Origin of the sequence: Streptomyces typhae, assembly GCF_009755605.1 — a bacterium.
Lineage (GTDB): Bacteria > Actinomycetota > Actinomycetes > Streptomycetales > Streptomycetaceae > Streptomyces > Streptomyces typhae.
In genome coordinates, this window is the sequence record NZ_WPNZ01000003.1 from 286,194 (window position 1) to 397,527 (window position 111,334).

The 111,334-nt window shown below is 71.5% G+C and carries 108 protein-coding genes, 3 tRNA genes and 2 riboswitches (2 of these 113 only partly in view); of the genes, 46 read left to right on the forward strand and 65 right to left on the reverse strand.

Features of this window, described 5'->3' with window-relative positions:
* Positions 1-316 carry the 5' portion of a M6 family metalloprotease domain-containing protein gene (locus GPA10_RS07800; RefSeq protein WP_425505685.1) on the reverse strand. It extends 965 nt beyond the left edge of the window, so the window shows 316 of its 1,281 coding nt (coding positions 1-316); it begins with the start codon at positions 314-316; its stop codon lies beyond the left edge, outside the window.
* Between the two features lie 340 nt (positions 317-656).
* Between GPA10_RS07800 and GPA10_RS07805 the strand changes: the two genes are divergently transcribed.
* Positions 657-2,513 (forward strand): putative bifunctional diguanylate cyclase/phosphodiesterase, encoded by a 1,857-nt coding sequence (locus GPA10_RS07805; protein WP_343040502.1) that lies wholly within the window; start codon positions 657-659, stop codon positions 2,511-2,513.
* A 66-nt stretch (positions 2,514-2,579) separates the two neighbouring features.
* Here the strand turns inward: GPA10_RS07805 and GPA10_RS07810 are convergent, their stop codons facing one another.
* From GPA10_RS07810 to GPA10_RS07825, 4 genes are all read right to left on the reverse strand, one after another.
* Complete coding sequence (locus tag GPA10_RS07810; protein ID WP_157164967.1) at positions 2,580-3,497, reverse strand: LysR family transcriptional regulator; 918 nt, start codon at positions 3,495-3,497, stop codon at positions 2,580-2,582.
* Positions 3,498-3,870: 373 nt separating this feature from the next.
* Positions 3,871-4,947: an LLM class flavin-dependent oxidoreductase gene (locus tag GPA10_RS07815; RefSeq protein ID WP_343040541.1), complete on the reverse strand. Its 1,077-nt coding sequence runs from the start codon at positions 4,945-4,947 to the stop codon at positions 3,871-3,873.
* Between the two features lie 334 nt (positions 4,948-5,281).
* Complete coding sequence (locus tag GPA10_RS07820; protein WP_157164814.1) at positions 5,282-6,022, reverse strand: maleate cis-trans isomerase family protein; 741 nt, start codon at positions 6,020-6,022, stop codon at positions 5,282-5,284.
* On the reverse strand, positions 6,019-7,023 hold the full coding sequence (locus GPA10_RS07825) for a maleate cis-trans isomerase family protein (protein WP_157164815.1): 1,005 nt from the start codon (positions 7,021-7,023) through the stop codon (positions 6,019-6,021). The genes GPA10_RS07820 and GPA10_RS07825 overlap by 4 nt, the downstream gene beginning before the upstream one ends.
* Before the next feature lie 545 nt (positions 7,024-7,568).
* Here GPA10_RS07825 and GPA10_RS07830 point away from each other — a divergent pair.
* On the forward strand, positions 7,569-8,519 hold the full coding sequence (locus GPA10_RS07830) for a D-2-hydroxyacid dehydrogenase (RefSeq protein ID WP_343040504.1): 951 nt from the start codon (positions 7,569-7,571) through the stop codon (positions 8,517-8,519).
* A gap of 50 nt (positions 8,520-8,569) precedes the next feature.
* Positions 8,570-10,027, forward strand: a complete 1,458-nt coding sequence (locus tag GPA10_RS07835) for an amidase (protein ID WP_157164816.1) — start codon at positions 8,570-8,572, stop codon at positions 10,025-10,027.
* A 15-nt stretch (positions 10,028-10,042) separates the two neighbouring features.
* On the opposite strand, the gene GPA10_RS07840 is transcribed toward GPA10_RS07835, so the two are convergent.
* On the reverse strand, positions 10,043-10,531 hold the full coding sequence (locus GPA10_RS07840; protein ID WP_058848487.1) for a DUF3830 family protein: 489 nt from the start codon (positions 10,529-10,531) through the stop codon (positions 10,043-10,045).
* Positions 10,532-10,754: 223 nt separating this feature from the next.
* Between GPA10_RS07840 and ehuB the strand changes: the two genes are divergently transcribed.
* The 9 genes from ehuB to GPA10_RS07885 all read left to right on the forward strand — a co-directional run bounded on the left by ehuB (position 10,755) and on the right by GPA10_RS07885 (position 17,375).
* Positions 10,755-11,609 carry an ectoine/hydroxyectoine ABC transporter substrate-binding protein EhuB gene (gene ehuB / locus GPA10_RS07845; RefSeq protein WP_343040505.1) on the forward strand — a complete coding sequence of 285 codons (855 nt, stop codon included), beginning with the start codon at positions 10,755-10,757 and terminating at the stop codon, positions 11,607-11,609.
* Positions 11,606-12,349: an ectoine/hydroxyectoine ABC transporter permease subunit EhuC gene (gene ehuC, locus GPA10_RS07850; RefSeq protein WP_058848485.1), complete on the forward strand. Its 744-nt coding sequence runs from the start codon at positions 11,606-11,608 to the stop codon at positions 12,347-12,349. The genes ehuB and ehuC overlap by 4 nt, the downstream gene beginning before the upstream one ends.
* Positions 12,346-13,011, forward strand: a complete 666-nt coding sequence (ehuD, locus tag GPA10_RS07855) for an ectoine/hydroxyectoine ABC transporter permease subunit EhuD (protein WP_058848484.1) — start codon at positions 12,346-12,348, stop codon at positions 13,009-13,011. The genes ehuC and ehuD overlap by 4 nt, the downstream gene beginning before the upstream one ends.
* Positions 13,001-13,816: an ectoine/hydroxyectoine ABC transporter ATP-binding protein EhuA gene (ehuA, locus tag GPA10_RS07860; protein ID WP_157164818.1), complete on the forward strand. Its 816-nt coding sequence runs from the start codon at positions 13,001-13,003 to the stop codon at positions 13,814-13,816. Before ehuD ends, ehuA begins: the two co-directional genes overlap by 11 nt.
* A 193-nt stretch (positions 13,817-14,009) precedes the next feature.
* Positions 14,010-14,768 carry an IclR family transcriptional regulator gene (locus GPA10_RS07865; protein WP_343040506.1) on the forward strand — a complete coding sequence of 253 codons (759 nt, stop codon included), beginning with the start codon at positions 14,010-14,012 and terminating at the stop codon, positions 14,766-14,768.
* A 66-nt stretch (positions 14,769-14,834) separates the two neighbouring features.
* Positions 14,835-14,908: transfer RNA gene (locus GPA10_RS07870), tRNA-Lys, on the forward strand.
* Between the two features lie 185 nt (positions 14,909-15,093).
* A complete protein-coding gene (locus tag GPA10_RS07875) occupies positions 15,094-15,822 on the forward strand; it encodes a thioesterase II family protein (RefSeq protein WP_157164819.1) in 729 nt (242 codons plus the stop codon).
* 82 nt (positions 15,823-15,904) lie between these two features.
* On the forward strand, positions 15,905-16,792 hold the full coding sequence (locus GPA10_RS07880) for an endo alpha-1,4 polygalactosaminidase (RefSeq protein WP_157164820.1): 888 nt from the start codon (positions 15,905-15,907) through the stop codon (positions 16,790-16,792).
* Between the two features lie 211 nt (positions 16,793-17,003).
* Positions 17,004-17,375, forward strand: coding sequence for a hypothetical protein (locus GPA10_RS07885; protein ID WP_058848477.1), 372 nt, complete (start codon positions 17,004-17,006; stop codon positions 17,373-17,375).
* 30 nt (positions 17,376-17,405) lie between these two features.
* On the opposite strand, the gene GPA10_RS07890 is transcribed toward GPA10_RS07885, so the two are convergent.
* From GPA10_RS07890 to GPA10_RS07910, 5 genes are all read right to left on the reverse strand, one after another.
* The gene (locus GPA10_RS07890; RefSeq protein WP_157164821.1) at positions 17,406-17,711 is read right to left on the reverse strand and encodes a hypothetical protein; all 306 of its coding nucleotides are present in this window, start codon (positions 17,709-17,711) and stop codon (positions 17,406-17,408) included.
* Positions 17,712-17,778: 67 nt separating this feature from the next.
* Positions 17,779-18,453, reverse strand: a complete 675-nt coding sequence (locus GPA10_RS07895; protein ID WP_343040507.1) for a response regulator — start codon at positions 18,451-18,453, stop codon at positions 17,779-17,781.
* A complete protein-coding gene (locus GPA10_RS07900; RefSeq protein ID WP_157164972.1) occupies positions 18,411-19,676 on the reverse strand; it encodes a sensor histidine kinase in 1,266 nt (421 codons plus the stop codon). Before GPA10_RS07900 ends, GPA10_RS07895 begins: the two co-directional genes overlap by 43 nt.
* 322 nt (positions 19,677-19,998) lie before the next feature.
* Entirely contained in the window at positions 19,999-20,598 is a 600-nt protein-coding gene (locus GPA10_RS07905) for a lytic polysaccharide monooxygenase auxiliary activity family 9 protein (RefSeq protein WP_058848475.1), read from the reverse strand.
* Between the two features lie 212 nt (positions 20,599-20,810).
* Positions 20,811-21,452, reverse strand: a complete 642-nt coding sequence (locus GPA10_RS07910; RefSeq protein WP_058848474.1) for an AAA family ATPase — start codon at positions 21,450-21,452, stop codon at positions 20,811-20,813.
* 207 nt (positions 21,453-21,659) lie between these two features.
* Between GPA10_RS07910 and GPA10_RS07915 the strand changes: the two genes are divergently transcribed.
* The 4 genes from GPA10_RS07915 to glxA all read left to right on the forward strand — a co-directional run bounded on the left by GPA10_RS07915 (position 21,660) and on the right by glxA (position 26,817).
* Positions 21,660-21,733: transfer RNA gene (locus tag GPA10_RS07915), tRNA-Lys, on the forward strand.
* A gap of 141 nt (positions 21,734-21,874) precedes the next feature.
* Entirely contained in the window at positions 21,875-22,588 is a 714-nt protein-coding gene (locus GPA10_RS07920; protein WP_157164822.1) for a FadR/GntR family transcriptional regulator, read from the forward strand.
* A 327-nt stretch (positions 22,589-22,915) separates the two neighbouring features.
* Complete coding sequence (locus GPA10_RS07925) at positions 22,916-24,883, forward strand: glycosyltransferase family 2 protein (RefSeq protein ID WP_157164823.1); 1,968 nt, start codon at positions 22,916-22,918, stop codon at positions 24,881-24,883.
* Positions 24,880-26,817, forward strand: coding sequence for a radical copper oxidase GlxA (gene glxA / locus GPA10_RS07930; protein WP_157164824.1), 1,938 nt, complete (start codon positions 24,880-24,882; stop codon positions 26,815-26,817). Before GPA10_RS07925 ends, glxA begins: the two co-directional genes overlap by 4 nt.
* A 130-nt stretch (positions 26,818-26,947) precedes the next feature.
* Here glxA and GPA10_RS07935 read toward each other — a convergent pair whose 3' ends face one another.
* Complete coding sequence (locus GPA10_RS07935) at positions 26,948-28,000, reverse strand: glycoside hydrolase family 6 protein (protein ID WP_157164825.1); 1,053 nt, start codon at positions 27,998-28,000, stop codon at positions 26,948-26,950.
* Positions 28,001-28,214: 214 nt separating this feature from the next.
* Between GPA10_RS07935 and GPA10_RS07940 the strand changes: the two genes are divergently transcribed.
* Complete coding sequence (locus tag GPA10_RS07940) at positions 28,215-28,982, forward strand: ANTAR domain-containing protein (RefSeq protein ID WP_343040509.1); 768 nt, start codon at positions 28,215-28,217, stop codon at positions 28,980-28,982.
* Between the two features lie 242 nt (positions 28,983-29,224).
* Here GPA10_RS07940 and GPA10_RS07945 read toward each other — a convergent pair whose 3' ends face one another.
* From GPA10_RS07945 to GPA10_RS08005, 13 genes are all read right to left on the reverse strand, one after another.
* Positions 29,225-29,851, reverse strand: coding sequence for a class F sortase (locus tag GPA10_RS07945; RefSeq protein ID WP_079086453.1), 627 nt, complete (start codon positions 29,849-29,851; stop codon positions 29,225-29,227).
* A gap of 61 nt (positions 29,852-29,912) precedes the next feature.
* On the reverse strand, positions 29,913-30,455 hold the full coding sequence (locus tag GPA10_RS07950) for a hypothetical protein (protein WP_157164827.1): 543 nt from the start codon (positions 30,453-30,455) through the stop codon (positions 29,913-29,915).
* 195 nt (positions 30,456-30,650) lie between these two features.
* Positions 30,651-31,430: an HAD-IIA family hydrolase gene (locus tag GPA10_RS07955; RefSeq protein ID WP_058848466.1), complete on the reverse strand. Its 780-nt coding sequence runs from the start codon at positions 31,428-31,430 to the stop codon at positions 30,651-30,653.
* 76 nt (positions 31,431-31,506) lie between these two features.
* Positions 31,507-33,018: an alkaline phosphatase family protein gene (locus GPA10_RS07960; protein ID WP_343040511.1), complete on the reverse strand. Its 1,512-nt coding sequence runs from the start codon at positions 33,016-33,018 to the stop codon at positions 31,507-31,509.
* 62 nt (positions 33,019-33,080) lie between these two features.
* On the reverse strand, positions 33,081-34,160 hold the full coding sequence (locus tag GPA10_RS07965; RefSeq protein ID WP_157164828.1) for a 2-aminoethylphosphonate ABC transporter substrate-binding protein: 1,080 nt from the start codon (positions 34,158-34,160) through the stop codon (positions 33,081-33,083).
* Positions 34,161-34,241: 81 nt separating this feature from the next.
* Positions 34,242-35,069 carry an ABC transporter permease gene (locus tag GPA10_RS07970; protein ID WP_343040512.1) on the reverse strand — a complete coding sequence of 276 codons (828 nt, stop codon included), beginning with the start codon at positions 35,067-35,069 and terminating at the stop codon, positions 34,242-34,244.
* Positions 35,056-35,940: a 2-aminoethylphosphonate ABC transporter permease subunit gene (locus GPA10_RS07975; protein ID WP_157164974.1), complete on the reverse strand. Its 885-nt coding sequence runs from the start codon at positions 35,938-35,940 to the stop codon at positions 35,056-35,058. Before GPA10_RS07975 ends, GPA10_RS07970 begins: the two co-directional genes overlap by 14 nt.
* A 145-nt stretch (positions 35,941-36,085) precedes the next feature.
* A complete protein-coding gene (locus GPA10_RS07980) occupies positions 36,086-37,138 on the reverse strand; it encodes an ABC transporter ATP-binding protein (protein ID WP_157164829.1) in 1,053 nt (350 codons plus the stop codon).
* On the reverse strand, positions 37,135-37,848 hold the full coding sequence (locus GPA10_RS07985; protein ID WP_425505686.1) for a phosphonatase-like hydrolase: 714 nt from the start codon (positions 37,846-37,848) through the stop codon (positions 37,135-37,137). The genes GPA10_RS07980 and GPA10_RS07985 overlap by 4 nt, the downstream gene beginning before the upstream one ends.
* An 11-nt stretch (positions 37,849-37,859) precedes the next feature.
* Entirely contained in the window at positions 37,860-38,981 is a 1,122-nt protein-coding gene (locus GPA10_RS07990) for a TIGR03364 family FAD-dependent oxidoreductase (protein ID WP_343040513.1), read from the reverse strand.
* Positions 38,982-39,143: 162 nt separating this feature from the next.
* Positions 39,144-39,941 carry a GntR family transcriptional regulator gene (locus tag GPA10_RS07995; protein ID WP_343040514.1) on the reverse strand — a complete coding sequence of 266 codons (798 nt, stop codon included), beginning with the start codon at positions 39,939-39,941 and terminating at the stop codon, positions 39,144-39,146.
* Positions 39,942-40,050: 109 nt separating this feature from the next.
* Positions 40,051-40,839 carry a hypothetical protein gene (locus GPA10_RS08000; protein ID WP_157164832.1) on the reverse strand — a complete coding sequence of 263 codons (789 nt, stop codon included), beginning with the start codon at positions 40,837-40,839 and terminating at the stop codon, positions 40,051-40,053.
* 242 nt (positions 40,840-41,081) lie between these two features.
* Positions 41,082-42,593 (reverse strand): ROK family transcriptional regulator, encoded by a 1,512-nt coding sequence (locus GPA10_RS08005; protein WP_425505687.1) that lies wholly within the window; start codon positions 42,591-42,593, stop codon positions 41,082-41,084.
* 56 nt (positions 42,594-42,649) lie between these two features.
* Between GPA10_RS08005 and GPA10_RS08010 the strand changes: the two genes are divergently transcribed.
* Together GPA10_RS08010 and GPA10_RS08015 are read left to right on the forward strand one after the other, a co-directional pair.
* Positions 42,650-43,741 (forward strand): Gfo/Idh/MocA family oxidoreductase, encoded by a 1,092-nt coding sequence (locus GPA10_RS08010; RefSeq protein WP_157164833.1) that lies wholly within the window; start codon positions 42,650-42,652, stop codon positions 43,739-43,741.
* A 77-nt stretch (positions 43,742-43,818) separates the two neighbouring features.
* Positions 43,819-44,337 (forward strand): heme-degrading domain-containing protein, encoded by a 519-nt coding sequence (locus tag GPA10_RS08015; RefSeq protein ID WP_343040546.1) that lies wholly within the window; start codon positions 43,819-43,821, stop codon positions 44,335-44,337.
* A 22-nt stretch (positions 44,338-44,359) separates the two neighbouring features.
* Here the strand turns inward: GPA10_RS08015 and GPA10_RS08020 are convergent, their stop codons facing one another.
* The 5 genes from GPA10_RS08020 to GPA10_RS08040 all read right to left on the reverse strand — a co-directional run bounded on the left by GPA10_RS08020 (position 44,360) and on the right by GPA10_RS08040 (position 49,300).
* Entirely contained in the window at positions 44,360-46,231 is a 1,872-nt protein-coding gene (locus tag GPA10_RS08020) for a choice-of-anchor A family protein (RefSeq protein WP_343040515.1), read from the reverse strand.
* A 141-nt stretch (positions 46,232-46,372) separates the two neighbouring features.
* A complete protein-coding gene (locus GPA10_RS08025) occupies positions 46,373-47,230 on the reverse strand; it encodes a fumarylacetoacetate hydrolase family protein (protein ID WP_157164835.1) in 858 nt (285 codons plus the stop codon).
* A gap of 204 nt (positions 47,231-47,434) precedes the next feature.
* The gene (locus GPA10_RS08030; RefSeq protein WP_157164836.1) at positions 47,435-48,199 is read right to left on the reverse strand and encodes a YidC/Oxa1 family membrane protein insertase; all 765 of its coding nucleotides are present in this window, start codon (positions 48,197-48,199) and stop codon (positions 47,435-47,437) included.
* A 160-nt stretch (positions 48,200-48,359) separates the two neighbouring features.
* Entirely contained in the window at positions 48,360-48,629 is a 270-nt protein-coding gene (locus tag GPA10_RS08035; RefSeq protein ID WP_246258947.1) for a DUF6412 domain-containing protein, read from the reverse strand.
* Positions 48,630-48,757: 128 nt separating this feature from the next.
* On the reverse strand, positions 48,758-49,300 hold the full coding sequence (locus GPA10_RS08040; protein ID WP_157164837.1) for a winged helix-turn-helix transcriptional regulator: 543 nt from the start codon (positions 49,298-49,300) through the stop codon (positions 48,758-48,760).
* Between the two features lie 83 nt (positions 49,301-49,383).
* On the opposite strand from GPA10_RS08040, the gene GPA10_RS08045 reads away from it, so the two are divergent.
* Positions 49,384-50,832 carry an MFS transporter gene (locus GPA10_RS08045; protein WP_157164838.1) on the forward strand — a complete coding sequence of 483 codons (1,449 nt, stop codon included), beginning with the start codon at positions 49,384-49,386 and terminating at the stop codon, positions 50,830-50,832.
* Here GPA10_RS08045 and GPA10_RS08050 read toward each other — a convergent pair.
* Both GPA10_RS08050 and GPA10_RS08055 read right to left on the reverse strand, forming a co-directional pair.
* Positions 50,795-52,357, reverse strand: a complete 1,563-nt coding sequence (locus GPA10_RS08050) for a sodium:solute symporter family protein (protein WP_343040518.1) — start codon at positions 52,355-52,357, stop codon at positions 50,795-50,797. The two genes, GPA10_RS08045 and GPA10_RS08050, sit on opposite strands and share 38 nt — an antisense overlap.
* Positions 52,354-52,533 (reverse strand): DUF3311 domain-containing protein, encoded by a 180-nt coding sequence (locus GPA10_RS08055; protein ID WP_058848699.1) that lies wholly within the window; start codon positions 52,531-52,533, stop codon positions 52,354-52,356. Before GPA10_RS08055 ends, GPA10_RS08050 begins: the two co-directional genes overlap by 4 nt.
* Positions 52,534-52,960: 427 nt before the next feature.
* Between GPA10_RS08055 and GPA10_RS08060 the strand changes: the two genes are divergently transcribed.
* The 4 genes from GPA10_RS08060 (at position 52,961) to GPA10_RS08075 (ending at position 56,656) form a co-directional block, all read left to right on the forward strand.
* Complete coding sequence (locus tag GPA10_RS08060) at positions 52,961-54,055, forward strand: SEC-C domain-containing protein (protein ID WP_157164839.1); 1,095 nt, start codon at positions 52,961-52,963, stop codon at positions 54,053-54,055.
* A gap of 72 nt (positions 54,056-54,127) precedes the next feature.
* Positions 54,128-54,508, forward strand: coding sequence for a very short patch repair endonuclease (locus tag GPA10_RS08065; RefSeq protein ID WP_157164840.1), 381 nt, complete (start codon positions 54,128-54,130; stop codon positions 54,506-54,508).
* Positions 54,509-54,536: 28 nt separating this feature from the next.
* Positions 54,537-55,427 carry an NgoMIV family type II restriction endonuclease gene (locus GPA10_RS08070; RefSeq protein ID WP_246258896.1) on the forward strand — a complete coding sequence of 297 codons (891 nt, stop codon included), beginning with the start codon at positions 54,537-54,539 and terminating at the stop codon, positions 55,425-55,427.
* Positions 55,428-55,540: 113 nt separating this feature from the next.
* Positions 55,541-56,656, forward strand: a complete 1,116-nt coding sequence (locus GPA10_RS08075) for a DNA cytosine methyltransferase (protein ID WP_157164841.1) — start codon at positions 55,541-55,543, stop codon at positions 56,654-56,656.
* On the opposite strand, the gene GPA10_RS08080 is transcribed toward GPA10_RS08075, so the two are convergent.
* From GPA10_RS08080 to GPA10_RS08090, 3 genes are all read right to left on the reverse strand, one after another.
* A complete protein-coding gene (locus tag GPA10_RS08080; RefSeq protein WP_157164842.1) occupies positions 56,650-57,612 on the reverse strand; it encodes a NaeI family type II restriction endonuclease in 963 nt (320 codons plus the stop codon). The genes GPA10_RS08075 and GPA10_RS08080 overlap by 7 nt on opposite strands.
* Before the next feature lie 78 nt (positions 57,613-57,690).
* Complete coding sequence (locus GPA10_RS08085; protein ID WP_157164843.1) at positions 57,691-58,080, reverse strand: hypothetical protein; 390 nt, start codon at positions 58,078-58,080, stop codon at positions 57,691-57,693.
* A complete protein-coding gene (locus tag GPA10_RS08090) occupies positions 58,080-58,712 on the reverse strand; it encodes an ATP-binding protein (protein WP_343040519.1) in 633 nt (210 codons plus the stop codon). Before GPA10_RS08090 ends, GPA10_RS08085 begins: the two co-directional genes overlap by 1 nt.
* Positions 58,713-58,936: 224 nt before the next feature.
* On the opposite strand from GPA10_RS08090, the gene GPA10_RS08095 reads away from it, so the two are divergent.
* The 3 genes from GPA10_RS08095 to GPA10_RS08105 all read left to right on the forward strand — a co-directional run bounded on the left by GPA10_RS08095 (position 58,937) and on the right by GPA10_RS08105 (position 60,420).
* Positions 58,937-59,785, forward strand: a complete 849-nt coding sequence (locus GPA10_RS08095; protein WP_157164845.1) for a helix-turn-helix domain-containing protein — start codon at positions 58,937-58,939, stop codon at positions 59,783-59,785.
* Positions 59,782-59,991 carry a DUF397 domain-containing protein gene (locus GPA10_RS08100; protein WP_157164846.1) on the forward strand — a complete coding sequence of 70 codons (210 nt, stop codon included), beginning with the start codon at positions 59,782-59,784 and terminating at the stop codon, positions 59,989-59,991. The genes GPA10_RS08095 and GPA10_RS08100 overlap by 4 nt, the downstream gene beginning before the upstream one ends.
* 123 nt (positions 59,992-60,114) lie before the next feature.
* Positions 60,115-60,420, forward strand: coding sequence for a hypothetical protein (locus tag GPA10_RS08105; RefSeq protein WP_425505688.1), 306 nt, complete (start codon positions 60,115-60,117; stop codon positions 60,418-60,420).
* Positions 60,421-60,477: 57 nt separating this feature from the next.
* Here the strand turns inward: GPA10_RS08105 and GPA10_RS08110 are convergent, their stop codons facing one another.
* Positions 60,478-61,398 (reverse strand): GlxA family transcriptional regulator, encoded by a 921-nt coding sequence (locus tag GPA10_RS08110; RefSeq protein WP_157164982.1) that lies wholly within the window; start codon positions 61,396-61,398, stop codon positions 60,478-60,480.
* Between the two features lie 326 nt (positions 61,399-61,724).
* Here GPA10_RS08110 and GPA10_RS08115 point away from each other — a divergent pair, with 326 nt between their 5' ends.
* Positions 61,725-63,110, forward strand: coding sequence for an MFS transporter (locus GPA10_RS08115; RefSeq protein ID WP_157164847.1), 1,386 nt, complete (start codon positions 61,725-61,727; stop codon positions 63,108-63,110).
* 43 nt (positions 63,111-63,153) lie between these two features.
* On the opposite strand, the gene GPA10_RS08120 is transcribed toward GPA10_RS08115, so the two are convergent.
* Positions 63,154-64,455 (reverse strand): DUF445 domain-containing protein, encoded by a 1,302-nt coding sequence (locus GPA10_RS08120; RefSeq protein ID WP_425505697.1) that lies wholly within the window; start codon positions 64,453-64,455, stop codon positions 63,154-63,156.
* Positions 64,456-64,904: 449 nt separating this feature from the next.
* Here GPA10_RS08120 and GPA10_RS08125 point away from each other — a divergent pair, with 449 nt between their 5' ends.
* On the forward strand, positions 64,905-66,233 hold the full coding sequence (locus GPA10_RS08125) for an SGNH/GDSL hydrolase family protein (RefSeq protein ID WP_058848439.1): 1,329 nt from the start codon (positions 64,905-64,907) through the stop codon (positions 66,231-66,233).
* Between the two features lie 181 nt (positions 66,234-66,414).
* On the opposite strand, the gene GPA10_RS08130 is transcribed toward GPA10_RS08125, so the two are convergent.
* Genes GPA10_RS08130 through GPA10_RS08145 form a run of 4 tightly spaced genes read right to left on the reverse strand, consistent with a single transcriptional unit; the run spans position 66,415 to position 70,010 of the window.
* A complete protein-coding gene (locus GPA10_RS08130; protein ID WP_198351534.1) occupies positions 66,415-67,251 on the reverse strand; it encodes a DUF1707 SHOCT-like domain-containing protein in 837 nt (278 codons plus the stop codon).
* A gap of 9 nt (positions 67,252-67,260) precedes the next feature.
* Positions 67,261-68,265, reverse strand: coding sequence for an ABC transporter ATP-binding protein (locus GPA10_RS08135; protein WP_157164849.1), 1,005 nt, complete (start codon positions 68,263-68,265; stop codon positions 67,261-67,263).
* Between the two features lie 7 nt (positions 68,266-68,272).
* Positions 68,273-69,136, reverse strand: coding sequence for an ABC transporter permease (locus GPA10_RS08140; RefSeq protein WP_425505698.1), 864 nt, complete (start codon positions 69,134-69,136; stop codon positions 68,273-68,275).
* A gap of 52 nt (positions 69,137-69,188) precedes the next feature.
* Positions 69,189-70,010: an ABC transporter permease gene (locus GPA10_RS08145; protein ID WP_058848437.1), complete on the reverse strand. Its 822-nt coding sequence runs from the start codon at positions 70,008-70,010 to the stop codon at positions 69,189-69,191.
* Between the two features lie 947 nt (positions 70,011-70,957).
* Here GPA10_RS08145 and GPA10_RS08150 point away from each other — a divergent pair.
* A complete protein-coding gene (locus GPA10_RS08150; protein WP_157164985.1) occupies positions 70,958-73,285 on the forward strand; it encodes a transglycosylase domain-containing protein in 2,328 nt (775 codons plus the stop codon).
* A gap of 25 nt (positions 73,286-73,310) precedes the next feature.
* On the opposite strand, the gene GPA10_RS08155 is transcribed toward GPA10_RS08150, so the two are convergent.
* The 3 genes from GPA10_RS08155 to GPA10_RS08165 form a co-directional block, all read right to left on the reverse strand.
* Positions 73,311-73,631 carry a DMT family transporter gene (locus GPA10_RS08155; protein ID WP_157164850.1) on the reverse strand — a complete coding sequence of 107 codons (321 nt, stop codon included), beginning with the start codon at positions 73,629-73,631 and terminating at the stop codon, positions 73,311-73,313.
* Between the two features lie 31 nt (positions 73,632-73,662).
* Positions 73,663-73,726, reverse strand: a riboswitch (guanidine-III (ykkC-III) riboswitch).
* 132 nt (positions 73,727-73,858) lie between these two features.
* Positions 73,859-74,161 (reverse strand): GroES family chaperonin, encoded by a 303-nt coding sequence (locus tag GPA10_RS08160; protein ID WP_106967814.1) that lies wholly within the window; start codon positions 74,159-74,161, stop codon positions 73,859-73,861.
* Between the two features lie 97 nt (positions 74,162-74,258).
* Positions 74,259-74,585 carry a DUF3618 domain-containing protein gene (locus tag GPA10_RS08165; protein ID WP_058848435.1) on the reverse strand — a complete coding sequence of 109 codons (327 nt, stop codon included), beginning with the start codon at positions 74,583-74,585 and terminating at the stop codon, positions 74,259-74,261.
* A 155-nt stretch (positions 74,586-74,740) separates the two neighbouring features.
* On the opposite strand from GPA10_RS08165, the gene bcp reads away from it, so the two are divergent.
* The 3 genes from bcp (at position 74,741) to GPA10_RS08180 (ending at position 77,124) form a co-directional block, all read left to right on the forward strand.
* Positions 74,741-75,208, forward strand: coding sequence for a thioredoxin-dependent thiol peroxidase (gene bcp, locus GPA10_RS08170; protein WP_157164851.1), 468 nt, complete (start codon positions 74,741-74,743; stop codon positions 75,206-75,208).
* Positions 75,209-75,469: 261 nt separating this feature from the next.
* Positions 75,470-76,993: a glycine betaine/L-proline transporter ProP gene (proP, locus tag GPA10_RS08175; protein ID WP_157164852.1), complete on the forward strand. Its 1,524-nt coding sequence runs from the start codon at positions 75,470-75,472 to the stop codon at positions 76,991-76,993.
* A 47-nt stretch (positions 76,994-77,040) separates the two neighbouring features.
* Positions 77,041-77,124: transfer RNA gene (locus GPA10_RS08180), tRNA-Leu, on the forward strand.
* Between the two features lie 71 nt (positions 77,125-77,195).
* Here the strand turns inward: GPA10_RS08180 and rdgB are convergent.
* The 4 genes from rdgB to GPA10_RS08200 form a co-directional block, all read right to left on the reverse strand.
* Positions 77,196-77,798, reverse strand: a complete 603-nt coding sequence (gene rdgB / locus GPA10_RS08185; RefSeq protein ID WP_157164853.1) for an RdgB/HAM1 family non-canonical purine NTP pyrophosphatase — start codon at positions 77,796-77,798, stop codon at positions 77,196-77,198.
* A gap of 111 nt (positions 77,799-77,909) precedes the next feature.
* Entirely contained in the window at positions 77,910-78,305 is a 396-nt protein-coding gene (locus GPA10_RS08190) for a frataxin family protein (protein ID WP_058848431.1), read from the reverse strand.
* Between the two features lie 225 nt (positions 78,306-78,530).
* On the reverse strand, positions 78,531-79,262 hold the full coding sequence (rph, locus tag GPA10_RS08195; RefSeq protein WP_058848430.1) for a ribonuclease PH: 732 nt from the start codon (positions 79,260-79,262) through the stop codon (positions 78,531-78,533).
* 165 nt (positions 79,263-79,427) lie between these two features.
* Entirely contained in the window at positions 79,428-79,661 is a 234-nt protein-coding gene (locus tag GPA10_RS08200) for a PTS sugar transporter subunit IIB (RefSeq protein ID WP_030568828.1), read from the reverse strand.
* Positions 79,662-79,884: 223 nt separating this feature from the next.
* Between GPA10_RS08200 and GPA10_RS08205 the strand changes: the two genes are divergently transcribed.
* On the forward strand, positions 79,885-81,198 hold the full coding sequence (locus tag GPA10_RS08205; protein WP_157164854.1) for a PTS transporter subunit EIIC: 1,314 nt from the start codon (positions 79,885-79,887) through the stop codon (positions 81,196-81,198).
* Between the two features lie 241 nt (positions 81,199-81,439).
* On the forward strand, positions 81,440-82,690 hold the full coding sequence (locus tag GPA10_RS08210; RefSeq protein ID WP_058848428.1) for a PTS transporter subunit EIIC: 1,251 nt from the start codon (positions 81,440-81,442) through the stop codon (positions 82,688-82,690).
* Positions 82,691-82,796: 106 nt separating this feature from the next.
* On the opposite strand, the gene GPA10_RS08215 is transcribed toward GPA10_RS08210, so the two are convergent.
* Entirely contained in the window at positions 82,797-83,549 is a 753-nt protein-coding gene (locus GPA10_RS08215) for an MBL fold metallo-hydrolase (protein WP_157164855.1), read from the reverse strand.
* Positions 83,550-83,743: 194 nt separating this feature from the next.
* Here GPA10_RS08215 and GPA10_RS08220 point away from each other — a divergent pair, with 194 nt between their 5' ends.
* Complete coding sequence (locus tag GPA10_RS08220; RefSeq protein WP_157164856.1) at positions 83,744-84,190, forward strand: type II toxin-antitoxin system PemK/MazF family toxin; 447 nt, start codon at positions 83,744-83,746, stop codon at positions 84,188-84,190.
* A 214-nt stretch (positions 84,191-84,404) separates the two neighbouring features.
* On the opposite strand, the gene GPA10_RS08225 is transcribed toward GPA10_RS08220, so the two are convergent.
* The 10 genes from GPA10_RS08225 to clpS form a co-directional block, all read right to left on the reverse strand.
* On the reverse strand, positions 84,405-85,355 hold the full coding sequence (locus GPA10_RS08225; RefSeq protein ID WP_058848425.1) for a PLP-dependent cysteine synthase family protein: 951 nt from the start codon (positions 85,353-85,355) through the stop codon (positions 84,405-84,407).
* A gap of 14 nt (positions 85,356-85,369) precedes the next feature.
* Entirely contained in the window at positions 85,370-85,657 is a 288-nt protein-coding gene (locus GPA10_RS08230) for a MoaD/ThiS family protein (RefSeq protein ID WP_058848424.1), read from the reverse strand.
* Positions 85,658-85,828: 171 nt separating this feature from the next.
* Positions 85,829-85,933, reverse strand: coding sequence for a putative leader peptide (locus tag GPA10_RS43610; RefSeq protein ID WP_016638880.1), 105 nt, complete (start codon positions 85,931-85,933; stop codon positions 85,829-85,831).
* Positions 85,934-86,077: 144 nt separating this feature from the next.
* Positions 86,078-87,040: an ABC transporter ATP-binding protein gene (locus GPA10_RS08240; RefSeq protein WP_246258899.1), complete on the reverse strand. Its 963-nt coding sequence runs from the start codon at positions 87,038-87,040 to the stop codon at positions 86,078-86,080.
* Entirely contained in the window at positions 87,037-88,038 is a 1,002-nt protein-coding gene (locus GPA10_RS08245) for a FecCD family ABC transporter permease (protein ID WP_058848690.1), read from the reverse strand. The genes GPA10_RS08240 and GPA10_RS08245 overlap by 4 nt, the downstream gene beginning before the upstream one ends.
* A gap of 140 nt (positions 88,039-88,178) precedes the next feature.
* A complete protein-coding gene (locus GPA10_RS08250; RefSeq protein WP_157164858.1) occupies positions 88,179-89,225 on the reverse strand; it encodes an ABC transporter substrate-binding protein in 1,047 nt (348 codons plus the stop codon).
* A 44-nt stretch (positions 89,226-89,269) separates the two neighbouring features.
* Positions 89,270-89,390, reverse strand: a riboswitch (cobalamin riboswitch).
* Between the two features lie 13 nt (positions 89,391-89,403).
* Positions 89,404-89,826 (reverse strand): M67 family metallopeptidase, encoded by a 423-nt coding sequence (locus GPA10_RS08255; protein WP_058848422.1) that lies wholly within the window; start codon positions 89,824-89,826, stop codon positions 89,404-89,406.
* Between the two features lie 89 nt (positions 89,827-89,915).
* Complete coding sequence (locus GPA10_RS08260; protein WP_058848689.1) at positions 89,916-91,415, reverse strand: amino acid permease; 1,500 nt, start codon at positions 91,413-91,415, stop codon at positions 89,916-89,918.
* A gap of 377 nt (positions 91,416-91,792) precedes the next feature.
* Positions 91,793-92,392: a DUF2017 domain-containing protein gene (locus GPA10_RS08265; protein WP_058848421.1), complete on the reverse strand. Its 600-nt coding sequence runs from the start codon at positions 92,390-92,392 to the stop codon at positions 91,793-91,795.
* A gap of 11 nt (positions 92,393-92,403) precedes the next feature.
* Positions 92,404-92,721: an ATP-dependent Clp protease adapter ClpS gene (clpS, locus tag GPA10_RS08270; protein ID WP_016638873.1), complete on the reverse strand. Its 318-nt coding sequence runs from the start codon at positions 92,719-92,721 to the stop codon at positions 92,404-92,406.
* 80 nt (positions 92,722-92,801) lie between these two features.
* On the opposite strand from clpS, the gene GPA10_RS08275 reads away from it, so the two are divergent.
* A complete protein-coding gene (locus tag GPA10_RS08275) occupies positions 92,802-94,136 on the forward strand; it encodes a nicotinate phosphoribosyltransferase (RefSeq protein WP_157164859.1) in 1,335 nt (444 codons plus the stop codon).
* 250 nt (positions 94,137-94,386) lie between these two features.
* On the forward strand, positions 94,387-94,971 hold the full coding sequence (locus GPA10_RS08280) for an isochorismatase family protein (protein WP_157164860.1): 585 nt from the start codon (positions 94,387-94,389) through the stop codon (positions 94,969-94,971).
* Positions 94,972-95,582: 611 nt separating this feature from the next.
* Here the strand turns inward: GPA10_RS08280 and GPA10_RS08285 are convergent.
* On the reverse strand, positions 95,583-95,918 hold the full coding sequence (locus tag GPA10_RS08285) for a hypothetical protein (RefSeq protein ID WP_058848418.1): 336 nt from the start codon (positions 95,916-95,918) through the stop codon (positions 95,583-95,585).
* A gap of 134 nt (positions 95,919-96,052) precedes the next feature.
* Complete coding sequence (locus tag GPA10_RS08290) at positions 96,053-98,491, reverse strand: immune inhibitor A domain-containing protein (protein ID WP_058848417.1); 2,439 nt, start codon at positions 98,489-98,491, stop codon at positions 96,053-96,055.
* A 479-nt stretch (positions 98,492-98,970) separates the two neighbouring features.
* On the opposite strand from GPA10_RS08290, the gene GPA10_RS08295 reads away from it, so the two are divergent.
* A complete protein-coding gene (locus tag GPA10_RS08295) occupies positions 98,971-99,336 on the forward strand; it encodes a hypothetical protein (RefSeq protein ID WP_425505689.1) in 366 nt (121 codons plus the stop codon).
* Between the two features lie 104 nt (positions 99,337-99,440).
* Here the strand turns inward: GPA10_RS08295 and GPA10_RS08300 are convergent, their stop codons facing one another.
* Both GPA10_RS08300 and GPA10_RS08305 read right to left on the reverse strand, forming a co-directional pair.
* On the reverse strand, positions 99,441-100,091 hold the full coding sequence (locus GPA10_RS08300; RefSeq protein WP_157164861.1) for an RDD family protein: 651 nt from the start codon (positions 100,089-100,091) through the stop codon (positions 99,441-99,443).
* A gap of 150 nt (positions 100,092-100,241) precedes the next feature.
* The gene (locus GPA10_RS08305) at positions 100,242-101,990 is read right to left on the reverse strand and encodes an RDD family protein (RefSeq protein ID WP_157164862.1); all 1,749 of its coding nucleotides are present in this window, start codon (positions 101,988-101,990) and stop codon (positions 100,242-100,244) included.
* Between the two features lie 267 nt (positions 101,991-102,257).
* On the opposite strand from GPA10_RS08305, the gene GPA10_RS08310 reads away from it, so the two are divergent.
* Complete coding sequence (locus GPA10_RS08310) at positions 102,258-102,740, forward strand: SsgA family sporulation/cell division regulator (protein WP_157164863.1); 483 nt, start codon at positions 102,258-102,260, stop codon at positions 102,738-102,740.
* A gap of 10 nt (positions 102,741-102,750) precedes the next feature.
* Here the strand turns inward: GPA10_RS08310 and GPA10_RS08315 are convergent, their stop codons facing one another.
* Positions 102,751-104,214 carry an FAD-binding oxidoreductase gene (locus GPA10_RS08315; protein WP_246258900.1) on the reverse strand — a complete coding sequence of 488 codons (1,464 nt, stop codon included), beginning with the start codon at positions 104,212-104,214 and terminating at the stop codon, positions 102,751-102,753.
* A gap of 97 nt (positions 104,215-104,311) precedes the next feature.
* Here GPA10_RS08315 and GPA10_RS08320 point away from each other — a divergent pair, with 97 nt between their 5' ends.
* The gene (locus tag GPA10_RS08320; protein WP_157164864.1) at positions 104,312-105,931 is read left to right on the forward strand and encodes a tetratricopeptide repeat protein; all 1,620 of its coding nucleotides are present in this window, start codon (positions 104,312-104,314) and stop codon (positions 105,929-105,931) included.
* Positions 105,932-106,020: 89 nt separating this feature from the next.
* On the opposite strand, the gene hppD is transcribed toward GPA10_RS08320, so the two are convergent.
* Complete coding sequence (hppD, locus tag GPA10_RS08325; protein WP_157164865.1) at positions 106,021-107,166, reverse strand: 4-hydroxyphenylpyruvate dioxygenase; 1,146 nt, start codon at positions 107,164-107,166, stop codon at positions 106,021-106,023.
* A 121-nt stretch (positions 107,167-107,287) separates the two neighbouring features.
* Between hppD and GPA10_RS08330 the strand changes: the two genes are divergently transcribed.
* The 5 genes from GPA10_RS08330 to GPA10_RS08350 form a co-directional block, all read left to right on the forward strand.
* Positions 107,288-107,776 carry an Lrp/AsnC family transcriptional regulator gene (locus GPA10_RS08330; RefSeq protein WP_058848410.1) on the forward strand — a complete coding sequence of 163 codons (489 nt, stop codon included), beginning with the start codon at positions 107,288-107,290 and terminating at the stop codon, positions 107,774-107,776.
* A 55-nt stretch (positions 107,777-107,831) separates the two neighbouring features.
* Complete coding sequence (locus GPA10_RS08335) at positions 107,832-108,479, forward strand: ABC transporter permease (protein ID WP_058848409.1); 648 nt, start codon at positions 107,832-107,834, stop codon at positions 108,477-108,479.
* Positions 108,472-109,734: a betaine/proline/choline family ABC transporter ATP-binding protein gene (locus GPA10_RS08340; protein ID WP_343040522.1), complete on the forward strand. Its 1,263-nt coding sequence runs from the start codon at positions 108,472-108,474 to the stop codon at positions 109,732-109,734. Before GPA10_RS08335 ends, GPA10_RS08340 begins: the two co-directional genes overlap by 8 nt.
* A gap of 173 nt (positions 109,735-109,907) precedes the next feature.
* Positions 109,908-110,663, forward strand: a complete 756-nt coding sequence (locus GPA10_RS08345; RefSeq protein ID WP_063803582.1) for an ABC transporter permease — start codon at positions 109,908-109,910, stop codon at positions 110,661-110,663.
* Positions 110,664-110,746: 83 nt separating this feature from the next.
* Positions 110,747-111,334, forward strand: partial view of a glycine betaine ABC transporter substrate-binding protein gene (locus tag GPA10_RS08350; RefSeq protein ID WP_157164991.1) — the 5' portion only. Its footprint extends 342 nt past the window's final position; 588 of the gene's 930 nt are visible here — the first part of the coding sequence; it begins with the start codon at positions 110,747-110,749; its stop codon lies beyond the right edge, outside the window.

Genomic DNA, 111,334 nt, shown 5'->3' on the forward strand with positions numbered 1-111,334 from the left:
GCGCGGTCAGCGGCGGGGAGTCCGGGAAGGACAGGAAGACCATGACCGCGTCGAGCTCCCGGGAGGGGCGCGGATAGCCGGAGTGCCAGGTGTCCAGGCCCTCGGAGTGGTGCGCGGTCGTGCGCCGCAGCGCGCACGGGCCCGCCTCGCCGTGGGCGACTGCGGGTCCCGCGACCAGCGACGTGGCGGCGAACGCGGTCAGGCAGGTGAAGAGGATCCCCGCGGTGCGCAGGCGCCGCCGCTCCCCTGCACGGGTGAGCATCCACCAGGGGAGCTGACGCTCCACGTCGACCTCCGGGTGCGGAATGCGGGACACCTCACCCACCCTGTGGTGGTTTGTTGACGTTCGCCCACTTTGTCTGACCCGGTCGAGTGAGGATCGGCCAGGATGCGACACTCCGACCGCTCACCGACTGTCACAACCGGTCGTCCCACATAGAAGCCCGCGCAGGGGCGAGCAGAAACGATCTGTCGGGGGCTTCGGCGGGCCACGCCCGGGGAAGGACGGCTGGAACGGCCCGACGGCGTGCCTCTATGATCGGCACACTTTCCCGGCCCCGTCGGCCGCCCGCCAACCGGGCGACCTCCTCTCCAGACCCGCCAGGACGCGGGGCCCGGCGACCTGCTCGACAACGATTGCACTGCGGGAGCAAGCGGTGAACGGAACCCCTCAAGGGCCGACCGCCACAGCGGTCGCAGCACCCGGCCGCGCCTGGCCTGTCGTCACAGAGCGTCATCAGACGGGCCCGACCGGCCCCCTCGCCCAGTACAGCGCCGACTACCGCGCCGCCTTCGCCGCGGCCCCCCTCGCCCTCGCCGTCGTCGACCGCGAGGGCCTGGTCGTCGGCGCCAACGACGCGCTGGCCGAGCTGCTCGGCGCGGACCCCGCCGACCTCACCGGACGCATCGGCGCCGACCTCGTCGACCTGGCGTCCGACGCCCGCACCTGGCACGCGTACCGCGAGGTGCTCCGCGGCAGACAGGCCAAACTCCGCTGCACCCGCCGGATCAAACACCCCGACGGGCACTCGCTGTGGACCCAGATCACCGTCTCGCCGCTGCCCGGCGGCGAGCGGCGCGGCGCGGGCACGGCCCTCATCGCCGCCGCCGACATCAGCGCCCGCCGCGACCTTCAGGCCCGGCTGCGGCATCTGCAGATGCACGACCCGGTGACCCGGCTGCCCAACCGCGCACTGTTCTTCGAGCGCCTCACATCCGCCCTGGAAGCGGGCGCGTACGACGACACGAGCACCGGCCGGATCGGGCTGTGCTATCTGGACCTCGACGGCTTCAAGGCCGTCAACGACACGCTCGGGCACCGCGTCGGCGACCGGCTGCTCGCCGCCGTGGCCGACCGGCTCACCGCCCTCGCCGACGAGGCCGGGTACGGCAGCGCCTCGGTGCCGCTCGTGGCACGGCTCGGCGGGGACGAGTTCGCGCTGCTCGTGGAGGACTCCACCGGCACCGACCAGCTCACCGAACTCGCCGAGACGGCCCTGCGCACGCTCCAGGAGCCGTTCGACCTGTCCGGGCAGCGCCTGTCCGTGTCCGCCTCCATCGGCGTCGTCGAACGGCGCGCCGCCGGCACCACGACGACCGGCCTGATGCAGGCCGCCGACACCACGCTGTACTGGGCGAAGACCGACGGCAAGGCCCGCTGGACGCTGTTCGACCCCGAGCGCAACGCCCACCGCATGACCCGTCAGGCCCTGGCCAGTTCGCTGCGCCCCGCCGTCGAGCGCGACGAGTTCGTCCTGGACTACCAGCCGCTCGTGGGGCTGGAGGGCGGCGGGGTGAGCGGCGTCGAGGCGCTGGTGCGCTGGCAGCACCCGCAGTTCGGGCTGCTCACGCCGAATCGGTTCATCGGACTTGCTGAAGAAGACGGTTCGATCGTGCAGCTGGGCCGCTGGGTGCTGCGCACGGCCTGCCGGCAGGCCCGCCGCTGGCAGCTCGACCACCCCGACCGGGAGCCACTGTTCGTGAGCGTGAACGTCGCCGTGCGCCAGGTCTGGGACTCCGACCTGGTCGCCGACGTCGCCGACATCCTGGCCGAGACGGGCCTCGCCCCCGAACTGCTGCAACTGGAGCTGACCGAATCGGCGGTCATGGGCTCGGCTGGCCGCCCGCTACAGGCGCTCCAGGCCCTCAGCGACATGGGGGTGCGGATCGCCATCGACGACTTCGGCACCGGCTACTCCAACCTGGCCTACCTCAGCCGCCTCCCCGTCTCCGTCCTGAAGCTCGACGGCTCCTTCGTACGGGGCTTCCAGTACGACGAGGGCGCGTACGACGAGGCCGCCGCCCACATCAACCCCGCCGACGAGGTGATCGTCGAGGCCCTCGTCCAGCTCGCCCACCGCCTCGGGCTCACCGTCACCGCCGAGTGCGTGGAGACGTCCGGGCAGGCGGAGCGGCTGCGCAAGATCGGGTGCGACACCGGGCAGGGGTGGCTGTACTCGCGTCCGGTCGCGGCGGATCGTATCTCCGTACTGATCGAATCGTCCGACGGGTAGACCGCTCTTACCGTCCGGCGCGTGGACCGCTCGTACCGTCCGGCGCGTGGACCGCGGGCCGGTCCTTCACGCTCGGGCGTGCGGCTCGTCGCGCGCCGCCACGCACGCCTGTACGAAGTCCCGTACCACCGGGGGGACCTGCGCCCCCCGGGTACAGGCCACGCCGACCACGCTGGGGCTGACGCCGCGTACGGGACGGTGGACCACGTCGGCGCGGGGGCAGGAGCGGGCAGCGGAGGGGAGGGTGAGGCCGACGCCGTGGCCCTCCGCCACGGCGCGCAGCCACGCTCGGGCGTCGTGGGCGACGGCGCCGATCTTCGCGGGGCGGCCGTCGCGTTCGTCGGCCGCCAGCCAGTAGTCCCGCCACAGCGCGGGCTCCGGCGGGCCCGCGACGAACGGCTCGTCGAGGAGATCGGCGAAGTCGACCTCCTCGCGGGCCGCGAGGCGGTGGGCCGCGGGCAGCGCCACCCAGCACTCCTCGGTCACGAGGACCCGCACGTCGAGGCGGTCCTGGCCCGGGAACGGCAGCCGCAGCAGCGCCGCGTCGGCCGTGCCGTCCGCGAGGCCCGCCCTCGGGTCGTCCGCGGCGGCCTGCGCGAGCCGCACCCGCCAGCCCGGCCTGCGCCGGGTGAACTCGGCGACGATCCGCCGCGCGAGTGCGCAGCCGCCGTCGACCGCACCGGCCACGAAGCCGACGCGCAGGACGCGCTCGGCGCGGGCGGCCGCGCCGCGCGTCGCGCTCAGCGCCGCGCCCCACGCGTCGAGGACGGCGGGCGCGGCGGCGGCGAGCGCGGTGCCCGCGTCGGTCAGGGCGAGACCGGCGGGTGTGCGCGTGAACAGCTCCGTGCCGAGGCGGGTCTCCAGCTGCCGGAGCTGCCGGGTCAGCGCGGGCTGCGAAAGACAGAGACGCCGCGCGGCACGGGCGAGGTCGCCTTCCCGGGCGACGGCGGTGAAGTGACGCAGCAGCCGGGTGTCCATGTCCATGGGCGACAGGCTAGGGAAGCGGTGGTGGCGCGAGGGGCGCGGGGTGGTGACGGGGCGGAGCGCCAAGGGGCTTGTGAGCGGGGGGAGTTCGGGGTGGGCTCGGCCTGTTCCGGCCGGCGGAGCCAGGGCCGATGTCGGGGCCGAGGCCAGTGCCGGGGCCGGAGCCGGGGCCGGGGCCGGAGCCGGGGCCGGAGCTGGTGCCGGAGCCGGGGCCGGAGCTGGTGCCGGAGCTGGTGCCGGTATCGGGGCCGAGGCCAGTGCCGGGGCCGGAGCCGGGGCCGGTGTCGGGGCCGGTGGCGGCGCCGGTGCGGGTGCCGGTGCGGGTGCCGCCCCCACCCCCGTCGGGGGCGGCACCCTCGGTGGCCCGGTCGGGTCAGGAGAGGTGCGGCAACCCGTAGGCGTCGGCGACGAGTTCGTAGCTGCGCAGGCGGACCTCGCCGCTGTGGGCGTTGGCGGTGAGCATCAGTTCGTCGGCGCCGGTGCGCTTGGCCAGGTCGTCGAGGCCGGTGCGGACCTCGTCGGGGGTGCCGTGCACGACGTTGGAGTTCCAGCTCGTGATGAAGTCCCGCTCCATCTCGTTGAACTCGTACGCCTCGGCCTCTTCCGGCGTGGGCACGAGGCCGGGCCGGCCGGTGCGCAGCCGGACCATGTTCAGGGCGGCGGCGAGCACCTGGCGGCGGGCCTCCTTCTCGTCGTCCGTGGCGAGCGCCGAGACGCCGATGAGGGCGTACGGGGCGTCGAGGACGGCGGAGGGGCGAAACGACTCCCGGTACAGGTCGAGGGCCGGGATCGTGTTCTGCGCGGAGAAGTGGTGGGCGAAGGCGAAGGGCAGGCCGAGCATCCCGGCGAGCCGGGCGCTGAAGCCGGAGGAGCCGAGCAGCCAGACGGGCGGGCGGTGCGGGGACTGCACGCCGCCCGGCGACGTCGCCTGGACGGGACCGGGTACCGCGTGGATGCGGGCGTAGGGGTGGCCGTCGGGGAAGTCGTCGTCGAGGAAGCGGGTCAGCTCCGCGAGTTCCTTCGGGAAGTCGTCGGCGCCCTCGCGCAGGTTGTCGGTGCGGCGCAGGGCGGCGGCGGTGGCGCCGTCCGTGCCCGGCGCGCGGCCGAGCCCGAGGTCGACGCGGCCCGGGGCGAGCGCCTCCAGGGTGCCGAACTGCTCGGCGACGACCAGCGGGGCGTGGTTGGGCAGCATCACGCCGCCGGAGCCGAGCCGGATGCGGGTCGTGTGGGCGGCGAGGTGGGCGAGGATCACGGCGGGCGAGGAGGAGGCCACGCCCGGCATGGAGTGGTGTTCGGCCACCCAGTGCCGGTGGAATCCGCGCGACTCGGCCAGCTTGGCGAGCTCGACGCTGGTGCGCAGCGCGTCAGTGGCGGTGCGTCCGGCGCCGACGGTCACGAGGTCGAGCACGGACAGCGGCGTGGGCGCGGCGCCGAGGGGCTCGGCGCGGATGCCCTCGCGCTCGGCCGCGGTCCGCGCCGCCGCCCCGTCGGCACGCGCCCCCTCGGTCCGGTCCGCGCCGGTTCCACTCCGGCCGGTCCGGCCGGTCCGGTCCGCGCCGGTCCCGTCCCGGCCAGTCCCGACCTCGCTGGTCCCGTCCTCGTGGGGATGCTCCACTGCCACCGGGGTCCTCCTGCCGTTCCGACTGTTCCGTACGCTGCCGCGCACGCAAGCTGGAACAGGAGGGTGTCTCCGCTTATTCCCGGCAGGTGAGGAGGGGTGCGGGCGGCGCTGTCCGGCGAGGGCCCCGGCGAGGGGCGCGCCCACCCCCGCCGGGCGCGGGCGGCTACTCGGCCGGTGCCTGCACCACCGGCTCCCTGCGGAAGAGGGCGCCGAGCGCGGGGGCGTTCACCCGGCGGGACGCGAGGCGCAGGCCCTCCCAGACGGTGACCTGATTGGCGGTGAGGACCGGCTTGCCGAGGTCGGCCTCCAGGTCGTGGATGTAAGCGGCGGTGTGCAGCGCGGTGTCGGGCAGGAGCACGGCCTGAGCGTCCGGGTGGTCGCCCGCGCGGGCGAGGGCGACCACCTCGTCCCGGCCCCAGGTGCCGACCTCGGCCGCGGTGACGATCCCGCTCCCCCGGGCGGCCACGACCTCGACGCCCGCCGACTTGAGGAAGGACACGAAGTGCCCCGCGACGTCGTCGGGGTAGGTCGCCGCGACGGCGACCCGTGCCACGCCCAGCTCGCGCACCGCGTGGGCGAACGCGAACGACGTCGAGGACGCGGGCAGCCCGGCCGTCCGCGCGAGCTGCCGGACCTGTTCGTTGGCGCCCTCCCAGCCGAACACGAAGCTCCCGCTGGTGCAGGCCCACACCACGGCCTCGGCGCCGGTGAGGCGCAGCTCCTCGACGCCGGCGGCGAGCCGCGCCGCCGAGCCCATCTCCAGGAGCGCGTCCACACGGTGTGCGTCCTCGCCGATGTCGGTGTGCACGACCTGCAACCGGATGTCGGAGCCGAGCAGCTGTTCCATGCGGGGGTAGTCGTCCTCGGCGGAGTGGCCCGGGTAGAGGAATCCCAGTGCGGTCAAGTCCAGCCTCCTTCTGTGGTCGGTCCGGCGGGCCCCGGTGGTTCCGCGGGTCCCACCGGCCCTCCGGGCGGGTCGGCGAGGCCGTCCCCCGCGGGCGCCGACGCGGCGACGGGCGGCACCGTCGGCGTCGCGGGCGCCGACGGCGGCGGCACCGGCGGGCCCTCGTACGCGGGGGCGGGCAGTGCGCCGAGGGTGCCGAACTCCGCCGCGCCCGGCCGGAGGGTGCCGAACTCGTCGGTGCCCGGCCGCGCGCCCGCGTCGATCAGTGCTTGGTAGGGCCCCACCGCACGCGTACCCAGCTTCCGCAGCGCCGACCACATCGTCACCTGGTTCGCGGAGATCACCGGCATCCGCAGCTCCGCCTCCAGCTGCGGGATGACGTCGTACGTGGGCAGGTTCGTGCAGCTGATGAACAGGGCGTCGACGGGGCCGCGCACCGCGCGCCGTGCCATGTCGGCGACGTCCCGGTACGGGACCTTCCAGATGTGCCGGGTCAGGCCCAGATACGCGCGCCCCACGACGGCGACGCCCGCCTCGGCCAGGTACTCCTCCAGGGCCTGGGTCACCGACCAGGTGTAGGGCGTGACGAGGGCGATGCGCCGCGCGTCCAGCTCCTCCAGGGCTTCGAGCAGTGCGCCGGACGTCGTCACCGAGGCGACCGCGCCCTCGCGCGACATGGCCTCGCACATGGCGCGTTCACCGGCACGGCCGCCGACGAAGCTGCCCGACGTGCAGGCGTAGGCGAGGACTTCGGGTTCGGCGGCCGTCAGCGCCCGTACCGCCTCGGCCAGGGTCTCGTGCTCGCTGACCAGGCGCGCCAGGTCGAGGCTGACCTCGACGGGTACGTACGGAGTGCGCGTCAGATGCAGGGAGATCTCGTCGGGGACCCAGCGCCACAACTCGCGGTCCAGGGCGAAGTCGAAGGGTGCGACGACACCGACACCGCGCTGGGGGTGCGGCCCGCCGAGGGTGGGGAGGGAGGAGAAGGAAGTGACGTCCATGACTGGCCCCAAGTTCGTGCGTGCGGTGCGGTGACAGGGCCGGCCGAGGGCCGGAAGTGATGCGGTCGGCGCGACGCGCCGGGACGTCGGGACGGGGGTGCGTGTGCGGCGAGCACACCGTGCGCGCGAGGGGGCAGCACGCCGTGTGCTCGCCCCTGTGGTGCTGGGAGGGACTGCCTCTGTTGACGAAGGTAGGTTGGGGTGCCAGCGTGGTCAATCCGCACATCTCAGACGGCTGAGAACGTCGGCCGCCGGAGGTCGCGGCAGTCGTCCCGACGCTCTCCCAGGGAAGCGGGCTCTCGTTGCGTAACGGTTTCTCTGCCATGTCCGGAGGCACCTCCTCAAGCGCCTCTTCACACGCCTTCTCCGGTGCTGTCCCGAGTGCCGTCCCGGGCCGTGTCCCAGCCGCTGTTTCCGGTGCCGATTCCGGAGCCGGGGCGTCCGGAAGCACGGCACCGGCGGGGGGTGCGCCCCGGAGCGCCGAGACCCCGGGAGCCGCACCCGGCGAGACCCCCGCACGCCCCGGCGCCCCCGCGGCCTCCGCCGTGCCCACGGTCCTCGTCCTCGACGCGCCCGCCCCCGCGCCGCCGCCCCGCCTCGGCTCGCTGACCGGCCGCGCCCGGGTGCTGCACGCCGACGCGGAGACCCTCGCCGACCGGCTGCCCGAGGCGGACGTGCTGCTCGTGTGGGACTTCCTCTCGCACGCGGCCCGCCGCGCGTGGCCCGGCGCGGGGCCGCGCCCGGCGTGGGTGCACACCGCGAGCGCGGGCGTCGACCATCTGATGTGCCCCGAACTCGCCGCGTCCGACGCGGTGGTGACCAACGCCCGCGGCATCTTCGACCAGCCGATCGCCGAGTACGTCGCCGCCCTGGTCCTCGCCCTGGCCAAGGACCTGCCGCGCACCCTGGACCTGCAACGGGAGCGGACCTGGCGGCACCGCGAGAGCCGCCGCGTCGCGGGCACGCGTGCGTGTGTCGTGGGTTCGGGCCCCATCGGCAGGGCCGTCGTGCGCACCCTGAAGGCGCTCGGCGTCGCGGCGGTCCTCGTGGGACGCACCGCGCGGACCGGTGTGTACGGCCCCGACGACCTGGACCGGCTGCTCGCGCGCGCCGACTGGGTGGTGTGCGCGGCGCCGCTGACGGACGACACCCGGGGCATGTTCGACGAGCGCAGGTTCGGCGTCATGCAGCCGTCGGCGTGCTTCATCAACGTCGGCCGCGGTCAGCTCGTCGTCGAGGACGACCTCGCCGCGGCGCTGTCGAAGCGGTGGATCGCGGGCGCCGCGCTCGACGTCTTCGAGCGGGAGCCGCTGCCCGCGGACAGCCCGCTGTGGACGGCGCCGGGCCTGATCGTCTCGCCGCACATGAGCGGTGACACGGTCGGCTGGCGGGACGAACTCGGGGCGCAGTTCGTGTCGTTGTTCGGCCAGTGGGAGGCGGGCAGGCCGCTGACGAACGTGGTCGACAAGGAACGTGGGTATGTCCCAGGGCACTGATCCAGAGCGCTGATCACCGACGCCCCGCACCGCCTCGCTGAGGAGCACGCATGACCGAGCTCACGGACCTCACCGCCGTTCAACTCGTCGACGGCTACCGCAAGGGCGAATTCAGCCCCGTCGACGTCACCCGTGCGGTGCTGCGCAGGGCCGAGGACATCCAGCCGGTCGTGAACGCGTTCGTGCGCCTGGACCACGAGGACGCGCTCGCCCGCGCCGGGGAGAGCGCGGACCGGTGGCGGCGCGGGGAGCCCGCGGGCCTCGTCGACGGGGTGCCGGTCACCGTGAAGGACATCCTGCTCCAGCGCGGCGCGCCCACCCTTCGCGGCTCCCTGTGCGTCGCGGAGCAGGGCGCGTGGGACGAGGACGCGCCGTCGGTGGCGCGGCTGCGCGAGCACGGTGCGGTGTTCGTCGGCAAGACGACGACGCCGGAGTTCGGCTGGAAGGGCGTGACGGACAGCCCCCGGCACGGCATCACCCGCAACCCGTACGACGCCACGCGCACCGCGGGCGGATCGAGCGGCGGCAGCGCGGCGGCGGTCGCGCTCGGCGCGGGACCGCTGTCGCTCGGCACGGACGGCGGCGGCTCGGTGCGCATCCCCGCGGCGTTCTGCGGGATCTTCGGCTTCAAGCCGACGTACGGCAGGGTGCCGCTGTATCCGGCGTCGGCGTTCGGCACCCTCTCCCACGTCGGCCCGATGACGCGGGACGCGGCCGACGCCGCCCTCCTGATGGATGTGATCGGCGGCGCGGACGCCCGGGACTGGTCGCAGCTCGGGCCCGCGGCGGGCAGCTTCCGGGAGGGCGCGGCCGGCGGGGTGCGGGGGCTGCGGATCGCCTACTCGCCCTCGCTCGGCGGGCAGGTCGCGGTGCGGCCCGCGGTCGCCGCCGCGGTGCGCGGCGCGGTGCAGCGGCTCGCCGCGCTCGGGGCGTACGTGGAGGAGACCGACCCCGACTTCACCGACCCGGTGTCGGCCTTCCACACCCTGTGGTTCGCCGGTGCCGCGCGGGTCGCGCAGCAGCTCCCGGCCGACCGCAGGGAACTGCTCGACCCGGGCCTGCGCGAGGTGTGCGGGCAGGGCGCCCGCTACAGCGCGCTCGACTATCTGGCCGCCGTGGACGTGCGCACGGAGCTGGGGCGCCGCATGGGGCGCTTCCACGAGCGGTACGACGTCCTGGTCACGCCGACGCTGCCGATCACCGCGTTCGAGGCGGGCGTGGAGGCGCCCGCGAGGTCGGGCTTCCGGCGGTGGACGGGCTGGACCCCGTTCACGTACCCCTTCAACCTGACGCAGCAGCCCGCGGCCAGCGTGCCCTGCGGGGCGGACGCGGAGGGGCTGCCCGCCGGGGTGCAGATAGTGGCGGCACGGCACGCGGACGCGCTGGTCCTGCGGGTGGCGCAGGCGCTGTACGAGGCGGGCGACGTGCCGGGGGTGCGGCCCGCGCCGCTGCCGCGCGCGGTGGCCCCCGACGGGCCGGGCGGCGTCGAGCCGGGGCCGGGCGTCTGAACGGACCGGGCGGGGCTAGGCGCGGCGGAAGTTCAGGGTCTCTCCGAGGGCGCCGGTGCGCCACAGGTCGTTGCAGGCCTCGGCGAGGCGGTCGAGGCCGTCGACGACCTGCCCCCAGACGATGCCGGGGACCCAGCCCACGTCGCCGTTGATCAGCAGGTTGTTGCGCTCGTAGAACAGCGCGAGGTCGACGATGGTGCCCCGCTGGTCCTGGTCGTAGCCGTAGGACTTGGTGCCCAGTTCGGTCCCGGTGAAGGTGAAATAGCACAGATCGCCGGGGATGGGGGTGATGGTGGGGTTCTCCAGGGGCGGCTCCTCGGCGGCGAAGGCCGGGAACAGGGCGTAGATCTCATTGCGGGCGTACTTCGCGTGGTACACGTCCCCGCCGAGCGGCAGCGCGTCCCAGACGGCCGCGCAGGTGACCGGGGCCCGGTCGTCGAGGAGCTTCGCCGTGGCCTGAACGCCCCGCTCGGCGAGGGAGACTTCGATGTATCGGTCTGCCATGCGCCCCATGGTCCTCCCCCGGTGACGGCACGCGTCAAGTGCGCAACGATCGCATCAGGGGCCGGAATTCACCGGCATATCTCGCTCCGGGTCGGGTAGCCGCGCGCCCATGGCTCCACCATCGAGCACCTCACACAAGGCCGCGAACAAGACACAGAGCGCTGCGACACCCTCCGGCGGCAGCCGGCAGACAGCGGAAGGCGGTGGTCCGCGCGCCCCCGGCGTGCGCCGCAGATCCGTGCTCGCGTCGGCCGCCGTCCTCGGCGCTGCGGGCGCGCTCGGCGCCTCGGCGTGCAGCCGGGTGCCCACGGGCGACACGCTGGCCCGGCTGAAGTCGCAGGGCACGGTGCGGCTCGGCATCGCGGGCGAAGCACCGTACGGGTACATCAACGACCAAGGCGACTTCACGGGCGAGGCGGTGGAACTCGCCCGGATCATCTTCAAGCGCCTCGGTGTCGCCAAGGTGCAGCCCGTCGCCACCGATTTCAGTTCCCTCATACCCGGCCTGAAAACACAGCAGTTCGACGTGGTCTCCGCCGGGATGTACATCAACAAGGAACGCTGCCAGCAGGTGATCTTCTCCGATCCCGAGTACCAGATGCTGGACTCCTTCATCGTCCGCAAGGGCAACCCGAAGGGCCTGCACACCTACGCGGACGTGGTGAGGAAGAAGGCCAGGTTCGGCACCGGCACCGGCTACGCGGAGATCGCGTACGCCGTCGAGGCCGGGTACAAGGAGAGCGACATCGTGATCCTCCAGGATCCGGTCGCCGGTCTCAACGCCGTCGAGGCGGGCCGTATCGACGTCTTCGGCGGCACCGCCCTGACCTCCCGCGGCGTGGTCAAGAAGAGCCGCAGGGCCGAGGCCACCGAGCCCTTCGCGCCCCTGGTCGACGGCAAGAAGCACGTGGACGGCGGCGGCTTCACCTTCCGCCCCACCGACACCGGGCTCCGGGACGCCTTCAACGTGGAGATCCACAAGATGAAGAAGAGCGGCGAGCTCTTCCGCGTCCTTGAGCCGTTCGGCTTCACCAAGGACGAGATGACGGACCTGACCGCAGAGGAGCTGTGCAAATGACAGCGGGACTGTGGGAGCACTGGGTCCTCCCGGGCATCTGGATCACCATCCAGCTCACCCTCTACAGCGCGGCCCTCGCGACCGCGGTGGCGTTCGGCGTCGGCATGGCGCGCACGCACCGGCTGCGCGTGGTGCGCTTCTTCGCCGCGTTCTACACGGAGATCTTCCGCGGCACCTCGGCCCTGGTCCTGATGTTCTGGATCTTCTTCGTCCTGCCGCAGCTCGCGGGCTGGGCACTGGTCCCGATGTGGGCGGCGGTGCTCGCACTCGGTCTCTCGTACGGGGCCTACGGCGCCGAGGTCGTGCGCGGCGCCCTGAACGCGGTGGCACCGGCACAGCGCGAAGCGGGGGTCGCGCTGAGCTTCACGCCCTGGCAGCGGATGCGGCTCATCCTGCTGCCGCAGGCCGTGCCGGAGATGATCCCGCCGTTCTCCAACCTGCTCGTCGAGCTGCTCAAGGGCACCGCCCTGGTGTCGCTGCTCGGCATCGGTGACGTGTCCTTCGCCGCCTATCTGGTGCGGCTCGCGACCACCGAGAGCGCGCAGATCTACTCGATCACGCTCGTCATCTACTTCGTCATCGCCTTCGTGCTCACGCGGGGCATGCGGGCCCTGGAGCGCAAGGCCAAGGCGGGGCTCGGGCAGCAGCCGGAGACCGGTCCCGGGCTGCTGCGCCGGCTCGGCAGGCGGCAGACGGCCGCGGAGTCCGGCACCATCGTCACGGGCGGGGGCGCGTCATGAACAACGGCAGCGACAAGTGGGACTGGCAGGCGGTCTCCGACTTCATGCCGCACTTCTGGGACGGCGTGCTCGTCACCCTCCAGGTGCTCGCGCTCGGCTCGCTGATCTCCTTCACGGTGGGGCTCGTGTGGGCGCTCGCCTTCCGGGCGCCGACGCGGTTCATCCGCTGGCCGGTCGGGCTGATCACCGAGTTCATCCGCAACACACCGCTCCTGGTGCAGCTGTTCTTCCTGTTCTTCGTGCTGCCGGAGTGGGGCGTCCAGTTCTCCGCCGAGACGACCGGCACCATCGCCATCGGCCTGCACTACTCGACGTACACCGCGCAGGTCTACCGCGCGGGCATCGAGGCGGTGCCGGTCGGCCAGTGGGAGGCGGCCAAGGCACTGAGCCTGTCGTATGCACGCACCTGGACCGCGGTGATCCTGCCGCAGGCCATCCGCCGGGTGGTCCCCGCGCTCGGCAACTACGTCATCGCGATGCTCAAGGACACCCCGCTGCTCGCCAGCATCGGCGTACTGGAACTCCTCCAGCGCTCGCGCCTGGAGGCCGCACAGACCTTCCAGTACACGGAGGCACTGACCGTGGTCGGCGTCGCCTTCATCCTCATCGCCTATCCGTCCTCCCTCCTCCTGCGAGCCCTGGAGCGCCGTCTTGTCCGCTGACACGAACCTCACCAAAGAACAGCCCAACCCGGCCGTGGACGGCAGCGAGCTGATCCGCTTCGACAAGGTCGTCAAGCGCTTCGGGTCGAACACGGTCCTCGACGAGCTGGACTTCTCGGTCGCCTCCGGCAAGCACGTGACCCTGATCGGCCCGTCGGGCTCCGGCAAGACGACGATCCTGCGCCTGCTCATGACCCTGCTCAAGCCGGACGAGGGCACCATCAAGGTCGGCGGCGAGTACCTGACGCACGAGGAGAGGAACGGCAAGCTGGTCCCGGCCGGCGAGAAGCACGTCCGCGAGGTCCGCAAGCACATCGGGATGGTCTTCCAGCAGTTCAACCTCTTCCCGAACATGAAGGTCCTGCGCAACATCACGGAGGCGCCGGTCACCGTCCTCGGCCTGCCCAAGGACGAGGCGGAGCAGCGCGCCCGCGACCTGCTCGACCTCGTCGGGCTCGGCGACCGCTGCGACGCCTACCCGACGCAGCTCTCCGGCGGCCAGCAGCAGCGGGTGGCGATCGCGCGTGCCCTCGCGATGCGGCCGCAGGTGCTGCTCCTGGACGAGGTGACGTCCGCGCTCGACCCGGAGCTGGTCGCGGGCGTCCTGGACGTCCTGCGGGACATCGCGCACACCACGGACATCACCATGCTCTGTGTGACCCACGAGATGAACTTCGCGCGGGACATCTCCGACCAGGTGCTGATGTTCGACTCGGGCCGGGTGATCGAGTCCGGGCCGCCGGAGAAGATCTTCACGGAGCCGGAGCACGACCGCACCAGGGAGTTCCTCTCGGCGGTGCTCTGACCCGCGCCGGGGCCCCGTCGCGGCCGCGGCACCGGAGGGAGCGCGTTGGGTGGGACCCGCCCGGAGGAAACACCCAACGCCCCCTACCCACGGTCGATTTGACAGATATCGTGGAAGAGTCCGACCGAAAGAGGCTGGACCAAAGGGCTGGACCAAAGGGCTGGACCAGAAGGCTGGACCAAAGGGGGGAGCCGTGGCGTTGCCGCACCATCCGACCGATGCGCACCAGTCGGTGCAGCACGCCTTGCGGATCCTGGAGATCGTGTCCCGCCGCGGCACGGGCGTCGGCGAGGCCGACCTGGCCCGGCAGAGCGGCCTGCGCCCGGCGGAGCTGACCCCGCTCCTGCGCATGCTCCGCCGCGAGGGGTACGTCGAGCAGGTCACCGACGGCGCGTACGTCACGGGCGCCTCGCTCACCCGTCTGGGCTCCGCCCACGACCGCGCCCAGGCCCTGCGCGAGAAGCTCCGGCACACCCTCGGCGGCCTGCGCGACACCCTGGGCGCCGCGGTCTACGTCAGCCGGTACGTGGACGGGGAGATCCGGGTCACGGACTTCGCGGACGGTCCGGGCACCCCGAAGGTCAACGAATGGGTGGACTTCCGGGTCTCCGCCCACGCCAGCGCCGTCGGCAAGAGCCTGCTCGGCCAGCTCGACCTGGACGCCCGCCGGGACCACCTCTCCCGCCACAAGATGGCCCGCCTCACCTCGCGCACCATCACGAACGAACGCGTCCTCCTGAACAACCTCGACGCCCAGGCCCCCACGGTCCCCGTCCTCGACCTCCAGGAGTACGCGGTGGGCACGGTCTGCGCCGCCGTCCCCATCACCGCGGGCGCCACCGTCGGCTCCCTGGCTCTCTCCCTGCCGGTCGCGGACGCCCACCGGCTGCGCGCCGCCGCGGAGACCCTGAACCGGAGGGCGGCCCCCGTCCTCCTCTCCCTGGCGATCTAGCTCCGCCCCGCGTCCGCTCCGGTTTGGAGCACCCCCTGGGACCAGGTATTATTGTCGAGTCAGCAGGCGCCGCTAGCTCAGTTGGTTAGAGCAGCTGACTCTTAATCAGCGGGTCCGGGGTTCGAGTCCCTGGCGGCGCACGAGCGATCAGGCCAAGGCCTGAGGCTGACTTCGAAGGGCGCTCCCGATCATCGGGGGCGCCCTTCGCGTTGCCCCCACCGCCACCGCCACCGCCCGGTGAAATCGCCCTGTGAAATCATGGCCGCACAGATCAAACACGCGTGCGCGCACCGGCCGCGGTGCCGGTTCCGGGGGGAGTAACAGCATGGTGTGGACGGAGACGGTCGAGCCGCGGCCGTTCGCTTCGGCGCGGCTCGTGTGTTTTCCGCACGCGGGGGGATCGCCGTACTTCTTCCGGTCGTGGGGCAAGGCGCTGCCGGGCGTCGAGGTGCACTCCGTGTGCTATCCGGGGCGTGCGCACCGTATCGGTGAGGAGGTCGCCACGGACCTGACGCGGATGGCTGGGGACATCGCCCGGGAGCTTCGGCCGCTGCCGGACGGCAGGCCGACCCTGTTCTTCGGGCACAGCATGGGCGCCGCCGTCGCCTACGAGGTGGCCCGTGCCTGGCAGGCCGAGGGCGCCCGCGTGAGCCACCTCTTCGCCTCCGCCGCCCGCGCCCCGCACCTCGCGCAGGGCTCCCCGGAGCAGGTCGCCGCGATGGACGACGAGGCCGTCCTCGCCCTGCTGGCGCGCCTCGGCGGCACCGAGGCCGAGCTCCTGGACAACCCGGCGTTCCTGGAGCTGGTGCTGCCCTACGTACGGGCCGACTTCCGCATGGTCGCGGGGTACGCGGGCCAGCGGAACGCGCCGCTCGACTGCCCCGTCACCGCCCTCGTCGGCGTCGAGGACGTCCGCGTCACCACCGAGCAGGCCACCGCCTGGCGCGAGGCGACCCGGGGCGCGTTCACGTTCCTGTCCCGGCCGGGCGGGCACTTCTACCTGGCCGAGGACCCGCCCTTCGCCGCCATCGAGGAGACCCTGCGGGCCGGGTGACACCAGGGGCCGGGCACACTGGGACCAATCGCCGCAGTCGCCGCACCAGGGCACAGAAGGCACGGAACCACAGGACGGCCAGATGTTCACCCGACGCTCCACCACCCGCTCCAGGCACACGGGTCCACGCGGGGCGACCCGCTCCGCCGCCCTCGTGCTCGTCGCCGCCCTAGCGGTGCTCACCGGCTGCTCCTCCGACTCACGGCCCGCCGGGAAGCCCGAAGGCGCCGGGGACGTCCAGGACGGCGGCGCCCCGCGCCTGCCGCAACCCGCCATGGCCTTCGACTACCAGCTGGGCGGCGCCTACGCACCCCCCGGCGGCGTGCGCGCGGTCTCCCGCGACCGTGCCGCGAAGCCCGCGCCCGGCCGCTACAACATCTGTTACGTCAACGCCTTCCAGGCCCAGCCCGGCAAGAAGGCCGCCGCCTGGTGGGACGACAAGCACCCCGATCTGATCCTGCGCGACGACGACGGCGACCCGGTGATCGACGAGGACTGGAACGAGCCGCTGCTCGACATCTCCACCGCCGCCAAGCGCAAGGAGCTGCTCGGCGTCGTCGGCCCCTGGATCGACGGCTGCGCCCGCGCCGGCTTCGACGCCGTCGAGCCCGACAACCTCGACTCCTACGCCCGCTCCGACGACCGGCTCGACACCGAGGACGCGGCGGCCTTCGCCCGCCTCCTCGTCCGCAGGGCGCACGACCAGGGGCTCGCCATCGCCCAGAAGAACACCGCCGAACTCCTCGGCAAGCGTGTCGGGTTCGACTTCGCGGTCGTCGAGGAGTGCGGTCAGTACGACGAGTGCGGGGACTTCGCGTCGGCGTACGACCGGCGGGTCTTCGACATCGAGTACGAGAACAAGGGGTACGACGCGGCGTGCCGCGACTGGGGCGGGAAGCTGTCCGTGGTCCTGCGGGACCGGGACGTGCGGCCCGCCGGGGAGCAGGGGTACGTGTACCGGCGCTGCTGAGGCACGTCGGGGGCGGGCCGGGCGCCCGTCCCGGGGCGGGTGCGCGGTGCGGGCCAAGCGCCCACTCCGGGGCGGGCGCGCGGTGCGGGGCCGCCTCGACGCCCTGTCATGTTCCTGGCGTATCTCGGGGGAAGCGTCCGCCGCCCCTGCGTGGCGGCCGCCAGGATGATGTTCGTCCTGCACGACGCCCCTTCCGCTCAAGGAGTGACCTGTGCACGTACGCACCCTGCGCGCCCTGTCGGCCACCGGCCTCGGCGCCCTCCTGGTGGCGTCCGCCGTGGCCGTGGCGCCCGCGGCCCGGTCGGCCACCGCCACCCACTGCGCGAACGCCAACCGCATCGACTACGCCGCGGTGCCCAACCCGCTCTTCTTCACCCACCGCGACGAGTGCCCGGGATACGCCGACGGCGGCGCGCCCTACGTCTTCGTCGTCGACAAGGTGAGCATCCTGCGCATCGGCTTCCCCACTCCGGGGCAGAACACGTCCCACTTCCAGTACGACATGAAGGCGACCTGCGGCAGCGTCCAGGAGAGCCCCTCCGGGACCCTGCGGGTCGACGCCTGCGTCTGGACCAAGGCCTGACGCAGGCGGACCGGCGCTCCCCCGGGACCTTCAGGACAGCACGACGACGTCCATGAGCAGGGCCGCGGCCAGGCCTGCGCCGAGGAGATAGCTGCCGAGCCTGGTCCGGCCCCGTCTGCTCAGCTCGATGACCAGTCCGCAGAGGATGAGCAGTAGCCCGTACACGCCCACGACCAGGACGGACGACCGGCTCGCGAGTCGGAGGCCGAGCAGGACCGCCGCCACGGTCATCAGGGCCGCGGCGGCGGTGACGCGCAGCCGCCGGGCCTGGCGCGGGGTCGTTCCGCCGCGTTCCGGAACCTGGTGCCCTTCCGGGGCTCGGTCGGGGGCGCTCATGCCGGGATCGTAGTCGAGCGCGTGGGCGCCCACCCGGTCGCAACCGGCTCGCGCACGGGCCGCTCGCTCACGCCCGCAGGAAGGCGAGGACGGCGAGGACCCTGCGGTGGGTGCCGTCGGCGGGCGGCAGGTCGAGTTTGGCGAGGATGTTGCCGACGTGCTTGCCCACCGCCGCCTCCGTGACGGTGAGTTCGGCGGCGACGGCGGCGTTCGAACGGCCCTCGGCGACGAGCGCGAGCACCTCGCGCTCGCGGGGCGTGAGGCGCTCCAGGGGATCGCGCCGGTGCCGCAGGAGTTGGCGTACGACTTCGGGGTCCACGACCGTGCCGCCCTCCGCGACCCGGGTGAACGCGTCGACGAACTGCTCGACCTGCCCGACCCGGTCCTTGAGCAGATAGCCGACGCCGCCGCCGTCGCCGGTGTCCAGCAACTCGGCCGCGTACGACCGCTGGACGTACTGGCTGAGCACGAGCACCGGCAGGCCGGCGCGTTCCCCGCGCAGCGCGATCGCGGCCCGCAGCCCCTCGTCCTGGAAGCCGGGCGGCATCCGTACGTCGGTGACGACGACGTCCGGCGCGTGCGTGGCCACGGCGTCGCGCAGCGCCTGGGCGTCGCCGACCGCCGCGACCACCTCGTGGCCGAAGCGGTGCAGCACGCCGACGAGTCCTTCGCGCAGCAGCACGCTGTCCTCGGCGAGGACTACACGGTGGGCGCGGGACCGCTCGACGGGCGCGGGATGCACGGGATCTCCAAGGTCAGGACGGTGGGGCCACCGGGCGGGCTGGTGACGGTCAGTGTGCCATCGAGCACGGCGAGACGGTCGGCGAGGCCGGTGAGGCCGGTGCCGTTCGCCGGGTCGGCGCCGCCGGTGCCGTCGTCCCGTACGGTGATCCGCAGCCGGCCGCCGGTGTGCCGGGCGTGCACGGCGGCGCGCGTCGCCCCGCTGTGCCGGGCGACGTTGGTGAGGGCCTCGCGGACGGCGAAGTACCCGGCGGACTCCACGGGTTCGGGCAGCCTCGGCAGGTCGGCGTCGGTGTCCACGGGCACCGGGGAGCGGTCCGCCGCGTCCTCGACGGCGGCGGGCAGGCCGTAGTCGGCGAGGACCTGCGGGTGGATACCGCGGATGAGTTCGCGCAGCTCGGCGAGGACGGCGTCCGCCTCGCCGTGCGCGGCGGCGAGGCGACGGGCGAGCGGACTGTCCGGCTCGGCGTCAAGGCGGGCCAGGCCGAGGCTCATGCTCAGGGCGACGAGGCGCTGCTGCGCGCCGTCGTGCAGGTCCCGTTCCACGCGGCGGCGTTCGGCCTCGAAGGCGGTGACGAGGCGGGCCCGGGAGCGGGTCACTTCGGCGAGCAGGGCTCTGGCCTCGGTCTCGCGCGGGGCGAGCAGCAGCCGGGCGAGGGCGGCGCGGGCGGTGGCGTACGCGCCGAGCGGATACAGGAGTACGACGAGCAGGACGACGCCGAGGGCCGCGGTGCCGCAGGCGGCCGGGTAGCCGTCGACCAGCCACAGCTTGGCGGGCCGTACGCCGCCCGCGTCCGGGCCGCCGCTGACCGCGAGGTGCGCGGGGGCGGCGGCCAGGAGGGCGGGCAGGACCAGGGTGCAGGCGGCCACCGCCAGGTCCAGGGGCCACAGGACGAACGCCATCAGGACCGTGTACGCCAGCTCGCGCCACGTCGCCTGTTCGCGCAGCCGCAGCCGCAGCCAGGCGGTGAGGCCCGGGGTGTCGGGGGCGAGGTGGGGGCTCGGGGCGGGCGCCGGATCGACCAGGCGCAGGCGCCGCCGTTCCAGGGCTCCCAGGGGTACGCCGGTCAGGGCACCCAGCAGCAGGATGGGCAGGCCGACGGCCACGACGCCGAGGGTCACGCCCGTGACCAGGCAGATCACCAGGATCAGCAGCAGGGGGGCGCCCAGGGCGGCTCCCCCCGCGACATACCCCGCAGCCCGCCAGGGCAGAACCCCCGCCAGATACCCCCGCCCCCGCAAGGCCGCCCCCACGCTGCTCCGCACGCCTCCACGCTATCCGCACAGCGCCCACTAGGGGCGCGGCCCCCGCAGGTGGAGTACGGCGCCCGCCGCGAGCGCGGGCGCCCGGTCGGCGATCACCGCGTCGCCGTGGAACATGGGCATGTGGTGACCGAACGGGCGGAGTCCGGCACGGCGTCCAGGGCCGACGCCCTGCGCACGCCGTCGCCCTCGGCCGACGGCGTGCGCAGAACCTACCCGTGGGGGGTGGCAGGACTCCCGGTCACCGATTCACGCGGTCACGCGATCACGCGATTCGTGCTGCTCAGTACTGGACGTCCGAGCAGGCGTAGAACGCGTTCGCCGTGTCGTGGACGTTCCACACCGCGACGATCACGTGGTGGCCGCTGCGGCCGCCCGGAATCGTCCCGCTGTGCGACAGGGTCGCGGGCGGCTGCTGACCGCCGTAGGGAACGTTGAAGAACGGCTGCGGTTCGAGCGAGGCCCGCGTGATCGGCTGGCTCTCGTTCCACCCCGGCTTGGTGATGTAGTACGCGAAGTTGGTCGTGCGGTGCCGCGCGGTGAACTGCCAGCGGAAGCTGTAGTTCTGACCGCCCGAGACCTTCGTCGTGGGCCAGTCGCCGCCGTTCGGCGCCTTCGCGCCGTTCAGCGCGTTGAAGCCCGCGACACCGGCGGAACAGATCTTTCCGTCGGCGGGGCCGGCCGCCGGGAAGCCCTTGGGGCCCTCGACGCTCTGCGGCTCGTACTGGATCGAGCCGCAGCCCTTCACCACGCCCTTGGCGCAGTTTATCTGTCGGCTTGCGGGCGAGTCGGTATAGCCATGGCTGGAGGCGCCGCCGGTCGAGAGCACGAACGCTCCCACCGTCGCCATCCCGAGCATGGCCGCGGAGATCTTCTTACGCATGCTGCTGCTCCTGAAGAACGTGGGGGTGTTCCTGGGCCGTGCGCGCGCTCACGGTCGTGCTTCGCCCTTCGAGGCACCGTCGGTTCCCGAGACTGCTGCGTACCTCTGGGGCGATGTATGGGGAAGTGCAGAAAGTGCAGGTGGTGCATGGTGTGCAGGTGGTGCCACAACTGCGTGCCGTACGGGACGTGCGGTCTAGACCAAGTCTCAGATTATTGCGAGCAGTTGAACATGTCCAGACCAATCGTGGAGACGATCCTGTCGCAGCGCCCGCGCGAGGCCGTCACGAGTTCGCCATTCGGCATGTCATTTCCGGCCACCCAGGCCCGCGCCGCGTCCTCCCCGAGCCCGCCCGCCAACTGCCGCTCAAGGAGCCGCTCCCGCCGGACGCCGGCGGGCGCTTCCACGTACCAGCAGGCCGCCATCAGCTCCCGCGCCTCCCGCCATCCCGGCAGGTCGCACGCCAGATAGTTGCCCTCACTGAGCACGATCCGCACCCCGCGGGCGACGCGGTGCCGGGCGGCGACCGGCTCGTGCAGGGCGCGGTCGTAGTCGGGTACGTAGATGTCGTCGCCGGTGTCGTCCAGGACCCGGCGCAGCAGGGCGACGTACCCGCGGACGTCGAAGCTCGGCTCCGAACCCTTGCGGGAGGTCAGGTCGAGGCGCTCCAGCTGGGCGTTGGAGAGGTGGAAGCCGTCCAGGGGCAGATACGCGGCCGCCGCGCCGATCTCGGCGACCAGGGCGCGGGCGAGCGTGGACTTCCCCGCGCCGGGGGGACCCGCGAGGCCGAGGACGACGCGCGGGCCGTGCGCGGTCAGTTTCCAGGCGTCCGCCGCCAGTCTCGTCAGCTTCATGGGCGGGGACTCTACGGCTGTCGCCCGCCCCGTCGGGCCGGGTCCGGAATCCTGCTCCACCCGGCCCACCGGATCGCGCCGGACCGGCCGGACAGAGCCCGAACCGGAGCGCCGCCGGTGCGCACACCCCGGGCACGCGCAGTCGCTCACGGGATGAGGTGGTCACGACCACCCTTCCCGGTCCGGTAGAGTTCTCCAGGTCAGCAGGCGCCGCTAGCTCAGTTGGTTAGAGCAGCTGACTCTTAATCAGCGGGTCCGGGGTTCGAGTCCCTGGCGGCGCACGACAGCGATGGCGAGGCGTGTCCACGGAAAGCGTGGACCGTCTCGCCATCGTCTTTTCCCGCGCGGCTCCACCGCGCGCCGTGGGGGCTCCGCCACCCACACCCCCTGGCCACCGCAGCGCAGCCCGCTACGGTTGCGCCATGCCACGGGACCTCCAGGAGCGGATCAAGAAGCTCATCATCGACCAGCGGCTGCCCTCGGGCGCCGTGCTGCCCACCGAGCCGGAGCTGATGGAGCGGCTCGGCGCGAGCAGGAACTCGGTGCGCGAGGCGCTGAAGGCCCTACAGGCGATGGGCATCGTCGAGATCCGCCACGGCTACGGCACGTACGTCGGGCCGATGTCGGTGGCCCCGATGATCGAGGGCCTGACCTTCCGCACCGTCGCGGGCCACTACCGGGGCGAGGACAGCCTCCTCCAGCTCCTGGAACTGCGGGAAGCCGTCGAGACCGGCCTGATCGCACGCCTCGCGGGCTCCCTGCCGGCCGCCGACCTCGCGGACCTCGACGCCCTGGTGGACCGGATGGACGCGGAGGCTGAGGGCCCCGACGGGACCGTGCGCGCCGAGACGGACCGCGCCTTCCACGCCACCCTCTACCGCTGCCTGGGCAACCCCCTGCTCGGCGAGGTGCTCGAAGCGTTCTGGGACGCCTTCCACCGGGTGCGCACCGACCTGGTGGGCGTGCCCCAGGACCCCAAGGTCACCTGCCGCCAGCACCGGGAGATCCTGGACGCCGTGCGCTCCTCCGACGTACCGCGGGCCGAACGAGCGATACGGGAGCACTTCGGCAACATCCGCTCCCGGCTGAGCGCTCCCGCCCCGCAAGCGGTCTCCCACCCCACATATGACCGGTAAACCACTTGTTCGCTCTTGCGATCATGCGTAGGCGCGTAGAACCCTGACGGGAAGTCAGGGCAGGGTCGGGACCGCACGGGCGCGCCCGGTACGCGTATGTCGGGGGGCTGGGGCGCCGACCGCAAGAGGGGCCGTGTGAACGTCTGGACGGGGGTCCTCACGTTCATGAACCGGTGCCCAAAGGGGCATCATGCAACCGGCAGGTCGCCTCTCGCTGTCTTAGGGCGCGATGACAGGCCACCGATTGCGTCCGTGAGGATCGAGGGGATCCGAGCGGGCGGACGAACCGACGAACATGCGGGCGACCGTGTGCCGGGGGGATGACTCATGACGTCGACGCCGGAGGGCGGACGGCACGGCGACCCGTCCCAGACGACGCAGCTGCGGGCGCTCTCGCACCGGACGGGCGGCTTCAGGCGCATCAAGAAATCCCTGCCCAGATACGACTACGAGCACTACAGCCGCCTCGCGGGCCCCCTCACCCAGCCCGACCCCACCAAGCCGTACAAGGTCCAGTACCGCTCACTGCTCTCCCAGGAACCGCACCGCGTCCGCGCGGCGCTGATGCTCGGCGCGGCACCGCTGCTCTCGCTCGTGCTGCTCGCCTGGCTGCTCCAGCCCGAGCACTGGACGGAGCGCGACTACGTCGCGAACGACTATCTCCCCGCGCTCGACGTCGTCATGCTCGTCTCGATCGGACTGATCGAGTTCTTCCGCTGCATGAACGTCCTGTCCAACGCGCACGCCACCCTCGTCGCCCGCGACCCGGTCCCCGTGGTGCCCGAGGACGGCACCCGCGTCGCCTTCCTCACCTCGTTCGTGCCCGGCAAGGAACCGATCGAGATGGTGACGAAGACCCTGGAGGCGGCGGTGAGATTGCGCCACCGCGGGCTGCTCCACGTATGGCTGCTCGACGAGGGCGACGACCCCGAGGTGAAGCAGGTCTGCGCGCGCCTCGGCGTGCACCACTTCTCCCGCAAGGGCGTCCCCCACTGGAACCAGGCGAAGGGCCCGCACCGCGCCAGGACCAAGCACGGCAACTACAACGCCTGGCTGGAGGCGCACGGCGGCCACTACGACTACTTCGCCTCCGTGGACACCGACCACGTGCCGATGCCCAACTACCTGGAGCGGATGCTCGGCTTCTTCCGCGACCCCGACGTCGGCTTCGTCATCGGCCCGCAGGTGTACGGCAACTACGACACGTTCGTCACCAAGGCCGCCGAGTCCCAGCAGTTCCTCTTCCACGCCCTGATCCAGCGCGCGGGCAACGCCTACGGCTCGCCGATGTTCGTCGGCACGTCCAACGCCGTACGCATCAGCGCGCTCAAGCAGATCGGCGGGCTGTACGACTCGATCACCGAGGACATGGCGACGGGCTTCGAGATCCACCGCCACCGGAACCCGGTGACGGGAAAGAAGTGGAAGTCGGTCTACACCCCGGACGTGCTCGCCGTCGGCGAGGGCCCGAACGCCTGGACGGACTTCTTCACCCAGCAGCTGCGCTGGTCGCGGGGCACGTACGAGACCATCCTCAAGCAGTTCTGGAAGGCGCCGTTCACGCTGCCTCCGGGCCGCTTCTTCAACTACACCATGATGGTCATCTTCTACCCGATGTCCGCGCTGAACTGGATCCTCGCGGCGCTCAGCTGCGCCCTGTTCCTCGGCCTCGGCGCGTCCGGCGTGAACATCGACCCGACCATCTGGCTGATGCTGTACGGCAACGCCTCCGCGCTCCAGATCGGCCTGTACATCTGGAACCGCCGCCACAACGTGTCCCCGCACGAGCCCGAGGGCTCCGGCGGCGTCGCGGGCATGGTGATGTCCGCGCTGTCCGCCCCGGTCTACGCGCGCTCCCTGATGGACGCCGCGCTGCGCCGCAAGTCCAAGTTCGTGGTGACGCCCAAGGGCGACTCGGCGAGCCCGGACACGCTGTTCGGCACGTTCCGCATCCACCTGTTCTTCATCCTGGTCTTCGCCGGTTCCATCGCGGCGGCGTACGTGTACGACCACGCGCACCCGGCGATGATCGTCTGGGCGGCGTTCGCGCTCCTGGTGACGGCGGCGCCCGTCTTCGCCTGGCGGTACGGCATGCGGCAGGAGCGCAGGAAGGCCGCCGCGCCCGCGGGACCGCCCGCCGCGCCGGGTGCCGGGGCCCCGGTGCCGCAGCCGCGCCACGTCCCGCCCGCAGCGCCGCCGCACGTGCGGCCCGCGCCCCACGCCCCGCAGCAGAAGCCCAGCTGGGCCGCGCATGACGAGACCGTGCAGATCGCCCTCAGGAGCCACGAACAATGAAAGACCCCTCCAGGCGCCGGCGCGCGCGCCGCATCGCGATAGGCACGGTGGTGGTCCTGGCCCTGGCCGGTATGAACGGCCCCTGGCTGTGGCGCGTGGGCTCCGAGAAGTACCACAACTACAAGATCAACCAGCCGGAGTACAAGGCGGACAACGGCCACTGGAAGGTCATCGACTTCCCCGAGGAGTACCGGCAGAACACCATCCACGCGTCGCTGCTGCACACCGGCAAGATCCTGATGGTGGCCGGCTCGGGCAACGACCAGAAGAACTTCGACGACAAGAGGTTCGACACCCGGCTGTGGGACCCGGTCAAGAACACCATCAAGAAGGTCCCGACGCCCGTCGACCTGTTCTGCACCGGCCACACCCAGCTCGCCGACGGCAAGCTGCTCATCGCGGGCGGCACCAAGCGCTACGAGAAGCTCAAGGGTGACGTCACCAAGGCCGGCGGCCTGATGATCGTGCACAACGAGAACCCGGACAAGCCGGTCACGCTGCCCGCGGGCACCGAGTTCACCGGCAAGAAGAACGGCAAGGCGTTCGTGTCCAAGGACGCGATCGTCGTCGAGCGCGCCAAGAAGGTCTTCGACCCCGAGACGGGCGCGTTCCTGCGCAACAAGCCGGGCCTCGGCCGCATCTACGTGGAGGCGCAGCGCAGCGGCGCCAAGTACGAGACCGGCACCCAGGACAACTACCGCGTGCGGGGCCTCAGGGGCGCCGACGCCCGCAACACCTACGGCATCGCCCAGAAGCTCGCCCTGGACAAGAAGGACTTCCAAGGGATCAAGGACACCTTCGAGTTCGACCCGGTCGCCGAGAAGTACGTCAAGGTCGACCCGATGAACGAGGCCCGCTGGTACCCCACGCTGACCACGCTCACCGACGGCAGGGTGCTGAGCCTGTCCGGCCTCGACGAGATCGGCCAGCTCGTACCGGGCAAGAACGAGGTGTACGACCCGGACACGAAGAAGTGGACGTACACCAAGGGCGTCCGGCAGTTCCCGACCTACCCGGCGATCTTCCAGATGGCCGACGGCAGGCTGTTCTACTCCGGTTCCAACGCCGGGTACGGGCCCGACGACGTCGGCCGTGACCCGGGCATCTGGGACCTGGAGACGAACAGGTTCAAGAAGATCCCGGGCATGAGCGACCCCGACCTCCTGGAGACCTCCAACACGGTGGAGCTGCCGCCCGCGCAGGACCAGCGGTACATGGTCGTCGGCGGCGGTGGCGTCGGCGAGTCCAAGGAGTCCTCCGCCAAGTCCCGGATCGTGGACCTGAAGGAGGCCGCGCCGAGGTTCAGGGACGGCCCGGAGCTGGCCAAGGGCACCCGCTACCCGCAGGCGTCGGTCCTGCCCGACGACTCCGTGCTCGTCTCCGGCGGCTCCGAGGACTACCGCGGGCGCAGCGACTCCGACGTGCGCGAGGCGCGGCTCTACGACCCGAGGTCCAACACCTTCGACAAGGTCGCCGACCCGCACGTGGGCCGCAACTACCACTCGGGGTCGATCCTGCTGCCCGACGGCCGCGTGATGTTCTTCGGCTCCGACTCCCTGTACTCCGACAAGGCCAACACCAAGCCGGGCGAGTTCGAGCAGCGGGTGGAGATCTACACCCCGCCGTACCTGTACCACGGCGACCGGCCCGCTCTCGGCGCGGGCCCGAGGACCATCGAGCGGGGCGGGTCCGGCACGTTCGCGGCGCCCGGTGCCGCCTCCCTCAAGAAGGCGCGCCTCATCCGTCCGTCGGCGACCACCCATGTCACGGACATCGACCAGACGTCGATCGCCCTCGACATGAAGAAGTCCGGCGACAGGGTCACCGTGTCGGTCCCCGAGAACCGCAGCCTCGTGGAGTCGGGCTGGTACATGCTCTTCGTGACCGACGGCGAGGGTACGCCCAGCCGGGCGCAGTGGGTCCACGTGCCGTGAGCTGACGCCCCGTAAGGGGCGCGGGGAGCTGCGCGACCAGCCACAACAAAGCCGCAGACGCGTCTGCACAGCTGCTCGGCAGACGCGTCTGCGGCTTCTTCGTGGCTGAGCGCGCCGTTCCCCGCGCCCCTTACGGGGCGCTTGCCTTCGCCAGGTTCAAGGCGTACTCGGGCCACCACTGCCCGGCCTGCGGGCCCCCGCGGCACGTCCCGTCGGACTCGCCGGGACGCTTGACCCAGACGTAGGCGTCGACGAGGTCGTCACCGGTCCCGGTGGTGGGAACGTCCCCCAGGGCCCGCCCGGGAGGGTTGCACCAGGGGTCCTTGCCCTTGCCGGTGTACGGCCCGTTGCCGTTGCGGCTGGTGTCGATCACGAACGGCTTGCCGCCGACCTTCGCGGAGAGGGTCCTGCCGTACGCCTTGCTGGCCTCGGTGGTCTGGAAGTTGGAGACGTTCACCGAGAAGCCGTCGGCCTGCTCGACGCCGGAGCGCTTCAGGGGCTCGTACAGCGAATCCGGCTGGGACCAGCCCGCGTTGCCCGCGTCGAGGTAGACCTTGGTGTTCTTCAGGGACTTGAGCTTGGTGATGGCGCCGTTGAGGAGGTCGTACCGCTCCTCGTGGAACTCGCCGGGGGTGCACTGGTCGACGATGTGCAGGACGGCGTCCGGCTCCAGGACGACCGTGGCGTGCCGGTCGCCGATCCCCTTGGCCACGCCGTCGATCCAGGCGCGGTAGGCGTTGCCGTCGGCGGCGCCGCCCTTGGAGAACTGGCCGCAGTCGCGGTGCGGGATGTTGTAGAGGACGAGCAGCGCGTCACGGTCGGCCTTCTCGGCGGCCTCCGTGTAGCCGCGCGCCTCCTCCTCGGGCTTCTCCGGGCCGATCCACTCGCCGACGGGCTGTTCGGCGATCTTGCGGATCTCGGCGGCCTCGTCCTTCCTGCCGTCCTTCTCGTACGCGGCGACCTGCTGGGCGGCGTTGCCGTTCGGGTTCACCCAGAACGGGGCCTCGCCCTTGGGGTGTTGGCTGACACCGTTGCCGGAACCCGCCTCGTCCGCCTCGTTCTTGTCCCCGCCGTCGGACGAAGAGCACCCGGACAACAGCAGCGCGGCCCCCGCGAGCGCCACCGTCGCCGCCGCCCCCCGGGACGCGAGACCACGCCCGCGACCTGTGTTCTTGCGGTACATCCACTCCCCCTCGGGTGCTTTGTCCGGTGGTCAATCCTGGCATAACAGGGTGCTTCCCACGAGGTCGCGCGGCTACGGCGGCGCACCTGTAGAAGACCTGTTACAGCCTCCCGAACGGGGGTATGCGAGGGCCATGGGGGGCTGCGGCTAGTAAGGGAGGGCCATGCGCGGCCGTGCCTCTGCGTCGAGGCTGGCGGCGGTTCTGCTGGAGACCGTGGACACGGTCTCCGACGACTTCGACGCGGAGCGCCACCTGTGCCGCGTGTCCCAGAGCTGCGCCGAACTCCTCGACACCCTCGCCGTAGGCGTGATGTACACGGACACGGGCGGCAGCGTCCGCCTCGCCACCAGCAGCCGGGGCACCGACCTCGCCCGTGAACTCCTGGAGAACCAGCATCGGGGCGGTCCCTGCCCGGACACCTACGGCACCGGACAGGCCGTGCCGCCCGTCCGGCTCGCCTCGGCCGACGCGCTCGCCCGCTGGCCCGACTTCACCGGCCGCGCCCGTACGCAGGGCGTCGGCATCACTTTCACGGTGCCGCTGCGCGCCCGTGAGCGGGTGTTCGGCGTCCTGAACGTCTTCTCCGCGGACCATCTCAATGTGCGGCCCGCCGTCGGCTGCCCGCACGAGAGCGAGGACGCCGACGCCCTGGAGGTGGCGCGGGCCGTCGCCGACGCGGCCGCCGTGGGACTGCACAACCACCGCGCCTACAGCGGATACCGCGAACTGTCCCGGCAGTTGCAGTCCGCGCTGACCAGCCGTATCCGCATCGAGCAGGCCAAGGGGATGCTGGCCGAGCGCTGGGGCACCGGCCTCGACGCCGCCTTCGAGGCGCTGCGGCGGTACTCCCGCGGGCGGCGCCTCGCCATGGACACAGTCGCGAGAATGGTGCTCGAAGGGGAAGTTGAGGACCTGACTCCGCTCAGCGGCGGCACCGGCCGGCCCGAGCAGCCCGATCAACCGCCGTCAGAGGCCCTCTAGGCCTTGGACGGCTGACGTTCTAGAGTCTGTGCCAAGGCCCAAGCCCCCGGCCTGAGTTCACCGTTGCGACACGCCTGAGTTCACCGTTGCGACACGAGGGATGCATCCAAGGCCTCCCGCGCCGGCGCCGGGTTCCTCCCGCAGCCCGAGCGCGCGCGGTCGAGGACCAGCCCGGTCGACGACTCCGGGGGGAGCGGGTCGTTGGCCGGGCCAGGTTGCGTCCCGGGTGCCGGGGCGCCCGGCTAGGTCCCGTCCGCCCCGGTGAGGTAGGCGGAGACGACGACGTTCGCCGAGTAGGTGCGGCTCACCCGGTCGAAGGTGCCGCCGCAGGTGATCAGGCGGAGTTCGGCCCGGCCCCGCTCCCGCGGCCCGTACGCCGCCTTCGCGCTGAAGTCGTCCCTGCCGAGGACCCGCACGTCGTCCACCGTGAACTCGGCCACCGAACCGTCGTCCCTGGTCACCCGCACCTTCGCGCCGGGGCGCAGGGTACTGAGGTGGTAGAAGACGGCGGGCCTGCGGTCGGTGTCGACATGCCCCACGAACAGGGATGTGCCCGCGGCGCCGGGCCGTACCCCGCCGCCGTACCAGCCGACGGTGCCCGCCGTGGTGTACGCGGGCGGGGCGATGGAGCCGTCGATGTCCAGGCCCCGGGCGACGACGGGCGCCCGTACCCCGAGCGTGGGCACGTCGATGCGCTGCGGCCGGGCGGCGGCGAGCGGCTCGCGCGCGGGCGGCAGATCGGCGCCGCCGGGCCTGCCCACCGCGGCGACGTCGCCGGTGGTCGGCCCCGAGAGGCCGCCGCGTACGTCGGTGATGTCGTTGCCCCACAGCCACATGCCGACGAGCAGCAGCGCCCAGACGACTCCCATGAGGAGGCGGCCGACACCGCGCGGGCGCGGGGTGGTCTCGGGATCCGGGCTCGTCACGGCGTCACTCCGGGCGGCGTCGGCGGACGCTGCGCAGGGCCACGGCGACGGCCGCGACACCCGCGAGCACCAGGCCGACGACCGCGTGCCGGGTGCCGGGGCCCGCCTCGTCGGCGACGGCCGCCGCCGACGTCAGCGGGGCGGCGCCACCGCCGCCCGCGCGCACCGGGGCGGTGGGGGTCGGCCGGGACGTCAGCACCTGGACGGTGCCGACGCCCTGGTGCGGGTGGCCGTCGCAGGTCACGGTGATCTCGTACGTGCCCGTCACGCCCTCGCGGATACGGGTGGTCCCGGTCAGGGTCCTGCCGCCCTGTCCGGTCAGCTCCGCGTCCTCGGCGAAGGCCCCGGAACCGGCTGCGCCGGTACTCCCGGCGCAGCCGGTGACCGCCACCTCCACCCGGCCGCCGGGCGCGGCGTTCGCCGGCGTGATCCGGGCTCCGACCTCGTCCTGGTCATGGGCGAGCGCGGGCCCCGCGGCCACGGTGGCCGCCAGGGCGGCCCCCAAGGCGGCCCCCGCGCTACTCACGGCGAGCAAGCGTATGCACATCGTGAACCTCCTGTACCCAGGTTCACGCGCGCCTCGGCATTCCGCATCCCGGCGAGGGGGGCGCCCCGTCAGGGGCGCGGGGAACTGCGCGCTCAGCCACGAAAAAGCCGCAGACGCGTCTGCACAGTTGCTCGGCAGACGCGTCTGCGGCTCGTCGCGCGCTGAGCGCGCCGTTCCCCGCGCCCCTTGCGGGGCTCAGACGCGGTCGACGAGGTCCGCGATGGAGTCGACCACGTTCGAGGGGCGGAACGGGTGGCGGTCGATGTCCGCGCGGGTGGTGAGGCCGGTGAGGACGAGGAAGGTCTCCATCCCGGCTTCGAGGCCGGCGAGGACATCGGTGTCCATCCGGTCACCGATCATCGCGCTGGTCTCGGAGTGCGCCCCGATCGCGTTCAGACCCGTCCGCATCATCAGCGGATTCGGCTTGCCCGCGAAGTAGGGCCGCTTGCCGGTCGCCTTGGTGATCAGCGCGGCGACGGCTCCGGTGGCGGGCAGCGGGCCCTCCGTGGAGGGGCCGGTCTCGTCGGGGTTGGTGCAGATGAAGCGGGCGCCGCCGTTGATGAGCCGCACGGCCTTGGTCATGGCCTCGAAGCTGTAGGTGCGGGTCTCGCCGAGGACCACGTAGTCCGGGGCGTGGTCGGTGAGGACGTAGCCGATGTCGTGCAGCGCGGTCGTCAGGCCCGCCTCGCCGATGACGTACGCGGTGCCGCCGGGCCGCTGGTCGTCGAGGAACTTGGCGGTGGCGAGCGCCGAGGTCCAGATGTTGTCGACGGGGACTTCGAGGCCCATGCGGGTCAGCCGGGCCTGGAGGTCGCGGGCGGTGTAGATGGAGTTGTTCGTCAGGACCAGGAACGGCTTGCCCGACTCGCGCAGCTTCTTGATGAACGCGTCGGCTCCGGGGATCGGGACGCCCTCGTGGATGAGCACGCCGTCCATGTCGGTGAGCCACGATTCGATGGGCTTGCGCTCTGCCATGGGGTGCACTCCTGCGGTCTGCGCGAACTGAAGCTGGGGGCGCCGGGACGACGCTGTGCCGACGCCCCCAGAGTAATCATGAAGCGGTGATCTTCACCCCGTCGATCACCCAGAACCAGTTGTCGCCCCCGGTGTAACGGAACCGGACCTGCGCGGTACGGGCCCCCGCGGGGACCTGGAGCCGCAGGGACTCGGTCCGGGAGGAGGTGTCGGCCGTGTACGTCTTCACCAGGGCCGGGGTGCCGCCGTCGTAGGAGACGAGGACCTCGCCCTTCTGCGGTGCCTGGTGGCGGTAGTACGTGGTGTAGGTGAGGGTGGCCGCGGCCCCGCCCCGCACCGCGTACGCGGGACTGATCAGCGTCGAGTCGAAGGTGCCCGTGACGGCCTTGTCGGACCACTCGTCGCCGTCGGCGACGGCGAACACGTTCCGGGCCCGGATGTTGAGTTCGCGCTGCTGGTCGCGCTGGGCCCCGGTCCAGAACTCGTCGGTGGTGAAGGACCAGCCGCGCCACTCGGTGACACCGCCGCCGCCCATGCGGGAGTTGTCGACGGCCCAGCCCGCGGGCGGGGTGTGGGTGAAGCCGACGACTCCGGCACCGATGCCGCTCTCGTCGGCGGGCGGCTTCAGGGCGGCGCGCAGGGTGTCGAAGTCGTCCGGCACCGGCTGCTGGATCGCGCGGCCGTCGAGCCCCCAGGCCGGGTCGACGGCGACACCGAGGTGGACGAGGGCGCTGACGGCGACGTCGGGCATCCGCACGTCGTGACGCACCGAACCGGCGGTGACGCCGCTGCCGCGGGCGATCAGGAAGGTCTGCCGCTCGGCCCTGCTTGACCCGCCGTGGCCGCCCGCGTCGGTGTGCCCGTGGTCGGCGGTGACCATGATCAGCCAGTCCTCGGCGGCGTACCCGGCCCGCGAGGTCACGGCCGTGAGCAGCTGCCCGACCTGGGCGTCGGCGGTGCGGATCGCGTCCAGGTAGGCGCTGCTCGCGGCGCCGTGGCTGTGTCCGGCGTGGTCGATGTTGTCGAGCTGGACGAACACGGCGTCCGGGTCGGTGTCCTTGATGCGGGCGACGGCGCGCGCGGTGGTGCCGGTGTCGTACTCGGCGGACGGCGTGGAGACCCGGGCGTCGACCTTCGCCGAGAAGATCGTGTCGGTGATGGGCGCCCAGGACGACACGGCGTACGTGTTCAGGGACGGCTTCGCGGCCTCGGCGCGGGTCATGAAGTCCGGGTAGCGGGCGAGGGCGTGGCCGGTGAAGTCGTTGTTCACCACCTTGTGCTTGTCGGGCCAGACACCGGTGAGGACCGTGGACCAGCCGGGCCCCGACGAGGTGGGCGCGAGCGGGTTGGCGTAGAGGGCGCTGGGCGCGGTGAGGCCCGCCGTCATCAGGGACGTGAGGGTGGGCGCTGCGGCGTCCTTGATGCGCTGGAGCAGGGCGCCGTCGAGGCCGACGACCAGGACCTTGGGCGTCCTGGCGGCGGCGCGGGCGGAGGGGGCGAGGGGACCGGCGGAGACGGCGAGGGCGCCGAGGCCGCCGGCGGCGGCAGCGGAGGCGAGCAGCGAGCGGCGCGAGAGGCCGTGGGACACGATTTCTCCTGATGAATCGTGAGGCTGAGGGGGATGTGTGACGTGAGATGTGGGCTCTGCGGTCAGCTGCCGGTGGCGGACTTCCAGGCCTCGACGTAGGTCTTGAGGTTCTCGGAGATGTCGCCCCAGTCCGGCTGGAAGACCTCGACGCCGTCCACGATCTTGTCCAGGGCGATGGCGTTGGCGTCGGTGGCCTTGATGTCCTCGCGGGCGGCGAAGCCGCCGCCGACGGAGCTGACCTGTGCCTGTGCCTGCCTGCTGAGCAGGAAGTCGAGGAGCTTCTTCGCGTTGGCGTCGTGCGGTGCCTTGTTCACCAGGCCCGCGGCGTAGGGCAGCGCGAACGTGGTGGGCTTGTCGCCCTTCTTCGCCGGGAACCAGATGCCGAGGTTCGGCATGTCCTTGGACTGGGCGTAGTTCATCTGCACATCGCCGTTGGCGACGAGGAGTTCGCCCTTGTCGACCTTGGGGGCGAGCTTGCCGGTGGAGGCGGACGGGCCGACGTTGTTGGACTGGAGCTTCTCCAGGTACTTCATGGCGGGCTCCTTGCCGCCGAAGTCGTGCATCGCCTTGATGAGGACGGCGGTGCCGTCGCCCGCGACACCGGGCGTGGAGTACTGGAGCTTGTTCTTGTACGCGGAGCCGGTCAGCTCCTCCCAGGTCTTCGGCGCCTTGGAGCCGCCCAGCTCCTTCTTGTTGTAGATGAACCCGAAGTAGTTGTTCACGACGGAGGTCCACTTGCCGTCGGAGGCCTTGTTCGCGCCGTCGACGTGCTCGGAGCCCTCGGGCTCGTACGCCTTCAGGAGGCCCTTCTCGTCGGCCTGCTGGATGAACGGCGGGAGCGTGACGATGACGTCGGCCTGGGTGTTGGACTTCTCGCGGACGGCGCGCTGCACCATCTCGCCGGAGCCGCCCTCGACGTACTTGACCTTGATGCCGGTCTTCTTCTCGAAGTCCTTGAAGACCTTGTCGTACCAGCCGTCGCCGTTCTCGCCCTTCAGGCCGTCGGCGCTGTAGACGGTGACGACCTTGGCGTCGGAGGCGGCGGAGTCGCCGCCGCAGGCGGTGAGGCCACCGGCGAGGACGAGGCAGCCGGAGAGGGCGGCGAGCGTGCGGACGGCGGGGACGCGGGTGTGGCGGGGCATGACGTGTCGAACTCCTTACGAGTCACGGACGGGAAATGGAGAAGGAGGGGAAAGGGGGGAAAGCGGAGGGGAAAGGAAGGGTCAGCGGTACGAGGCCCGGGTGCGGATCCTCGACACGGCGAACAGGACGAGCAGCGTCGCCGCCATGAGGACCACGGCGAGGGCGGCCCCGGTGAAGGTGGCACCGCGGTCGGTGGCCGCGTAGATCCGTACGGGCAGCGGGGTCCAGTCCGGCGGGTAGAGCATCATGGTGGCGCTCAGCTCGCCCATGGACAGGGCGAAGCACAGTCCGGCGGCGGCCGTCAGGGACGGAAGCAGGAGCGGCAGCTTCACCCGCCACAGGACGTACGCGGGCCGGGCGCCCAGGGACGCCGCGGCCTGCTCGTACGCCGGGTCGAGACGCAGGATGGCCGCGGAGACCGACTGGTAGGCGAACGCCGTGACAAGAATGGCGTGCGCCAGGACGACGATCGTGGACGTGCCGTTGAGGATCACCGGCGGCTTGCTGAAGGCGACGAGGACCGCGAGGCCCACCACCACCGACGGCACGGCGACGGGCATGATGAACAGCGCGTCCAGGAGCCGCCCGCACCCCCGCGAAAGCCGTGAGGTGCCGTCCCCGCGCCGCTTCAGGGCGGCTGCGGCGAGCGCGGCCCAGGTGCCCGCGGCCAGCGCGATCAGGCTGGCGCCGAGCGCGGTGAGCAGGCTGGTGGTGAGGGCCTGGAGGGACTCGCCGCGGGTAGCGGCGGAGTAGTGCTCGGCGGTGAAGTCCGAGGGGAGCGCCCCCGACCAGTGCCCGGCGAACGACGCCGCGACGATCACGAGCAGCGGCAGCGCGAACAGCGGCAGGAACAGGACGAAGAAGACCGTCCAGGTCGCCCACTTGCCCTTGCGGCTATGCACCAGCACGGCGGCTCACCACCCGGTAGAGGCCGTAGAGGCCGACGGAGATCGCGATGTTGACCACGGCGACCACACAGGCCGCCGGATAGTCCGATTCGAGCATCGCCTTGCTGTAGACGAGCATCGGCAGGGTCGTGACGTCCTTGGCCCCGGTGAACAGGACGATCCCGAACTCGTTCAGGCACATCACCAGGACGAGGCTGCCGCCGGCGGCGAGCGCGGGCAGTGCCTCGGGCAGGATCACCTGCCGCACGACCCGCAGGGGCCGTGCCCCCAGCGAGGAGGCGACCTCCAGCTGGGCCGTGTCGATCTGGGAGAACGCGGCGAGCAGCGGCCGCATCACGAACGGCGTGAAGTACGTGATCTCGGCGAGCAGCACGCCCCACGGCGTGGTCAGGAACTGGAAGGGCCCGTCGCCGCCCGCGCCCGTGGCGTCCGTCCACAGCCCGTTGGCCATGCCCTTGGTGCCGTAGATGAACAGCAGCGCGAGGGTGATCAGGAACGAGGGGAAGGACAGGAAGACGTCGATGAACCGGGCGACGGCCTTCCCGCCGGGGAACGGCACGAACGCGATGATCAGCGCCAGCGCGAACCCGAGCACCAGACAGCCCACGGTCGCCCCGACGGCCAGCCACACCGTCGTCCCGAGCGCCTCCCGGAAGGAGGCGGACCCGAAGACGTCGGCGTACGGCTGGAGCGAGGTCCCGCCCTCGTCGGGCCGCACGGACTGCTGCACGACGAGGGCGAGGGGGTAGAGGAAGACGAGCCCGAGGAGGGCGACGGGGGGCAGGGCCCACACGAACGCGGGCACAGCGCCGCGCCGCGCCCCGGGCTGCCGTCCGGGCTGCCGCCCCGGCTGCCGCTCGCGCGACCGCAGCCCCGGCTCGCGCCGCTGCTGGGGCAGCCGCCCCCGCTGCTCCCCCTGTGGGCAATCGTCCCGCAGGGCGGGACGGGTGGGCACAGCCGAAGCCACCGGCCCACCGTCACGCAGGCGCTCAGAGGGCTCAGAGGGCTCAGAGGGCTCACCCATCGGTCACCCCTGCGGCCAGCAACACGGCATCCTCCGGAGCGAAGTGCACCGTGACGCCACTGCCCAGCGCGGGCGGCTCCCGAAGCTCCCGGACATCGGCCTTCACGGAGTGCCCCGCGACATCGACGTACACCCGGTGGGTGGCACCGCGCCACTGCACCTCGGTGACCGTCCCTTCGAGGGAGTTGGGCCCGTCCCCGAGCCCGACAAGGTGCGGCCGCACACACAGGGTGGCCCCTACCCCGGCGGCGACCTCCCCGGTGTCCACCTTCACCTCGGCCCCGCCGAGGGACACCGACCCGACCCCCACGGACACCGGCAGGAGATTCGCGTTGCCGACGAACGAGGCGGTGAACGCGGTCCGCGGCGCCCGGTAGAGCTCCTGCGGGGTCCCGCAGTCCCGCAGCCGCGCCCGGTCCATGACGGCGATCCGGTCGGCGAGGGTGAGCGCCTCGACCTGGTCGTGGGTGACGTACAGGATCGACACGTCGGGCAGTTCCCGGTGCAGCCGGGCGAGTTCGGCGAGCATCCCCGACCGCAGCTGCGCGTCGAGCGCGGACAGCGGCTCGTCGAGCAGCAGCACCCCGGGCCTGATGGCCAGGGCCCGCGCGATGGCGACGCGCTGCTGCTGACCGCCGGACAGCTCGCGCGGGTAGCGCTTGGCGTAGCCGCCCATGCCGGTCATCTCCAGGGCGTCGGCGACCCGCCCGGGGATCTCCGCCCTGGGGGCCTTCTGCGCCTTCAGGCCGAAGGCGACGTTCTCCTCGACCCGCAGGTGCGGGAAGAGCGCGTACTGCTGGACGACCATGCCGATGCCGCGCCGGTGCGGCGGCAGCGCGGTGACGTCGCGGTCACCGATGAACACCCGCCCGGAGACGGGCCTGACGAACCCGGCGACGGCCCGCAGCGCGGTGGTCTTCCCGGACCCGGAGGGCCCGAGGAGCGCCATGACCTCGCCGGGTTCGACGGTCAGGTCGAGGCCGTCGAGCACGACGTTCCTGCCGTACGCGACCGACACCGAGTCGAAGCGTATGCCGCTGCTCATCGCCCGGAGCCCCGGAGGAGCGCGGGCAGTTCGGCCACCGAGCCGAGGACGTGGGAGGCTCCGGCGTCCGCGAGGTCCTGCGCGGCGTGGGCGCCGGTGAGGACACCGGCGACGACACCGGCCCCGGCGCGCACCCCGCTGAGCATGTCGTACGCGGTGTCACCGGCGACGGCGACCTCGCGTACGGAGTCGGCGGCGCCGGTGCGCAGGAACGCGGCGAGGACCATGTCGGGGTAGGGCCGCCCGCGGCCGCCCGCGTCGGCGGGGCACAGGGTGAGGGCGACCAGGTCGCGCCAGCCGAGTGCGTCGAGGATGGCGTCCTGGGTGACGCGGGCGAAGCCGGTGCTCAGGACGACGGTCAGGCCGTCCGCCTTCAGCTCCTCGATGGCTTCCCGCGCCCCGGCGATCGGCGCGATCCGGCCGCCGTCCACCAGCTCCCCGTACGCCTTCTCGAAGGCGACGTTCGCCTGCTGGGCCCGCGCCTCGTCGCCGAACAGGTGCCGGAAGACGGAGATCTTCGACTCGCCCATGGTGGCGCGGACGTAGTCCAGCTTCTCGGCGTGGTCGGCGGAGCCCTCCTCGACACCGAGCTCGCCCGCGGCGGCGGCGAAGGCCTGCTCGACGAGGCCGCCGTCGGCGACGGTGGTCCCTGCCATGTCGAGCACGGCCAGCTTGATGTGCGCGGTGTCCGTGGTGCCTGTAGTGCTCATGGTCATTTTCCTCACCATCCCAGTTCGTCGGCGGTCTTCTCGGCGATCGCGGGCGAGCACGTCATGCCGCGCCCGCCGGGCCCGGTGACCAGCCAGACCCCGTCGCGCACCTGCTCGCGGTGGACGACCCGGGTGGTGTCGACGCACTGCGCGTACACCCCGGCCCAGCGTCGCCGGATCTTCGGCAGCGGCCGGCCCAGGAAGCCCTCGACGACCTCGGTGAGGTGGTCGTAGGGGTCTTCGAGGGTGTCGAAGGCGAAGGGGTGCTCGTACTCGTGGGTGTCGCCGATGGTCAGTCCGCCGTCGGCGCGCTGCACCATGAGGAGCTGCATCTTGTGCGCGGCCGCGGTCGGCTCCTGCGCCTGACCGGCGTTGAGGTCGTCGAGCGCGGGCGACTTGTACGCCGGGTAGTAGCGGAAGCTGTCGGCGTCGGCGACGGACGTGGTGAGCGGCTCGCCCAGCGGGGCGGTCTGCATCATCTGGAGCCGTACGCGGCGCACGGGCAGCTCGGGGGCGAGCTCGCGGACGAGGCCGCCGAGCCAGGCGCCGGTGCACAGCACGACCGCGTCGCCGGTGTGCACGTCGCCGTGGTCGTCGCGGACCGCGCCGGGCCCGACGACGTCGCGGACCTCGCGGCCGGGCAGGAAGGTGTAGCGCGGCGACTTCAGGAGTTCCTCGCGCAGCCGCAGCTGCGCGGTGCGCGGCTCGACGGCGGCGTCCCGCTCGCACCACAGGGCGGCGGTGAACTCGCCGCGCAGCGCCGGGTTGAGGCCGCGGGCCTCGGCGGCGTCGAGCAGCTTGTAGCCGCGGGCGGCGGCGTCCGGGCGGGCGAGGGCGGCCTCGGCGACGGCGCGCTCGCGCTCGTTGCGCACGAGGGTCAGTGAGCCGTTGGCGCGGAAGCCGAGGCCCGGCACGCGGGCGCCGATCCCCTCCCACAGCTCACGAGCCCGCAGCGCGGTGTCCAGCTCCTCGCCTCCCGCGCGGCCGCTGACCCATATCTGCCCGAAGTTGCGCAGCGACGCCCCGCGGGCCTCGCTCTCGCGCTCGATCTGTACGACCTCGTGGCCGCGCTCCACTGCGTGCCAGGCGTGCATGGTTCCCACCACGCCGGCTCCTACGACGATGACTCTCACGACGGCAACGCTCCTTTCGACGGGTGACCCCGTGGGGGCCGGTCGGCAACGGGACGGTGAACGGCCCATCAAGCTTGGACTAGACCCGTTATCTTTCCGTAATCATGTGGGGGTGAAGGGCGTACGGGGGCGTACCGGAAGAGAGGGTTCAACTTTCGCGGTTCAGCCTTCGCTGGCGAGGTGCGTGGTGAAGGAGAAGCGGTCGCCTCGGTAGAGGGTGCGCACGCGCTCCAGGGGTCGGCCCTCGGTGTCCCGCGAGAGGCGGTGGATCAGGAGCATCGGCAGCGCGGGCGGCGTCCCGATGAGCAGCGCCTCGCGGGGCGTCGCGAGCACGGTCTCGATGCGTTCGTCGGCGTCGCCGAAGGGGATGCCGAGCCGGTCGCGCAGATACGCGTAGAAGGACGAGTCGGGCTCGAAGTCCCGGTCCAGGCGCGGCACCCGCGCGACGGCGACATAGGTCGACTCCAGGCCCACGCGCTCGTCGTCCGCGAGCAGCACGCGCTCCATGTGCCACACGGGTTCGCCGAGCGGGGTCCCTATGTCGGCGGCGAGCGCGGCCGGGCACGGGAAGCGGTCCAGGGAGATCAGGTTGCGGCCCGGGGTGCGGCCCTGCCTGCGGACGCCCTCGGTGTAGCTGGCGAGGGACAGGGGCTGCTCCAGCTTGGGCCCCGCGACCACGGTCCCGCGGCCCTGCCGCCGCAGCCGCCCTTCGAGCAGCAGCTCGCGCAGCGCCTGCCGTACGGTCTCGCGCGCGACCTCGTAGCGCTCGGCCAGGTCGCGTTCGGTGGGCAGGGTCCTGCCGTCGCCCAACTCGTCGATGAGGCCCGCGATACGGGCCTTGACGGCGTAGTACTTGGGGATGCGCCCGTGCTCGGGGACGCCGGAGCGGATCGGCGCTCCGGGGGCCTGGTCGCGCAGGTACTCGGGCGGGGCGGCATGGGGGGTGTCGGGGGTGTTCACGGGCAGATGTTCGCACGTCGAGAAGGCCGGAAGGCCGGGCCCGTGCCGCCGGACTTGCTTCGGCTGGGGCGGCACGGGCACGGCCTTCGGGGGCGGCGGAACCGGCTGATCAGCGCCTTCTGGCCCGAAGGCGCCGAGATCCCACCACTAGGGCCACACCACCGAGGAGGACGGCGGTGGCCCCGAACCCGGGCAGGAGGCCCGAGCCGGTCTTCGCGAGTTCGCCGGGTTCCCGGCCCGGGGGCCCGGCCGCCGCGACGATGTCGAACGCGTAGTCGTTGGACGTCCCCACCCAGTCGGAGTCGCCTGCGCCGTCACCGGTGCCGCCGTCGCCGTCGGTGTGCCGGCGTACCACGGCGGCGCTCGCCACGACGCGGTCGGGCGCGGCGTCGGAGGTGAAGGCGAGGCGGACGTGGACGGTGACGGTGCGTCCGGGGCCGACGGTGAAGCCGGGGAAGCCGTCGTCGGCCGCCCCGGTGCCGCCGCCGAGCACCCCGACGTTCTCGTCCCGGTCGGTCCGCTCGAACCGCACCGGGTGCCTGCGCGCCCCGTCGTCGAACTCCAGCTGGATCTGCCGGGGGCGCAGGGTCTTGCCGCCGTCCACGAGGACGATGACGGGGTGGACGTTCCCGCAGGTGCCGTCCGTGGTGTTGGTCAGCTCCAGCGTCCAGTGCCGGAAGCCGCCGCCGGACTCGTAGGTGTCGGGGCCGCCGGTGACGCGGGTCGCGATCGGGAAGTCGTTCCCGGCCGCGGTGGCGCAGGTGGGCCGCAGGGCGGCGGCCGTGCCGCTCTCCCCCGGCCGGTCACCGGCGGCCGCCGCCACCCCGGCCACGGCGGGCGCGAGGGCGACGGCGGCGGCGACGGCGACGCCTGCCGCGAGAGAACTGCGAAGTCGCATGGGAAGCCCTTGCTGGCGTACCGGACGCACGAAGTCGCCGGGACGGCCGAACCGACGGCGGAAAGAAGCCCGTTGAGGAATCCGGCACACGGCCAGGAGCAACGGGGCGCGGCCCAGACCCTGCCACGCGTCCACCGCCCGGCACAGGCCTCACCGCGCCCCGGGACCCGTTCGGCTGGCCGATTCCCCCCTAACAGCCGATTCGTCGTCAAGTCCGATTCGTCCGCAAGTCTGATTCGTCGTCAAGTCCGATTGGCGGGACGCTGCCGGTCCGAGGGGCGCGGCCCTGCGAAGGGGGCGTGCGCCCGGCCGAAGAGCGGGGCGAGCACCAGCTGCGCCGCGCCCTCCGCGACGCCCCGGTCCCCACCGGGAGCGGCACGGACCCCGACGGGCGTACGGGCGCCCTCGCGCCGGGTGCGACCGGAGACGACGGCGCCGACACCGCGTACGAAGAGATCCTCGGCGGCGAGGACGGTCCGGCCGCCGAGCAGCACGAGGTCGATGTCGAGGAGCGCGACGAGGTTCCCGGCGGCGGTGCCGAGGACGCGCGCGGCCTCGTCGAGGTCGCCGCGCGCGACCGCCGCGAGGCACAGGGCCTCCACGCAGCCCCGGTCGCCGCACTCGCACGGCGGCCCGTCCAGCCGCAGGACCTGGTGCCCGAACTCCCCGGCGCCCGTGCGGGCCCCCCGGTGGAGGCCGCCGCCCAGGACCAGGCCCGCGCCCAGACCGGTCCCCAGGTGCAGATACGCGAAGGACTCGGCGGCCCCGCCCAGGGCGAGCCCGAGCGCGGCGGCGTTGGTGTCCTTGTCCACGACCACCGGCAGCCCGAGCCGCCCGGCGAGCACGTCCCGCAACGGATGGCCGTCCCACTCCGGGAACCCGGTGACGCGGTGCAGGACCCCGGCCTCGTGGTCGAGGGGGCCGGGCAGGGCGACGCCCACGCCGAGCACACGGGCGCCCTGGGCCGGGCCGGTGCCCGGGGGGCTTGCGGTATCCGGGGTGTCCGCGACGCCCGGGGGGCACGCGGCGTCCGGGGGACCCGCGGCATCTGGGGTGTCCGCGACACCCGGGGTGCCCGCGACGTCCTGGGCGCCCGCGGCATCTTGGGTGTCCGCAACATCCTGGGCGCCCGCGACGTCCTGAGCGCCCGCGACGTCCTGAGCGCCCGCGACATCCGTGGTACCTCCAGCACCCGCCGCACCCGCCGCACCCGCCGCACCCGCCGCACCCGCCGCACCCGCCGCACCCGCCGCACCCGCCGCACCCGCGATCAACGCCCTCACCTCCTCCGTGGCAACCGCCACCACCGCGTCCACCCCGGCCCCGAAGTCCAGCGGCGCCCGGCGCTCGGCGACCACCGTGCCGGTCAGGTCGGTCAGCACGGCGATGAGCGCGTCGCGGTCCAGGTGGAGCCCGACGGCGTACCCGGCGCCGGGGACCAGCCGCAGCGCGGTGGCCGGTTTGCCGCCGGTGGACGCGCGCCGGCCCGCGTCGGCCACCAGGCCGTCCCCGCGGAGCCGCGCGACAATCTTGCTGACGGCTTGCGGCGTCAGCCCCGTACGCGCCGCGAGCTCGGGTCGGCTCACGCCCCGGGCGCCCCCCATGGCGCCGACCGCGGCCCGCCGCAGCAGGTCGAGCACGAGCGCCGCGTTGTGCCCGCGCAGCGCCGCCAGGTTCGCCCCGCCGCCCGCGGGGCCGGTGCCCCCGCGGCTGTCGTCGAAGCGCTCTGCGTGTCCGGTGGCCTCGCTGTTCACACCCCCATTGTCGACACCGCTTGCACTTTGGCAACACCGTTGCGAAAGTGGAGGGCATGACTGAAGGCAAGAACGACCTCCGCGTGGGCCTGATCGGCTACGGCCTCGCGGGCTCCGTCTTCCACGCCCCCCTGATCGCCGCGACCGAGGGCCTCGCCCTGGACACGGTCGTCACGTCGAACCCCGAGCGCCAGGACCGGGCCAGGGCCGAGTTCGGCGCCGGTCTGCGCTGCGTGGCGGACGCCGACGAGCTGTGGGCCCGCGCCGACGAACTCGACCTGGTCGTCGTGGCGTCCCCGAACAAGACCCACGTGGCCCTCGCGACGGCCGCGCTCAAGGCGGGCCTGCCGGTCGTCGTGGACAAGCCGCTCGCGGGCACCGCCGCCGAGGCCCGCGAGCTCGCCGCCCTCGCGGACGAGCGCGGCCTGCTCCTGTCTGTCTTCCAGAACCGCCGCTGGGACAACGACTTCCGTACGCTGCGCAAGCTCATCGCCGACGGCGAGCTCGGCGACGTGTGGCGCTTCGAGTCCCGCTTCGAGCGCTGGCGCCCACACCCCAAGGGCGGCTGGCGCGAGTCCGGCGACCCCGAGGAGATCGGCGGCCTCCTGTACGACCTCGGCAGCCACGTGGTCGACCAGGCCCTGGTCCTCTTCGGCCCCGCGGTCCGCGTGTACGCGGAGACCGACGTCCGGCGGCCGGGCGCGCAGGCCGACGACGACACGTTCGTCGCGATCACCCACGCCGGCGGCGTCCGCTCGCACCTGTACGTCAGCGCGACGACCGCGCAGCTCGGCCCGCGGTTCCGCGTCCTCGGCTCGTCCGCGGGCTATGTGAAGTACGGCCTCGACCCGCAGGAGACCGCCCTGCGCGACGGCAAGCGGCCCACGGCCTCCGAGGGCAAGGACCCCTGGGGCGTGGAGCCCGAGTCGATGTGGGGCCGCGTCGGCGCAGGCGAGTCCCCGCTCACCGGCGGCGGGCGCCCAGAGCCCACCCTGCCCGGCGACTACCCCGCGTACTACGCGGCCGTGGCCGCCGCCCTGCGCGGCGACGGCGAGAACCCGGTCACCGCGCACGAGGCCGCCTCCGCGCTCGACGTCCTGGAGGCCGCGCGCCGCTCCGCGCGCGAGGGTGTGGCGGTGACGCTGTGAGCGCCGGACCGATCTACCGGGCGTCGCCCGACCCCGCGGGTGCCGCCGACTCCCCCGCCGCCCAGGCCGCCCCCTCCGTGCCCGGAGTGGCCGAACTGGAGGAGCAGGAGCGGCGCCTGACGCTGCCCCGGTTCACCCACGACGACGCGTGGGCGCTCGGCTGCCTCCTCGTGGACATGGCGCGCGAGCGCCGGGCACCGGTGGCCGTGGACATCCGGCGCGGCGGCCAGCAGCTCTTCCACGCCGCGCTGCCAGGATCGACGCCCGACAACGACGCCTGGATCGAGCGCAAGCGCCGCGTCGTCGAGCGGTACGGCTGCTCCTCGTACCTGGTGGGCAGCAGGTTCCGGGCCAAGGGCACGACGTTCGAGGAGTCCTCGCGCCTCGACCCCGACCGGTACGCGGCGCACGGCGGCGCGTTCCCGATCGCGGTCGAGGGCGCAGGCGTCATCGGCACGGTGGCCGTCTCGGGCCTGCCTCAGGTCGAGGATCACGCCCTGGTGGTGGCGGCGCTCGAACGCTTCACCGCCACCACCGGCACCGCCACCACCGGCACCGCCACCGCCACCACCGGCACCACCGGCACCGCCACCTGACGGAGCCTCGGTCCGTCCGCCGTCAGTCCTCCTGCTCCTGCGCGCGGCGGCGCACCATCACGACGAACCCGACGCCGGTGCCGACGAGCGCCGCGGCGATCGCCCCCACGAGGGCGAGCTCACCCGACGAGGTGCCGGTGTGGGCCATCTCGTGGTGGCTCTTGGACGGGTGCGGGTGCGGGTGCGCCGACGACTCGGACGGGTGCGGGTGCGGGTGCGCCGAGGACTCGGAGGGGTCCGGGCTGGGCCAGGGGTCGTCCGTGTCCGAGGGGTCCGGGTCCGGGTCCGGATCCGGGTCCGGATCCGGGTCCGGATCCGGGTCCGGGTCCGGGTCCGGCCAGTCGCTGTCCGAAGGGTCCGGGTCCGGCCAGTCGCTGTCCGAGGGGTCCGGGTCCGGGTCCGGCCAGTCGCTGTCCGAAGGGTCGGGGCCCGGGACGTCGCTGTCGGACGGGTCGGGACTCGGGTCGTCACTGTCCGACGGGCCGGGGCCGGGGTCGTCGCTGTCGGACGGCGTCGGGTCCGGGTCCGGATCGTCGCTGTCCGACGGGTCGGGGTCCGGGTCATCGCTGTCCGATGGCGTCGGGTCGGGGTCCGGATCGTCGCTGTCCGACGGGTCGGGGTCCGGGTCATCGCTGTCCGACGGCGTCGGATCCGGGTCATCGCTGTCCGACGGGTCGGGGTCCGGATCGTCACTGTCCGACGGGTCGGGGTCCGGATCGTCACTGTCCGACGGGTCGGGGTCCGGATCGTCACTGTCCGACGGGTCGGGGTCCGGATCGTCACTGTCCGACGGCGTCGGATCCGGGTCGTCACTGTCCGACGGCGACGGGTCGGGGTCCGGATCGTCGCTGTCCGACGGTGTGGGCGACGGCGACGTGCAGTCCGGCAGGTCGCCGTTGAACGGGTAGGCGTGGATCTCCTGGCCACCGCCGCCGTCGGTCCGCGAGGTGTGGGTCAGCGAGCCCACCGTGAAGAAGCGCCCGTTCATGCCGGGCAGCGTCACCGTGGTCGCGCTGCCCGGCGAGCCCACGAGCACGCTGCCCTGGAACTGCCCGCTGCCCGCGAAGTTCATGGTGCCCGCGTCCGGCACGTTCCACAGCAGCCGCTCGCGCAGACCGTCCGGCAGGGTGCCGCTGTAGGAGCGGATCGTGCGCTCGGAACCCATGAGGTTGACGAGCACGGTGGCGTCGGCGGGGATGTTCTGGAAGGAGATGCCCTGGTCGCCGCCGCTCCGGCTGACCATGTCGAAGTCGACGTTGAAGACCTGGAGGTCGGAGGTGCCGTCACCGGTGAAGACGGTCTCGTAACCGTTGTTGACCGCCGAGCCCGTGGTCTCCCGGGGCTCGTCGCCGTCGTACGCGTAGCAGTGGCTGGCCCGGGTGAGCCGGCCGGGCAGGGTGGCGTACTCGTCGCCCGCGTCCGGGTCCTGGACGGGCGCCGGGATCACCCGGCCGCTGAGCGCGCCCCCGTACCGGACGACGCCGTTGACGGAGCCCTCCTCCGCGAGCAGGCGCTGACCGGAGGCCACCGTCAGGTCCCCGCCCGCGGTGAGGAAGTCCGAGCCGTTGGGCGGCGGCACCCGGGAGCCGACGCCCGCCACGCCCACGTTGTAGACCTGGGAGACCCCGGCGCGCTTGTTCATGTCGAAGTCGCCGAGCACGACGACCTTGCCCTCGGCCTCGGCGGCCGCCTCGCGCACGCGCATGGTCTCGCCGACGAAGATGTTGATGTTCTCGTCCCGGCCCGTCACGGCGCCGTTGTTCACTTCCGGGTACGTTCCCGGGCAGGCCGCACCCTTGCAGGGGCCGAGGCCGCCGGGCAGGGGGTCGGCGACCCCCTGCCCCGCCAGGCCGCCGACCACGGCGGCGGCCGCGACGGTGACTGCCGCCGCCACATACGCTGATCGTTTTCTTCGCATACACGGAAATATGCGTAATTCAGACAAAAGTCATGGGAGACACGCTCACGGCTTCCCCCATTGGCCCGATCCCGACCGCCCCCTGAGGGGCAGTCAGGCCCCTTTCGGGAGGGGCGGTCAGGCCCCCTTCAGCTCCTGCCGCTGCCGTCCGAGGCCGTCGATCTCCAGCTCCACCACGTCCCCCGCACGGAGGTACGGCTTCGGCTCCGGCCGCCCCATGGCCACTCCGGCCGGGGTGCCGGTGTTGATCACGTCGCCCGGGTACAGCGTCATGAAGTGGCTGACGTACCGCACCACTTCCGCGACCGGGAAGATCTGCCGGGCCGTCGTCCCGTCCTGCTTCAGCTCGCCGTTGACCCACAGCCGCAGGCCGAGCGCCTGCGGGTCCGGTACCTCGTCGGCCGTGACCAGCCAGGGGCCGAGCGGGTTGAAGGTCTCGCAGTTCTTGCCCTTGTCCCAGGTGCCGCCGCGCTCGATCTGGAACTCCCGCTCGGACACGTCGTGCGCGACCGCGTACCCGGCGACGTGCGCGAGCGCCTGCTCGGCCGACTCCAGATAGCGCGCGGTACGCCCGATGACGACGGCCAGCTCCACCTCCCAGTCCGTCTTCACCGAGCCGCGCGGCACCAGGACGGTGTCGTTCGGCCCGACGACCGTGTCCGCCGCCTTGAAGAAGACGACGGGCTCGGCGGGCGTCTCGGCACCGGTCTCGGCGGCGTGGTCGTGGTAGTTCAGGCCGATGCACACGACCTTGCCGATACGGGCGAGCGGCGGCCCGATCCGCAGTCCGGCCGGGTCCAGCGCGGGCAGGGTGCCCGCGCCGGCGGCGGCGCGGACGCGGGCGAGCGCGGCGTCGTCGGCGAGCAGCGCGCCGTCGACGTCCGCGACCGTGCCGGACAGGTCGCGCAGCGTGCCCCCGGCGTCGAGCAGGGCCGGACGCTCCGCGCCCGCCGTACCGACTCGCAGCAGCTTCATGGTGTGACTCCCTTGGGTCGAGCTGGGCCCGGCCGATGGGGTGCGGCCATCGGAGCTGAGGTTGGTCGATCCTCCAAGCTCGGCGTCCGCTCCGCAAGACCCCGTTCACGTACTGGACCGTCACAAGCCCCGGTCTGCGGGCCCGCGGGGTGTCACGAGCTCGGACCCGCGAGGTGTCACGAGCTCGGACCCGCGGGCGGGTGGTCACAGCACGGCCGCGGCCCCCATCGCGCCCGATCCCGTCGGCATGTCCCGGTACAGGAAGGCCCGCTCCACCGCGCTCCAGGTCGTGCTGGTCACGACGTACAGCGCGGCGGCGAGCGGCACCACGGCCACGGTGAACAGCGTCATGAAGGACAGGAACGGCATGACCCTCGTCATGGCGGCCATGGCGCCCGCGCCGGGCGCCTGCTCGTCGCCGGGCGCGGCTGGCGGGTTCGCGGCGAGCTGGCGCTTCGTACGCCGGTAGTTGAAGGTCGCGACGGCCGTGACCAGAGCGAAGAGCGCGAGGTAGACGAGGCCCGGGGCGCCGAGGAGACCGCCGTCGCCGAGCGCGTCCGCCCAGCGTCCGCCGAGGGGTGCCGTGAACAGCTCGTGGTCGAGCAGTTCGTTGGCCTCGCCGCCGATCCTCGTGCTGGAGAACAGGTGGTACAGCAGGAAGAACACGGGGAGCTGGACGAGTCCCGGCAGGCATCCCGCCAGCGGCGACACCTGCTCCTTGCGGTGCAGTTCGAGGAGCGCCCGCTGGAACTTCTCCGGGTTCTTGGCGTGCTTCGCGCGCAGCGCGGCGATCTGCGGGGAGAGCTTCGCGCGGGCCTTCTGGCCGCGGGCGGCGGCGCGGGAGAGGGGGTGCACGAGCAGCCGTACGCAGGCGGTGACCAGGACGATGGCGGCGGCCATCGCCCCGGCGCGGAAGAGCGGTTCGAGCAGGTCGGCGAGGTCGGCGACCAGGTTGGCGAAGACGGACATGGGTGAGCCCTCCGGGGGTCTCGTCGTGCCGGGAAGCCCTCGGGGCGCGCACGCCGCTGAGGCGTGGCTACCGCTCGGGGCATGGGTGTGCGTCGGCGTGACGACCCGCGCGGGGGTATCGCGGAGAGGGGTCTTGCGGAGAGAGGTCTCCCGGGAGTCCCTACGCGGCCGTCAGGAGGGGACGGCCGGGTGCTCGGGGACGGGTGCGCCCACGGGCGTCGGGATCGCGCTGCGGCAGGAACGCGGTGCGTTGCTCGCGGTCGCGGATGGCCGTGCGCACTCTGGTGCGGGGCACGGCGGGCGCGCAGCGCGCGGTGAGCAGCGAGCACAGGGCGAGCGCGGAGCCCGCGGCGGCGGTCGCGGCGAGGGCGACGGCGGCGGAGAGGCTGCCCGCGTCGGCGAGGACGGTCTCCACGAGGAGGAACAGCATCAGCAGTGCGGGGCGCAGGGCGGCGGCCCACGTGCGCAGCACCCTCTTGACCGGGTCCTCGCTCACGTCGTCACCCCCACCGTTCCCCACCATTCAGCCCCGCGTACGTACGGATGTACTACCGCTTTTTATACAGGATCCGCGGCGGCGTCGAGGCGCACCGGCTGAAGGAGCCTGCGCGGCCCGATCAGCGCCCGGCTGACCGGGTCGGCCGGGTCCAGGTCGAGCCCGGGGCCCGGCAGGACCTCCACGTCCTCCAGGGGCACGAGCCGCCCGCAGGCCGGGCACTCCCCGGCCAGGCCGATCTCGGTGCCGCACTCCGCGTGCCGGTAGTACCGCAGCGGCCTGTCGTCCCCGAAGTTCTCGCGGCCCCAGATACTGAGCGCGCGCAGCGTGGGCCACAGGGCGCGGCCCCGCTCGGTCACCACGTACTCGTGGCGTCGCGGAGCGTCCGGGCAGGGTCGTTTCTCCAGGACCCCCGCGTCGACGAGGGCCGCGAGCCGGGAGGCGAGGACCGCGCGCGGGATGCCGAGGTGGACGAGGAAGTCGTTGTAGCGCCGCACTCCGTAGAGCGCGTCGCGGACGACGAGCAGGGTCCAGCGCTCGCCCACGACCTCCAGGGCGCGTGCGATGGAGCAGTCCTGCGCCGCGTAGTCCTTGCCGAGAGCCATGCCTCAACTGTAACCACCCCTCCGATGCGAGGTTCATTCATTGAACTTCTGATGCTACGGTCGTCGGCGTGACAGTAAGTTCAATGAATGAACCTGATACGGATATCGCCCACACCCCCGTCCACACCCCCGTCCACACCCCCGTCCACACTCCCGTCCACTCCCCCGCCCGCACCCCCGTCCGCCCTGCCGCCACCCTGGCCGTGACCGGTGCCGCCACCGCGGTGACGCTCATGGCGTACTGCGCCCCGATGGTCTCCCTCTCCGACACCGCGGCCTCGCTCGGCACGTCCCTGTCCGCCCAGGCCTGGCTCCTCAACGGTGCCCCGCTCGGTCTCGCCGCCCTGCTCCTGGTCGCGGGCAGCCTCGCCGACGACTACGGCCGGCGCCGGCTCTTCCTCGCCGGCACCGTGGGCCTCGGTGTCACCACGGCTCTCGCCGCGCTCGCGCACACCACCCTGCTCTTCACCCTGGCGCGCGTCGCCCAGGGCTTCGCCGGCGCCGCGATCCTCACCTCCAGCCTCGGCCTGCTCGCGCACGCGTTCCCCGCGGGGGCTGGCCGGATACGGGCCATGGGCGTGTGGGGCGCCTGCGTCAGCGCCGGTATCGCGGTGGCCTCGCCCTTCGCCGGTGGCCTCACGATGCTCGCCGACTGGCGGCTGCCGTACGCCGCGCTCGGCGTCGTCACGCTCGCCGTCGCCGTCGCGGCACCCCGCGCCCTCACCGAGTCCCGTGCCCCGCGCGCGGGCCGCCCCGACCTCGCGGGCGCGGCGACCCTCGGCCTCGCCATGGTCGCCCTGCTCGCCGCGCTCACCCTCGGCCGCGACGGCTGGCTGCGGGCGCCCGTCGGCGCCCTGCTCCTGGCCGCGGCCCTCCTGACCGCCGCGTTCGGGTACGTGGAGCGGCGCTCGGCCACCCCGATGCTCGACCTCGGCCTGCTGCGCCGCCCGCCGTTCCTCGCCGCCACCGCGGGCGGCCTGTTCACCGGCTTCTCCGTCATCGGCCTCTTCAGCTATCTGCCGACGGTCCTCCAGGGGGCGAACGGCATGTCCCCGATGAGCGCGGCCTGGCTGCTCGCGTTCTGGTCGGGCGTCTCCCTGGTGGTCGCGCTCCAGGTCAGGCGGCTCGCGGGCCGCGTGTCCGCCCGGCACCAGCTGGCCGTCGGCTTCGTCCTGCACGCGGTCGCCCTGCTGACCATGCTCGGCGCGGTGGCCGCGGGCTCCTGGGTCCGCCTCCTGCCCGGCCTGCTCCTCTCGGGCGTCGGCAGTGGCCTGCTGAACGCCGCCCTGCCGCTGCTCGCCGTCGACTCCGTCCCCGCGGACCGGGCCGCGATGGGCTCGGGCGCCAACAACACGGCGCGCTACCTCGGTTCGGCCGCGGGCGTCGCCCTGATGATCGCCGTGTCGACGGCTTCCGGTTCGGCGCCCGCGGACCTCGCGCACGGCGCGGACCGGGCGCTCCTGGTGGCCGCGGGCCTCGGCGTCGTCGCCGCGCTCAGCGTGGTTCTGTTGCGGGAGCGGGTTCGGCGCTGACCTCGGAGTCGGTGCCGGTGCCGGTGCCGATGCCTGCACCCGGGTCCCTGGCGAGCACCTCGTCGTCCGCCCGCGCGTCCCGGTCGGCGGGACCCGCGTACGAGACGGCGAGGGCCACCGCCAGATTGGCGGCGAGCGCGAGGATGCCCGCGTTCACGCCGAACACCGGGTCGTGCTCGGTGAAGACGAGCCCGCACACCACCGCCACCCCCACCACGAGCCCGCTCACCGCGCCCGCGAGGCTCAGCCGCCGCCAGACAAGGCCGATCAGGAGCATCGGTACGAGCTGCGCCATCCCCTCGTACGAGATGAGCGAGAGCCGCACCAGCGTGTTGGGGACGGTGTACGTCATCACGAGGGCGATGCCGCCCGCGAGCACCACCACGACCTGCGACGCCGTCTTCTGCCGCTCGGGCGCCCGCAGACCGGGCAGCAGGGACAACGCGCTGCGCCCCCACATCGTCCCGATGACCAGCATGAACACCGCCATCGGCACGATCGACGACAACGCCGCCGCGACCCCGACGAACCCCACCACCCACGCCGGCAGCGAGTCCACGACCAGCTCGAAGAGCGCCAGGTTCGACCCGGCGCCGGTGAGCCCCGGCACCACGAACAGGGCCGCCATGCCGAGCAGCATCGGGACGAAGAGCAGCACGTTGTAGGCGGGCAGCAGGACCGCGTTGCGGCGCAGGGCGTCGGCGTTGCGGGCGCCCAGATAGCCCGCGACGGTGGTCGGGAAGATGACGACGGTGAGCGCGTTCAGGACGGTCGTCGTCGCGAACCAGGCCTGACCGTACGGGCTGTCGCCGCTCCCCGGCAGCGTCAGCCACTCCCCCTTCTCCCGCACGACCCGGTCGAGGAAGTCCCCGTACCCGTCGAAGTAGTGCAGCGGCACATAGACGATCAGGAACGCGAGCGTGACGACGACCAGGACGTCCTTCAGGACCGACACCCACGCGCTGCCGCGCAGTCCGCTCACCACCACGAACCCGGTGGTGACGGCGAAGCCGATGAAGTAGGCCCAGTTGAGGCTGATGGCACCATAGGAGATCGTCGAGACGACGACGCCCATGCCCGTGATCTGCAACTGGATGTAGGGCAGCAGGAAGACCGTCACCAGGAGGGCGAGGGCGGCGCCGAGCCAGGGCCGTCCGTAGCGGTGGGCCACCATGTCGGTGATCGACACGAGCCCGTGCTGCCTCGCGTACGACCAGAGCATCGGGCCGACGACGTACCCGACGGCGTATCCGCAGCTCATGTAGGCGACGACGTACAGGACGGGCGCGCCGTAGTTGTACCCCCAGCCCGCTGCGCCCAGATAGCTGAAGCTGGTGTAGCCCTCTCCCGCCATCAGCACCCAGATGAACACGGTCCCCAACGACCGCCCACCCACGGACCACTCGGCGAGCCCGCCACCCCGGTCGCCCCTTCCGCTGTGCCGTCCGCGTACGGCGAGCAGCCCGAGCCCGACGGTGACGACCATGAAGAACCCGAAGATGCTGGTGGCGACGGCGGCGTTCACGAGACCCGCTTCCTTTTGTCCCCGCGGTACGCGAGCCAGACGGCGACCGGTGTGAGCAGCGTGGCCAGGAGCAGCCAGGCGAACAGGAACGGCATCCCGAGGACCAGCGGCCGCACGCGGTTCACGAACGGCAGCGCACCCACGTAGAGAAGGAAGGGGACGAGGAGCCAGAGCAGATGGGGGCGGCGGCGTTGGGGGCGGCGCGGGGGGCGGCGTTGGGGGCGGCGCGGGGGGCGGCGTTGGGGGCGGCGCTTGATCACGGGTCAGCAGCCTAATCGCCGCGGGGTGCGCAGCGGGTCCGGCTGCGCACGCTGTCGCGGGGAGGGTACTGCGGGAGGTGACGGGAGGTGGAGGCGGCGGGACGCGGAGGGGGACGGAGACGGAGGGGTCGCGGGGTATCGCACAGGCCTGGCCTGGTTGTCACAAGCGCACGTGGGGGCGCGTGGGGAAGTTTGCGCGCCGGGGCTTGGCGGGACCGAGGCCGGGACCGGGGCCGGGGCCGGGGCCAGGACTGGGACCGCGGCCGGGACCGGGACGGGGACCGGCCGACGCACCGCACCACCCCATACACCCCACCCGGGGAACGGCAGTACGGTGTCACTCATGCGCCCCGACACGCCTGCCGACCACGTCGACCACATCGCCGAAGCGGAGCGCCTTGAGCGCACCGCGGGCCTCTACCCGGAGGACGCGGAGCAACTGCTGCTGCAGGCCGCGGCCCACCTGGAGCTGGCCGACGCGCGCGAGCGCGCGACGACGCTCTACGACAACCTCCTCTCCCCCTCCGCCCCGCACCCGCCGGAGAACCCGACCCTGATCCGGGCGCTCAAGGCGGCGAACCTGTGGGAGTACGGCCACGAGGCCGAGGCGCGGGCGATCATCGAGGGCGTCCGCGGCACGGCACCCTCGGACGCGGCCCCCTGGGTGATCGCGGCGGAGGCCCTGGAGGCCCACGACGAGCTGGACCAGGCACACGAGACGTTCACGGAGGGCCTCGGCAGGCTGCTCCCGGCTCCCGCCGAGGCGGCACCCGGGGGCTCCGGGGACTCCGGGGGCGCGGAACCCCCGTACCCCACCCACCCCCTCCTCTTCGGCCGGCACCGGGTACGCCGCCTCCTGGGCGAGTCCCACGACGCCTGGGACGGCCTGGCGGACCGGGTGCACCGCTCCCGCGCCGCGGCGGCGGGCCGCACCCCCGTCCCCCTGGACGAACTCCACGACCCCAAGCGCGTCTGGGCCCTCGGCTCCGAGAACCCCGAGGACCTCCGCGCCGAGATCACCCGCCTCCAGGCGGAACTGGGCTCCTACCGCGACGCCCTGTCCCGCCCGTTCCCGGTGGCGGTCCTCCACTGGCCCTCCGCCGAACTGACGGAACTCCTGACGGCGTACCCCGCCCTCACCAGCGAATACCCCTCCCACGAAGCCCACTTGGCGACCATAGAGTCCTCCCTCCGCGAACTCGCCACCTCCGGCACCCCGAACCTCGGCATCGTCACGGGCACGGTCCCGTCGTACGAGGCCTTCGCAGCCTCGGAGGGCACGTCCCCGGACGACGTGTCATTGCTACCGCAGTACGCGACGACGCTGGCCGCCCGGGGGCGGGCTGCGGGGTGGCCGCCTGAGCGGGGGGCTGGGTGTTGGTGTGGGTCGGGAAACCCCTACACCGCGTGCCACGGCGCGACGTCCACCGACTCCTGACCCGGACAGAGCCCCGGCACCATGCCCTCCGTCCCCGATGCAGTCCCGTCTTCCCCTTCCGTCTCGGCCCGTATGAGTCGGCAAGGGTCCCGCGACACCGCTCCCGAGGTCGCGGTACGCCGTCTCCTGCACGCGCGCGGGCTCCGCTTCCGGGTCAACGTCCCCGTGCCTGGCATGCCTCGACGCACCATCGATATCGCCTTCAGCAAGGCCAAGATCGCGGTCTTCATGGACGGCTGCTTCTGGCACGGCTGCCCCGAGCACGCGACCAGCCCAAAGGCGAACGCCGAGTGGTGGCGGGCCAAGCTGGACAAGAACATGGCCCGCGATCTTCATACGACAGAACATCTGGAAACGAGTGGCTGGACAGTCCTGCGCTTCTGGGAGCACGAGGACGCCAACGCTGTGGCCAAGATCATCGCAAGAATCAAAGATCAAGACCAGACAACATGACCGTTTTCATTCAGTTCATGGAGCAAAATTGCCTGCCCCGTTCATCAACTCTGTTTGCGGGTACCGTGAAGGACGACCCAATACGTCGGACGCCAATGACAAGCAGTCCGTAGAGTTGGGCAAGATTTTTTTCGATGCAATGGAAATCCCCAGTGATTCGACATCTCCGCTAAAAGTCGGAAACCTCATGGGGCAATTGATGACGGCAGACCTCAAGAGCTTCTTCCAGTCAGAGTCCCCACAATTGGTTGTGCAACCGGAGAAACCCTTCCCGAGTTTTGAGCAGTTCTCCCATCTAAACGTCACAAAAGAACTCGGCGGCAACATGGCGAAGGAAGTGGTCCTCGCCATCGCAGAACTCCGAAATTTCTCCGCACAACACAAACTCGACGAAGAAATCCGCGAGGGCCTCGAAACGCATCTGAGGAACATCAGCCACGAGGTCGAGCAAGCCGAGGAGCGCCGCAGAGGACTTCTGGATGTCCTTGGAGAAGAGTCGCTTCTGAAGTTGGACATCACCGTGTCCAAAGAGATAGAGAACACGGTGCATCCCGAGATTTCGCTCCAACATCTGGTCGCCGGCTTCTCGCTGAAGTGGACACTTCGCACCGACCGGGCGCAGGACTGCCGCAGCCAGGGAGCCAAGATGGCTGCCCTGCGCCGTGGACGCATGCCTCACTTCGCCACCGTGACGATGGAGCCTCGCCCCTCCATGTTGGCCCTGCTCGGTCGCGGCTCGGGCGACGTCGACTGCGTGTATCACCTTCATCTCCCCGCTCTGAGCGCGGCGATAGACGAATACTGCTCCGGTACGCAACGCAGGGCACGCCTGGGGATCCGCGACAACTTCAGACGGCTCTACGATCAGCGGCGCATCCGCGACTACGACGAGCTTCGCAGCTACACGGCATCTCTCTGAGGTGGTCCCGCCCTCCCCCGACGGGGCCCCCTTGCGACGGCAACGGCCCTGCCCCCAGCAACCCCCGGGGACGTCAGGGACAACTGTCAGTCCCTCCCATTAACCTGTCGACCATGGCAAAGCGCATCTCCATGATCGACCTGTTCGCAGGCTGCGGCGGCATGACTTCGGGCTTTATCGCCGCCAAAGGTTACAAACCGGTCATGGCTGTCGAGTGGGACCTCCATGCCGCCGCTACCTACGCGGCCAACTTCGGGGAGTCGCACATGAAGTGGGGGGACATCGCGCTGGTTGAGGACGGCGACATCCCTCAAGCCGACGTGATCATCGGTGGGCCTCCATGTCAGGGTTTCTCCAATCTCGGGACCCGTGACGTGAACGACCCGCGTAACAAGCTGTGGAAGGAATACATCCGCTTCGTCCGCCACGCTCGCCCCAAGGTCTTCGTCATCGAGAACGTCGATCGATTTCTCAAATCATCGGAGTTCGCCCTGCTGCAGGCGGAAGTGGACGGTGGCCTCCTGGAGGGGTACGAACTGAGCCACGGCCTGCTGCTGGCAGCGAACTACGGAGCACCGCAGCGCCGCAAGCGGGCGATCGTCATCGGGTCCCGCATCGGGAAGATTCCGCTTCCGGAGCAGACACACGGGCAGGGCACACCCCTCGGGTTGAAGAGCTGGCGCACCGTCCGAGACGCGTTCGCCGGGAAGCAACTGCTCGACCAACCGGTGACCACAACGCTGCCCGCATCCAAGGCCACCTTCTTCGGTATGCAGGTACCAGGGATTTTCAAGAGCGAGGATCTTCACATCGGCCGCACACCCACGGCCCTTTCTCTGCGACGCTACGCTCACATCCCTCCTGGCGGTGGTCGCTTCGATCTGCCTGAGGAACTGCTCCCGAATTGCTGGAAGAACAAACCCACAGGAACTACTGATGTGATGGGGCGCATGCGGTGGGACGAACCTTCAGTCACCATCCGAACCGAGTTCTACAAACCTGAGAAGGGCCAGTACCTGCACCCTCAGTGGGAGCCGGAATTCGAAGGTTACAGAGTCAACCGCCCCATCACCCATCGTGAGGCCGCTCTTCTGCAAACCTTCCCTGACAGCTTCCTCTGGTGCGGTACAAAGATTGAGATCGCCAAGCAGATCGGAAACGCGGTGCCTCCGGTGCTCGCGGAGGCCATCGCCAGGCACATCAAGCCTTACATCAGGGCAACTCAGTAGTTGATTTCGGGGGCCGGGTGCCGCTCCTCCCCCGGCTCCGCAACCACATAGCGCACATCCTCGATCAAAACTTGGGCGCGGTTTGCGGTGGGGGACGCAGGAACCACCCTGGCCGCGACCCATGTTCCCTTCTCCGGGACTGGCAGGTTCAGTGCTCGCGCTATGCGAGGACTTTCTTTCTGATGCCCCAGGATGATGACACCCTCCGGCGCCAGGCGCTGCCGGGCGTCGCGCACTCTTTTGGGAGCATCCAGCTGCTTGGCCGACGTAACGACGGCGTTGCGATCGACCACACAGCCATGGACATGCCTAAATAGTTGATCTACTCTCCTCTGCCCTGGCGGCGCCGCCATAACCAATTCGCGAGTCCTCGGGTCCAGTCCCAGCAGGAGATTTTTTCGCAGGTTTCCTTGCTCGAAAATCCATTTGATCGAACCCCTACCGGACTGTGAGATACTTCGCTTTCCGTCTTGATTTCCACCTCTGGTCAGGATGTCATCTCGGATCTTGATCAGGCCGACCGTGAATGTCGAAGCGCTATCATTCGCTGCCATGAGCAGGCAGATGTGCCCCATGGCCTCTCGCGGGATCATCCACTTCTTCTCAAGCGAGAACTTGGCATCGACATCCGTGCCGGCCACGCTGTAGTCCATCTTCACGCCATGCGGAAAACCGAACTCGGCTCGGCAAACGATCTCGACCTTGGTTCCAAGGTAGGTCTTCTCGGTCTTCTCAAGGGTATTCACATCGAAGCGTCCGGTCCGCTGACCGTCCATCACCTCGTCGAGCGACTGCCGAAAGACACTTGAGAACCGGCTCTCCAACTCCGCGCGGTCCGAACGATCGGTGAACCATTTCGCCACACGCGCGACGGCCGGATCATCTGAACCACACGCGCCATCATCCTGGCGATCGGGAGTGGGATCGGTGAAGAGCACGTCATCCTCTGTCGACATGCCGTCACCTTACGACCATCAACTACCGTTTGTCGTCACGGAGTTGAAAAGCCCACACTCTACCTTTTCTACTAGATATCAGGGTAAGTAGGGATCTTCCTCTGCTCGCGCAAGGAGCAGGCGGACTTGAGTCAGCTCCGCCGCAACGCGATTCCAGCCGTATGCGGTGAACTCGTCTTCCAATTGCTGCGCAACCTCTTCGATTTTTTCCATGATGTAGCGCCCGGCCGGTACACCCTGCAACCCGGAAGGGGGTTCGAGTTCCGCCCAACTGATCACAGAAGAGGCCAGCGAGACCAAGCCGGTAACCCGCAGAACGACCAGAAGTCCTCCGTCAGGCGCGACAATGGGATACACCTCCAGTTCCCACAAAGGCCTCGCGCTGCCCATCCCCGTCGGAACCGAATGTCGCTCATCCGATCCGTCGCGGTGCCCTTCAGCAGACCCGACTCCACCCTTGCGGCCCATCAACCGCTCCCACCGAGCGTCGTCTCGTAATGCGCCTGCGCACGCTCCAACACGGCATCCGGATCACGACCGTGAGCCCTGATCCAATGGAGCAGGTCGGCAATCACATCGACCGCAGCCTCCTCCGCAAGAGCAACACCCAGGAGCGGGCTCACGACTTCAGGATTCACCGTGTCCTTGTAGTGGCCAATCACGACCTCGCCACGATCGACCCTCCTACCACCCGTATGACCGGTCGGCATCCCAAGCCCCGTCGCCAGCTCACACCAGGTGATTTTGCAGTCCTCTCGCAGAACCACCCCCCATCGGTCCGCGACCGCATCGAGGAGAGCCAACCCCCGTCCGTGCTCCGCGTCGATCCCAGCGGCGACCGGAGCCGGGAGTGACCGCGCATCAGGATCACCGACCTCGATACGTACGCAGGTGTCCCTTATGCCCAGCCGGAAAGTCGTCGGCACACCCTCGCCCACATGCGTGATGACATTGGCCACCAGTTCGCTGACGCAAAGTTCTGCCGATTCGACTACCTCAGGCAGACCCCAGTGCGTGAGATGGAGGCGCAAGATGCGCCGCAACGCCCCCACTTCCTCAGGCACGGCCAGGAAAGGGACTTCCCAGCTCTCACGAGCCACCCCGTAACGACATCCAGGCATGCGCGTTCAACCCCTTCGAATGGGACGGACGTCACCTTGTGTTGCTCCCTCAACACATAGCGTGTCATTGAAACTCTCAAAATGGAACTCTCATCAGGGTCTCGTGGGCGCATGAGACGCCCCGCACGCCTCAGCGCGTGCGCCCTTGCCCGCACGCCGGGTCCGAGGCACGCTCAGGCCGATCATCAAGGAGGGCACACCTCATGGCAGTTGGGCCGACCACACGACGTCGACAGCTCGGCGCGGACTTGCGACGCCTGCGTGAGCGCAAGGGCCTCACGCTCGAAGAGGCAGGGGCTCGTGTCGGCATCTCCAAAGCCACGCTCAGCCGGTACGAGACGAAGGAGGGGGCAGTCAAGTGGCCTGCGGTGGATGCACTTTGTCGCGAGTACGGTGCTACGGACGATGTCCGTGAAGCCCTCGTGGAACTCGCCAAGGGTGCCAGGATTCAGGGATGGTGGCGCTCCCTCGCCGACCCCATCCCCGAATCCATGAACCTGATGCTGACCCTTGAGGACGAGGTCGCGAGTGAGGATCACTACGCGTGCATGTACATCCCCGGCCTCTTCCAGACCCGGGCCTACGCGGAGGCTGTGCATCGTGCTTCCGAAGTAGGCTGCTCCGACCGCGAGGTGGAGCACATGGTGGATATCCGCATGAAGCGCCAAGAACTTCTGCAGCGGACCGATCCGCCACACATCTGGGCCGTCGTGGACGAGGCGGCCATCCATCGTGTCGTCGGCGGCCGTGACGTCATGCGCCACCAGCTCCAACACCTTTTGGATCTCAGCGCGACGCCGCAGGTGACGCTGCAGATACTGCCGTTCTCGGCGGGTGCGCACGCGGCAGCGGTTGGCAGCTTCGCGCTACTGCGTGGTCAGTCTCGTGAGCTGGACGTCGTGTACGTAGATCTGCTTGGCGGAGGCCTGTTCATGGAGAAACCGCAGGAACTCGAACGATATAAGTTGGCGTTCGATTACCTTCGTGCACAAGCTCTCGACTTGCACAAGTCCGTAGCCGCGATCCGGCAGACCCTCAGGGAGTTTTCATGAATCCCCGCCACACCCTGCACTGGTTCACCTCGTCCTACAGCGGTGGCTCCGGAACCGAGTGCGTCGAGGTGGCACTCGTCGAGCAGAAGGTGTTGGTGCGTGACTCCAAGCGGCCAAGTCACACTCGACTTGAGATAGCAGGGCAGGCTTGGTCAGGGTTTCTTTTGACCTTGCGGACCACCTCGCAGTCCAAGGGCTCCGTCTGACTCCGTGTACTGGAGACGTGACGGACTCGCCTGCTCGCACCGGGCTCTGTGCACATCGTCGAATGACCGAGCGTTACGCTCAGATCGAAGTGACGGAACCTTCCTCGACGTGGTGAGACGGGCATGATGAAGAAAACGCCGACGGCGTTCGTGGCCGCAGGTGGACTCGTGGGCGGCTACGCCGTAGCCCGCTTCACCAAGCAGCGCCCCCTCGGCGGAGTCGTGCTCGCCATTGTCGGGGCTGTCGCCGCGCAGCAGTGGCGGCAGCAGGCCGGGGCGAAGACGGCCGCTGCGCTCGGCGCAGCGTACGTCGCCGGGTTCGCCGGATCGCATCCGCTCGCCAAGAAAATCGGTGCCTGGCCCGCCGTGCTCGGCATGGCGGGGAGCGTGGCGCTCGCCTCATGGGTGGCGGTCGACCGCCGCGACTGATGGCTCGCGAACGTGCGCGGGGAGTTGGCTCCGGTAGGAAGGGATCGGGGCCCCGGGCTACCTCCGCCCCCGGAACGTCGCCCGATAAGCCCCGGGCGACACCCCCACCCCCGCCTGGAAGTGCGCCCGCAACGACGCCCCCGTACCGAAGCCGCACTCCGCCGCGATGCGGTCGACCGTGTGGTCGGTCTCCTCCAGGAGTTGGCGGGCGCGGTCCACGCGGCGCTGGGTGAGCCACTGCACCGGGGTCAATCCCGTCTCGTCGCGGAAGCGGCGGCTGAAGGTGCGTACGCTCATCGACGCCTGTGAGGCGAGTTCGGCGAGGGCCAGGGGGTCGCCGAGGCGGGTCAGCGCCCAGGTCCGGGCCGCGCCCGTCGATGTCGACGCGGGTTCGGTGACCGGGCGTTGGATGTACTGGGCCTGGCCGCCCTCCCGGTGCGGCGGTACCACCGTGCGGCGCGCGACCGCCGCCGCGACCGCCGCCCCGTGGTCCCGGCGGATCATGTGCAGGCACAGGTCGACGCCGGCCGCTTCCCCCGCCGACGTCAGGACGGCGCCCTCGTCCACGTACAGCACATCCGGATCCACCGTGACGGCCGGGAAGGTACGCGCGAACAGGTCCGCGGACAGCCAGTGCGTCGTCGCCCGGCGCCCGTCCAAAAGGCCCGCCGCCGCCAGGACGAACGCGCCCGTGCAGATCGACGCGACGCGGCGGGCCCCGGCGGCGGCCGCCAGCGCGGCGGCGAGTGGAGCGGGCAGTTCCGAGGGCCCCAGCGCCTCGTCCTCGCGGTGCGACGCGGGCACGATCACCGTGTCCGCCTCCGCGAGGACCTCGGGCCCGTGCGCCGCCCGGATCGGGAAGTCCGCGTCCGTGTCCACCATGCCCGGCGTGAGCGCGCAGGTCAGCGGCCGGTAGAGCGGCGCGCCCGCGGCGTCCCGGGCGTTGCCGAACAGTTGGTGGACGAGGCCGAGTTCCATCGGGAGGACACCGTCGCGTACGAGGACGGCGACGGTGGCGGGCGATCGGGGCCGGGACCGGGGGCGGGGCCGGGACCGCTCCGGCGCCTCCTGCGCCTCCTGCGTCTCCCGTGCCTCCTGCGTCTCCCATGTCCCCTGCGTCTTCCGTGCTGTTTGCGGCTCGTGGGGCTCGTGCGGCTTGTGCCGTTCGTGCCGCTCGTGCCGCGTACGAGGCCCGTTCCGTCCGCCCAGCCCCTGCTCACCCGCTGACGTCATGGCCAGATACTTGCACATCCTGGCCATCTGGCCACTCGTCGCGATCGATGAGCCGAGCGGACGCTCGACGTATGCGACATGCGAACGCCGAAGTGAGCAGGAGTGCGGACCCCGGTACCACCCGAACCACCCCAGGAGCGGGCCCGGAAAGGAGGACCGCCACCCTCCGGAGGCCCCTCCGGCGGCCCCGCCGGACACCCCTCTGGACGACCCCCTGGACGGTCGCCGCCGTCGCCGCCCTCGCGATCGTCGCCGCGGGCACCTTCACCACCCTCGCGGGACTCCTCGTCGGGCCGCTGCACGCCGAGCACGGCTGGTCGCGCGGGGCCATCGGGGTCGGGAGCGCGGTGCACATGGTCGTGTACGGGGCGACCGCGCCGTTCGCCGCGGCGCTGATGGACCGCTTCGGCATGCGGTACGTGACGACGTGCGCCCTCGGCCTGGTCGGCGCGGGAGCCGTGCTGACCGCGACCGCGATGACCGCGGCCTGGCAGTTCGCGCTCTACTGGGGCGTACTGGTGGGCCTCGGCAGCGGCGCCACCTCGATGGCCTTCGCGGCCGTCGTCACCGAGCGGTGGTTCGTGGCACGGCGCGGCCTGGTCACAGGGCTGCTCACGGCGGCGAGCGTGGTGGGGCAGTTCGTGTTCCTGCCGGTGCTCTCCGAGATCGTCGGGCGGTACGGGTGGCGGTCCGCGACCCTCACGCTCGCGGGGGCGGCCCTGCTCACCGGGCCCCTGGTGTGGCTGGTGCTCCGCGACCACCCGGCGGACGCGGGGCTGCGCCCGTACGGGGCCGCGGCGCCCGTACCCCGCCCCGCACCGGTCACCGGAGCGGCACGACGAGCCGTACGTGTCCTGCTGCGCTCGGCCCGCACCGGGCCCTTCTGGCTGCTCGCCGGGACCTTCGCCATCTGCGGGGCCTCGACGAACGGGGTGATGTGGACGCACTTCACACCCGCCGCACACGACCACGGCATGGCGACGACCGCCGCCTCCTCGCTGCTCGCGCTCGTCGGGATCTTCAACGTGGCGGGCACGGTGGCCTCCGGCTGGCTCACCGACCGCCGTGACCCGCGACGGCTGCTCGCCGCGTACTTCGCGGTGCGCGGGGTGGCGCTGCTCGCCCTCCCGCTGCTGCTCACCGCCACAGTGCAGCCGCCCCTCGTCGCCTTCGTCGTCGTCTTCGGCCTGCTCGACGTGGCGACGGTGCCACCGACGATCGCCCTGTGCCGCGCCCACTTCGGCGCCGACGCCGCCGTCGTGTTCGGCTGGGTCAACTCCGCCCACCAGGTGGGCGCGGGCGCCGTGGCGTTCCTGGGCGGCGTGGCGCGGGACGCGTTCGGGTCGTACGACGTGGTGTGGGTGGGGACGGCTGGGCTGTGCGGGGCGGCGGCGATGCTGTCGCTCGCGAGCCGTGCCCCGAGGCCCACCCCACCGCAAGGTCACGTGCGCTCTTGAGGGCGCTCCCAAGTTCTGGGACTTGAGCCAGGGTGCACCCCGGTCAACCCCCGAACGCCCGAGAAACCGTAAAGATCAACAACCCCGCCAACGCCCCCACCACAGTCCCGTTGATCCGGATGAACTGCAGATCCCGCCCGATGTGCGCCTCGATCTTCTTCGAGGTGTGTTCGGCGTCCCAGCCCGCGACGGTGTCCGTGATCAGGGACGTGATCTCGTTTCGGTACGTCGTCACGACGTACACCGCGGCGCCTTCGACCCAGCCGTCGACCTTCTCCTGGAGGCGGGTGTCGGTGGCCATGCGTTGGCCGAGGGAGAGGAGGGCGGCGCGGACGCGGAGGCGGAGTTCGCTGCGTTCGTCCTCGGCGGCGGCCACGATCATCTGGCGGACGGCCGACCAGGCGGAGGCGATCAGGTCCTGGACCTCGGGGCGGGCCAGGACGTCGCGCTTGAGGTTCTCCACGCGGGCGCGGGTGTCCGTGTCGGACTGGAGGTCGGAGGCGAAGTCGGTGAGGAAGCGGTCCAGGGCGCCGCGGGCCGGGTGCTCCGGCATGTCGCGCATCTCGGTGACGAAGCGGAGCAGTTCCTTGTAGACACGTTCGCCGACCTTCTTGTCGACGAAACGGGGGGTCCAGCCGGGGGCGCCGCCCTGTACGGCGACCATCACCGAGTCCGCGTGCGTGATCAGCCAGTCGTGCGCCCGTACGCAGACCAGGTCCACGACGCGCCGGTGGCCGCCGTCCGCGACGACCTTCTCCAGCATCTTGCCGATGCCGGGGGCGATCTCCTGGGCGTCGGCGCGGCGCGTGATGGCCTCGCCGACGACGGCCTGCACGTCCGAGTCGCGCAGGACGGTGAGCGCGCCGCGCAGCGCGGTGGCCAGCTCGGCGGTCACGCGGTCGGCGTGCTGCGGCTCGGCCAGCCAGGTGCCGAGGCGGCTGCCGATGCCCACCGCGCGCAGGCGCTGCCGCACGACCGCGCGGGAGAGGAAGTTCCCCCCGACGAAGTCGCCGAGCGAGGCACCCAGTTGGTCCTTCTTCCTGGGGATGATCGCCGTGTGCGGGATGGGGATGCCGAGCGGGTGCCGGAACAGCGCCGTCACCGCGAACCAGTCGGCGAGCGCGCCCACCATGCCCGCCTCGGCCGCCGCCGCGACATATCCGGCCCAGGCGCCGGCGCCGGTGTTCTGCGCCCACTTCGCGAGGACGTACACGACGGCTACGAAGAGGAGCAGGCCCGTCGCCGTCAGCTTCATCCTGCGGACGCCGCGCTGCTTCTCCGCGTCGGCCTCGCTGAAGCCACCGGGGCCGACCGGAGCGCCCCCGCCGGGGCCGAGCGGGCCCATCGGACCATCGCCGGGGCCGACCGGCCCCGCCGGATCACCGCCGGTGCCGACCGGGCCCACCGGACCACCACCGGGACCGACCGGTCCCGCCGGATCACCGCCGGTGCCGGGCGCCCCAGCCCCAGCTCCCTCCGCCTTCGTACGCTCCATGCCTGGCGCCCCGTCTTCGTCTTCGCTGTCTGATTCGTACGCGTTCACGGCTTCGTACGCGTTTACGGCTTTGTACGCTTTCACGGCTTTTCCAGCAGTTCGTCAGCCCGTGTGCGTTTCCTTGTACGCGTACCCCGTGAGCGTCGTCTCTTCCTCTCCTACTCCCGGAACGAACCACAAGTTCCCGGCGTCTGAGTGAGCAGAGGGGGGCAGTGTCGGCCCGCTCCCGGCCCATGACGCATCATGGGGTGTTCACACCGGAGCCTCGGGCTCCCCCTTCCCGAGGAGACACAGCCCGCATGGCCAAGCGTCACGGTTATGCACTGCTGGCCGCCCTGCTCGCGGTCATAGTGGTCGTTTCGGCCGCCATATACGTCGGTGTCAACGGCACCGGCGACGACGACAGGGACCAGCTCAGCGCCGGCCCCGGCGGACCGCGGAACTCCGCGGCACCGGCCTCCGCGGGCACCTGGGTCGGCACCTGGTCCGCCTCCCCCGCGGGCGCCGAACCCGGCACCGGGGAGCGGGGCATGGCGGGCCGCTCCGTACGCAACGTGGTGCACACCAGCGTCGGCGGCGAGCGGGCCCGCGTCACCCTGTCGAACCTGTTCGGCACCCAGCCGCTCACCATCACGCACGCCTCCGTGGCCGTGGCCGCCGCCTCCAACAACCCGGCCGCCGCCGTCGACACGCTGCGCCGCCTCACCTTCCGCGGCGACACCTCGGTGGTGATCCCGCCGGGGCAGCAGATCGTGAGCGACGCCGCCGGGCTGCGGGTGCCGCAGAACACCGACCTGCTGGTTACGACGTACTCCCCGGCCGCTTCGGGGCCGGTCACATACCACCCGCACGCCCGGCAGATCTCGTACGTCGCCGACGGCGACCACACCGAGGACCCGAGCGGGGCCGCGTACCAGGAGCAGACCCCCTACTGGCGCTACCTCTCCGCCGTCGACGTGCTCAGCAGCGAGACCGACGGCACCGTCGTCGTCATCGGCGACTCCATCACCGACGGCATCTCCTCCACCATGGGCGCCAACCGCCGCTGGACCGACGGGCTCGCCGCCCGGCTGCGCGACGAGGCCGGCGCGCCGCGCTACAGCGTCGTCAACCAGGGCATCAGCGGCAACCGCGTGCTGTCCGACGGACGGCCAGGACCGCGCGGGCCCGGCGCCAACCCGAGCGGCCTGTCCCGCTTCGACCGGGACGTGCTGAACCGCGCCGGCGTCAAGGCCGTCGTCATCGCCCTCGGCATCAACGACATCCTGCGCGGCCAGGAGACCGACGCCGACCGCATCGCCGACGGGCTGCGCGAGCTGACCCGGCAGGCGCACACGCGGGGGCTGCGGGTGGTCGGGGCGACGCTCATGCCCTTCGGCGGGCACCGCGGGTACACGCCCGCGCTCGAACGCGTGCGGCAGGCCGTCAACGCGGAGATCCGCTCCGGGAAGGTCTTCGACGAGGTCGCCGACTTCGACAAGGCGCTGCGCGACCCCTACGACCCGCGGGCGCTGCTCGACCGGTACGACTCCGGGGACCATCTGCACCCCAGCGATGAGGGGTTCCGGCGCATGGCGCACACGTTCACCCCGTCCGACCTGCGGGGATCGACGGACGCGGCGCTCTAGCCGCGGGACGCGCAGCTACAGCCGCAGGACGCGACGCCCTAGCCGCTCCGTCAGCCCGAGCTGCTCCGTCAGCCCAAGCCGCTCCGTCAGCCCAAGCTGCGGCCGCAGGCCGATCGGCCTGCGGCCTCGTCCTCAAGCGCCGGACGGGCTTGCTCCCGCCCGGCCACGGCCCCCGGCACGGTCAGTGCAGACGGCGCCGCTCCTCGCGGCGCTGCTCGTGCAGCGCCTTGCGCTCCGCCTTCAGGCGCGCCCGCTCCTGCTTGCGCAGCTTCCGCTCCACCCCCACCCCGCCCATCAGCGCGAACCCGGTGACGACCACGCGGGGCGAACCGGGCGTGCCCACACCCGTCGCGTCGTCGTCGAAGCCGCCCATGATGCCGAAGCCCTTGACGGTGACGTTCAGCTCCGGCGGTACGGTGACATGGATACCGCCCATGATCGCGAAGCACCGGATGACCACGTCCCGGTCGGCGAAGCGGGCCTCGCGCAAATCGATCTCGCCGCCGCCCCACATCGCGAACGACGTGAACAGGCGCCCGACCGTCCAGCCGCCCTTGCGGTTGAACCCGCCCCAGAAGGCGACCGCCCCGCCGGACGAGGGCTCGCCGCCGACGATCCGCTCGGACCAGTCGATCTCCAGGGAGTCGTCGTCGCCCGGGGTCCGCTTGGTCATGGGGACCCTGGGGCCCGGTTGCAGGGCCGCCGGGAGGTCACGGGTGAGGGGCGTCAGCTCGCCGTAGGTGCGGGCCCGGTAGGCCGCGTCCAGGCGTTCGCCGAACTCCTCCATGTCCAGGCGCCCTTCCGCGAGCGCCTCGCGGAGCGCGTCGGCGACCTTCTCGCGGTCCGCGTCGGAGGCCCGCAGCCGGTCGTGGCTCAGCTCGGCCGATCCCGGAGCGGCGGGGACCGGCTCGGCCGACCCCGGCGCCGCGGGGGTCGGGGCCGCGGCACCCGGGGCGGCAGGGGTGGAAGGGTCCGGCCCGTCTGCGGGGCGCGGCGGCGTGGGCTCGGCGTCCGTCATGTCCGCAGCCTACGAGGTCACCCGGTCCGCGTACATCTTGGCAATGACGGCTTCGATGTCGGGTTCGCGCACGGACAGGTCCACCAGCGGATAGCGCGCCGCGACCGCGGCGACGAGCGGCGCCGCCGACGCGGCGGCCGGGAACGCCAGCCACTGCCGCGGGCCCTCCACCTTCACGACCCGCGCCGACTCGACCTCCAGGGGCGGAAGTTCACGTTCCAGATCGACGACGAGCGTGCGTTCGCTCTCGCCCACCTCGTGCAGACCGTCCAGCGGGCCGTCGTACATCAGCCGCCCGTGGTCGATGACCATGACGCGGCGGCACAGCTGCTCGATGTCGGTGAGGTCGTGGGTGGTCAGGAGCACGGTGGTACCGGCTTCCGCGTTCAAGTCGCGCAGGAACTCCCGTACCTTCGCCTTGCTGACCACGTCCAGGCCGATCGTCGGCTCGTCCAGGTACAGCACCTCCGGGTCGTGCAGAAGCGCCGCCGCGATGTCGCCGCGCATCCGCTGCCCGAGCGAGAGCTGGCGCACGGGCACGTCCAGGAGGTCGGCCAGGTCCAGGAGTTGGACGCAGCGGTCCAGGTTCTCGGCGTAGCGGCGGTCCGGGATGCGGTACATGCGGTGCATCAGGCGGTACGAGTCGATGAGCGGCAGGTCCCACCACAGTGTGGTGCGCTGTCCGAAGACCACGCCGATCCGGCGCGCGAGGCGGGTGCGCTCGCGCGCCGGGTCGATGCCCGCGACCCGCAGGCGGCCCCCGCTCGGCGTGAGGATGCCGGTCAGCATCTTGATCGTGGTGGACTTCCCGGCGCCGTTCGGGCCGATGTAGCCGACCATCTCGCCGCGCCGCACCCGGAAGGTGATCCCGTCCACGGCCCGCACCTGGTGCCGCTCCCGGCGCAGGAAGCCGGTCTTCCTGCGTACGTCGAAGACCTTCTCGACGCCGTCCAGCGCGATGAAGCCGGCGTCCGGCCCGTCGTCGATGTCGGTGGTGTGCTCAGCGGTGGTCATGGTGAGGTCAGCTTCCTGTGCTGCGGTACGAGCGGAGCCCCGCACGCCACGCGAGACCGGCGAGCGCGCAGCACGCGACGGCCACCAGCGGCGGCGTGAAGGCCGCCCACGTCGGCAGGGCGAGCGGATAGGGGCGCCCGAGCACGTACAGGCCGGGCAGCCAGTTGACGAAGGCGATGGGCACCAGGAAGGTGGCGCCGCGCACCATGTCCTTGCCGAAGACGGTCGGCGGGTACTGGAGGAGCGTGTTGCCGCCGTAGGTGAACGCGTTCTGCACCTCGGAGGCGTCCTGGGCGACGAACTGGAAGGCCGCGCCCGCGACGAAGACCGCCGCGAAGATGGCCGCTCCGCTCACCACCATCAGCGGGATCATCAGGACCTTGAGCGGCGTCCAGGCGATGTCCACGGCGAACAGGGCGTACCCGAGGATCAGCAGGCCCTGCGTCACCCGGCCGAGGCGCCTGAGCGCGAACCGGTCCGCGGCGACCTGCGCGAGGACCGGAGCGGGGCGCACCAGAAGGGTGTCCAGGGTGCCGTCGCGCACCCGCCTGCCGAGCCGGTCCATGGAGCCGATGGCGAGGTCGGCGAGGCCGAAGGCGGTGCTCGCCGCCCCGTACAGGAAGGCGACCTCGGCGAGACCGTAGCCGCCGAGCGCGTCGACCTGGGAGAACATCAGGAGGATCGCGACGAAGTCGAGCACCGTGGCCGCGAAGTTGCCGAAGGTCGTCATGGCGAACGACGCCCGGTAGGCCATCGTGGAGCGGATCCACATCGCGCTGATCATCCGGTAGGCGCGCAGGCCGTCCAGGGCCCGGGTCAGCGGCCCTTCGGGGGTGCCGTCGCGCAGGCCGGACGGCGCCTCCCGGGGCACGTCCCCGGCCGCCGCCCCGGCCTCCTGCCGCGTGTCGTGCTGCCGCAGCCGCTCAGCCACCCTGCACCACCACCCTGCGGGTCGCCACGGACTGGAGCAGCCGCCCGCCCGCGAGCAGCACGGCGGCCCAGCCCGCCTGGAACGCGTACGTGGCGAGCAGGTCCGCGCCCGTGTGCTTGCCGAGGAAGACGTCGGCGGGCACCTGCATCAGCGCCGACCACGGCAGGGCGCGGGCGATCTCGCCGAGCGCCCCCGGGAAGACGTTCAGCGGGAGCAGCATCCCGGAGAAGAACATGCTCGCCAGCCACGCGATCTGCGCCACACCCGCGCCGTCGATGAGCCAGAAGGCGCTGAGCGCCACCAGGAACCGCAGCGCGAAGCTGACGAGCACCCCGAGCAGTACGGCGACCGTCGCCGCGAGCCATGTCAACGCGTCGCCGGGCAGTGCCAGGGAGAAGAAGATCCCGCCGAAGACCATCGGCGCCACACCCCGCGCGAGCAGCTGGAACGCGGCCCGGCCCAGGTCCCCGGCCAGCCACCAGGCCTGGAGGTCGGCGGGGCGGTACAGGTCGATGGCTACGTCGCCGGTGCGGATGCGCGTCATCAGCTCGTCCTCGAAGCCGCCGCCCATCACCGCGACCGTGGTCAGGAGCGCCTGCCCGATCCACACGTACGTGAGAGCCTCCGCCTGGTCGTATCCTCCAAGTCCAGGCTTCTCGTCCCACAGGGCAATATAGGTGTAGGTCAGGATCACTCCGAAGACAGTGTTGGTGAAGACACCGGCCAAGGTCGCGATCCGGTACGTGGCATATCGCCGGAAACTGCCCGCGGCGACGGCCTCGTACAGGCGGAACCGTCCTGATCTCACGCACATCCCTTTCAGAGAGTCCCGTCCCGCTCCAGGCCACCGCGCCCGGGTCCGTTCCGGACCGAAGCGCAGGAGCCTAGTGCGGACGGGGCCGCCCGTGCCAGGCATTTTCGGGTGCGGTGCGTCTGGTCTGAGAGGCGTGCGGTGACAGTGTGCAATGGGTCGTACGAGGCGTGCTGGATGTACGAGGTGTACGAGATGTACGACGCGAACGCGAACCGGGAGTTCCGCGAGACATGAGCAGCGACGAGCCACAGCGGCAGTCGGGCGACGGGAAGGAAGAGCCCGCCGCCCGGCGAGGGGAACCCGCCGCCCGCCAGGACGGGCCGGCCTCCGGCCCCGCCGGCAGGGCCCCTCGGCCGAGTGACCCCGCTCAGGGCCCCACCGCCCCGCAGGGCCGTCCGACGGGACCGGGCAACGGCCCCACGACCCCGGGCAACCGCCCCGCGGCCTCGGGCCAGGGCCCCGCGGTCCCGGGTCGAGGTCCGGCATCCCCGGGCAACCGCCCCGCAGCCCCGGGCCAGGGCCCGGCATCCCCGGGCAACCGCCCCACCGCTCCGGGCAACCGCCCTCCGGCCCCGGGCAACCGCCCCGCAGCCCCGAAGGACGGCCCCGCCACCCAGCAGCTCCGGCCCGTCGGGAAGGGCGGGAAGGGCGGTGCGGGTGCGGCAGGTGCGGCGGGCTCCGCGGCCGGGGGTGCGCCCGACCCCGCCACCCAGCAGCTCCGGCCCGTCTCCGGCGGCAGCGGGAGCGGGAGTGGCGGCGGCAAGGGCCAGCGAGTCCCGGCGTGGGCGCCCCGCGACCCGGAGGGCGGCCCCACCGGCACCGCGGCCGCCTCCGCCGCCGAGGCCCCCGTACCCGGCGCACCCGGCGAGAAGGGCACCGACGGCAAGAAGGCCAAGAAGAAGCGGCCCAAGCGCAAGGGCTGGCGGCGGCTCTTCCCGACCTGGCGCATGGTCCTCGGCGGGTTCCTCTTCGTGGTCCTGCTGTGCGTGGGCGCGTTCACCGCGGGCTATCTGCTCATCGACATCCCGCCCGCCAACGCCACGGCCACCAAGCAGGCCAACGTCTATCTGTACGCCGACGGCACCGAACTGGCCCGGGACGACAGCAAGGGCATGAACCGCGAGAACGTCCCGCTGTCCAAGGTCCCCAAGCATGTGCAGCACGCCGTGCTCGCGGCCGAGGACCGGGACTTCTACGGGGAGTCCGCCGTCGACCCGAAGGCGATGCTCCGCGCCGCGTACAACACCGTCACCGGCAAGGGCAAGCAGTCCGGCTCGACGATCACGCAGCAGTACGTGAAGAACTACTACCTGGGCCAGGAGCAGACCGTCACCCGCAAGGTGAAGGAGTTCTTCATCGCGATCAAGCTGGACCGCGAGGTGAGCAAGGACGACATCCTGGAGGGCTACCTCAACACCAGCTACTTCGGCCGCAACGCCTACGGCGTGCAGGCCGCCGCCCAGGCGTACTACGGCAAGGACGTCGAGGACCTCACCGTCGGCCAGGGCGCCTACCTCGCGACGCTGGTGAACGCCCCGAACGCCTACGACGTGTCGGCCCACCCGGAGAACAAGCCGAACGCCATGGGCCGCTGGAACTACGTCCTGGGCGGCATGGTCAAGGAGGGCTGGCTGCCCGCCTCCGAGCGGCAGCAGAAGTTCCCGATGCCGAAGCAGGCCAAGGGCAACCAGGACCTGTCCGGGCAGCGCGGCTATGTGGTCAAGGCCGTCGAGGACTACCTCATCGACAACCGGATCATCGAGGAGAACGACCTCCACAAGGGCGGCTACCGCATCACGACGACCCTGCAGAAGCCCCGGCAGGACGCGTTCGTGGAGGCCGTCGACGACCAGGTGATGTCGAAGGTCGACAAGAAGGCCCGCAAGATCGACCGGAACGTGCGGGTGGGCGGCGCCTCCGTGGACCCGGCGACCGGCAAGGTCGTCGCGATGTACGGCGGCATCGACTACACCAAGCAGTTCGTCAACAACGCGACCCGCCGCGACTACCAGGTCGGTTCGACCTTCAAGCCGTTCGTGTTCACCTCGGCCGTGCAGAACGACTCGGTGACCCAGGCCGGTCAGACGATCACGCCGAACACCGTCTACGACGGCAACAACAAGCGTCCCGTGGTGGGCTGGGACGGCGGCACGTACGCGCCCGCCAACGAGGACGACGGCATGTACGGCGACATCACCGTGCGCGAGGCCACCGACAAGTCGGTGAACTCGGTGTACGCGCAGATGGCCGTCGACGTCGGCTCCAAGCAGGTCAAGGACACCGCGGTCGCGCTCGGCGTACCGGAGAAGACCCGGGACATGTACGCGTCGCCGTCCATCGCGCTCGGCACGGCCACGGCGTCCGTGCTCGACATGACGCAGGCCTACGCGACGCTCGCCAACCACGGCCAGCACGGCTCGTACACGATGGTCGAGAAGGTCACCAAGAACGGTGAGGAGGTCACGCTGCCGGAGCGGGGCGAGAAGACGGCGGTGAGCCGGGAGGCCGCCGACACCACGACCTCCGTCCTGCGCAGCGTCGTCGACTCCGGCACCGGCACGGCGGCGCTCGCCGCGGGCCGCCCGGCGGCCGGCAAGACCGGTACGGCGGAGGAGGACAAGGCGGCCTGGTTCGCCGGCTACACCCCGGACCTGGCGACGGTCGTGGCCATCATGGGCGCGGACCCGGAGACGGCCAAGCAGACACCGCTGTACGGGGCGCTCGGCGAGGCGCGCATCAACGGCGGCGGCTACCCGGCGAAGATCTGGGCGCAGTTCACCAAGGAGGCCCTGAAGGGCAAGCCCGTCAAGGACTTCGACCTGGAGCTGGAAGCCGGCGCCGATGTGCCGCCGCCCGACCCGTCGGAGCCCCCCGAGGACCCCGGCACCGACGAGGACACCGGCGGCACGACGGACGGGACCGACGGCGGCACGGACGGCACCGACGGGGGCACCGCCGACGGTGGCGCCACCACGGACGGCGGCACCGACCAGGGCGGTCAGGGCGGCCCCGGCCAGGGCGGCCAGACCCAGGGACAGAACCAGGGTCCGACCGGCGGCCCGGCCCAGGGCGGCCAGACCGAGGGCCAGGACCAGGGGCAGACCCAGGGCCCCACGCAGGGGCAGACCGAGGGGCCGACCGGCGGCGGGGCCCAGGGCGGCGCGGCCGACGGGGGTGCCGCGGACGGCGGTGCGGCCGACGGCGGCGGCCAGAGCCAGGGCGCCCTCGGCGGGCTCACGCAGGGGACGACGACCGGGCGGGGCGGGCGGGACTGACCCGCCCGCCCCGCGGGGCGCGCCGTCAGTGGCCGCTGGTGGCCTTCAGGCCCACGACGGCCACCAGCAGCAGACAGACGAAGAAGATCCTGGCCGCGGTGGTGGGTTCGCCGAGCGCGACCATCCCGACCACCGCGGCACCGGCCGCGCCGATGCCGACCCACACGCCGTAGGCCGTGCCGATGGGCAGGGTCTTGGCGGCGTACGAGAGCAGCACCATGCTGGCGACGATGCCCGCGCCGGTGAACACGCTCGGCCACAGGCGGGTGAAGCCCTCGGTGAACTTCATGCCGATCGACCAGCCGACTTCCAGCAGACCGGCGACGACAAGCAGGACCCAGGCCATGACGGCACCTCCGAAAAGTGGGACTTCAGGGGGTGCGTCGTCTTTGCGGATCCCGGTACGGCGCGTCTCGTCGGGTGCTTCCACGGTAGCAAGAGGCATGGAGAAAGGGCTGGTGACGATGGTCACCAGCCCCATGGGCCGTTCGCCGCGGGTTCCTGCGCCGCAGGTAGGGCCCGGCCCCCTGCCCGGCAGGTACGGGCTCTGCGCCGCAGGCACTGGCCTCCGCGCTACAGGTACAGGCCGGTCGAGTCCTCGGAGCCCTCGAAGCGGTCCGCCGCCACGGCGTGCAGATCGCGCTCGCGCATCAGGACGTACGCCACGCCCCGCACCTCGACCTCGGCCCGGTCCTCCGGGTCGTACAGGACGCGGTCGCCCGGCTCCACCGTGCGCACGTTCTGGCCCACGGCGACGACCTCGGCCCAGGCGAGCCGCTTGCCGACGGCCGCGGTCGCGGGGATCAGGATGCCGCCGCCGGAGCGCCGCTCGCCCTCCGCGGTGTCCTGGCGCACGAGCACGCGGTCGTGCAGCATCCGGATCGGCAGCTTGTCGTCGTGGGTGCTTGGTTCAGATGTCTTGGCGCTCACGCCCCGAACCTACCTGCCCGCACGCGCCCTGTACGCCCCCGGGTCAGGCCTTGCGGCGCTTGGTGCCGACCGCGAGCAGCCCGACCACGCCCACCACGAGCAGGGCCACGGGCACGATCCGCTCCAGGCGCGGCTCGCCGTTCTCCGCGACGAGCTGGCCCTTCACGTCGGAGACGAGACGGTTCGCCCCGACGTAGGCGCGGCCGAGCGTGTGGTCCACCTTCGAGGCGACCTTGGCCCTGGCGTCGCCGACGATCGTCTTCGGGTGGACCCGCACCCCGATCTCGTCGAGGGTTTCGGCGAGCTGGTCGCGCCGGCGCTTGATGTCCGCCTCGATCTGCGCAGGGGTCCTGGCATCCGCATCCGACACCGGGCTGCCTCCGTGGGTGTGTGACGTGCACTGGTCGTTCCACAGTCTGTCAGCTTCGCCCGCGCCGCACCCTGCGGCACCCCTATTACGCTCGACTCCGTCACCACACCCCTATGCGTGTGCGCCCCCGTGCGCGCCGTGCGAGGAGACCGGAAATGAGCGAGCGACTCCAGCCCGGGGACACCGCCCCCGCCTTCACCCTGCCCGACGCCGACGGCGCGGAGGTCTCCCTGGCGGACCACAAGGGCCGCAAGGTCATCGTGTACTTCTACCCCGCGGCGCTCACCCCGGGCTGCACCAAGCAGGCCTGCGACTTCACCGACAACCTGGACGTGCTCGCCGCCGCGGGCTACGACGTCATCGGGGTCTCCCCCGACAAGCCGGAGAAGCTCGCGAAGTTCCGCGAGAAGGAGAACCTGAAGGTCGCGCTGGTGGGCGATCCGTCCAAGGAGACCCTTGAGGCGTACGGCGCCTTCGGCGAGAAGAAGCTGTACGGCAAGACGGTGACCGGAGTGATCCGCTCCACCGTCGTCGTGGACGAGGAGGGCAAGGTGGAGCACGCCTTCTACAACGTCAAGGCGACCGGGCACGTAGCGAAGATCATCAGGGATCTGGGGGTCTGAGACCCGGGTCCAGGTCCCGGACCCGGTCCCGTCCTGGACCGGGATCCGGGCCCGTCCTGGACCGGGATCCGGCCGGGACCTGGCCGGGGCCTGGCCCGGCCGCCCGCGGGCTCACCTGCGTGGACGCACATGTGACGAACGCCCCCTCTCGGGGGGCTTCCGTTTGCGATCGCGGAGTTCGAGCAAGTGATGCCAGGGGCTCTGTCCGACACTCTCCGACAGGGACCCCGGGAATCACCCCGCAGCGAAAGGACCAGCTCCATGGCGGCCAGCAGTCACCAGGCCGACCCCGAGGCCGCCGCGCACCCCGGCGCCGACCCCGAGGCGGTGAAACGTCACCGCACCCTGTTCCGCGCGGTCAGACGGCGCCGGAACCCGCCCCTGCGGCGCACCGACATCACGGTGACCGACGAGGCGGCGGTGCGCAGGGCGGTGAAGGCGGCCTCGCTCGGCAACGCCATGGAGTGGTTCGACTTCGGCATCTACAGCTATCTGGCCGTCACCATCGGTCATGTCTTCTTCCCGTCGGGAAACGACACGGCCCAGCTGCTCTCCTCGTTCGCCACCTTCGCCGTGTCGTTCCTGGTGCGGCCGGTCGGCGGCATGGTGTTCGGCCCGATGGGCGACAAGCTGGGCCGCAAGAAGGTCCTCGCCCTGACGATGATCCTCATGGCGATCGGCACCTTCGCCATCGGCCTCATCCCGAGCTACGCCACCATCGGCTTCTGGGCGCCGGTGCTGCTGATCTTCTTCCGCCTGGTGCAGGGCTTCTCCACCGGCGGCGAGTACGGCGGTGCCTCCACGTTCATCGCCGAGTACGCGCCGGACAAGCGCCGCGGCTTCTTCGGCAGCTTCCTGGAGTTCGGCACGCTCGCCGGTTACGTCGGCGCGGCCGGTCTGGTCACCATCCTGACCACGCTGCTCGACGACGGCGCCATGGAGGCGTGGGGCTGGCGCATCCCGTTCCTGGTCGCGGGCCCGCTCGGCCTGGTCGGTCTGTATCTGCGGCTGCGCCTGGACGAGACCCCGGCGTTCCAGAAGCTGGAGGACCAGTCGTACCACTCGGCGACCGAGGCGGCCTCCGCCGTCGAGACGTCCGCCAAGGGCGACCTCGCGAAGATCTTCCGCGAGTACTGGCCGACGCTGATCCTGTGCATCGCCCTGGTCGGCGCGTACAACATCACCGACTACATGCTCCTGTCGTACATGCCGACGTATCTCACCGACGAGATGGGCTACGACGACACCCACGGCCTGGTGATCCTCATCGTCACCATGCTGGTCCTGATGCTGGTGATCAACCGGGTCGGTGTCCTGTCGGACCGCTACGGCCGCAAGCCGCTCCTGATGGCGGGCATGATCGGCTTCTTCGTCCTGTCGGTCCCGGCCTTCCTGCTGATCAAGCAGGGCGCCCTGGTCGCCGTCTCCGCGGGCATGCTGATGCTCGGCCTCTCGCTGGTGTGTCTGCTCGGCACGATGTCCGCGACGCTCCCCGCGCTGTTCCCGACGCCGGTGCGGTACGGCTCGCTCTCGGTCGGCTACAACCTCTCCGCGTCGCTGTTCGGCGGCACGGCGCCGCTGGTCATCACCGCGCTGATCAGCGTCACGGGCTCCGACATGATGCCCGCGTACTACGCGATGGCGGCCGCGCTCGTCGGCATCGTCGCGGTGGCCTGCCTGAAGGAGACCGCTCAGCAGCCCCTCAGCGGCTCCCCGCCGTCGGTGGAGAGCAAGGAGGAGGCCGCCGAGCTGGTGGAGGCGCAGGCCACGCTCCCGAAGTTCTGACTCCCCGGGCAGCCGCGGCCGGGCGGCCATTACGATGGGCCCGGCACGCGGCCGTGGTGGAACTGGCAGTCACGCTGGGTTTAGGTCCCAGTGGGGTAACTCCCGTGAGGGTTCGAGTCCCTCCGGCCGCACGACGACAAGAAGGGCGCTCCGTACCGGGGCGCCCTTCGTCGTCGCGGTGCCGGTCCTGGCCTTCGCCCGCTCAGCCGAGCAGTTCCCGCACCACCGGGGCCAGCGCGCGGAACGCCTTGCCGCGGTGGCTGATCGCGTTCTTCTCCGCCGCCGTCAGCTCGGCGCAGGTACGGGTGTCGCCCTCAGGCTGGAGGATCGGGTCGTAGCCGAAGCCGCCGGTGCCCGCGGGGGTGTGCCGGAGGGTGCCGAGGAGGCGGCCCTCGACGACCCGCTCGGTGCCGTCGGGCAGCGCGAGGGCCGCCGCGCACGCGAAGTGGGCACCGCGGTGCGGATCGTCGATGTCACCGAGCTGGGCGAGCAGCAGGTCGAGGTTGGCGCGGTCGTCGCCGTGCCGGCCCGCCCAGCGCGCGGAGAAGATGCCGGGGGCGCCGCCGAGCACGTCGACACACAGGCCCGAGTCGTCGGCGACGGCGGGCAGACCGGTGGCCTGAGCGAGCGCGTGCGCCTTGAGCAGGGCGTTCTCGGCGAAGGTGACCCCGGTCTCCTTGACGTCGGGGACCTCGGGGTAGGCGTCGGCGCCGACGAGCTCGTGGTCGAGTCCGGCGTCGGCGAGGATCGCCTTCAGCTCGGTGAGCTTGCCGGCGTTACGGGTGGCGAGGATGAGGCGGGTCATGGGACCAGTATTCCGCCTGGTCCCGCCCCGCCGGTGTCCTGCCTGCCGGCACCCGCCGGGGCGTGCCTGGCGGCGTCCCGTCGGCGTGACAGGGGTCCGGGTCCCGGGTGGTCAGTCGGTGCAGACCTTGGTCAGCTCCTTGGCCGCGTCGACGGCCGGGCTGAGGTCGGGGGTCTTGTCGCCGCCGTCGGAGGCCGCGCGGACGTTGTCGACGGCCTTCTCCAGATGGTCGATGGCCTTGTCGACGTCGGCGTCGTCGGACTTGTCGCGGATCTCGTCGAGGTTGTCCTCGATGTCGTCGAGCGACTTGTCCGCCTTCGACGGGTTCATGGCGGCGTCCTGGGCCGCCTCCTGCATCTCGTCGACGTTGTCGTGGATGGCGTCGGCCGTCTTGACGCAGTCGACGGCCTTGTCGACGGGGTCGCAGCCCACGAGGCCGACGCCCGCCGGAACGGCGATCAGAGCGGTGATGATGGCGGTAGCGGTACGGCGGTGGCGCGCGGCCATGCGTGATTCCCTCCCCGGTGCGGGCGGGCGTACGGCTTGGCCCGTACGCCCGCATCGGTAAGAACGCCCGTCCGGGCCCCGAAGGTTGCTTCCCTTGCTCACAGCAACCAACCGCAAGTGGCCCGTACCGCGTGCCACTTGGCCGCTTCGGTCTCCTCGGCCGCGTCGCTCGCCCTGGCCGCTTCGCTCTCCATGGCCCGCGTCGCGCCGCTCGGCAGCCGCGCCCTACTTGACCGCTTCGAGCGCCTCACGCTGGAGCGCCGCGAGCTGCGTGCAGCCGCCGACCGCGAGGTCGAGCAGCGCGTCGAGCTCCGCGCGGTCGAACGGCTCGGCCTCGGCCGTGCCCTGCACCTCGACGAAGCGGCCGTCGCCGGTGCACACGACGTTCATGTCGGTGTCGGCCTTCACGTCCTCCTCGTACGCGAGGTCGAGCAGCGGCACGCCGCCGACGATGCCGACGGAGACGGCGCTGACGGTGCCGGTGAGCGGCTTGCGGCCGGCCTTGACCAGCTTCCTGCCCTGGGCCCAGGCGACGGCGTCGGCGAGGGCGACGTACGCGCCGGTGATGGCCGCGGTGCGGGTGCCGCCGTCGGCCTGGAGGACGTCGCAGTCCAGGACGATGGTGTTCTCGCCGAGGGCCTTGTAGTCGATGACGGCGCGCAGGCTGCGGCCGATCAGGCGGGAGATCTCGTGCGTACGGCCACCGATCTTGCCGCGTACGGACTCGCGGTCGCCGCGGGTGTTGGTGGAGCGCGGCAGCATCGAGTACTCGGCGGTGACCCACCCCTCGCCGCTGCCCTTGCGCCAGCGGGGCACGCCCTCCGTGACGGATGCCGTGCAGAAGACCTTGGTGTCGCCGAAGGAGACGAGGACGGAGCCCTCTGCGTGCTTGCTCCAGCCACGCTCAATGGTGACCGGGCGGAGTTGTTCGGGAGTACGGCCGTCGAATCGAGACATGGCGTCGAGCCTAGCCTGGCGGTGATCCTGGCCTTCCCGCAGACAGTGGAAGCCCGTCCGGCGATCGAGGACGAGCGCGCGGCGCGATCGACGGCGCCACTAGCGCGAGGGCCCCGTTCCGGCAGTCGGAACGGGGCCCTCGTACGTCGCTCGGCCGGCGCCTCGTCACATGAGGTCTTCGATGTCCGCGGCGATCGGGTCGGCGTCCGTGCCGATGACGACCTGGATCGCGGTGCCCATCTTGACGACGCCGTGCGCGCCCGCGGCCTTCAGGGCCGCCTCGTCGACCAGGCCCGGGTCCTTGACCTCCGTGCGGAGGCGGGTGATGCAGCCCTCGACCTCTTCGATGTTGTCGATGCCGCCGAGCCCGGCAACGATCTTCTCAGCCTTGCTGGCCATGGTGTTTCTCCCTGCTCTGAAAAGGACGCGGCCACGACACCGTAGGTCCGCTTTGTCACGGTAACGCACGGTTGGCCCATCTTCGCGGGCGGTCACAGCATGTACACCCCATCATGACGATCAAGGTGCGGCCCTTTGTGGGGGTTGCCGTATACCCGTCCGCAACTGGTCTACACCAGTTTTCGACGACCGCCAAACCCGCCTTGTTCCGGGAGGAACGCCGATGAGTTCCGCTGCCGCCGAGGTTCCGCAGAAGAGATGGTGGAACGGCCTTTTCCAGGGCCTTCAGAAGATGGGCCGCAGCCTTCAGCTGCCCATCGCGGTCCTGCCCGCCGCCGGCATCCTGAACCGGCTCGGCCAGCCGGACGTCTTCGGGGACGACGGCCTGGGCTGGACCAATGTGGCCAAGGTCTTCGCGGCGGCGGGCGGCGCCCTGCTCGACTCCTCGCTCGGCCTGCCCCTGCTGTTCTGCGTCGGTGTCGCGATCGGCATGGCGAAGAAGGCGGACGGCTCCACCGCCCTCGCCGCGGTGGCGGGCTTCCTCGTCTACTACGCGGTGCTGCGTGCCTTCCCCGAGGACTGCCCGGCGGGCGCGGAATTCGCCGGGGCCGGTATGTGGAGCGGGGTGTGTGTAGCCGAGGACGGCACCCCGGCGCAGGCCGCGTACCAGAATCCAGGCGTCTTCGGCGGCATCGTCATGGGTCTGCTCGCCGCCTGGCTCTGGCAGCGCTACCACCGGGTGAAGCTGGTCGACTGGCTGGGCTTCTTCAACGGCAGGCGGCTCGTCCCCATCATCATGGCGTTCGTCGGCCTGGTCTTCGCGGGCCTGTGCGTCTGGGTCTGGCCGCCCATCGGTGACGGCCTCACCAGCTTCTCCAAGTGGCTGGTGGACCTCGGCTGGCTGGGCTCGGGGATCTTCGGCGTGGCCAACAGGGCGCTGCTCACCGTGGGCCTGCACCAGTTCCTGAACACCTTCGTCTGGTTCCAGTTCGGGGACTACACCAAGGCGGACGGCACGGTCGTGCACGGCGACATCAACCGCTTCCTGGCCGGGGACCCCACGGCCGGGCAGTTCACCTCGGGCTTCTTCCCGATCATGATGTTCGCGCTGCCCGCCGCGGCCCTGGCGATCACCCACGCGGCCCGCCCGGAGCGCCGCAAGGTGGTCGGCGGCATGATGCTCTCGGTCGGCCTGACCTCGTTCGTCACCGGCATCACCGAGCCGATCGAGTACTCCTTCCTGTTCATCGCGCCCGCCCTGTTCGCGATCCACGCGGTCCTCACCGGTGTCTCCATGGCGGTGACCTGGGCACTCGGCGTCAAGGACGGCTTCAGCTTCTCCGCGGGCCTGATCGACTACGTCATCAACTGGAGTCTGGCCACAAAGCCTTGGTTGATCATCCCAATCGGCCTCGCCTTTGCGGTGGTTTACTACTTCTTGTTCCTATTCGTGATCAAGAAGTTCGACCTGGCCACCCCGGGACGCGAACCGGAAGATGTGGCCGAGGAGTTGGACAAGGAGCAGACCAAGGCATAGACCGGGGCCCCGCCCCGGAAGCGGAACCTCCGCGATACCCTTCGAGAGGCCCTCGGACCCCATGGTCCGGGGGCTTTTCGACGTACTTGGGGCGTTATGGCCGACCCCACAGGAATCACGGGTTCCTTATGTCGCCTTGACCGTGTTACAACAGGTCTACACCACTCAGTGGTGTAGACCACCTGGCTGCTGTCACCCCCACCTCTGTCCCCCTTGGCAGCGCCCGCACATGGAGGAAGTCATGAGTACCGCCACCACCTCGGCGGCGCCCGCAAAGAAGCGGGGCTCCGGTCTGTTGCAGGGCCTGCAGAAAGTGGGCCGCAGCCTGCAGCTGCCCATCGCGGTGCTGCCCGCGGCGGGCATCCTGCTGCGTCTGGGCCAGGACGACGTCTTCGGCAAGGACGGTCTCGGCTGGGGCAAGGTCGCCACGGTCTTCGCCACCGCCGGTGACGCGGTGTTCGCCAACATGCCGCTGCTGTTCTGCATCGGTGTGGCGATCGGCTTCGCGAAGAAGGCGGACGGCTCCACGGCCCTCGCCGCCCTCGTCGGCTTCCTCGTGTACAAGAACGTCCTGACCGCGTTCCCGGTCACCGAGGCGAAGATCACCAAGGGTGCCGACGTCGCCGCCACGTACAACGACCCCAAGGTCTTCGGCGGCATCATCATGGGCCTGATATCCGCCGTGGTCTGGCAGCGGTTCCACCGCACCAAGCTGGTGGACTGGCTCGGCTTCTTCAACGGCCGCCGTCTGGTGCCGATCATCATGGCCTTCATCGGCACCGCCATGGGCGTGCTGTTCGGCCTGGCCTGGGGCCCGGTGGGCGACGCCATCACCAGCTTCGGCGAGTGGATGACCGACCTCGGCTCGATCGGCGCCGGCATCTTCGGCGTGGTCAACCGCGCGCTGCTCCCGGTCGGCATGCACCAGTTCGTGAACACCGTCGCCTGGCAGGAGATCGGCTCCTTCACGGACTCCGCGGGCACCATGTGGCACGGCGACATCCAGCGCTTCATGCACGGTGACCCGACCGCGGGCCAGTTCATGTCCGGCTTCTTCCCGATCATGATGTTCGCGCTGCCCGCCGTCGCGCTCGCCATCACGCACACCGCACGCCCCGAGCGCCGCAAGGTCGTCGGCGGCATGATGATGTCCCTCGCGCTGACCTCGTTCGTCACCGGCATCACCGAGCCGATCGAGTTCGCGTTCATGTTCATCGCCCCGGCGCTGTACGTGATCCACGCGATCCTCACCGCCGTCGCGATGACGCTGACCTGGGCGCTCGGCGTGCACCACGGCTTCACCTTCTCCGCCGGTGCGATCGACTACGTCCTGAACTGGAAGTTCGCCGAGAAGCCCTGGATGATCATCCCGATCGGCCTGGTGTTCGCCGCGGTCTACTACGTGGTCTTCCGTTTCGCGATCGTCAAGTTCAACATCCCCACCCCGGGCCGCGAGCCCGAGGAGGAGGTCGAGGACCTCACCAAGGCGTGAGCCTCACCCCGGCACCATGACGTGGGCCCCGGAACCGTGCGGTTCCGGGGCCCACGTCATCGTACGGCGACGCCTTCGCGGCTCGAACGGGGACGGCGACGGCGCCTCAGAGTTCGTACGAGAGTCCGGGGACCGCCAGCTCCGTCGGGCCCGTGAAGACCGCGCGGGCGTCCGCGAGGTTGACCTGTGGGTCCGTCCACGGCGGGATGTGGGTGAGGACGAGGCGGCGCGCGCCCGCGCGGTGGGCGGTCTCGCCGGCCTCGCGGCCGTTGAGGTGCAGCGCCGGGATGTTCTCCTTGCCGTGCGTGAACGCGGCCTCGCACAGGAACAGATCGGTGTCGGCGGCCAGTTCGTCCAGGGCCTCGCACACGCCGGTGTCCCCGGAGTACGTCAGCGACCGGTCGCCGTGCTCGACGCGGATGCCGTACGCCTCGACGGGGTGGCACACCTTCTCCGTGCGCACCGAGAACGGGCCGATGTCGAAGGCGCCGGGCTTGACCGTGTGGAAGTCGAAGACCTCGCTCATCGACGACGCGGAGGGAGTGTCGGCGTACGCCGTGGTCAGGCGCTGCTCGGTGCCCTCGGGGCCGTACACGGGGATGGGCGCGCAGCGGCCGCCCTCGTGCCGGTAGTAGCGGGCCACGAAGTACGCGCACATGTCGATGCAGTGGTCGGCGTGCAGATGGCTGAGGAAGATCGCGTCGAGGTCGTAGAGACCGATGTGTCGCTGCAGCTCGCCCAGGGCACCGTTGCCCATGTCGAGCAGCAGCCGGAAGCCGTCGGCCTCGACGAGGTAGCTCGAGCAGGCCGAGTCCGCGGACGGAAACGAGCCCGAGCAGCCGACGACGGTGAGCTTCATAGAGCTGGAACCTCCACGCTGGCGGTCGGGGGAATCGGGGGGCGTGCGGTTCGTCGAGCGTAAGGCGCGAAACCTCGGCTCGCTCCTCCGTCGCGTGCCGTTGTGGGCGAACTCACCTGCGGTGTCACCGGTTCGGGCGCCCCCGGTGGGGGCGGGGCGGCCGGGGCCGCGGAGCCGCCGGTACCGTCAGTGGTATGGACACGTCGTGGTGGCTCGCGCTCGCCGCTGTGGTGCTGCTCGCCCTCGTGGTCACCCTCGTCGACGGGTGGGCGCGGTCGGGGCGGCCCGCCCGGGGGCGGCGGCGCCCGCCGTCCGGCCCGCGGCCGCGGGCCGGGGAGATCTGGTGGGCCCAGGTGCCCTACGAGGACGGGGACGGGAGCAAGGACCGGCCCTGTCTCGTGCTCGGTGCCCGCAAGGGGCGAGTGCGCGTCGCCAAGATCACCAGTAGGTACCGGGACGGGCGGGACGGGGTGATCCCGTTGCCGCCCGGGAGCGTGGGGGACGCGCGGGGGCGGGCCGCCTTCCTGGAGACGGACGAGCTGAGGGAGGTGCCGGTGCGGGACTTCCGGCGCCGGGCCGGGGTCGTGGATCCCGCGCTGTGGGACCAGGTGCGGCACCTGGGGCGGCACCTGGGGCGGTAGGTCCTCGCCCCGTCCCCGGACGCCTCACCTCGTCCCCGGACGCCTCGCCTCGTCCTCGAACGCCGGACGGGCCGAGACCTCGCCGGCGCGGCGAAGGGCTGGGGCCGGGCGGCGGTCGAGGCGCGGGGCCCGGGGGCCGGGGCCGTGCCCCGGCATCGGCGAAGGCGCGGGACTGGGGGCTCCCATCCGGGCTGCGCCCGGAGTTCAAGCCGGGCTACGCCCAGAGTTGCCCCTGTACGGCCGCTATCGCCTCCTCGTCCGTCGACGCCGTGTAGACGCCCGTCGACAGGTACTTCCAGCCCCCGTCGGCGACGACGAACACGATGTCGGCGGGCTCCCCCGCGGCGACGGCCTTGCGGCCGACGCCGACGGCGGCGTGGAGGGCGGCCCCGGTGGAGACGCCGGCGAAGATCCCCTCCTCGCGGAGGAGTTCCCGGGTACGGGCCACCGCGTCGGCGGAGCCGACGGAGAACCGGCTGGTGAGCACCGACGCGTCGTACAGCTCGGGGACGAAGCCCTCGTCGAGGTTGCGCAGACCGTAGACGAGGTCGTCGTACCGGGGCTCCGCCGCGACGATCTTCACGTCGGGCTTGTGCTCCCGCAGATAGCGGCCGACGCCCATGAGCGTGCCGGTGGTGCCGAGCCCGGCCACGAAGTGGGTGAGGGAGGGCAGGTCGGCCAGGATCTCGGGTCCTGTGGTGGCGTAGTGGGCGCCCGCGTTGTCCGGGTTGCCGTACTGGTAGAGCATCACCCAGTCCGGGTGCTCGGCCGCCAGTTCCTTGGCCACCCGCACGGCCGTGTTGGAGCCCCCCGCCGCGGGCGACGAGACGATCTCCGCGCCCCACATCGCGAGCAGGTCGCGCCGTTCCTGGGAGGTGTTCTCCGGCATCACGCACACGATGCGGTAGCCCTTGAGCCTGGCCGCCATCGCGAGCGAGATGCCGGTGTTGCCTGACGTGGGCTCCAGGATGGTGCAGCCGGGCGTCAACCGGCCGTCCTTCTCGGCCTGTTCGACCATGTGGAGCGCGGGCCGGTCCTTGACGGAGCCGGTCGGGTTGCGGTCCTCGAGCTTGGCCCAGATCCGCACGTCCGCCGACGGCGAGAGCCGGGGCAGCCGTACCAGCGGCGTGTTGCCGACGGCCGCGAGCGGGGAGTCGTATCGCATCGGCGGCGGGCCTGTCAGGCCATGCCGCCGGCGACGGCCGGCAGGATCGTGACGCTGTCGCCGTCGGAGAGCTTGGTGGACACGCCGTCCAGGAAGCGGACGTCCTCGTCGTTCAGGTAGACGTTCACGAAGCGGCGCAGCGCGTTGCCCTTGTCCTTGTCGATCAGCCGGTCCTGGATGCCCGCGTGCCGGGACTCGAGGTCGGCGAAGAGCGCGGCGAGGGTGTCGCCGTTGCCCTCGACGGCCTTCTCGCCGTTGGTGTAGGTGCGGAGGATGGTCGGGATGCGGACCTCGATGGCCATGCGGAGGGCTCCTGTCGGGAGTCGGAGGTTCGGGGTGGTGCGGAGCGGCGGTGCGGCTGCGGAGCGAGTGCGGCGGAGCGGGTCCTGCGTGCGGTGCGGGCGCGGGCGGACGGCACAGGTGCGTGCGGGGCCGCCGTGCACGGCCGCGGGGACGGGCGACAGGGACGCGCGTCAGGGCCGACAGATGGCGCTGGCGAGACGGCACAGGTCGACGTGCAGCCGGCCGACGAGCAGAGCGCCCGGCGTCGTATCAATGCTCACGTCGTTCGAAACCATGCGGTCATCGTAACGATTCCCGGACCGGGACCCGGAGTGTGATCTCGTATACCGGACGGATCCCTCTCGAACCCTGGACATGGCTCGGTACGGGCAACCGGGCGGGAGGCCCTCCCCGCCTCCGGCCCGGCGGCGGACACGTCTCTACGCCCGGCCCGGCGGCAGATACGTCACCGTCGGCGCCCCCGTCACCGGGTGCACCGCCACCTCCGCCGCCACGCCGTACACCTCCGCCAGGAGCTCGGCGGTGAGCACGTCCCCGGGCGGGCCCGAGGCGACCACCCGGCCCGCGTCCAGGACGTACAGGCGGTCGCAGTAGTACGCGGCGAGGGTCAGGTCGTGCAGCGCCAGGAGGTTGGCCGTGCCGAGGTCCCGCACCAGGGCGAGGATCTCCAGCTGGTAGCGGATGTCCAGGTGGTTCGTGGGCTCGTCCAGGACGAGGACGGTCGGCTCCTGCACCAGGGCCCGTGCCGTCAGGACCCGCTGCCGCTCGCCGCCGGAGAGCCGTGCGAAGGACCGTCCCGCCAGGTCCGCCGCGCCCACCCGCGCGAGTGCGCCGCGCACCAGCTCCTCGTCGGCCGCCGTGTCCGCCTCCCAGAAGCGCTTGTGCGGGGAGCGGCCCATGGCGACGATCTGGCGGACGGTGAGCTCGAAGCCCGCCTGCCCGTCCTGCGGGACCGTGGCGATCCGGCGCGCGCGGGCCTTGGCGCTCGCGCCCGCCAGGTCGGCGCCGTCGAGGAACACCTGGCCGCCGGTGGGCGCGAGCGCCCCGTACACACAGCGCAGCAGGGTCGTCTTGCCGCTGCCGTTGGGTCCGACCAGGCCCACCGTCTCACCGGCGGAGACGGTGAGTGAGACGGCGTCGACCAGGCGGCGGCCCGCGGGGGTGGTGTAGGTGAGGCCGGCGGTGCGCAGGAGCGGCTCCGCGGCCACTGCCGCCTGAGCCGCTTCGGCCGCCGCATGCGCCGCTTCCGCTGCCGACGCCTCCGCCGGTTCGGTGGCCCCCTTCGTCGTGGGCTCGGTGGCCCCCTTCGTCGTGGGCTCGGTGGCCCCCTTCGTCGTGGGCTCGGTGGCCCCCTTCGTCGTGGGCGCAGTGCGTCCCGTCATGCCGCCTCCTCCTGCCGTGCGCGGTCCCGTCGCAGCAGCCACAGGAAGAACGGGCCGCCGGTGAGGGCCGTGAGCACGCCCACCGGGATGTCCTGCGGTGCCGCGACCGTGCGCGCGGCGAGGTCCGCGAGCACCAGGAACACCGCTCCCATCAGCGCGGCCACCGGAAGCAGCGCCCGGTGCGCCGCCCCCACCAGCATCCGGGCCGCGTGCGGCACCATCAGGCCGACGAAGCCGATGGCCCCGCTCTGCGCGACGAGCACCCCGGTCACCAGGGAGGCGAGGGCGAACACCGCCGCCCGGAACCGGGCCGTGTTCAGGCCGAGGACGGTCGCGCCCTCCTCCCCGACCAGGAGCAGGTCCAGGGGCCGGGCGAGCGCGAGCAGCAGCCCCGTACCGAGCGCGAGGACGACCAGCGGCAGCGCGAGTGAGTCCCAGCGGGCGCTGCCGAGGCCGCCGAGCGTCCAGTACAGGACCTCCTTGAGGTGGTCGGCGCGGGCCGAGACCACCAGGATCAGGCTGGTCAGCGCGGCCAGGACGTAGGAAACGGCGACGCCCGCGAGGATCAGGCGGCTCGTGGTGAAGCCGCCGCCCGGCTCGCGGGCCAGCGTGTACACGAGGAGCAGCGCGAGGAACGCGCCCACGAAGGACGCCGCCGGGATCGTCACCGTCGTCGCCAGGCCCGCGCCCACGCCGAGGACGATCACCGAGACCGCGGCGGCCGAGGCGCCCGAGGAGATGCCGAGCAGGAACGGGTCCGCCAGGGGGTTGCGGACCAGGGCCTGGAGGGTGGTGCCGACCACGGCGAGGCCCGCGCCGACGGCCGCGCCGAGCAGGACCCGCGGGAGGCGGACGTCCAGGACGATGGTGCGGTACGGGGAGGGGTCCGCCTTGCCCGTCAGGATGTGGAGGACGTCCCCGGGCGGGATCTTCACGGAGCCCCACGCAAGCCCGGCGATGCCTGCGGCCGCGAGGGCGATGACCAGGGCGGCTACCAGGACGCTGTACGGGAGGGTGCGGGTGCGTGTCCCTGCCGGGGGCTCCCCGAGCCCGCCCCCTCCCGAACCGGGGGCTCCGCCCCCGGACCCCCGTATCGGCGCTTCGCGCCTCGTCCTCAAACGCCGGACCGGCTGATACGTCACCGCAGCTGCTCCGCCAGCTTCCGCACCGCCCCCGGCGCCCGCACCCCGAGCACGACGTCCGACAGCGGCAGCACCGCGAACCGCTTGTTCTTGATGGCGGGGACGTCCTTGAGTGCCGGGTCGCCGAGGAGGCGCTTCTTCTTCTGGTCGACGGTCGTGGCGCCGTAGTCGTAGATCACGATCACGTCGGGGCGGCGGTCCACGACCGTCTCCCAGGAGGCGTCGCCGAAGGACTTGTCCAGGTCGGACATGATGTTGCGGCCGCCCGCGCGCTCGATGATGTCGTTGCCGATGCCCCGGCCGCCGGCGGTGAACGCCGTCTTGTCGCCGCTGTCGTAGACGAAGACCGCGGGCGGCTCACCGGACTCGCCGGGCTTGCCGGACGCACCGGATGCACCGGACTTTGCGGTCTCGGCGGGCTTCTTCGCGGCTGCGGCCAGTTCGGCCTCCGCCCCGCGGATCCACTTCTCGGCGCGGTCGCGGACCCCGAACGTGGCACCCGCCTCGCGCACCTCGCGGTAGAGGTCGTCCATCGTGACGGGCTTCTTCGCGCAGCCCTCGATGTTCAGGCGGGACTTGATGCCCGACTTGGCGAGGGCGTCGCGCGAGCGGCCGTCGCCCGCCGCGAAGGCGCTGGCGTAACCGCCGTACACGAAGTCGGGGTTGGCGGCGAGCAGCTTCTCGTAGGAGGGGTACTCCTTGGCGAGCACCGGGCGGGACTCGTAGGCCTTCTCGTACCGGGGAAGGATCTTGTCGTCGAGGTAGGCGGTCCCGGCGACGCGGTCCTCAAGGCCGAGCGCGAGGAGGATCTCCGTCACGTGCTGGTTCATGGTGACGGCGCGCTTCGGGGGCGCGTCGAACGTGGTCTTCTCGCCGCAGTTGGTGACGGTGTACGGGAATCCGGCGGCGGACGCCCCGGCCTTGCCCGCCGGGTCGTCGGAACCGGAACCGGAGCCCGAGTCCGACGAGCAGGCGGCCAGGGGTATCAGCAGCGCCGCGGCGGTCAGGGCGTGCGCGAGCGGGCGGGTACGGCGCGAGAGCATGGCGGCGCGGCCTCCTCCAGGGGATTTCCGCGTCCCCTGCGTCAGGTGGGAGAGGGCGGCAGGTCAGTTCCTGGCTCGCGGACCGCGCGGACGCGGGCCGGTCACAGTGGCGGGACCGCGCCGGATTCACACCGGCTTCCTGGGCCCTGCCGCCTCAAGGGTGGTCGTGGAGCTGGCTTCAGTATGCCTGCACGACCTGGACGTCCTCCTCGGTGACCTGGCCTTCGACGATCCGGAACGAGCGGAACTGGAAGGGGCCCGCGTCGTCGGTGTCGGCGGTGGAGACCAGGACGTAGTGCGCGCCGGGCTCGTTGGCGTACGTGATGTCGGTGCGGGAGGGGTAGGCCTCCGTCGCGGTGTGCGAGTGGTAGATGACCACCGGCTCCTCGTCGCGGTCGTCGAGGTCGCGGTACAGCTTGAGCAGATCGGCCGAGTCGAACTCGTAGAACGTGGGCGAGCGGGCCGCGTTCAGCATCGGGACGAACCGCTCGGGGCGGTCGGTGCCCGCCGGGCCCGCGACGACGCCGCAGGCCTCGTCGGGGTGGTCCGCGCGCGCGTGCGCGACGATCCGGTCGTGGAGCTCCTGGGTGATGGTCAGCATGTCGGCCAGGATAAGCAGCGGGGCGGCCCCGTACCGAGATGTGGTACGGGGCCGCCCGCATGCTGGGCAGGTGCCGTTCTGCGCCGGGTTCAGTCCTTGGTGAGCTTCGCGCCGTCCTCGACGGCCGGGCCGCCGTGCTCGCGCTTCTTGAAGGCGGCGGCGTCCGGGTTGCGGCTCTTGAGGACCAGGTAGGTCACGCACAGGATCGCGGCCCAGATCGGGGCGCAGTACAGCGAGATGCGGGCGTCCTTGTCGATGCCCATCATCACGATGACCATGCCGATGAAGGCGAGCGCGAACCAGCTGGTGTACGGGGCTCCCGGCGCCCGGAAGGTGGACTGCGGCAGGATGCCGCGGTCGGCCTTGCGGCGGTAGTTGATCTGGGAGACCAGGATCATGATCCAGGCCCACATGCCGGAGATGGTGGCGAAGGAGACGACGTAGTTGAACGCCTCGCCCGGCCACTGGTAGTTGATCCACACGCCGACGAGCATCAGGGCGGCGGAGAAGGTCGTGCCGACCAGCGGCAGGCCGTTCTTGGTGAGCTTGGTGAAGAACCGCGGGCCCTGGCCGTTGAGCGCGAGGTCGCGCAGCATGCGGCCGGTGGAGTACATGCCCGAGTTGCAGGAGGACAGGGCGGCGGTGAGGACCACGAAGTTCACGATCGCGGCACCGATGCCGAGGCCCATCTTCTCGAAGGCCGCGACGAACGGCGAGACACCCGGCTGGAAGGACGTCCACGGCACGACCGACAGGATCATGATCAGGGCGCCGACGTAGAAGACGGCGATGCGCCACGGCACGGTGTTGATCGCCTTGGGCAGGGTCTTCTTCGGGTCCTTGGACTCGCCCGCGGTGACGCCGACCAGCTCGACGGCGAGGAAGGCGAACATCACGATCTGCAGGGTCATCAGCGTGCTGCCGATGCCGTTGGGGAAGAAGCCTCCGTTGTCCCACAGGTGCGAGACGGACGCGGTGTCACCGGCGTCGGAGAAGCCGATGGTGAGGATGCCGGCGCAGATCAGGATCATGCCGATGATGGCGGTGACCTTGACCATCGAGAACCAGAACTCCAGCTCGCCGAAGAGCTTCACGGAGATCAGGTTGGCGCCGTACAGAATGACGGTGAAGATCAGGGCATAGCCCCATTGCGGAATGGAGTCATGGGTCCAGTACTGCATGTACTGGGCCGCCGCGGTGACTTCGGTGATGCCGGTGACGACCCAGAAGAGCCAGTACGTCCAGCCGGTCACGAACCCGAAGAACGGGCCGACGAACTCGCGGGCGTACTCCGAGAACGAGCCCGAGACGGGCCGGTACATCAGGAGCTCGCCGAGCGCGCGCATGATGAAGAAGATGACGAGGCCCGCGATCGCGTACGCGAGGATGAGGCTCGGTCCTGCCTTGTGGATGGCCTTGCCCGCGCCGAGGAACAGGCCGGTGCCGATGGCACCGCCGATCGCGATCATCTGGATCTGCCGGGCTCCGAGCCCGCGCTGATAACCCTCGTTGTCGCCGGCCGCGCCGGCGCCCGCGGCACCATTGCTGCCGTGCTCGTCGTGGTGCTCTTCGACCTGCACTGAGGTCATGGTGACGCCTTTCTCCATGCTGATCCGCGCCGCGAACTGCGGTTTCGCCGCGGACCAGGTCCTGATCCCCCCGGATGGTGATGGAGTGCCGCCGACGGTCTGCCGGCCTCTGGCGCCCTCGGTGACATGGGTGGCGTCACCGAGCGGTCGTGAAGATTTATCACGACCGCGACAGTGATCGAACAATACTTATGTGGCACACACCACAGGAAGAAGCGGACAAAGCTCGCTCGCGCGGACTAAATGGGGCAACGAGGTGACAGGATCGTTATGCGGATTTGAGCGTCCGTTGAGCGGACGTCCACGATCTTCAAAAAGGCGTCACACGACGGTCGGACAATCGTCACGGAAACCCCGCCTCGGAAACGGAAACCCCGTCACGGCATCAGCGTCTCGACGAGCGTCTCCTGGAGGCCGCCCAGCCACAGATAGGCCATCACCATCGGCTTGCGCGGGTCGGAGTCCGGCAGCCGGTAGAGGATGTCCGTGTCCTCCTCGTCGGTGACGTCGAGCCGGGCGCCGATCGCGAGGCGCAGGTCGTTGAGCGAGCCGAGCCAGGACCGCGACTCGTCGGCGGACAACTTCAGGACGGCGCCGCCCTCACCCGCCACCGTGAGCGCGTCCAGGGAGCGGATCACGGCGAGCGCGTCGTCCCGCTTGCGGGCCCGCAGGTCGTTCTCCGTGAACCGCCGGAACTCGGCGGAGTAGGCGCGCAGCTCGTCCTCATCACCGGGCGCACTGCCCGGCCCGCCGTACGCGTCCGGGAGCAGGCGCTTGAGGACGGGGTCGGCGGGCGGCTCGCTCGGGCCCTCCGCGAACAGCTCGGCGAGCGGGTCGCCGTCGTCGCCCGCGGGCTCCTCGCCCGGCCCGATCAGCTCCAGGAGCTGTACGGCGAGCGAGCGGATGATCGAGATCTCGACCTCGTCGAGCGCGACGGCCGCGCCGCCCCCCGGGATCGGTTCGAAGTGTCCTGGCATCAGTCGCGTCGCTACTTCCGGTCCTGCTGGAGCGTTGCCCACAGCCCGTATCCGTGCATCGCCTGCACGTCGCGTTCCATCTCCTCGCGGCTGCCGGTGGAGACGACCGCCCGGCCCTTGTGGTGCACGTCCATCATCAGCTTGGTGGCCTTCTCCTTCGAGTACCCGAAGTACGACTGGAAGACATAGGTCACGTAGCTCATGAGGTTGACCGGGTCGTTGTGCACGAGCGTGATCCACGGCACGTCCGGCTCGGGGACCGCGAAGGTCTCCTCTTCCGCGTCCGGGCGGGTGATCTCTACGGGAGCAGCGCTACTCACCTGCCCCATGCTGCCACCCGGAGGGGCCCACCGCACAAACGGACCCCTGAAATCGTCAGAGTGACGAGATGCGGGGTAGCATTCTTCATATGAACTCTGGCGGGCATGACCTGGGGCTGCCGGTGGACGTGCCGTCCACCGCGCTGTTCACGGATCACTACGAGTTGACGATGTTGCAGGGCGTGCTGAACTCCGGCGCCGCCGACCGGCGCTCGGTCTTCGAGGTCTTCACCCGCAGACTGCCCGAGGGCCGCCGCTACGGCGTGGTGGCCGGAACCGGCCGGGTCCTGGACGCCGTCGAGAACTTCCGCTTCGACTCCGGCGTCCTCGACTTCCTGCGCGAGCGCGGCGTCGTGGACGCCCGGACGCTGGAATGGCTCGCCTCCTACCGCTTCGGCGGTGACATCTGGGGCTATCCGGAGGGCGAGGTGTACTTCCCGGGCTCGCCGATCCTCAGGGTCGAGGGCAGCTTCGCGGAGTGCGTGCTCCTGGAGACCGTGATCCTGTCGATCCTCAACCACGACTCGGCCATCGCCGCCGCCGCGTCCCGGATGGCGTCCGCCGCGGGCGGGCGGCCCCTCATCGAGATGGGCGCCCGCCGCACCCACGAGCTGGCCGCGGTCGCCGCGTCCCGGGCCGCGTACGTCGGCGGCTTCACCACCACCTCCGACCTGGCGGCCGGGTTCCGCTACGGCATCCCGACCGTCGGCACCTCCGCGCACTCCTTCACCCTGGTGCACGACAGCGAGCGGGACGCCTTCCGTGCCCAGGTGGACGCGCTCGGCCGCGGCACCACCCTCCTCGTCGACACCTACGACGTCACCGAGGCCGTCCGCATGGCCGTGGAGATCGCCGGGCCCGAGCTCGGCGCCGTGCGCATCGACTCCGGCGATCTGCTGCTCGTGGCGCACCGGGTGCGCAGGGAGCTGGACGAGCTCGGCGCGACCCGCACCAAGATCGTGGTCACCTCCGACCTGGACGAGTACGCGATCGCCTCGCTGGCCGCCGCGCCCGTGGACGCCTACGGCGTGGGCACCCAGCTCGTCACCGGCTCCGGGCACCCCACCGCGTCCATGGTCTACAAGCTGGTCGCCCGCGCCCGCTCCGCCGACCCCGAGGCCCCCCTCGAACCCGTCGCCAAGAAGTCGCTCGGCGGGAAGTCCTCGCTCGGCGGCCGCAAGTGGGCGGCGCGGCGCGCGGACGCGGACGGGTTCGCGGAGGCCGAGGTCGTCGGCACCGGACCGGTACCGGCCGGGCTCGCCGACCGGCTGCTCCAGGTCGAGCTGGTCAAGGGCGGCGACGTCATCGCCCGCGAGCCCCTCGACACGGTCCGGGAGCGGCACGCGGCGGCCCGCGGGCGGCTGCCCCTGTCCGCCACCCAGCTGTCGCGCGGCGACGCGGTCATTCCTACGGAGTACCTGTGACCACGGTGTTCCCCGTGTCCTCGGCGATCCCCGTGACCCCGGCGATCCCCGTGGCCTCGACGATCCCCGCGGCCTCGATGATTCCCGCGTCCCCTTCGCCCTCGTGGCCACTCCCCCGTGACCACGTGTGACCCGCCTGTGCCTACCCATGGGTACCCGCCGTGAGTGCGTGCGCCCCTGCCACGCCCTCTCCCGCTGCGGTCGGGAAGTCTCTACGCTCGGTACATCCAGCTAGCTAAGGAAACCCGCCATGCGTCGCGCCCTGATCGTCGTAGATGTACAGAACGACTTCTGCGAAGGGGGCAGCCTGGCGGTCTCCGGCGGCGCGGACGTGGCCGCCGCCATCACCGAGCTGATCGGCCAGGCCACGGTCTCCTACCGCCATGTCGTGGCCACCCGCGACCACCACATCGACCCCGGTGACCACTTCTCCGACCGCCCCGACTTCGTCGACTCCTGGCCGCCGCACTGCGTGGCCGGTACCGAGGGCGTGGGCTTCCACCCGAACTTCGCGCCCGCCGTGGCGTCCGGGGCCGTCGACGCCGTCTTCGACAAGGGCGCCCGCTCCGCCGCCTACAGCGGCTTCGAGGGGGTCGACGAGAACGGGCTCTCGCTGGCCGCGTGGTTGCGGGAGCGGCAGGTGCGGGAGGTCGACGTGGTGGGGATCGCCACGGATCACTGTGTGCGGGCCACTGCGCTGGATGCCGTCCGTGCGGGGTTCCGGACTCACGTCCTGCTCGATCTCACGGCTGGGGTGGCCGAGGTCTCCACCCATCGCGCGCTCGACGAGCTCCGTGCGGCGGGGGTCGAGCTCACCGGCAAGCCAGTGCTCTGACCGCCCCGCCGGTGGCGTGACCACTCCCCTGCCGGTGCCTCCTGCCGGCGCTGACGCGCTGGTCCTCGGTCGCTGGGCAGGCTCTTCCCCACCCACCCGCCCATTCATCGCGCTGACGCGCTCGTCCTCAAACGCCGGACGGGCTGAGTGGGTCGCCGCCCCGTCCAACGGTTGAGGAGGAGCACGCGGCGCGATTCCCCCCGGCCCAGCGCTTGAGGACGAGGCACGAAGCGCCACTCCAGCCCGTCCGACGCCTGAGAACGAGGCGCGGAGCCCCCCTCCAGCCCGTCCGGCGTTTGAGGACGAGCGCGGAGCGCGATACCAGCCCGTCCGGCGTTTGAGGACGAGCGCGAAGCGCGATACCAGCCCATCCGACGCCTGAGGACGAAGCACGAAGCGCCATTCCAGCCCGTCCGGCGCCTGAGGACGAGCGCGGAGCGCGATATCAGCCCGTCCGGCGCTTGAGGACGCGAGGCGCGGAGCGCGATATCAGCCCGTCCGGCGTTTGAGGACGAGGCGCGAAGCGCGATTTCAGCCCGTCCGGCGTTTGAGGACGAGGCGCGGAGCGCCGGTGCGGGGTCTGGGGCGGAGCCCCAGGGCGGGGTCGGGGGCTATGCGGCTGCGCCGCGTCTGAGGAGTGCCCGGATCGGGTGCCAGAGCTCCGCCACCGACGCGGCGGCCCCCGGAGCCGTACGCCATATGAGCCCGTCGGGATGGTGAAGCACAGCCGTGACCTCGTCCGGCGTCGGCGGCTCCGCGTTGCCGCGGAGATACACGGCCCGCAGCCCGAGGTTCCGCAGCCGCGTCAGCGCCCGCGCCCGGTTGACGGCATGCACGAGCACCCGTACCCGCCCGTCGGCGCCCCCTGCGGGCAACCCCGGACTGGGCAGCGTCAGCGCCACCACCACCGTGCCGTTCGGCAGCTTGCAGAACCCTCCTGCGGCCATGCTCTGTCACACCCCCGTGAGACGTCGTGTCAATAAGAGAACCACAGGAGGCACCTAAACACGATCGGCCGCCGCCCGCTAGTGGGCGACGGCCGATCGGCTGGAAACAGGCCTATGACCTGCGGTAACGCAAATTACTTCGAGGAGCGACCCACCTCGACCGTGATCGTCGAGCCATCCTTCGGCTGCTTGACGATCTTGATCCGAGTGTTGGTGTCAGTGACCTTGACACTTCCCGTGGGGTTCTCCGCGTACCAGTAGGTGCCCTTGCGGTCGTCGAAGACCGAGACGCCCTTCTTGGACTTGATCTTGAGCGGCACGTCCGCGTTGTGCAGCGTGAACGCGTCCGTCGCGTACTTCGAGAAGGGCGCGTCGAACGGCTGGATCTTGTTCCGGAGGAGCGTGCCGTCCTTCCACTTCATCGGCTTGGCGTGCGCGTCGACCGGCAGGATCAGACCCTTGCCGGGGTGCTGGCTGACGTTGTTGTCCTTCTGGGAGGTGTCCCACTGCCAGATCATCAGGCCGGTCTGGTACGGGTAGTGCTCGACCCAGTCGGGACGCGAGGCGGAGAAGCCGAAGTTGTACGGGCCCTTCTTCAGCGTCTCGTCGTAGCTCACGTACTGGCGGTTCTCGGCCAGGTAGTACTGGTCGTACTTCTTGGTGAAGGACTCGCCGATGCGCGAGAAGCCCTTCGCCTTCCAGCCGTTGTCGTCGCCCTCGGCGCCGTCCTCGAACAGCTTGGCGCCGTCCGCGGTGACCGTGAGGCCGTCGGCGGCGAAGCCCTTGCCCGCGGTGCCGCCGTCGGTGGCGTAGCGGAAGCGCAGGTCGATCTTCTTGCCGGCGTAGGCGTCCAGCGGGTAGACGAGCTTCTGGTACTTGGTCGAGGCGCCGGTCAGGGCCGGCTTGTCGCCCGCGTCACGGGTGATCTGCTTGCCGTCGGCCTTGCCGTCGACGGGCGTCCAGTTGGCGCCGCCGTCGGTGGACACCTCGGTGTAGAGGTAGTCGTAGTTGGCCTCGATGTCCCACCAGCCCTGGAGGGAGAGCTCGGCCTTGGACTTGCCGGTGAGGTCCACGGAGCGGGTGAGGGTGTTCTTCAGGTCGTCGCCCTGGTCGCTCCACCACTGCTTGGAGCCCTCGGCGGGCTTCACGATCGTGGTGGTGACGGCCTTCTTGGGCAGCTCGACGAGGAGCGCCTGGCGGTGCCGGGTGTTGTACTCCGACACGCCGAGCTTGTGCTCGGAGGTCGTCGCGGCCTTCGCCTTGGCGTAGTCGAGCCAGCCGAGCTGGAACTTGTCCCAGGCGGTCATGTCGCCGGGCAGGTCACCGATGGCGTTCTTGGCGGTGCCGAGCCAGGACCCGGCCGACATCAGCGACCAGAAGCCGACGGAGTTCTCGGCCTTGCCCGTGGTGTCGTACAGGTCGGGCAGGCCGAGGTCGTGGCCGTACTCGTGGGCGAAGACGCCGAGGCCGCCGTTCTCCGGCTGCATCGTGTAGTCGCCGACCCAGATGCCCGAGTCGCCGATCTGGGTGCCGCCGGACTTGTTGTCCGCCGGGCCCGTCTTGCCCGCGTCGTTGCCGTACGCGTACCAGCGGTGCGCCCACAGGGCGTTCTCGCCCTCGGCGCCGCCGCCCGCGGACTCGTCCTCGCCCGCGTGCACGATCTGGAAGTGGTCGATGTACCCGTCGGGCTCGTTGAAGTCGCCGTCGCCGTCGAAGTCGTAGCGGTCCCACAGGTCGTACTTGGCGAGGTCCGCCTTGATCTGGGCGTCCGTGCGGCCCTTGGCCTTCTGGTCCTTGACCCAGGCGTTCGTGCCGTCGCGCACCGCGTCCCACACGTTGGCGCAGTTGGAGTCGCCGCAGTAGTTGGAGCCGTAGCGGGCCTCGTTGTAGTCGACCTTGACCCAGTCGGAGACCTCGCCGTCGACCGAGTAGCGGCCGGAGGAGGTCTTCTCGTAGTAGGTCTTCAGCGAGTGCTTGGGCTTGCCGTTGGCGTCCTTGCCCTTGCCGAAGTACAGGTCCTTGAAGTGCTTCTGGTTGTAGTCCGCCTGCCAGGCCGTGCTGTTGTCCTTCGCACGGTCCGGCTTGGCTATCTTGTTGTGCGCGGGACCCGGCTTGCCGCCGTACTTCTTGACCGGCTGCTGGGGCCCGTCGGGACCGTCCGGGTCGTACATGGTGGTGTCGTCCACCTTGTTCCCGAACTCGACCAGGATCGTGAAGATCTTGTCGGTCTTCTCCCGGCCCAGCTCGACGTACTTCTTGTCGTCGAGCTTCACGACGTTCGAGCCGCCGCGCTTGGTGACCTTGGCGTCGCCCGCGACGACCTGCTCCAGGGCGGCCTTGCGCTGCTGCGCCTGCTGCTTGCTGAACGGCCCCTCGAGGTCGTGGTCGACATGGGTCTTGGCGTCCGCCGGGTCGCGGCGGTCGATGGCGGGCGCCTTGTCCGACGCGGACGCCTTGGCGGCGCTCCCGCCGTCGTCGGCAGCCGCCACTCCGTACGCCGAGAACGTCGCGGTCGCCGCCGCGAGAGCCACCGCAGCCGCGGCCGCTCGATACGTCCGTCTCTTGACTGTCACTTGATGCTGTCCTCCCCCGCGCCCGCGTTCACGGACCGAAACTTCCCGGTCGAGGAGAGGTCCGCGCGCGATATGCGCGTCACAAGTGACGACATTCGACCGGAGAGAACGGAGAAAAGACAGTCCTTGACTTGAACAGGCCAAGTGCTCTATACGCGATCACACATCCGGTATCCGGACGGCGATCACCGCCACACGGCGGCGCACCCGGGCCGCCCGCCGTCCACTCAACGGGCGCTCCCTACTGTCCAGTTGGCGGGACGCATGAATCGATGCGCCCCCTGTGCTCCGGTACCGTGCGTTAGGTCACGCTTACCGCTCGTTCCCGTCGGGCATGCAGGCGAATAGAGTCATTTCGACGGTGCGCACGGGTACTCGGCGAAGCTTCCAAGTCGCCGCCGTTAAGCACCCTTTGATTCTTATACGTCCACATCGTCTGGATCTCTCCCCCGCATCCGCTGTCCCGAGGACGGAACGCCATGTCTCGCCCCATGCCTCGTCCGACCGTCGCACAGCTCACCTACGGTTCCGCGACCGTCATCTGTAGTGCGCTCGCCATGCTGCTGCTCTCGCAGGCGACCTCGCCGCCGGGCGTCGCCGTCATAGTCTTCGCCGCGTTCGGCCTCGGGCTGCTCGTGGCGCTGACGGTGCCCCTGCCCGGCCGGGCCCCGGAGCAGGTCGCGTCCGCCGCGGCCAGTGCCCCGGTCCCGGCGGCGGTCTCCGCCGCACCCCCGGCCAGGTCCCCGGAGGACCGGATTCCGGTGCAGCGCACGGTGCTCGCCCCCGACCCGGTCACCCAACAGGCCCGCAAGGCCCACCCCGTACGCGAACCGGCGGGCCCGTGACGCCGTACGTGCCTCGCACGTGACGGCCGCCACGAACCCGCCGCATGCCGTACCGCCCGGCGCCGCCGCAGCGCCGGGCCGTACGCATGCCCGCTACCAGGACCTCACTGCACGGCGACCACCACGGTCTTGGCGGCCTTGTCGTGCAGGCCCTGCTTGTACGGCTTGTCGAAGAAGCTCCAGCCGCCGCAGATCGCCGTCCAGATGCAGGCACAGCAGAACGCGAACGGCAGCCACAGGACCGCGGAGCGCACGAGCGCCGTCTGCAGCGTCGGCGTGGCCCCGTCGTTGAGGTTGGCCACCCGCAGCTTCATCCACTTCTTGCCCAGCGTCTGACCCGTCCGGGAGATGAAGAAGCTGTCGTACGCCATGTAGAGCACGGCGGCCAGCAGGGACTGGCCGAATGACTTACCGGCCTCGACCTTGTCCGGGTCGAGGTCGTACTCGTTCGTGCCGAACAACAGCGTCAGCAGCCATACGACGATGCCGACGAGGATCATGTCGATGATGCGGGCGAGGACGCGCTTGCCGCTGTCCGCCAGCGGGGGCATCCCGGCGAGGGGGTCCTGGCCGCCCATTCCGCCCCCGTAGGGGTCGCCTCCGTACGGGCCGCCTCCGTAGGGGCTGCCTCCGTAAGGGCCGCCTCCTCCCGGGGGCGGAGTGCCGCCCGGGGGCGGTGGTGGCGGCTGCTTCCTGAAGGGGTCGTTGTCGTCGGGGTCCGGCGGGCCCGGGTATTGCGGCGGTTCGGTACTCATGCAGTGAGTGCACCGCGAACCGGCGGGGGCCGCATCCGACGTACGGCTGTCCGGGTTACCGGTCACCTGTCAGCCCGTCCGGCGTTTGAGGACGAGCCCGCAGGGCGATCCGCCCCAGCCACGGTCGGGCACCAGGCCCAGGGGCCAGGCTCAGCCCGCGACGAAGGTGTTCGCTGCCTTGTCGTGCCAGCACTGGTGCCACGGACGGTCGAACACGCACCACACCATGCCGACGATCCCGATGAGCAGCACGCCCGGCACGCTGTACACGAGCCACCGGCGCAGCGCCGCGCCGAACGACGGTGCCGCGTGCTCCTCGATGTCGCGGACCTCGATCCCGCACACCTTCTTGCCGAGGGTGCGGCCCCACTTGGCCGTGGGCAGCGCCTCGTACAGGACGCCGAAGAGCAGCAGCACCCCGAGCACGATGGCCAGGTAGCCGGCCGTCGTCCCGTCGAGCAGCCACACCGTGACCTGCTCCCCCGACAGCTTCGCCGCGTCGATCTTGCTGTCGATGTGGTCCGCCGCGCGCGTGCCGAGCGGCAGCGCCGCGCCCGCGGTGACGGCGGCCAGGACGACCGTGTCGATGAGCCGGGCGGCGAACCGCTTGCCGAGCGCCGCGGGCCGCGCCGCCGCCTGCGCCTGGGCCACCGCCGCGAAGGGGTCCGCCGCCACCGGCTTCCACGGCAGCACGGGGCCGTCGGCGCCCGGCGCCGGGAAGCCCCGTGCGGGCGGCTGCTGCCCCGGCGACTGCTGCTGCGCGGGCGGCTGGGCGAGCTGATGCACCTGCTGCGCCCAGGACGCCGCGCCGCCGCCGGGGCCCGACGTCACCGGGGAGCCGCCCGTACCCGGGGCGGCGGCCTGGGGCGGGGCCGCCTGTGGGGGAACGGGCTGTGCGGGGGCGGACTGGGCGGGCCCGGACTGCACGGACCCGGAGTGCGCAGGCCCGGACTGCGCGGGCGCGGAAGGCGCGGGCGCGGAAGGCGCGGGCCCGGACTGCTGAGGTACCGCCGTGCCGGAAGCCGCCCCCGACGGGGCGGACTTGGGCCGCACCGCCCGGATCGACATCGTGCCGTCCGTGCCGCCGTCCGCGTCCGGTGCCCCGGCGCCCCCGGGCTTCACGGGCCCCGTCGGCCTGCGGAAGGTCACCGTGCCCTCGCCGCTGGTGGGCTTCGGCACGCCGGGCTTGACGGCCCGGATCGTCACCGTGCCGGGGCCGTTGACCTCCGGGGCCTGCACGGCCTGGTGGGCCTGCTGGTCGCGGCGGGGCTCCTGGTCGCGGCGGGGTTCCTGGTCGTGGCGGGGCGTGCGGTCGCCGGGCGCCGGAGCCTGCGCCGGCTGCTCCGGCTCCTGCCGCGCCGGGGCCTGCTGCTGTGCCGGTACGCGCGGCGCGCCGCCCTCGTCCGCGCCCCCGCCGCCCGCCGCCGCGCCGGGCGCCGCCGCGGTGCCGGACACCCGTGGGTCGGGCAGCCCGGGTGCGCCCCACGACACCCGCTGGTCCTGCTCGCCGCCGAGACCGTTCTGCCGGGCGGAGTCCGCCTGCCAGGCCGTCGCGGGCTCGGGCCTGCTGCCGTGCTGCGCGTCACCGGCCGCGTCCACGGCCCCGGCGAGCGTGTACTCGCCCGTCGCCGGACCGGTCGTCTGCGTGACCCCGCCCGGCTCCTCGTCGAAGAACACCGGCCCGGTCTCCTCCACCGCCGCGGGCGCCCCGTGCGCCTGCCGCGGGGACGCCGACTGCGGGGGCGCGGGCAGCGGTTCACCGTCGGACGGCGCGGGACGGCTCGTTCCCGGTACCCAGGACGCACCGTTCCAGTACCGGACATATCCCGGAATGGACGGATCGGGGTAGTAGCCTTCGCGGGGCCTGTCGTCGCCGGGGGCCGGGGTTGGGGCGCTCATGTCCGTCGTCCCGTATCTGCTCGGGGGTCTTTGTGAGGCTCCACATCTATCAGACCTGCGTGTCCCGTCGGGCGGCTCCCGCCGCACCACCCCCTTCCGTGCACGGTTCCTCCCCGTACCCGGGCACGGTTCCTCCCCGTACCCGGCCGTCCGGCACCCGCTGCCGAAAAATCTTCCCGAACCCGCGTAATGACCGGCCCTCAGGGCGCTCTCACTCACTGCGGGCCCCGAACGGCCCCACGCAGCGAGAAAGGAAGCGCACCCGACATGCACACCGTGGTGGAACGCGAGCTCGAGCTCAAACTCGTCCTCTCGCCGGAACGGGCGATCCCCGTCCCGGCCCGACTCACCTACCGCACCGACGATCCCTACGCCGTCCACATCGCCTTCCACATCGGCTCCGAGAACCCGGTGAACTGGACGTTCGCCCGGGAACTCCTGGTGGAGGGGGTGTTCAGGCCCTGCGGCCACGGCGACGTACGGGTATGGCCGACGAAGGTCGACGGCCGGTCCGTGGTCCTGATGGCGCTCAGCTCACCGGACGGCGACGCCCTCCTGGAGGCCCCGGCGCCCGCCGTGTCGGCCTGGCTGGAGCGGACCCTGCGGGTGGTCCCTCCGGGCTCTGAGGCCGAGCGGCTCGGCATCGACGGCGGCCTCGCCGAGCTGCTCGCCCCCACCACAGGCCGCGCCGACGAGCTGTGGCTGCAGGACCCGTGGCCGAGTGACGAGTCGAACGAAGGAGGCGAGTGAACCGCAGGGATCAGAAGAGCTTGCCGGGGTTGAGGAGGTGGTGCGGGTCGAACGCGGCCTTGACGGCGCGCTGCATCTCGACGCCCACGGGCCCCAGCTCACGCACGAGCCACTCCTTCTTCAGGACGCCGACGCCGTGTTCACCGGTGATGGTGCCGCCGAGTGCGAGGCCGAGCGCCATGATCTCGTCGAAGGACTCGCGGGCGCGCCGCGACTCGTCGGGGTCCGCCGCGTCGAAGCACACCGTGGGGTGGGTGTTGCCGTCGCCCGCGTGCGCGCAGACCCCTATGGTCAGGCCGTACTTGTCGGCGATGCGCTCGACGCCTTCGAGCATGTCGCCGAGGCGTGAGCGCGGCACGCACACGTCGTCGATCATCGTGGTGCCCTTGACCGCTTCCAGGGCGGTGAGGGAGAGACGCCGGGCCTGGAGCAGGAGTTCGGACTCGGCCGCGTCCTCCGCCGGGACGACCTGGGTCGCCCCCGCGGCCTCGCACAGGGCGCCGACCGCGGCGAGGTCGGCGGCGGGGTCGGGGGTGTCGAAGGCGGCGAGGAGCAGGGCCTCGGTGGTCTCGGGCAGCCCCATGTGGGCCAGCGCGTTGACGGCACGGACCGTCGTACGGTCCATCAGTTCGAGGAGCGAGGGCACGTGCCCGGCCTCCATGATCCTGCACACGGCGTCGCAGGCCGCGGCCGCGGAGGCGAACTCGGCGGCCAGGACGAGCTGTTGCGGCGGCCGGGGCTTGAGCGCGAGGACGGCGCGCACGACGACGCCGAGGCTGCCCTCCGAGCCGACGAACAGACGCGTCAGGTCGTATCCGGCGACGCCCTTGGCGGTGCGCCTGCCGGTGCTGAGGAGCCGTCCGTCGGCGAGGACGACGTCGAGTCCGAGGACGTACTCGGCCGTCACCCCGTACTTCACACAGCACAGGCCGCCCGATGCCGTGCCGATGTTGCCGCCGATGGTGCACATTTCCCAGCTGGAGGGGTCCGGCGGGTAGGTCAGGCCGTGCTCGCCGACCGCGCGCGAGAGCGTGGCGTTGACGACGCCGGGCTCGACGACGGCGATCCGGTCGACGGGGCTGATCTCCAGGATCCGGTCCATCTTGACGAGCGACAGGACGATGCAGCCCTCGCTGGCGTTCGCCGCGCCCGACAGGCCCGTGCGCGCGCCCTGCGGGACGACGGGGACACGCAGGGCGGTGGCCGTGCGCAGCACGTGCTGGACCTGCTCGACGGTGCGTGGCAGGACGACGACGGCCGGGGTGCCCGCGGCGCAGAAGCTCGCCATGTCGTGCGCGTACGACGCGGTGACGTCGGGGTCGGTGAGGACGGCGTCCGCCGGGAGTCCTGCGTGCAGGCGGTCGATGAGGTCGCTCGGACCGGGGCCGCCGGCAAGGGCGCCGGGAGTGCCGTGGGCGTCGGCGGCGGGGGGCCCGGCGGGGCTCTCGGGCGTGCTGTGCGTGCCACTGCTCATGATCACAGCCTCGCACTCGGGGCCATCGGTGTGAACCCGTGTGCGACGCCGTTCGTGTGCCGGGATGCGCTCTTCGTATTGACGCACAGTGAACGCCATGGAGACCGAGGAGACCCCGCAGGACGGATCCGCCGCAGCGCCCACGCCGGGGCCGTCGGACAGGCGGGCCGTGCTGAGTTCGGACGTACGGATCCCCCGGCACCGGCGGACCTCGCGGGGCCAGAGCGGCTCGCGCGGGTCCCGGCGGGCCTTCCCGGGTGCTCCCGGTCCGTTCCGCTCCCCCGCCCTGCGGGGTGCCGTCGTGGGCACGCTGGTGGGCTGCGCCGTGCTCGGTAGTGTCCTGATGGTGCAGGGGCGCGGCGAGGACCCGGAGCCGCCCGCGCTCGGTCCCGCGGGGCGGGCGATGGCGGCGGTGGGGGCGGGGACACCGGCGGCGCTCGCCGACCTCGGGGCGCTCATCGGTGAGCGGGAGGCCCATCTGCGGGCGTATCCCGGCGACGACGACTCGTGGGCGGTGCTCGGCTCGGCCTATGTGGAGCGGGGCCTGAGGACCGCCGACTCCGGGGACTATTTGAAGGCCGAGCAGGCGCTGCGCACGTCGCTGAAGGCGCGGCCCGAGGGGAACGTGCAGGCCCTCACCGGCCTGGCCGCCCTCGGCAACGCCCGGCACGACTTCAGGGCCGCGAAGAAGTGGGGCGAGCAGGCGGTGCGGCTCGCCCCCCGGCGGTGGACGGCGCACGCGGCGCTCCTCGACACCTACCGGGGCCTCGGGGACACCAAGGGCGTCGCGCGCGCCCTCGAAAAGGTGCGCAAGCTGCGGTCGGGGGCGGCGGTGCGGGTACGGACCGGGACGGTGTTCCGGGACCGGGGGTGGCGCGAGGACGCGGCGGCGGCGCTCGCGGACGCGGCCGCGCTCGCGAAGACCCCGGCGGAGCGGGCGGTCTGCCTGTACGAGGTCGGGCAGCTGTCCTGGGAGCGGGGCGAGGCCGCCGACGCGCTGCGCCACTACGACGCGGCGCTCGCGGCCGACCCCGACCACCACCCGGCGCTGGCCGGGAAGGGGCGGGCCCTCGCGGCCCTCGGCCGCACGTCGGAGGCGCTGCGCGCCTACCAGGGCGCGCTCGCCCGGCAGCCCGCGCCCGAGTACGCGCTTGAGCTGGGCGAGCTGTACGAGTTCCTGAAGCTGCGGCCCGCCGCCCGTGCGCAGTACGACCTGCTGCGGACGCGGGTGAAGCAGGCCGGGCTCGGCGGCGTGAACGACGAGCGGGTGCTCGGCCGGTACGAGGCGGACCACGGCGATCCCGAAGCGGCGGTCCGGCGGCTCACCGCGGAGTTCAAGCGGCACGGGAGCCCGGAGAACGCGGACGCGCTGGGGTGGGCGCTGCATCGGAACGGGGACTCGAAGGCGGGGCTCAAGAAGGTGGAGACCGCGGTGAAGAAGGGGCCGCGCAGTGCGGTGTTCTTCTACCACCGGGGGGAGATCGAGCGGGCGCTGGAGCGGTACGGGGACGCGCGCCGGCATCTGAGCGAGGCGCTGCGGATCAATCCGCACTTCTCGCCGCTCGGGGTTCCCGCGGCGCGCAAGGCCCTGGAGGCACTCGGGGAGCCGCCCGAGGGCGGACCCTCCCAGGTGTACGCCCCGCCCGGGGAGGTACCGGCTCCGCTGCCGTCACCGAAGCCCTCGGGGAAGCCGAAGCCCCGGGCTTCGGCCGACTGACCGCCCACACCGGAATGGTCGGGGAAACGGGTGGGTGGGTGGAGGGCCCGCCGCGCTAGCGGCGGGCCCTCCACCCTGCTGCCGACCGGCTACAGGTTCCCGCGCTTCTCCTGCTCGCGCTCGATCGCCTCGAAGAGGGCCTTGAAGTTGCCCTTGCCGAAGCCCATCGAGCCGTGGCGTTCGATCATCTCGAAGAAGACGGTGGGCCGGTCCTGGACCGGCTTGGTGAAGATCTGCAGCAGATAGCCGTCCTCGTCGCGGTCGACGAGGATCTTCAGCTCGCGCAGGGTCTCCACGGGCACCCGGGTCTCGCCGGCCCACTCGCCGAGGGTGTCGTAGTACGAGTCGGGGGTGTCCAGGAACTGGACGCCGCCGGCCCGCATGGCGCGCACGGTGGCGACGATGTCGTTCGTGGCGAGCGCGATGTGCTGGACGCCCGCGCCGCCGTAGAACTCCAGGTACTCGTCGATCTGCGACTTCTTCTTCGCGATGGCGGGCTCGTTGATCGGGAACTTGACCTTGAGCGTGCCGTCGGCCACGACCTTGGACATCAGCGCCGAGTACTCGGTGGCGATGTCGTCGCCCACGAACTCCTTCATGTTCGTGAAGCCCATGACCTTGTTGTAGAAGCCCACCCACTCGTTCATCTTGCCGAGCTCGACGTTGCCCACACAGTGGTCGATCGCCTGGAAGGTGCGCTTGGCGGGCGGCTCGACCATGGGGTCGGCGGTGACGTAGCCGGGCAGGTAGGGACCGGAGTAGCCGGAGCGGTCCACCAGGGTGTGCCGGGTCTTGCCGTACGTGGCGATCGCGGCGAGCACGACGGTGCCGTTCTCGTCCTTGACCTCGTAAGGCTCGTCGATGCCGCGGGCGCCGTGCTCGACGGCGTACGCGTACGCGGCACGCGCGTCCGGGACCTCGATGGCCAGGTCGACGACGCCGTCGCCGTGGGCGGTGACGTGGTCGGCGAGGAAGGTGCCCCACTCGCTCGACGCCTTGATGACGGAGGTGAAGACGAAGCGCGCACCGCCGTTGGTGAGGACGTAACTGGCCGTCTCACGGCTGCCGTTCTCCGGTCCGGAGTAGGCCACCAGCTTCATGCCGAACGCGGTGGAGTAGTAGTGCGCGGCCTGCTTGGCGTTGCCCACGGCGAAGACGACCGCGTCCATTCCCTTGACCGGGAAGGGGTCGGCCTCGCGCGCGGTTTCGGGGGTGGTGTGAGTGGTCTGAGTCATAGTCCGAGGCTGCCGTCGAACCACAAGCTGCGCAATAGTTCGCGTAATCACTGGGCAATCTGTCCAGCACAGTGCAAGAGTCGGCGGGCGTTCTGTACAGGATGCTCATCAGGGAGGCGACATGGCGATCGATCATCTGGACGGCCGGCTCATCGTGCTGCTCGCGCGCGAGCCGCGCATCGGGGTCCTGGAGGCGTCCCGGCGCCTCGGCGTCGCGCGCGGCACGGTGCAGGCCCGGATGGACCGCCTTCAGTCGAACGGAGTCATCCGCGGCTTCGGCCCGGACGTCGACCCCGCGGCGCTCGGCTACCCGGTGACGGCGTTCGCGACGCTGGAGATCAAACAGGGCCAGGGAGCCGACGTACGGGCCCATTTGGCGACCGTGGCCGAGGTCCTGGAACTGCACACCATCACCGGCCACGGCGACATGCTCTGCCGTCTGGTGGCGCGCTCGAACGCCGATCTCCAACGTGTGATCGACCGCGTGGTGGGTTTTGATGGCATCGTCCGGGCCTCCACGGCGATCGTCATGGAGAACCCCGTTCCGCTGCGGTTCATCCCGCTCGTGGAACAGGCGTCCGGCGACGCGGTCGTGGGTAGCGACCGGTAGGGCGCCCGGGGTTCCCGGCGCCGTCCGGGCGATCTCGGCGAGGTGAGCGGCACGGATGAACTTCTGGGAGTACCTCGGCAACCGCCGTCAGCAGTTGCTGGCGGACGCCTTCCAGCACGCGAGCGCCGTCTTCCAGTGCATGGTGGTGGCCACGGCCATCGGTGTCCTGATCGGTGTGCTCACGTACCGCAGCCAGTGGGCGGGGAACCTCGCGACCACGGTGACCTCCACGATCCTCACCATTCCGTCCCTGGCCATGATCGGTCTGCTGATCCCGGTGGTCGGCCTCGGGGTCGCGCCCACGGTGACCGCGCTGACGCTGTACGGGCTCCTTCCGATCGTGCGGAACGCGATCGTGGGCCTGCGCGGGGTCGACCCGACCCTGGTGGACGCCGCGAAGGGCATCGGGATGTCGCGGCTGCACCGGCTCGTGCGGATCGAGCTGCCGCTCGCCTGGCCGCCGATCCTCACCGGCATCCGGGTCTCCACGCAGATGCTGATGGGCATCGCCGCGATCGCCGCGTACGCCTCCGGACCCGGGCTCGGCAACGAGATCTTCCGCGGCATCGCCTCCCTCGGCAGCAAGAACGCGCTCAACCAGGTGCTCGCGGGCACGCTCGGGATCATCGTCCTCGCGCTGCTCTTCGACGCCGTGTACGTCCTGATCGGCCGGCTGACGATTCCCAGGGGTATCCGTGTCTGAGACATCCGGACCGTCAGGACCACCCGCGGCCGCCACCGGCGCGACGATCGAGCTCGAAGATCTCACCAAGCGCTATCCGGGCAGCGCCGAACCGGCCGTGGACAGCGTGAACATGGAGATCAAGGCGGGTGAGATCGTCATCTTCGTGGGCCCGTCGGGCTGCGGGAAGTCCACCACCCTGAAGATGATCAACCGTCTGATCGAGCCGACCAGCGGCCGCATCCGCATCGACGGCGAGGACGTCACCGACATCGACCCGGTGAAGCTGCGCCGCAAGGTCGGCTACGCCATCCAGTCCTCCGGGCTCTTCCCGCACATGACCGTCGCCCAGAACATCGCCCTCGTACCGCGGATGATCGGCTGGAAGAAGGCGCGGATCACCTCGCGGGTGGAGGAGATGCTGGACCTGGTGGGCCTGGACCCCGCCGAGTTCCACGGCCGCTATCCGCGCCAGCTCTCCGGCGGCCAGCAGCAGCGCGTGGGCGTGGCCCGCGCGCTGGCCGCCGACCCGCCCGTGCTCCTGATGGACGAACCGTTCGGCGCGGTCGACCCGATCACCCGCGACCACCTCCAGGACGAGCTGATCCGGCTCCAGCACGAGCTGCACAAGACAATCGTCTTCGTCACGCACGACTTCGACGAGGCCATCAAGCTGGGCGACCGCATCGCCGTGCTGCGCGAGCGCTCGCACATCGCCCAGTTCGACACCCCCGAGGCGATCCTCACCAACCCGGCCGACGACTTCGTGTCCGGGTTCGTGGGCGCGGGGGCGGCCCTGAAGCGGCTGAACCTGACGCGGGTGCGCGACGTGGAGATGGCGGACGTACCGACGGTGACGGTGGACGACCCGCTCCAGCGGATCTTCGACAAGCTGCGGGCGAGCGGCACCAACGAACTGCTCCTGCTCGACAAGCGGCACCGCCCCTACAAGTGGCTGCGCCGCGGCGACCTGATGCGCGCCAGGGGCTCGCTGGCCCGCGCGGGCACCCTCGTGCACGACACGGTGACCCGCGACGCGACGCTGCGGGACGCCCTGGAGGCCGTCCTCACCGACAACGCGGGCCGGGTCGCCGTCACCGGCCGCCGGGGCGAGTACCTGGGCGTCGTCGACATGGAGACCCTGATGAACTCCGTGCACGAGATGCTGGAGGCCGACCGGCTCGACGCCCTGGAGCACCAGCACGAGCTGGAGGAGCAGCGCTCCCGGCTGACGCAGCACGAGCAGGAGGGCGGCAGCGGGGAGGCGACGGCGTGACGCCGAAGCGCCGGGGCGCACCCCGGGACCCCGAACCGCCCCACGCCGGCTCCCCGTACACCGACTCCCCGTACACCGAGTCCTCGTACGCCGACACCCCGTACGCCGCGTCCCCCCGCGAGGAGGACGAGGCCGCCGGGGCCGCCGGACGGGAGGGGGCGCCCACGTCACCGGTGGCCGCGCGGCAGCCGCGCCGTGTCACCTGGCGGAAGGTGACCGTCCTGCCCGCGGTGCTCGCGGTCGTCCTGCTCGCCACCTGGCTCTGGTTCGCGCAGGCGGACCTGGACTCGATCTCCGAGAACGCGCTGTCCGACGGGCAGGTGGGCAAGGCCCTGCGCCAGCATGTCGAGCTGACGGCGATCTCGACGTTCTTCGTCCTCGTCATCGCGATCCCGCTCGGCATCCTGCTGACCCGCCGCGCCTTCCGGAAGGGGGCGCCGGTAGCCATGGCCCTGGCGAACATGGGCCAGGCGACACCGGCGATCGGCCTGCTCGCCCTGCTCGTCATCTGGCTGGGCATCGGTGAGAAGGCCGCCCTGACCGGCATCATCATCTACGCGGTCCTGCCAGTCCTGTCCAACACCATCGCGGGCCTGCGCGCGAACGACCCGACGCTCCTGGAGGCGGCGCGCGGCATCGGCATGTCCCCGCTCGGCGTGCTCGCGAAGGTGGAGCTGCCGCTCGCCGTGCCCCTGATCCTCGCCGGTGTGCGCACCGCACTCGTCCTGAACGTGGGCACGGCGACGCTCGCCACCTTCGGCGGCGGGGGCGGCCTCGGCGTCCTGATCACCACGGGCATCACCAACCAGCGCATGCCGGTGCTGCTGCTCGGTTCGATCCTGACGGTGGTGCTCGCCCTGCTCGTGGACTGGCTGGCCTCCCTGGCGGAGCTGGTGCTCAGCCCGCGGGGTCTGGAGGTGCGGTCATGAGGCTCCTCGGACGGGCCGGACGCGTGCGGCTCCCGGGGCTGGTGCCGCATCGACGGACCACGGCCCTCGCGGCGGTGGGCGGCATGCTCCTCGCGGCGGCCGGGTGCGGTCTCACCAGCGGCTCGCCGATGGTCGACGACGTCAAGCCCGGCACCGTCGGCAAGGGCAGGCCCCTGGAGGGCGCCGACCTCACCGTCACCTCCAAGGAGTTCACCGAACAGCTGATCCTCGGCGCCATCATGGGCATCGCCTTCCAGGCGGCGGGGGCGGACGTCCTGGACCGGACCGGCATCCAGGGCTCCATCGGGGCGCGCGAGGCGGTCAAGGGCGGCGACGCGGACGCCATGTACGAGTACACGGGCACCGCCTGGATCACCTACCTGGGCAACTCCGACCCGATCACGGACCCCCGCCGGCAGTGGGACGCCGTACGGAAGGCGGACGCGGACAACGGCCTCACCTGGCTGCCCCCGGCCGCCCTGAACAACACGTACGCCCTGGCCATGAACGAGTCCAACGTCAAGAAGTACGGCACGAAGACCCTCTCCGACGTCGCCGCCCTCGCGAAGTCCGACCCGAAGGCGGTCACCGTCTGCGTCGAGGGCGAGTTCGCCAACCGCGCGGACGGCCTGCCCGGCATGCAGAAGAAGTACGGCATGAAGCTGCCCGCG

What these genes read in the sequence shown, in the direction of transcription:
- GPA10_RS07810 (WP_157164967.1), bottom strand. Translation starts at nt 3,497, where the DNA reads ATGGACATGGACACCCGGCTGCTGCGTCACTTCACCGCCGTCGCCCGG.
- GPA10_RS07825 (WP_157164815.1), bottom strand. Translation starts at nt 7,023, where the DNA reads ATGGACGTCACTTCCTTCTCCTCCCTCCCCACCCTCGGCGGGCCGCAC.
- GPA10_RS07835 (WP_157164816.1), top strand. Translation starts at nt 8,570, where the DNA reads ATGACCGAGCTCACGGACCTCACCGCCGTTCAACTCGTCGACGGCTAC.
- GPA10_RS07840 (WP_058848487.1), bottom strand. Translation starts at nt 10,531, where the DNA reads ATGGCAGACCGATACATCGAAGTCTCCCTCGCCGAGCGGGGCGTTCAG.
- ehuC (WP_058848485.1), top strand. Translation starts at nt 11,606, where the DNA reads ATGACAGCGGGACTGTGGGAGCACTGGGTCCTCCCGGGCATCTGGATC.
- ehuD (WP_058848484.1), top strand. Translation starts at nt 12,346, where the DNA reads ATGAACAACGGCAGCGACAAGTGGGACTGGCAGGCGGTCTCCGACTTC.
- GPA10_RS07875 (WP_157164819.1), top strand. Translation starts at nt 15,094, where the DNA reads ATGGTGTGGACGGAGACGGTCGAGCCGCGGCCGTTCGCTTCGGCGCGG.
- GPA10_RS07880 (WP_157164820.1), top strand. Translation starts at nt 15,905, where the DNA reads ATGTTCACCCGACGCTCCACCACCCGCTCCAGGCACACGGGTCCACGC.
- GPA10_RS07890 (WP_157164821.1), bottom strand. Translation starts at nt 17,711, where the DNA reads ATGAGCGCCCCCGACCGAGCCCCGGAAGGGCACCAGGTTCCGGAACGC.
- GPA10_RS07905 (WP_058848475.1), bottom strand. Translation starts at nt 20,598, where the DNA reads ATGCGTAAGAAGATCTCCGCGGCCATGCTCGGGATGGCGACGGTGGGA.
- GPA10_RS07910 (WP_058848474.1), bottom strand. Translation starts at nt 21,452, where the DNA reads ATGAAGCTGACGAGACTGGCGGCGGACGCCTGGAAACTGACCGCGCAC.
- GPA10_RS07920 (WP_157164822.1), top strand. Translation starts at nt 21,875, where the DNA reads ATGCCACGGGACCTCCAGGAGCGGATCAAGAAGCTCATCATCGACCAG.
- GPA10_RS07925 (WP_157164823.1), top strand. Translation starts at nt 22,916, where the DNA reads ATGACGTCGACGCCGGAGGGCGGACGGCACGGCGACCCGTCCCAGACG.
- glxA (WP_157164824.1), top strand. Translation starts at nt 24,880, where the DNA reads ATGAAAGACCCCTCCAGGCGCCGGCGCGCGCGCCGCATCGCGATAGGC.
- GPA10_RS07935 (WP_157164825.1), bottom strand. Translation starts at nt 28,000, where the DNA reads ATGTACCGCAAGAACACAGGTCGCGGGCGTGGTCTCGCGTCCCGGGGG.
- GPA10_RS07945 (WP_079086453.1), bottom strand. Translation starts at nt 29,851, where the DNA reads ATGGGAGTCGTCTGGGCGCTGCTGCTCGTCGGCATGTGGCTGTGGGGC.
- GPA10_RS07950 (WP_157164827.1), bottom strand. Translation starts at nt 30,455, where the DNA reads ATGTGCATACGCTTGCTCGCCGTGAGTAGCGCGGGGGCCGCCTTGGGG.
- GPA10_RS07955 (WP_058848466.1), bottom strand. Translation starts at nt 31,430, where the DNA reads ATGGCAGAGCGCAAGCCCATCGAATCGTGGCTCACCGACATGGACGGC.
- GPA10_RS07965 (WP_157164828.1), bottom strand. Translation starts at nt 34,160, where the DNA reads ATGCCCCGCCACACCCGCGTCCCCGCCGTCCGCACGCTCGCCGCCCTC.
- GPA10_RS07980 (WP_157164829.1), bottom strand. Translation starts at nt 37,138, where the DNA reads ATGAGCAGCGGCATACGCTTCGACTCGGTGTCGGTCGCGTACGGCAGG.
- GPA10_RS07985 (WP_425505686.1), bottom strand. Translation starts at nt 37,848, where the DNA reads ATGAGCACTACAGGCACCACGGACACCGCGCACATCAAGCTGGCCGTG.
- GPA10_RS08000 (WP_157164832.1), bottom strand. Translation starts at nt 40,839, where the DNA reads ATGCGACTTCGCAGTTCTCTCGCGGCAGGCGTCGCCGTCGCCGCCGCC.
- GPA10_RS08010 (WP_157164833.1), top strand. Translation starts at nt 42,650, where the DNA reads ATGACTGAAGGCAAGAACGACCTCCGCGTGGGCCTGATCGGCTACGGC.
- GPA10_RS08025 (WP_157164835.1), bottom strand. Translation starts at nt 47,230, where the DNA reads ATGAAGCTGCTGCGAGTCGGTACGGCGGGCGCGGAGCGTCCGGCCCTG.
- GPA10_RS08030 (WP_157164836.1), bottom strand. Translation starts at nt 48,199, where the DNA reads ATGTCCGTCTTCGCCAACCTGGTCGCCGACCTCGCCGACCTGCTCGAA.
- GPA10_RS08035 (WP_246258947.1), bottom strand. Translation starts at nt 48,629, where the DNA reads ATGCTGTTCCTCCTCGTGGAGACCGTCCTCGCCGACGCGGGCAGCCTC.
- GPA10_RS08040 (WP_157164837.1), bottom strand. Translation starts at nt 49,300, where the DNA reads ATGGCTCTCGGCAAGGACTACGCGGCGCAGGACTGCTCCATCGCACGC.
- GPA10_RS08045 (WP_157164838.1), top strand. Translation starts at nt 49,384, where the DNA reads ATGAATGAACCTGATACGGATATCGCCCACACCCCCGTCCACACCCCC.
- GPA10_RS08060 (WP_157164839.1), top strand. Translation starts at nt 52,961, where the DNA reads ATGCGCCCCGACACGCCTGCCGACCACGTCGACCACATCGCCGAAGCG.
- GPA10_RS08065 (WP_157164840.1), top strand. Translation starts at nt 54,128, where the DNA reads ATGAGTCGGCAAGGGTCCCGCGACACCGCTCCCGAGGTCGCGGTACGC.
- GPA10_RS08075 (WP_157164841.1), top strand. Translation starts at nt 55,541, where the DNA reads ATGGCAAAGCGCATCTCCATGATCGACCTGTTCGCAGGCTGCGGCGGC.
- GPA10_RS08080 (WP_157164842.1), bottom strand. Translation starts at nt 57,612, where the DNA reads ATGTCGACAGAGGATGACGTGCTCTTCACCGATCCCACTCCCGATCGC.
- GPA10_RS08085 (WP_157164843.1), bottom strand. Translation starts at nt 58,080, where the DNA reads ATGGGCCGCAAGGGTGGAGTCGGGTCTGCTGAAGGGCACCGCGACGGA.
- GPA10_RS08095 (WP_157164845.1), top strand. Translation starts at nt 58,937, where the DNA reads ATGGCAGTTGGGCCGACCACACGACGTCGACAGCTCGGCGCGGACTTG.
- GPA10_RS08100 (WP_157164846.1), top strand. Translation starts at nt 59,782, where the DNA reads ATGAATCCCCGCCACACCCTGCACTGGTTCACCTCGTCCTACAGCGGT.
- GPA10_RS08105 (WP_425505688.1), top strand. Translation starts at nt 60,115, where the DNA reads ATGATGAAGAAAACGCCGACGGCGTTCGTGGCCGCAGGTGGACTCGTG.
- GPA10_RS08110 (WP_157164982.1), bottom strand. Translation starts at nt 61,398, where the DNA reads ATGGAACTCGGCCTCGTCCACCAACTGTTCGGCAACGCCCGGGACGCC.
- GPA10_RS08115 (WP_157164847.1), top strand. Translation starts at nt 61,725, where the DNA reads ATGCGACATGCGAACGCCGAAGTGAGCAGGAGTGCGGACCCCGGTACC.
- GPA10_RS08120 (WP_425505697.1), bottom strand. Translation starts at nt 64,455, where the DNA reads ATGGGCCCGCTCGGCCCCGGCGGGGGCGCTCCGGTCGGCCCCGGTGGC.
- GPA10_RS08125 (WP_058848439.1), top strand. Translation starts at nt 64,905, where the DNA reads ATGGCCAAGCGTCACGGTTATGCACTGCTGGCCGCCCTGCTCGCGGTC.
- GPA10_RS08130 (WP_198351534.1), bottom strand. Translation starts at nt 67,251, where the DNA reads ATGACGGACGCCGAGCCCACGCCGCCGCGCCCCGCAGACGGGCCGGAC.
- GPA10_RS08135 (WP_157164849.1), bottom strand. Translation starts at nt 68,265, where the DNA reads ATGACCACCGCTGAGCACACCACCGACATCGACGACGGGCCGGACGCC.
- GPA10_RS08145 (WP_058848437.1), bottom strand. Translation starts at nt 70,010, where the DNA reads ATGTGCGTGAGATCAGGACGGTTCCGCCTGTACGAGGCCGTCGCCGCG.
- GPA10_RS08150 (WP_157164985.1), top strand. Translation starts at nt 70,958, where the DNA reads ATGGTCCTCGGCGGGTTCCTCTTCGTGGTCCTGCTGTGCGTGGGCGCG.
- GPA10_RS08155 (WP_157164850.1), bottom strand. Translation starts at nt 73,631, where the DNA reads ATGGCCTGGGTCCTGCTTGTCGTCGCCGGTCTGCTGGAAGTCGGCTGG.
- GPA10_RS08160 (WP_106967814.1), bottom strand. Translation starts at nt 74,161, where the DNA reads ATGCTGCACGACCGCGTGCTCGTGCGCCAGGACACCGCGGAGGGCGAG.
- bcp (WP_157164851.1), top strand. Translation starts at nt 74,741, where the DNA reads ATGAGCGAGCGACTCCAGCCCGGGGACACCGCCCCCGCCTTCACCCTG.
- proP (WP_157164852.1), top strand. Translation starts at nt 75,470, where the DNA reads ATGGCGGCCAGCAGTCACCAGGCCGACCCCGAGGCCGCCGCGCACCCC.
- rdgB (WP_157164853.1), bottom strand. Translation starts at nt 77,798, where the DNA reads ATGACCCGCCTCATCCTCGCCACCCGTAACGCCGGCAAGCTCACCGAG.
- GPA10_RS08190 (WP_058848431.1), bottom strand. Translation starts at nt 78,305, where the DNA reads ATGGCCGCGCGCCACCGCCGTACCGCTACCGCCATCATCACCGCTCTG.
- rph (WP_058848430.1), bottom strand. Translation starts at nt 79,262, where the DNA reads ATGTCTCGATTCGACGGCCGTACTCCCGAACAACTCCGCCCGGTCACC.
- GPA10_RS08200 (WP_030568828.1), bottom strand. Translation starts at nt 79,661, where the DNA reads ATGGCCAGCAAGGCTGAGAAGATCGTTGCCGGGCTCGGCGGCATCGAC.
- GPA10_RS08205 (WP_157164854.1), top strand. Translation starts at nt 79,885, where the DNA reads ATGAGTTCCGCTGCCGCCGAGGTTCCGCAGAAGAGATGGTGGAACGGC.
- GPA10_RS08210 (WP_058848428.1), top strand. Translation starts at nt 81,440, where the DNA reads ATGAGTACCGCCACCACCTCGGCGGCGCCCGCAAAGAAGCGGGGCTCC.
- GPA10_RS08215 (WP_157164855.1), bottom strand. Translation starts at nt 83,549, where the DNA reads ATGAAGCTCACCGTCGTCGGCTGCTCGGGCTCGTTTCCGTCCGCGGAC.
- GPA10_RS08220 (WP_157164856.1), top strand. Translation starts at nt 83,744, where the DNA reads ATGGACACGTCGTGGTGGCTCGCGCTCGCCGCTGTGGTGCTGCTCGCC.
- GPA10_RS08225 (WP_058848425.1), bottom strand. Translation starts at nt 85,355, where the DNA reads ATGCGATACGACTCCCCGCTCGCGGCCGTCGGCAACACGCCGCTGGTA.
- GPA10_RS08230 (WP_058848424.1), bottom strand. Translation starts at nt 85,657, where the DNA reads ATGGCCATCGAGGTCCGCATCCCGACCATCCTCCGCACCTACACCAAC.
- GPA10_RS43610 (WP_016638880.1), bottom strand. Translation starts at nt 85,933, where the DNA reads ATGGTTTCGAACGACGTGAGCATTGATACGACGCCGGGCGCTCTGCTC.
- GPA10_RS08240 (WP_246258899.1), bottom strand. Translation starts at nt 87,040, where the DNA reads ATGACGGGACGCACTGCGCCCACGACGAAGGGGGCCACCGAGCCCACG.
- GPA10_RS08250 (WP_157164858.1), bottom strand. Translation starts at nt 89,225, where the DNA reads ATGCTCTCGCGCCGTACCCGCCCGCTCGCGCACGCCCTGACCGCCGCG.
- GPA10_RS08255 (WP_058848422.1), bottom strand. Translation starts at nt 89,826, where the DNA reads ATGCTGACCATCACCCAGGAGCTCCACGACCGGATCGTCGCGCACGCG.
- GPA10_RS08260 (WP_058848689.1), bottom strand. Translation starts at nt 91,415, where the DNA reads ATGACCTCAGTGCAGGTCGAAGAGCACCACGACGAGCACGGCAGCAAT.
- GPA10_RS08265 (WP_058848421.1), bottom strand. Translation starts at nt 92,392, where the DNA reads ATGCCAGGACACTTCGAACCGATCCCGGGGGGCGGCGCGGCCGTCGCG.
- clpS (WP_016638873.1), bottom strand. Translation starts at nt 92,721, where the DNA reads ATGGGGCAGGTGAGTAGCGCTGCTCCCGTAGAGATCACCCGCCCGGAC.
- GPA10_RS08275 (WP_157164859.1), top strand. Translation starts at nt 92,802, where the DNA reads ATGAACTCTGGCGGGCATGACCTGGGGCTGCCGGTGGACGTGCCGTCC.
- GPA10_RS08280 (WP_157164860.1), top strand. Translation starts at nt 94,387, where the DNA reads ATGCGTCGCGCCCTGATCGTCGTAGATGTACAGAACGACTTCTGCGAA.
- GPA10_RS08285 (WP_058848418.1), bottom strand. Translation starts at nt 95,918, where the DNA reads ATGGCCGCAGGAGGGTTCTGCAAGCTGCCGAACGGCACGGTGGTGGTG.
- GPA10_RS08295 (WP_425505689.1), top strand. Translation starts at nt 98,971, where the DNA reads ATGTCTCGCCCCATGCCTCGTCCGACCGTCGCACAGCTCACCTACGGT.
- GPA10_RS08300 (WP_157164861.1), bottom strand. Translation starts at nt 100,091, where the DNA reads ATGAGTACCGAACCGCCGCAATACCCGGGCCCGCCGGACCCCGACGAC.
- GPA10_RS08305 (WP_157164862.1), bottom strand. Translation starts at nt 101,990, where the DNA reads ATGAGCGCCCCAACCCCGGCCCCCGGCGACGACAGGCCCCGCGAAGGC.
- GPA10_RS08310 (WP_157164863.1), top strand. Translation starts at nt 102,258, where the DNA reads ATGCACACCGTGGTGGAACGCGAGCTCGAGCTCAAACTCGTCCTCTCG.
- GPA10_RS08315 (WP_246258900.1), bottom strand. Translation starts at nt 104,214, where the DNA reads ATGAGCAGTGGCACGCACAGCACGCCCGAGAGCCCCGCCGGGCCCCCC.
- GPA10_RS08320 (WP_157164864.1), top strand. Translation starts at nt 104,312, where the DNA reads ATGGAGACCGAGGAGACCCCGCAGGACGGATCCGCCGCAGCGCCCACG.
- hppD (WP_157164865.1), bottom strand. Translation starts at nt 107,166, where the DNA reads ATGACTCAGACCACTCACACCACCCCCGAAACCGCGCGCGAGGCCGAC.
- GPA10_RS08330 (WP_058848410.1), top strand. Translation starts at nt 107,288, where the DNA reads ATGGCGATCGATCATCTGGACGGCCGGCTCATCGTGCTGCTCGCGCGC.
- GPA10_RS08335 (WP_058848409.1), top strand. Translation starts at nt 107,832, where the DNA reads ATGAACTTCTGGGAGTACCTCGGCAACCGCCGTCAGCAGTTGCTGGCG.